106 protein-coding genes and 1 tRNA gene (2 of these 107 only partly in view) are annotated in these 113,748 nt (G+C 69.7%); 62 read left to right on the forward strand and 45 right to left on the reverse strand.

Going from position 1 to position 113,748, the window contains the following annotated elements:
- From GVV77_RS01040 to GVV77_RS01060, 5 genes are all read right to left on the reverse strand, one after another.
- Window positions 1-481, reverse strand: partial view of a substrate-binding domain-containing protein gene (locus GVV77_RS01040; protein WP_159615567.1) — the start only. Its footprint begins 629 nt before the window's first position; 481 of the gene's 1,110 nt are visible here — the first part of the coding sequence; its start codon is at window positions 479-481; its stop codon lies beyond the left edge, outside the window.
- 74 nt (window positions 482-555) lie between these two features.
- Entirely contained in the window at window positions 556-1,848 is a 1,293-nt protein-coding gene (gene mmsB / locus GVV77_RS01045; protein ID WP_159615569.1) for a multiple monosaccharide ABC transporter permease, read from the reverse strand.
- Between the two features lie 23 nt (window positions 1,849-1,871).
- Complete coding sequence (gene mmsA, locus GVV77_RS01050; protein WP_159615571.1) at window positions 1,872-3,410, reverse strand: multiple monosaccharide ABC transporter ATP-binding protein; 1,539 nt, start codon at window positions 3,408-3,410, stop codon at window positions 1,872-1,874.
- Window positions 3,411-3,538: 128 nt separating this feature from the next.
- On the reverse strand, window positions 3,539-4,762 hold the full coding sequence (locus tag GVV77_RS01055) for an ROK family transcriptional regulator (RefSeq protein ID WP_159615573.1): 1,224 nt from the start codon (window positions 4,760-4,762) through the stop codon (window positions 3,539-3,541).
- Between the two features lie 32 nt (window positions 4,763-4,794).
- Window positions 4,795-5,316, reverse strand: a complete 522-nt coding sequence (locus tag GVV77_RS01060; protein WP_159615575.1) for a gamma carbonic anhydrase family protein — start codon at window positions 5,314-5,316, stop codon at window positions 4,795-4,797.
- A gap of 161 nt (window positions 5,317-5,477) precedes the next feature.
- Between GVV77_RS01060 and GVV77_RS01065 the strand changes: the two genes are divergently transcribed.
- Complete coding sequence (locus GVV77_RS01065; RefSeq protein WP_159615577.1) at window positions 5,478-6,092, forward strand: NAD(P)H-dependent oxidoreductase; 615 nt, start codon at window positions 5,478-5,480, stop codon at window positions 6,090-6,092.
- Window positions 6,093-6,117: 25 nt separating this feature from the next.
- Here the strand turns inward: GVV77_RS01065 and GVV77_RS01070 are convergent, their stop codons facing one another.
- Genes GVV77_RS01070 through GVV77_RS01080 form a run of 3 tightly spaced genes read right to left on the reverse strand, consistent with a single transcriptional unit; the run spans window position 6,118 to window position 8,774 of the window.
- On the reverse strand, window positions 6,118-6,759 hold the full coding sequence (locus GVV77_RS01070) for a TetR/AcrR family transcriptional regulator (RefSeq protein WP_201293148.1): 642 nt from the start codon (window positions 6,757-6,759) through the stop codon (window positions 6,118-6,120).
- Window positions 6,760-6,799: 40 nt separating this feature from the next.
- Window positions 6,800-7,657: a formyltetrahydrofolate deformylase gene (purU, locus tag GVV77_RS01075; RefSeq protein ID WP_159615579.1), complete on the reverse strand. Its 858-nt coding sequence runs from the start codon at window positions 7,655-7,657 to the stop codon at window positions 6,800-6,802.
- A gap of 25 nt (window positions 7,658-7,682) precedes the next feature.
- Entirely contained in the window at window positions 7,683-8,774 is a 1,092-nt protein-coding gene (locus GVV77_RS01080; RefSeq protein ID WP_246199556.1) for an NAD(P)-binding domain-containing protein, read from the reverse strand.
- A gap of 544 nt (window positions 8,775-9,318) precedes the next feature.
- Between GVV77_RS01080 and glyA the strand changes: the two genes are divergently transcribed.
- The 8 genes from glyA to GVV77_RS01120 all read left to right on the forward strand — a co-directional run bounded on the left by glyA (window position 9,319) and on the right by GVV77_RS01120 (window position 17,029).
- Window positions 9,319-10,608, forward strand: coding sequence for a serine hydroxymethyltransferase (gene glyA, locus GVV77_RS01085; protein WP_159615583.1), 1,290 nt, complete (start codon window positions 9,319-9,321; stop codon window positions 10,606-10,608).
- A gap of 154 nt (window positions 10,609-10,762) precedes the next feature.
- Window positions 10,763-11,650 (forward strand): bifunctional methylenetetrahydrofolate dehydrogenase/methenyltetrahydrofolate cyclohydrolase, encoded by an 888-nt coding sequence (locus GVV77_RS01090; RefSeq protein ID WP_159615585.1) that lies wholly within the window; start codon window positions 10,763-10,765, stop codon window positions 11,648-11,650.
- A gap of 157 nt (window positions 11,651-11,807) precedes the next feature.
- Window positions 11,808-12,749, forward strand: coding sequence for an ABC transporter ATP-binding protein (locus GVV77_RS01095; protein ID WP_159615587.1), 942 nt, complete (start codon window positions 11,808-11,810; stop codon window positions 12,747-12,749).
- Complete coding sequence (locus GVV77_RS01100; RefSeq protein WP_246199557.1) at window positions 12,742-13,620, forward strand: ABC transporter permease; 879 nt, start codon at window positions 12,742-12,744, stop codon at window positions 13,618-13,620. The genes GVV77_RS01095 and GVV77_RS01100 overlap by 8 nt, the downstream gene beginning before the upstream one ends.
- The gene (locus GVV77_RS01105) at window positions 13,617-14,450 is read left to right on the forward strand and encodes an ABC transporter permease (RefSeq protein WP_159615589.1); all 834 of its coding nucleotides are present in this window, start codon (window positions 13,617-13,619) and stop codon (window positions 14,448-14,450) included. The genes GVV77_RS01100 and GVV77_RS01105 overlap by 4 nt, the downstream gene beginning before the upstream one ends.
- Before the next feature lie 66 nt (window positions 14,451-14,516).
- On the forward strand, window positions 14,517-14,972 hold the full coding sequence (locus GVV77_RS01110) for an LpqB family beta-propeller domain-containing protein (protein ID WP_159615591.1): 456 nt from the start codon (window positions 14,517-14,519) through the stop codon (window positions 14,970-14,972).
- Window positions 14,969-16,609: a DUF5671 domain-containing protein gene (locus GVV77_RS01115; RefSeq protein WP_246199558.1), complete on the forward strand. Its 1,641-nt coding sequence runs from the start codon at window positions 14,969-14,971 to the stop codon at window positions 16,607-16,609. Before GVV77_RS01110 ends, GVV77_RS01115 begins: the two co-directional genes overlap by 4 nt.
- 63 nt (window positions 16,610-16,672) lie before the next feature.
- Window positions 16,673-17,029 carry a VOC family protein gene (locus GVV77_RS01120; protein WP_159615593.1) on the forward strand — a complete coding sequence of 119 codons (357 nt, stop codon included), beginning with the start codon at window positions 16,673-16,675 and terminating at the stop codon, window positions 17,027-17,029.
- 65 nt (window positions 17,030-17,094) lie between these two features.
- Here GVV77_RS01120 and GVV77_RS18465 read toward each other — a convergent pair whose 3' ends face one another.
- Together GVV77_RS18465 and GVV77_RS01130 are read right to left on the reverse strand one after the other, a co-directional pair.
- Window positions 17,095-17,799, reverse strand: a complete 705-nt coding sequence (locus tag GVV77_RS18465) for a class F sortase (RefSeq protein WP_159616129.1) — start codon at window positions 17,797-17,799, stop codon at window positions 17,095-17,097.
- Window positions 17,800-17,817: 18 nt separating this feature from the next.
- Window positions 17,818-18,597: a CHRD domain-containing protein gene (locus tag GVV77_RS01130; protein ID WP_159615595.1), complete on the reverse strand. Its 780-nt coding sequence runs from the start codon at window positions 18,595-18,597 to the stop codon at window positions 17,818-17,820.
- Window positions 18,598-18,791: 194 nt separating this feature from the next.
- On the opposite strand from GVV77_RS01130, the gene GVV77_RS01135 reads away from it, so the two are divergent.
- From GVV77_RS01135 to GVV77_RS01155, 5 genes are all read left to right on the forward strand, one after another.
- Entirely contained in the window at window positions 18,792-19,283 is a 492-nt protein-coding gene (locus GVV77_RS01135; protein ID WP_159615597.1) for a hypothetical protein, read from the forward strand.
- A 92-nt stretch (window positions 19,284-19,375) separates the two neighbouring features.
- Window positions 19,376-20,176 (forward strand): exodeoxyribonuclease III, encoded by an 801-nt coding sequence (locus tag GVV77_RS01140; RefSeq protein WP_159616130.1) that lies wholly within the window; start codon window positions 19,376-19,378, stop codon window positions 20,174-20,176.
- Window positions 20,177-20,193: 17 nt separating this feature from the next.
- Entirely contained in the window at window positions 20,194-21,234 is a 1,041-nt protein-coding gene (gene trpS, locus GVV77_RS01145) for a tryptophan--tRNA ligase (protein WP_159615599.1), read from the forward strand.
- Between the two features lie 15 nt (window positions 21,235-21,249).
- Window positions 21,250-21,831 (forward strand): 2'-5' RNA ligase family protein, encoded by a 582-nt coding sequence (locus tag GVV77_RS01150; RefSeq protein ID WP_246199559.1) that lies wholly within the window; start codon window positions 21,250-21,252, stop codon window positions 21,829-21,831.
- Window positions 21,797-22,873: a YihY/virulence factor BrkB family protein gene (locus GVV77_RS01155; protein WP_159615603.1), complete on the forward strand. Its 1,077-nt coding sequence runs from the start codon at window positions 21,797-21,799 to the stop codon at window positions 22,871-22,873. Before GVV77_RS01150 ends, GVV77_RS01155 begins: the two co-directional genes overlap by 35 nt.
- A 161-nt stretch (window positions 22,874-23,034) precedes the next feature.
- On the opposite strand, the gene GVV77_RS01160 is transcribed toward GVV77_RS01155, so the two are convergent.
- Genes GVV77_RS01160 through sdhC form a run of 4 tightly spaced genes read right to left on the reverse strand, consistent with a single transcriptional unit; the run spans window position 23,035 to window position 26,505 of the window.
- The gene (locus tag GVV77_RS01160) at window positions 23,035-23,820 is read right to left on the reverse strand and encodes a succinate dehydrogenase iron-sulfur subunit (protein WP_120167038.1); all 786 of its coding nucleotides are present in this window, start codon (window positions 23,818-23,820) and stop codon (window positions 23,035-23,037) included.
- Window positions 23,820-25,598 (reverse strand): succinate dehydrogenase flavoprotein subunit, encoded by a 1,779-nt coding sequence (sdhA, locus tag GVV77_RS01165; RefSeq protein ID WP_159615605.1) that lies wholly within the window; start codon window positions 25,596-25,598, stop codon window positions 23,820-23,822. Before sdhA ends, GVV77_RS01160 begins: the two co-directional genes overlap by 1 nt.
- Before the next feature lie 55 nt (window positions 25,599-25,653).
- Window positions 25,654-26,121 carry a succinate dehydrogenase hydrophobic membrane anchor subunit gene (locus GVV77_RS01170; protein ID WP_159615607.1) on the reverse strand — a complete coding sequence of 156 codons (468 nt, stop codon included), beginning with the start codon at window positions 26,119-26,121 and terminating at the stop codon, window positions 25,654-25,656.
- Between the two features lie 3 nt (window positions 26,122-26,124).
- Window positions 26,125-26,505, reverse strand: a complete 381-nt coding sequence (gene sdhC / locus GVV77_RS01175) for a succinate dehydrogenase, cytochrome b556 subunit (protein ID WP_159615609.1) — start codon at window positions 26,503-26,505, stop codon at window positions 26,125-26,127.
- Between the two features lie 228 nt (window positions 26,506-26,733).
- On the opposite strand from sdhC, the gene GVV77_RS01180 reads away from it, so the two are divergent.
- The 19 genes from GVV77_RS01180 to GVV77_RS01270 all read left to right on the forward strand — a co-directional run bounded on the left by GVV77_RS01180 (window position 26,734) and on the right by GVV77_RS01270 (window position 48,452).
- The gene (locus GVV77_RS01180; RefSeq protein ID WP_159615611.1) at window positions 26,734-27,870 is read left to right on the forward strand and encodes a mannose-1-phosphate guanylyltransferase; all 1,137 of its coding nucleotides are present in this window, start codon (window positions 26,734-26,736) and stop codon (window positions 27,868-27,870) included.
- Window positions 27,871-27,991: 121 nt separating this feature from the next.
- Entirely contained in the window at window positions 27,992-29,194 is a 1,203-nt protein-coding gene (locus GVV77_RS01185; protein WP_120167029.1) for an amidohydrolase, read from the forward strand.
- Window positions 29,195-29,460: 266 nt separating this feature from the next.
- Complete coding sequence (locus GVV77_RS01190; RefSeq protein WP_159615613.1) at window positions 29,461-30,561, forward strand: BMP family lipoprotein; 1,101 nt, start codon at window positions 29,461-29,463, stop codon at window positions 30,559-30,561.
- 140 nt (window positions 30,562-30,701) lie between these two features.
- Window positions 30,702-32,246, forward strand: coding sequence for an ABC transporter ATP-binding protein (locus GVV77_RS01195; RefSeq protein WP_159615615.1), 1,545 nt, complete (start codon window positions 30,702-30,704; stop codon window positions 32,244-32,246).
- 20 nt (window positions 32,247-32,266) lie between these two features.
- Window positions 32,267-33,634, forward strand: coding sequence for an ABC transporter permease (locus GVV77_RS01200; RefSeq protein ID WP_159616131.1), 1,368 nt, complete (start codon window positions 32,267-32,269; stop codon window positions 33,632-33,634).
- Window positions 33,631-34,920 (forward strand): ABC transporter permease, encoded by a 1,290-nt coding sequence (locus GVV77_RS01205; RefSeq protein WP_159615617.1) that lies wholly within the window; start codon window positions 33,631-33,633, stop codon window positions 34,918-34,920. Before GVV77_RS01200 ends, GVV77_RS01205 begins: the two co-directional genes overlap by 4 nt.
- 103 nt (window positions 34,921-35,023) lie before the next feature.
- Window positions 35,024-35,440 (forward strand): cytidine deaminase, encoded by a 417-nt coding sequence (locus tag GVV77_RS01210; protein ID WP_159616132.1) that lies wholly within the window; start codon window positions 35,024-35,026, stop codon window positions 35,438-35,440.
- 44 nt (window positions 35,441-35,484) lie between these two features.
- Window positions 35,485-36,771: a thymidine phosphorylase gene (locus GVV77_RS01215; protein ID WP_159615619.1), complete on the forward strand. Its 1,287-nt coding sequence runs from the start codon at window positions 35,485-35,487 to the stop codon at window positions 36,769-36,771.
- A gap of 243 nt (window positions 36,772-37,014) precedes the next feature.
- On the forward strand, window positions 37,015-37,692 hold the full coding sequence (locus GVV77_RS01220; RefSeq protein WP_159615621.1) for a DedA family protein: 678 nt from the start codon (window positions 37,015-37,017) through the stop codon (window positions 37,690-37,692).
- 39 nt (window positions 37,693-37,731) lie between these two features.
- Window positions 37,732-38,874, forward strand: a complete 1,143-nt coding sequence (locus GVV77_RS01225; protein ID WP_159615623.1) for an adenosine deaminase — start codon at window positions 37,732-37,734, stop codon at window positions 38,872-38,874.
- A 6-nt stretch (window positions 38,875-38,880) separates the two neighbouring features.
- The gene (locus GVV77_RS01230) at window positions 38,881-39,648 is read left to right on the forward strand and encodes a MazG nucleotide pyrophosphohydrolase domain-containing protein (RefSeq protein WP_246199560.1); all 768 of its coding nucleotides are present in this window, start codon (window positions 38,881-38,883) and stop codon (window positions 39,646-39,648) included.
- A gap of 110 nt (window positions 39,649-39,758) precedes the next feature.
- Window positions 39,759-41,039: a phosphopyruvate hydratase gene (gene eno, locus GVV77_RS01235; RefSeq protein WP_159615625.1), complete on the forward strand. Its 1,281-nt coding sequence runs from the start codon at window positions 39,759-39,761 to the stop codon at window positions 41,037-41,039.
- A gap of 75 nt (window positions 41,040-41,114) precedes the next feature.
- Window positions 41,115-41,813: an FtsB family cell division protein gene (locus tag GVV77_RS18075; RefSeq protein WP_201291418.1), complete on the forward strand. Its 699-nt coding sequence runs from the start codon at window positions 41,115-41,117 to the stop codon at window positions 41,811-41,813.
- A 46-nt stretch (window positions 41,814-41,859) separates the two neighbouring features.
- Window positions 41,860-42,513, forward strand: a complete 654-nt coding sequence (locus tag GVV77_RS01245) for a DUF501 domain-containing protein (protein ID WP_159615627.1) — start codon at window positions 41,860-41,862, stop codon at window positions 42,511-42,513.
- Complete coding sequence (locus GVV77_RS01250) at window positions 42,510-43,454, forward strand: Ppx/GppA phosphatase family protein (protein WP_159615629.1); 945 nt, start codon at window positions 42,510-42,512, stop codon at window positions 43,452-43,454. The genes GVV77_RS01245 and GVV77_RS01250 overlap by 4 nt, the downstream gene beginning before the upstream one ends.
- Before the next feature lie 94 nt (window positions 43,455-43,548).
- Window positions 43,549-44,898 (forward strand): S8 family serine peptidase, encoded by a 1,350-nt coding sequence (locus tag GVV77_RS01255; RefSeq protein WP_159616135.1) that lies wholly within the window; start codon window positions 43,549-43,551, stop codon window positions 44,896-44,898.
- 59 nt (window positions 44,899-44,957) lie between these two features.
- Window positions 44,958-46,400 carry an NAD(P)/FAD-dependent oxidoreductase gene (locus tag GVV77_RS01260; protein WP_159615631.1) on the forward strand — a complete coding sequence of 481 codons (1,443 nt, stop codon included), beginning with the start codon at window positions 44,958-44,960 and terminating at the stop codon, window positions 46,398-46,400.
- Between the two features lie 173 nt (window positions 46,401-46,573).
- Window positions 46,574-46,649 (forward strand) — tRNA-Leu (locus tag GVV77_RS01265).
- Between the two features lie 399 nt (window positions 46,650-47,048).
- Window positions 47,049-48,452 (forward strand): ABC transporter substrate-binding protein, encoded by a 1,404-nt coding sequence (locus GVV77_RS01270; protein WP_159615633.1) that lies wholly within the window; start codon window positions 47,049-47,051, stop codon window positions 48,450-48,452.
- A 168-nt stretch (window positions 48,453-48,620) separates the two neighbouring features.
- Here the strand turns inward: GVV77_RS01270 and GVV77_RS01275 are convergent, their stop codons facing one another.
- From GVV77_RS01275 to GVV77_RS01305, 7 genes are all read right to left on the reverse strand, one after another.
- Window positions 48,621-49,292, reverse strand: coding sequence for a hypothetical protein (locus GVV77_RS01275; RefSeq protein WP_159615635.1), 672 nt, complete (start codon window positions 49,290-49,292; stop codon window positions 48,621-48,623).
- Window positions 49,293-49,499: 207 nt separating this feature from the next.
- A complete protein-coding gene (locus GVV77_RS01280) occupies window positions 49,500-50,123 on the reverse strand; it encodes a DUF305 domain-containing protein (protein ID WP_159615637.1) in 624 nt (207 codons plus the stop codon).
- 61 nt (window positions 50,124-50,184) lie between these two features.
- The gene (locus GVV77_RS01285) at window positions 50,185-52,395 is read right to left on the reverse strand and encodes a copper-translocating P-type ATPase (RefSeq protein ID WP_159615639.1); all 2,211 of its coding nucleotides are present in this window, start codon (window positions 52,393-52,395) and stop codon (window positions 50,185-50,187) included.
- 178 nt (window positions 52,396-52,573) lie between these two features.
- On the reverse strand, window positions 52,574-53,314 hold the full coding sequence (locus tag GVV77_RS01290) for an ABC transporter ATP-binding protein (protein WP_159615641.1): 741 nt from the start codon (window positions 53,312-53,314) through the stop codon (window positions 52,574-52,576).
- The gene (locus GVV77_RS01295; RefSeq protein ID WP_159616137.1) at window positions 53,311-54,300 is read right to left on the reverse strand and encodes an ABC transporter ATP-binding protein; all 990 of its coding nucleotides are present in this window, start codon (window positions 54,298-54,300) and stop codon (window positions 53,311-53,313) included. Before GVV77_RS01295 ends, GVV77_RS01290 begins: the two co-directional genes overlap by 4 nt.
- Before the next feature lie 110 nt (window positions 54,301-54,410).
- Window positions 54,411-55,391: a branched-chain amino acid ABC transporter permease gene (locus GVV77_RS01300; RefSeq protein WP_159615643.1), complete on the reverse strand. Its 981-nt coding sequence runs from the start codon at window positions 55,389-55,391 to the stop codon at window positions 54,411-54,413.
- 8 nt (window positions 55,392-55,399) lie between these two features.
- The gene (locus tag GVV77_RS01305) at window positions 55,400-56,704 is read right to left on the reverse strand and encodes a branched-chain amino acid ABC transporter permease (protein WP_159615645.1); all 1,305 of its coding nucleotides are present in this window, start codon (window positions 56,702-56,704) and stop codon (window positions 55,400-55,402) included.
- 297 nt (window positions 56,705-57,001) lie between these two features.
- Here GVV77_RS01305 and GVV77_RS01310 point away from each other — a divergent pair, with 297 nt between their 5' ends.
- Window positions 57,002-57,856 (forward strand): Bax inhibitor-1/YccA family protein, encoded by an 855-nt coding sequence (locus GVV77_RS01310; RefSeq protein WP_159615647.1) that lies wholly within the window; start codon window positions 57,002-57,004, stop codon window positions 57,854-57,856.
- A 117-nt stretch (window positions 57,857-57,973) separates the two neighbouring features.
- On the opposite strand, the gene galK is transcribed toward GVV77_RS01310, so the two are convergent.
- The 3 genes from galK to GVV77_RS01325 are packed head-to-tail and all read right to left on the reverse strand — an operon-like array spanning window position 57,974 to window position 61,049.
- The gene (galK, locus tag GVV77_RS01315) at window positions 57,974-59,128 is read right to left on the reverse strand and encodes a galactokinase (protein ID WP_159615649.1); all 1,155 of its coding nucleotides are present in this window, start codon (window positions 59,126-59,128) and stop codon (window positions 57,974-57,976) included.
- Complete coding sequence (galT, locus tag GVV77_RS01320) at window positions 59,125-60,258, reverse strand: galactose-1-phosphate uridylyltransferase (RefSeq protein WP_159615651.1); 1,134 nt, start codon at window positions 60,256-60,258, stop codon at window positions 59,125-59,127. The genes galK and galT overlap by 4 nt, the downstream gene beginning before the upstream one ends.
- Complete coding sequence (locus tag GVV77_RS01325; protein ID WP_159615653.1) at window positions 60,255-61,049, reverse strand: DeoR/GlpR family DNA-binding transcription regulator; 795 nt, start codon at window positions 61,047-61,049, stop codon at window positions 60,255-60,257. The genes galT and GVV77_RS01325 overlap by 4 nt, the downstream gene beginning before the upstream one ends.
- Before the next feature lie 183 nt (window positions 61,050-61,232).
- Here GVV77_RS01325 and GVV77_RS01330 point away from each other — a divergent pair, with 183 nt between their 5' ends.
- From GVV77_RS01330 to GVV77_RS01345, 4 genes are read left to right on the forward strand one after another with little or no spacing between them, the layout of a single operon-like run.
- A complete protein-coding gene (locus tag GVV77_RS01330) occupies window positions 61,233-62,144 on the forward strand; it encodes an aldose 1-epimerase family protein (protein WP_159615655.1) in 912 nt (303 codons plus the stop codon).
- A gap of 34 nt (window positions 62,145-62,178) precedes the next feature.
- The gene (locus GVV77_RS01335; RefSeq protein WP_201291417.1) at window positions 62,179-63,501 is read left to right on the forward strand and encodes an AI-2E family transporter; all 1,323 of its coding nucleotides are present in this window, start codon (window positions 62,179-62,181) and stop codon (window positions 63,499-63,501) included.
- A gap of 47 nt (window positions 63,502-63,548) precedes the next feature.
- Window positions 63,549-64,793 carry a threonine ammonia-lyase gene (ilvA, locus tag GVV77_RS01340; protein ID WP_159616141.1) on the forward strand — a complete coding sequence of 415 codons (1,245 nt, stop codon included), beginning with the start codon at window positions 63,549-63,551 and terminating at the stop codon, window positions 64,791-64,793.
- Window position 64,794: 1 nt separating this feature from the next.
- Window positions 64,795-65,382 (forward strand): rhomboid family intramembrane serine protease, encoded by a 588-nt coding sequence (locus GVV77_RS01345; RefSeq protein ID WP_159615657.1) that lies wholly within the window; start codon window positions 64,795-64,797, stop codon window positions 65,380-65,382.
- A gap of 24 nt (window positions 65,383-65,406) precedes the next feature.
- On the opposite strand, the gene greA is transcribed toward GVV77_RS01345, so the two are convergent.
- A complete protein-coding gene (gene greA, locus GVV77_RS01350) occupies window positions 65,407-65,898 on the reverse strand; it encodes a transcription elongation factor GreA (protein ID WP_159615659.1) in 492 nt (163 codons plus the stop codon).
- A 400-nt stretch (window positions 65,899-66,298) separates the two neighbouring features.
- On the reverse strand, window positions 66,299-66,736 hold the full coding sequence (locus GVV77_RS01355; protein ID WP_246199561.1) for a DUF4307 domain-containing protein: 438 nt from the start codon (window positions 66,734-66,736) through the stop codon (window positions 66,299-66,301).
- 87 nt (window positions 66,737-66,823) lie between these two features.
- Here GVV77_RS01355 and mca point away from each other — a divergent pair, with 87 nt between their 5' ends.
- The 3 genes from mca (at window position 66,824) to GVV77_RS01370 (ending at window position 70,292) form a co-directional block, all read left to right on the forward strand.
- Window positions 66,824-67,747, forward strand: a complete 924-nt coding sequence (gene mca / locus GVV77_RS01360) for a mycothiol conjugate amidase Mca (protein ID WP_159615661.1) — start codon at window positions 66,824-66,826, stop codon at window positions 67,745-67,747.
- Between the two features lie 64 nt (window positions 67,748-67,811).
- Window positions 67,812-68,171: a hypothetical protein gene (locus GVV77_RS01365; RefSeq protein ID WP_159615663.1), complete on the forward strand. Its 360-nt coding sequence runs from the start codon at window positions 67,812-67,814 to the stop codon at window positions 68,169-68,171.
- A 3-nt stretch (window positions 68,172-68,174) separates the two neighbouring features.
- Window positions 68,175-70,292: a thioredoxin domain-containing protein gene (locus GVV77_RS01370; protein ID WP_159615665.1), complete on the forward strand. Its 2,118-nt coding sequence runs from the start codon at window positions 68,175-68,177 to the stop codon at window positions 70,290-70,292.
- A gap of 14 nt (window positions 70,293-70,306) precedes the next feature.
- Here the strand turns inward: GVV77_RS01370 and trhA are convergent, their stop codons facing one another.
- Window positions 70,307-70,960, reverse strand: a complete 654-nt coding sequence (gene trhA, locus GVV77_RS01375; protein ID WP_159616145.1) for a PAQR family membrane homeostasis protein TrhA — start codon at window positions 70,958-70,960, stop codon at window positions 70,307-70,309.
- A gap of 235 nt (window positions 70,961-71,195) precedes the next feature.
- Between trhA and GVV77_RS01380 the strand changes: the two genes are divergently transcribed.
- From GVV77_RS01380 to GVV77_RS01390, 3 genes are all read left to right on the forward strand, one after another.
- Window positions 71,196-71,957, forward strand: a complete 762-nt coding sequence (locus GVV77_RS01380; RefSeq protein WP_159616147.1) for an isoprenyl transferase — start codon at window positions 71,196-71,198, stop codon at window positions 71,955-71,957.
- A 114-nt stretch (window positions 71,958-72,071) separates the two neighbouring features.
- Entirely contained in the window at window positions 72,072-73,517 is a 1,446-nt protein-coding gene (gene phoH2, locus GVV77_RS01385; protein ID WP_159615667.1) for an RNA 5'-3' helicase PhoH2, read from the forward strand.
- A gap of 89 nt (window positions 73,518-73,606) precedes the next feature.
- Window positions 73,607-74,077, forward strand: coding sequence for an NUDIX hydrolase (locus GVV77_RS01390; RefSeq protein WP_159615669.1), 471 nt, complete (start codon window positions 73,607-73,609; stop codon window positions 74,075-74,077).
- A gap of 110 nt (window positions 74,078-74,187) precedes the next feature.
- On the opposite strand, the gene GVV77_RS01395 is transcribed toward GVV77_RS01390, so the two are convergent.
- Genes GVV77_RS01395 through GVV77_RS01405 form a run of 3 tightly spaced genes read right to left on the reverse strand, consistent with a single transcriptional unit; the run spans window position 74,188 to window position 76,930 of the window.
- The gene (locus GVV77_RS01395) at window positions 74,188-75,627 is read right to left on the reverse strand and encodes a class II fumarate hydratase (RefSeq protein ID WP_159615671.1); all 1,440 of its coding nucleotides are present in this window, start codon (window positions 75,625-75,627) and stop codon (window positions 74,188-74,190) included.
- 22 nt (window positions 75,628-75,649) lie between these two features.
- The gene (locus GVV77_RS01400) at window positions 75,650-76,264 is read right to left on the reverse strand and encodes a carbonic anhydrase (protein WP_159615673.1); all 615 of its coding nucleotides are present in this window, start codon (window positions 76,262-76,264) and stop codon (window positions 75,650-75,652) included.
- Between the two features lie 21 nt (window positions 76,265-76,285).
- Window positions 76,286-76,930: a DUF4245 domain-containing protein gene (locus GVV77_RS01405; protein WP_246199562.1), complete on the reverse strand. Its 645-nt coding sequence runs from the start codon at window positions 76,928-76,930 to the stop codon at window positions 76,286-76,288.
- Window positions 76,931-77,079: 149 nt separating this feature from the next.
- Between GVV77_RS01405 and glpX the strand changes: the two genes are divergently transcribed.
- On the forward strand, window positions 77,080-78,144 hold the full coding sequence (glpX, locus tag GVV77_RS01410) for a class II fructose-bisphosphatase (protein WP_159615675.1): 1,065 nt from the start codon (window positions 77,080-77,082) through the stop codon (window positions 78,142-78,144).
- Between the two features lie 62 nt (window positions 78,145-78,206).
- A complete protein-coding gene (locus GVV77_RS01415) occupies window positions 78,207-79,361 on the forward strand; it encodes a Gfo/Idh/MocA family protein (RefSeq protein ID WP_159615677.1) in 1,155 nt (384 codons plus the stop codon).
- A 5-nt stretch (window positions 79,362-79,366) separates the two neighbouring features.
- Here GVV77_RS01415 and GVV77_RS01420 read toward each other — a convergent pair whose 3' ends face one another.
- Window positions 79,367-81,073 (reverse strand): BCCT family transporter, encoded by a 1,707-nt coding sequence (locus GVV77_RS01420; protein WP_159615679.1) that lies wholly within the window; start codon window positions 81,071-81,073, stop codon window positions 79,367-79,369.
- A gap of 248 nt (window positions 81,074-81,321) precedes the next feature.
- Here GVV77_RS01420 and GVV77_RS01425 point away from each other — a divergent pair, with 248 nt between their 5' ends.
- Window positions 81,322-82,347 carry a lipid II:glycine glycyltransferase FemX gene (locus GVV77_RS01425; protein ID WP_159615681.1) on the forward strand — a complete coding sequence of 342 codons (1,026 nt, stop codon included), beginning with the start codon at window positions 81,322-81,324 and terminating at the stop codon, window positions 82,345-82,347.
- A 24-nt stretch (window positions 82,348-82,371) separates the two neighbouring features.
- Here the strand turns inward: GVV77_RS01425 and manA are convergent, their stop codons facing one another.
- Genes manA through GVV77_RS01445 form a run of 4 tightly spaced genes read right to left on the reverse strand, consistent with a single transcriptional unit; the run spans window position 82,372 to window position 86,967 of the window.
- A complete protein-coding gene (gene manA / locus GVV77_RS01430; protein ID WP_159615683.1) occupies window positions 82,372-83,670 on the reverse strand; it encodes a mannose-6-phosphate isomerase, class I in 1,299 nt (432 codons plus the stop codon).
- A gap of 20 nt (window positions 83,671-83,690) precedes the next feature.
- Window positions 83,691-85,271 (reverse strand): LCP family protein, encoded by a 1,581-nt coding sequence (locus GVV77_RS01435; protein ID WP_159615685.1) that lies wholly within the window; start codon window positions 85,269-85,271, stop codon window positions 83,691-83,693.
- Window positions 85,268-85,771 carry a 5-(carboxyamino)imidazole ribonucleotide mutase gene (gene purE, locus GVV77_RS01440; protein ID WP_159616151.1) on the reverse strand — a complete coding sequence of 168 codons (504 nt, stop codon included), beginning with the start codon at window positions 85,769-85,771 and terminating at the stop codon, window positions 85,268-85,270. Before purE ends, GVV77_RS01435 begins: the two co-directional genes overlap by 4 nt.
- A gap of 26 nt (window positions 85,772-85,797) precedes the next feature.
- Window positions 85,798-86,967, reverse strand: a complete 1,170-nt coding sequence (locus tag GVV77_RS01445) for a 5-(carboxyamino)imidazole ribonucleotide synthase (RefSeq protein ID WP_159615687.1) — start codon at window positions 86,965-86,967, stop codon at window positions 85,798-85,800.
- A 219-nt stretch (window positions 86,968-87,186) separates the two neighbouring features.
- On the opposite strand from GVV77_RS01445, the gene GVV77_RS01450 reads away from it, so the two are divergent.
- Window positions 87,187-87,744 carry a GtrA family protein gene (locus tag GVV77_RS01450; protein WP_159615689.1) on the forward strand — a complete coding sequence of 186 codons (558 nt, stop codon included), beginning with the start codon at window positions 87,187-87,189 and terminating at the stop codon, window positions 87,742-87,744.
- Between the two features lie 26 nt (window positions 87,745-87,770).
- Here GVV77_RS01450 and GVV77_RS01455 read toward each other — a convergent pair whose 3' ends face one another.
- On the reverse strand, window positions 87,771-88,535 hold the full coding sequence (locus tag GVV77_RS01455; protein WP_159615691.1) for a TIGR03089 family protein: 765 nt from the start codon (window positions 88,533-88,535) through the stop codon (window positions 87,771-87,773).
- Window positions 88,536-88,855: 320 nt separating this feature from the next.
- Here GVV77_RS01455 and GVV77_RS18245 point away from each other — a divergent pair, with 320 nt between their 5' ends.
- Genes GVV77_RS18245 through GVV77_RS01470 form a run of 3 tightly spaced genes read left to right on the forward strand, consistent with a single transcriptional unit; the run spans window position 88,856 to window position 94,796 of the window.
- Window positions 88,856-89,425 carry a WhiB family transcriptional regulator gene (locus GVV77_RS18245; protein ID WP_159615693.1) on the forward strand — a complete coding sequence of 190 codons (570 nt, stop codon included), beginning with the start codon at window positions 88,856-88,858 and terminating at the stop codon, window positions 89,423-89,425.
- 2 nt (window positions 89,426-89,427) lie between these two features.
- The gene (locus GVV77_RS01465) at window positions 89,428-92,955 is read left to right on the forward strand and encodes a glycosyltransferase family 2 protein (RefSeq protein WP_159616153.1); all 3,528 of its coding nucleotides are present in this window, start codon (window positions 89,428-89,430) and stop codon (window positions 92,953-92,955) included.
- A complete protein-coding gene (locus tag GVV77_RS01470; protein ID WP_159615695.1) occupies window positions 92,952-94,796 on the forward strand; it encodes a DUF5719 family protein in 1,845 nt (614 codons plus the stop codon). The genes GVV77_RS01465 and GVV77_RS01470 overlap by 4 nt, the downstream gene beginning before the upstream one ends.
- Window positions 94,797-94,844: 48 nt before the next feature.
- Here GVV77_RS01470 and GVV77_RS01475 read toward each other — a convergent pair whose 3' ends face one another.
- Entirely contained in the window at window positions 94,845-95,339 is a 495-nt protein-coding gene (locus GVV77_RS01475; protein ID WP_159615697.1) for a metallopeptidase family protein, read from the reverse strand.
- A gap of 102 nt (window positions 95,340-95,441) precedes the next feature.
- On the opposite strand from GVV77_RS01475, the gene GVV77_RS01480 reads away from it, so the two are divergent.
- From GVV77_RS01480 to GVV77_RS01495, 4 genes are all read left to right on the forward strand, one after another.
- On the forward strand, window positions 95,442-95,825 hold the full coding sequence (locus GVV77_RS01480) for a DUF3499 domain-containing protein (RefSeq protein WP_159615699.1): 384 nt from the start codon (window positions 95,442-95,444) through the stop codon (window positions 95,823-95,825).
- Between the two features lie 84 nt (window positions 95,826-95,909).
- Window positions 95,910-96,119 (forward strand): Trm112 family protein, encoded by a 210-nt coding sequence (locus GVV77_RS01485; protein WP_159615701.1) that lies wholly within the window; start codon window positions 95,910-95,912, stop codon window positions 96,117-96,119.
- 8 nt (window positions 96,120-96,127) lie between these two features.
- Window positions 96,128-97,627, forward strand: a complete 1,500-nt coding sequence (gene ahcY / locus GVV77_RS01490; protein ID WP_159615703.1) for an adenosylhomocysteinase — start codon at window positions 96,128-96,130, stop codon at window positions 97,625-97,627.
- A gap of 112 nt (window positions 97,628-97,739) precedes the next feature.
- On the forward strand, window positions 97,740-99,020 hold the full coding sequence (locus GVV77_RS01495; RefSeq protein ID WP_159615705.1) for a L,D-transpeptidase: 1,281 nt from the start codon (window positions 97,740-97,742) through the stop codon (window positions 99,018-99,020).
- A gap of 36 nt (window positions 99,021-99,056) precedes the next feature.
- Here GVV77_RS01495 and GVV77_RS01500 read toward each other — a convergent pair whose 3' ends face one another.
- Window positions 99,057-99,860, reverse strand: a complete 804-nt coding sequence (locus GVV77_RS01500; RefSeq protein ID WP_159615707.1) for an RDD family protein — start codon at window positions 99,858-99,860, stop codon at window positions 99,057-99,059.
- Between the two features lie 74 nt (window positions 99,861-99,934).
- Here GVV77_RS01500 and GVV77_RS01505 point away from each other — a divergent pair, with 74 nt between their 5' ends.
- The 4 genes from GVV77_RS01505 to GVV77_RS01520 all read left to right on the forward strand — a co-directional run bounded on the left by GVV77_RS01505 (window position 99,935) and on the right by GVV77_RS01520 (window position 103,552).
- Complete coding sequence (locus GVV77_RS01505) at window positions 99,935-100,927, forward strand: stage II sporulation protein M (protein WP_159615709.1); 993 nt, start codon at window positions 99,935-99,937, stop codon at window positions 100,925-100,927.
- Window positions 100,928-101,458: 531 nt separating this feature from the next.
- Window positions 101,459-102,598 carry a TIGR01906 family membrane protein gene (locus GVV77_RS01510; RefSeq protein WP_246199564.1) on the forward strand — a complete coding sequence of 380 codons (1,140 nt, stop codon included), beginning with the start codon at window positions 101,459-101,461 and terminating at the stop codon, window positions 102,596-102,598.
- A 172-nt stretch (window positions 102,599-102,770) separates the two neighbouring features.
- A complete protein-coding gene (locus tag GVV77_RS01515) occupies window positions 102,771-103,187 on the forward strand; it encodes a VOC family protein (RefSeq protein WP_159615711.1) in 417 nt (138 codons plus the stop codon).
- A gap of 2 nt (window positions 103,188-103,189) precedes the next feature.
- A complete protein-coding gene (locus GVV77_RS01520; protein ID WP_159615713.1) occupies window positions 103,190-103,552 on the forward strand; it encodes a VOC family protein in 363 nt (120 codons plus the stop codon).
- Window positions 103,553-103,698: 146 nt separating this feature from the next.
- Here GVV77_RS01520 and GVV77_RS01525 read toward each other — a convergent pair whose 3' ends face one another.
- From GVV77_RS01525 to GVV77_RS01550, 6 genes are all read right to left on the reverse strand, one after another.
- Window positions 103,699-104,013, reverse strand: a complete 315-nt coding sequence (locus tag GVV77_RS01525) for a DUF6510 family protein (RefSeq protein WP_201291394.1) — start codon at window positions 104,011-104,013, stop codon at window positions 103,699-103,701.
- A complete protein-coding gene (locus GVV77_RS01530) occupies window positions 104,010-104,741 on the reverse strand; it encodes an FAD-binding oxidoreductase (protein WP_201291393.1) in 732 nt (243 codons plus the stop codon). Before GVV77_RS01530 ends, GVV77_RS01525 begins: the two co-directional genes overlap by 4 nt.
- On the reverse strand, window positions 104,738-105,331 hold the full coding sequence (locus GVV77_RS01535) for a sulfite oxidase-like oxidoreductase (RefSeq protein ID WP_159615715.1): 594 nt from the start codon (window positions 105,329-105,331) through the stop codon (window positions 104,738-104,740). The genes GVV77_RS01530 and GVV77_RS01535 overlap by 4 nt, the downstream gene beginning before the upstream one ends.
- Before the next feature lie 298 nt (window positions 105,332-105,629).
- Window positions 105,630-106,271, reverse strand: coding sequence for a phosphoribosyltransferase (locus tag GVV77_RS01540; protein WP_159615717.1), 642 nt, complete (start codon window positions 106,269-106,271; stop codon window positions 105,630-105,632).
- Window positions 106,272-106,393: 122 nt separating this feature from the next.
- A complete protein-coding gene (locus GVV77_RS01545) occupies window positions 106,394-108,022 on the reverse strand; it encodes a dolichyl-phosphate-mannose--protein mannosyltransferase (RefSeq protein WP_159615719.1) in 1,629 nt (542 codons plus the stop codon).
- Window positions 108,023-108,065: 43 nt separating this feature from the next.
- Window positions 108,066-108,977, reverse strand: a complete 912-nt coding sequence (locus GVV77_RS01550; protein ID WP_159615722.1) for a cation diffusion facilitator family transporter — start codon at window positions 108,975-108,977, stop codon at window positions 108,066-108,068.
- Between the two features lie 171 nt (window positions 108,978-109,148).
- Here GVV77_RS01550 and GVV77_RS01555 point away from each other — a divergent pair, with 171 nt between their 5' ends.
- The 3 genes from GVV77_RS01555 (at window position 109,149) to GVV77_RS01565 (ending at window position 112,591) form a co-directional block, all read left to right on the forward strand.
- Window positions 109,149-109,919, forward strand: a complete 771-nt coding sequence (locus GVV77_RS01555; RefSeq protein WP_425483324.1) for a pullulanase X25 domain-containing protein — start codon at window positions 109,149-109,151, stop codon at window positions 109,917-109,919.
- A gap of 185 nt (window positions 109,920-110,104) precedes the next feature.
- On the forward strand, window positions 110,105-110,926 hold the full coding sequence (gene rsmI, locus GVV77_RS01560; RefSeq protein WP_281350564.1) for a 16S rRNA (cytidine(1402)-2'-O)-methyltransferase: 822 nt from the start codon (window positions 110,105-110,107) through the stop codon (window positions 110,924-110,926).
- A 183-nt stretch (window positions 110,927-111,109) separates the two neighbouring features.
- Window positions 111,110-112,591 (forward strand): NAD-dependent succinate-semialdehyde dehydrogenase, encoded by a 1,482-nt coding sequence (locus tag GVV77_RS01565; protein WP_159615724.1) that lies wholly within the window; start codon window positions 111,110-111,112, stop codon window positions 112,589-112,591.
- 41 nt (window positions 112,592-112,632) lie between these two features.
- Here the strand turns inward: GVV77_RS01565 and GVV77_RS01570 are convergent, their stop codons facing one another.
- Window positions 112,633-113,748, reverse strand: partial view of a transglutaminase TgpA family protein gene (locus tag GVV77_RS01570; RefSeq protein WP_159615726.1) — the end only. 1,272 nt of this gene lie beyond the right edge of the window; only the last 1,116 of its 2,388 coding nucleotides appear in the window; its start codon lies beyond the right edge, outside the window — the gene reads right to left on this strand; the stop codon is at window positions 112,633-112,635.

Below are 113,748 nucleotides of genomic sequence, written 5' to 3' on the forward strand. Positions count from 1 at the left end.
CCTGGAGCTCACCGACCTGGAAGTTGTCGTAGGCCACGTAGTAGTCGACGTTCTCCGTGTTGGTCAGGAGGCGGTCGTATGCGATGACGGTGATGCCGGCATCGGCGGCCTGCTGCAGCTGGCTGCCCAGCTGGGCGCCGTCGATGGCCCCCACGATCAGGACCTCGACCCCGTTGGTGATCATGGAGTTGATCTGGTTCTGCTGCTCGGACACGCCGCCGTTGGCGAACTGAACGTCCGGCTCGTAACCGGCCTCGGTCAGGCCGTCGTTGAACAGCTGCTCGGCCAGGACCCAGTTCTCCGAGGTCTTCTGCGGCAGGGCGACGCCGATCGCGGCACCCTCCTCGAAGCCTCCGGAGGCTGCCTCGTTACCGGTGTCGCCGCCCTCGTTGCCGGTGCCCGCATCTTCACGGCCGCAGGAGGTCAGCGCGAGCGCCGAGATTGCAGCGACTGCCGCAAAGGACTTTGCGAAATTACGCATTCCATTCTCTTTCTTTAGCTTGCTTTTTTCGGACGGTTGAAACTTCCCGGGCGCACCCTGTCAGGTGCCTGCCGTCAGGACTTGGAGATGACTTCCTTTGTGGAAATCGGCTGCTCGCTGTCGGGGCTGCGTACCTCACTCGGCTGGTCCGGCTTGGACTTGTTGCCGAAGTTCCGGGTCAGGAGGCCGGTGATCGAGGGCTTGCCCTGGGTCTTGTTGTAGACATCGAAGGCGACGGCGATCAGGAGTACGAGGCCTTTGATGATCTGCGTCATGTCGGCGCCGATGCCCAGCAGCTGCAGGCCGTTGTTCAGCACGGCCATGACGAGGCCGCCGATGATCGAGCCGATGACGGTGCCCACGCCGCCGGTCACCGCCGCGCCGCCGATGAAGACGGCCGCGATGGCGTCAAGCTCCCAGCCGACGCCGTCGAACGGGCCGGAGGCGGTAGAGCGCCCGACGAAGATCATGCCGGCCAGGGCCGCCAGGATGGACATGTTCATCATGACCATGAAGTTGACCTTCTTGCTCTGGACTCCGGAGAGCTCAGCAGCGTGCCGGTTGCCGCCGACGGCGTAGACGTGGCGGCCGGCGATGGTCTTGTTGGAGATAAAGCCGAAGATGACCACCAGGGCGCCGAGGATCAGCCCCGGGATGGGGAAGGAGGTGCCGGGGCGGCCGGTGGCGAACAGGTAGGTCGCGTACAGGATGGCCGCGGAGATCAGGCCCACCTTGACCAGGGAGACCCACATCTCGGGGACCTCGGCGCCGACCCGGGCCAGACGCTTGCGGGTGCGCAGTTCGTTGTAGATGACGAAGGCGACCAGGAGCAGGCCCAGCAGGACGGTGAGGTTGTTGTACCCGGTGACCGGGCCGACCTCGGGCAGGTAGCCGGAGCCGATGTACTGGAAACCCTCGGGAACCGGGACTGTGTTGGACTTGCCGACGAACTGGTTGGCTCCGCGGAAGAGCAGCATGCCCGCGAGGGTCACGATGAACGCCGGTATGCCGACGTAGGCGACCCAGAAGCCCTGCCAGGCACCGATCGCCGCGCCGAGGAGCAGGCCGACGAGGATCCCGCCGTACCACGGCAGTCCCCAGTCGCGCATGGCGATCGCCACGACGATGCCGGCGAAGGCCGCCACGGACCCGACGGAGAGGTCGATGTGCCCGGCGATGATGACCAGCACCATCCCGATCGCGAGGATCAGGATGTAGGAGTTGCCGTTGAAGAGGTTCATCATGTTGCCGGAGGTGAGCGTTTTGCCTCCGGTCTGCCACTGGAAGAAGATGACCAGCGCGATCAACGCGAAGATCATCCCGAACTGGCGGGTGTCTCCGCCGAAGATTTTCTTGAGGGAATTCATGGTTGGCGTCCTAGGGGCTTCGGTCAGGCAGCTTTTTTGCTGGCGGTCATCAGTTTCATGAGGGATTCCTGGCTTGCGTCCTCCCGGGCGATCTCACCTGTGATGGCACCCTCAAAGATTGTGTAAACACGGTCGGACAGCCCGAGCAGTTCAGGAAGCTCGGAGGAGATGACGATGACTCCCTTGCCCTGCGATGCGAGGCGCTGGATAATCCCGTAAATCTCAAACTTGGCACCGACGTCGATCCCGCGGGTGGGCTCATCGAGGATCAGCAGCTCGGGGTCGGTGAACATCCACTTGGACAGGACCACCTTCTGCTGGTTCCCGCCGGAAAGCTTCGCGACGCCCTCGTTGACGCTCGGCGTCTTGGTGCGCAGCGACTGACGGTATTCCTCCGCAATCCTGTACTCCTCGTCCTTGTCGACGACGAGGTTGCGGGTGATCTTCTTGAGGTTCGCCGAGACCGTCGTTGATTTGATGTCGTCCAGGAGGTTCAGGCCGAGGGACTTCCGGTCCTCGGTAACGTACGCCAGGCCGGCTTCGATGGCCTGGGGAACGGACTTCAGCGTCACCTCCTTGCCGTTGATGAAGATCTGGCCCGACTTGAAGTTTCCGTAGGAGCGGCCGAAGACGGAGCGCGCCAGTTCGGTGCGTCCGGCGCCCATGAGGCCGGCGAAGCCGACGATCTCACCGCGGCGCACGTAGAAGTTTGACCCCTTGGCGACGAGCCGGTCCGGGACCGAGGGGTGGCCGACGGTCCAGTCGCACACCTCGAAGAACACCTCGCCCAGTTTCGGGGTGTGCTCCGGGAAGCGGGATTCGAGTGAGCGGCCCACCATCCCGCGGATGATGCGGTCCTCATCGACGCCGTCCTCCTTCACGTGGAGGGTCTCGATTGACTTGCCGTCACGGATGATCGTGATCGAATCGGCGATCTGCTCGATCTCGTTGAGCTTGTGGGAGATCATGATGCACGAGATGCCCTTGGAGCGCAGCCCTGACATGAGGTCAAGGAGGTGCTGGGAGTCGGTCTCGTTAAGGGCGGCGGTGGGCTCGTCGAGGATGAGCAGCTTGACCGACTTACTGAGCGCCTTGGCGATCTCGACGAGCTGCTGCTTGCCGACGCCGATGTCCTTGATCTTGGTGGTGGGGTCCTCGGAGAGTCCCACCCGCGCCATCAGCTCGAGGGTTTCGCGGTTGACCTTGTCCCAGTCGATGACTCCGAAGCGGGTCGGCTCGTTGCCCAGGAAGATGTTCTCGGCGATGGAGAGCTCGGGGATGAGGGCCAGTTCCTGGTGGATGATGACAATGCCGGCGGCCTCGCTGGAGCGGATGTCCTTGAACTGGACCTCCTTGCCCTGGAAGATGATCGATCCGGAGTAGTCGCCGTAAGGGTAGAGGCCGGAGAGGACCTTCATCAGGGTGGACTTGCCGGCGCCGTTCTCGCCGCAGATCGCATGGATCTCGCCGGCTCGCACGGTGATTGAAACATCGGCGAGGGCCTTGACGCCAGGGAATTCCTTGGTGATCGATCGCATCTCAAGGATTGTGTGGTTCTCCATTGAAGCCTCCCGGCAATGACGGCGTTGTCTCGGTGCAGGCCCCCGAAGCGACCCAAAAGAATTGAACCCTGCCCCCACGCTTGCCGTCAAGTCTTGAACGCAAGACGCAGGCTTTTAACTCCTAACAGTTACGAAGGGACCAGAGGGATGGCGGCGCGGGCAGGCTGTGACAGGACGACGGCGGCGCCCCCGAGTGCCTCGGCCCGGTCACCGAGCGCAGACATGTGAACGCTCGTCGTCTCGCCCACGATGGGGACGGAATGGCGCAGCAGGCCGCGGCGGATGGGGTTCAGCAGGATGTCCCCGAGCCCCGTCAGGGGCCCGCCCATCACGACCACCTCGGGATTGATCAGGTTCGCCACGTGGGCCACGGCCCGCCCGATAGCCAGCCCGGCGTCGTCGATCACGCGCAGGGCCGCAGTGTCTCCGCCCAGGGCCAGTTCGACGATGCCCTGGGTGTCCACCGGCTGGCCGGATCCCCGGTTAAGCAGTTCGATCATGGTCGAGGTTGAGGCGACCGTTTCGAGGCAGCCGCGGTTGCCGCAGCGGCACACGAGTCCGTGCTCGCTGATCGTTGTGTGCCCGAGCTCCCCGGTGATTCCCACATTGCCGTAGAAGAGCGCGCCGTTGAGGATCAGGCCCGCCCCGATACCGGAGCCGACCTTCATGAACATGAGGTTCTCCACCCGGCTGTGCTGGCCCCAGGTGATCTGGGCCAGCGCGCCGAGGTTGGCGTCGTTCTCAATGTAGACAGGCATGCCGAGCCGGGCCCCGAAGGTCTCCCGGATGTTGATTCCGACCCACTCGGGCAGGATCGCGCCCTGCACCACCGTTCCGGTGCGCCGGTCGATCGGGCCGGGGATGCCGATGCCGGCACCGAGCACCGCCGACCGGGAGATGCCGGCCTGGCTCAGGACCGTGTCGAGCAGGTCCGCGGCGACCCGGAGGCCCTCCGCGGCGCTGTGCCCGAGGGGCAGGGCAGCGGCCTGCTCGCGCAGGATGCGGTAGTCGAGCCCCGCGAGCACCACCCGCACGTGGCGGCGGCCGATGTCGATACCGGCGGCGACCGATCCGTTGTCATTGAGGATGACAGACAGCGCCCGCCGCCCCGAACTCGTGGTGGGGACGGTGGTGACGATCCCGCTCCCGGCCATCACCTTGACGATGTTCGAGACCGTGGCGGTGGAGAGTCCGGTCTGGCGGGCGAGTTCTGCCTGCGTCTGGGGGCCTCCGTTGACCAGGGCCCGGATGATGCGCTGCTGGTTCTGTTCCCGGAGTGCTGACTGGGATCCCGGCCGTGGTAGCAGTGCGCCGGGATGGATCCTCGTCGTCGAGGCGGGTTCTGCGCGCATGTATCCAAGGGTGCCTCAGCGCCCGTTTGTAGTCAAGAAGTTAACGCAGCCTGGTGCTGCCGTGCCAGCCCGCGGTAGCTCCGCGCGTTCTCACGGATCCCGGCCACCTCGTCGTCGGAAAGCGGCCGGCGGACCTTCCCGGGGACACCGGCCACGAGCGAGCGGGGCGGGACCACCGTTCCCTCGAGGACGACGGCGCCGGCGGCCACCAGCGACTCCGACCCGATGACCGCGCCGTTGAGCACCGTGGCGTTCATGCCGATCAGGCAGTCGTTTTCGACCGTGCAGCCGTGCACGACGGCGCCGTGGCCGACGCTGACCCCGCTGCCGATGGTCGTGGGGAAGCCCGGATCGGCGTGGACCACCACATTGTCCTGGAGGTTGCTTCCCTCGCCCACCCGGATAGGCGCGGTATCGGCGCGCACGCTGACCCCGTAGAAGGCGCTGGCCGACTCACCGAGCACCACGTCGCCGATAATCGAGGCCGTGGGTGCCGTGAACGCCGTACCGGGAATGCTCGGACTCGTTCCGTTGATGCTGATGAGGTGGGCCATACGGCCAGCATAGGGCTTCAGTTCGGGTCCAATAGGAGGTCATGCCCTTCGCTCCGCCGTTCCGCCGTCTGCGCTGCGGCCTTGCCCCGCCGGCCCGCTCTATCCTACTGTTAGTAACCTACCGATAGTAGTTTGCTAACAGTACGTCGAAGGAGAAGGTTATGACCGGAGCCCTGATCGTCGTTGTCCACCCTGATCTGCGTTCGCTCAGTCATCAGGTCGCCGCAGAGGTTGGTGACGCGCTCACGGACGCCGGCGTATCGAGCGAGGTGGCCGATCTCGCTGCTGAAAGGTTCGATCCGCGGTTCAACGCCGGCGATCGCTCGGCTTACCGCCGGGGCGCCGCAGTGCTTGGCGACGTAGCTGCCGAGCAGAAACGCCTTGATCGGGTGGAGCATCTCATCCTGGTTTTCCCGGTGTACTGGTGGTCGATGCCGGCGCTGCTCAAGGGCTGGATCGACCGGGTTTTTGTCAATGGCTGGGCCTTTGAGCAACCGGAGGGCGGATCGCTGACGCCGAAGCTGCAACGACTGACCATCCACCTGGTTCCGATCGCCGGAGGTGACGCCGACGGGTATCAGCGACATGGGTACGGGACGTCCCTCAGTACGCAGATCGAACACGGGATTGTGGATTTCTGCGGAGCTCGGCGAGGGTCGACCCGGTACCTCTATGACTCCGAGACGAAGACGGCCACAGTTCTTGCCGAAGAGGCAAAACAGCTTGCACATGACATCGCTCAGGAGATAACCGCGGCTGATGGCGTGCCGTTGTAGGTTCGATTCGCCCGGCGGATCGGGTTCATCGCAGCGACGACGTCGACACGCGGTCACCGAAGGCTGCCAGCCCGGCGGGAATCAGCGTCATGAGAGTATGTGCGGCTTCGACCTCACTGCAGCCGCCCCGCACCATCGCGGCAGCCAGCGCTTCGCCGGCACCCACCAGTCCGATGCAGCGCAGCTCGAGCTCCTCTGGCCCCAGCGGGGTGTGGGGCGCCAAAGCGGTGGCAAACAGCTGCACGTAACCATCGATCATTTCCTGGAAGACCGCATCCTTCTCATCGCTGCCCGCCAAAGCCGCGCCGACGGCCTGCCAATCACCGTTGGAATCAGCAGCGCAATGGATGTACGTGGTCGCCAGGACAGCTGCAGTCTCCTGGAGCGTGCCCGCCCCATCCGCCAGTGCTGTCCGGAGCTTCCGCACCTGCTCGCCGTCGAGAGACCTGTACAGCTCGATGAGGAGACCGGAGCGGCTGCCGAAATGCTCGTACGCGATGGGTTTGGATACTCCCGCCCGGGTCGCCAGATGTCCCAGCGTCAGCCGATCCGCGCCTTCCTCACGCACGATCAGCAACGCCGTTTCAAGCAGCTGTTGTCGTCGGTCCGCCCTGGAAAGCCTGCGCGGACCGGTTCCCCCCATGACGTCACCTGCCTCGGTTTTCACATCAACGAATCCTTACCGCAACCTACTATAGGTAACCATCCTAGTTGAAGACGATGGTCCGGTGCCCGTCGAGCAGGACCCGGTGCTCGGCGTGCCACTGCACGGCCTGCACCAAGGCGCGGCCCTCGAGTTCCCTGCCGATCGCCACGAACTGCTCGACGCTGCGCGCGTGGTCGACCCGGATCACTTCCTGCTCGATGATCGGGCCCTCGTCAAGAGCCCCCGTGACGTAGTGCGCTGTGGCGCCGATCAGCTTCACGCCGCGGGCGTGCGCCTGGTGGTAGGGGCGCGCTCCCTTGAAGGAGGGAAGGAAGGAGTGGTGGATGTTGATGGCGCGACCCCGCAGGTCGGCGCAGAGGCCGTCGCTGAGGATCTGCATGTACCGGGCGAGCACCACGAGGTCGATCCGGTGTTCAATGATGAGCGCGCGCAGCTGCTCCTCGCCGTCCTCCTTCGTCTCCGGGGTCACGGGGATGGTGTGGAACTCGACCCCGTAGAAGGCGGCGAGGTCAGCAAGGTCGGGATGGTTCGAGACGATCACCGGAACTTCGATGGGCAGCGTGCCGGAGCGGTGCTGGAACAGCAGGTCGTTGAGGCAGTGGGCGGCCTTGGAAACCAGGATCAGCGTCCGGGTGGGCGTGCCGTCGAGGTTGAGTTCCCAGTCCATGCCGAAGGAGCGGGCGACCGGCTCCAGCTGCCGGCGGAGTTCGGTCTCACCGGCGTCCGTGGCCAGTGCCACGCGCATGAAGAAGGTTCCCGTGTCCGGGCTCCCGTACTGCTGGGACTCGGTGATGTTCGCGCCGGCGGCGACGAGGGCCCCGGAGACCCCATGGACGATGCCCGGGCGGTCAGGGCAGGAGAGCGTGAGGGAATAGGAGCTCGATGCTGGTGCGGTCACCGTCCAAGGCTACCGGGGTCCCGTGCTATCGGGCAGGCACCGGTTCCCGCGAGCCCAGAACCTTGAGCGCGGCCAGGGCGGCGGCGCGGCCCGCACGGGTGGCCCCCACAGTGGAGGCGGAGGCGCCGTAGCCGACCATCAGGAGGCGCTCCTCGCGCATCACCCGGACGCCGTCCATGCGGATGCCCCCGCCGGGTTCGCGCAGGTGCAGCGGGGCCAGGTGGTCGATCGAGGCCCGGAAGCCGGTGGCCCACAGCACGACGTCGACGGGTTCGTAGGTGCCGTCCTGGAGTTCGACGCCGTGTTCGGTGAGCCGCCGCATCGGCCCGCGGGAGACGAGGACTCCCGCCTCGATGCCGGCCGCGTACTGCGCCGTGAGGGAAATGCCCGTGGTGCCCACGACACTCTTCGGGGGAAGCCCGGCGCGGGTGCGGGCGTTGACCGATGCCTCGATCGCCCGTCCCCACTCCGGGGTGAAGTCCCGGTCGAGCCATTCCAGGGGTCGGCGGGTACTCCAGATCGTGCTGGCCCCGGCGTCATTGAGCTGGAGCAGGAACTGGGCCGCCGAGGTTCCCCCGCCGACCACGAGGACCCGCTTGCCGGTGAAGTCGGAGGCGGCACGGAACCCGTGGGTGTGAAGCTGCTGTCCGCGGAAGATCTCCCGCCCCGGATAGTAGGGCAGGTAAGGGCTGTCCCAGGTGCCCGTGGCGTTGATGACGGCGCGCGCCCGCCAGGAGATGCCCTCGCGGCCGGTGACCTCAAGGCGCTCTCCGCCGTCGACGCGGTCAACGCGGCTCACGTGCGCCGGGCGCAGCACCGGGAGTCCGAACTCGGCCTCATAGGCAGCGTAGTAGCGGGTCACGACGGCCGAGGACGGCTCCTTCGGGTCGGGGGTTTCGAAGGGCAGGCCCGGCAGCGGATGAAGTCCGTGGGCGGCATCAAAGGTCAGTGACGGCCAGCGGTGGCGCCAGGCGCCTCCCGGGCCCTCGTTCGCATCGAGCATCACGAAGCCGCTGCCCGGCTCGATCCCGTGCCTGCGCAGGTAATAACCACTGCTCAGGCCGGCCTGGCCGGCCCCAATGACGACGATATCCGTCTCGCGCGCTTCGTTGTCCACTATCCCGCCCTGTTCCACCGGCGTCCGCGCCGGCATCAATCGGCCCGGCGGAGACCGGGCATGTGACCCGTGCAACCGGCCCGTATCCAGCGGTATTCCGGTGCCGGTCCCAAAAGTGGCACTCCATGAGGAGCATCACATCGCCGGGCCGGCCTCCCGGCGCCGGGCCGGTGGCGGTGCCAGTGACGGTGCCAGAGGCGGTGCCAGGCAGGGCGCCGGAGCCGCCGCCGGGGCCGACGGCGGGACCGCCACCGGGACCGTCAAGGAGCGCCGGGACCCACCGGCCGGGGTGGCACCGGCCGGAGTGCTGCGGCTAGGATAGGGGGCGCCGCGACTGGCGTAGGGTGGGCAACCATCGGGAAGCGGCACGCACTGCAGGGAGCCGGGCGAGGGCCCGAACGACCCCGCGGGGCACTGTGCCAACCACGGATCGCACGCCTGGGCCGGGGGTTACTTCCGCCGCTGTGTGCCGTCCCGGGTGGGCTGCACCACAGTGCTGCGGGTAGCCTGAGCTGTAAAGCACCCCACCACCGAAGGACCTTCCGTGACCACTTCGCCCCTGACCGATTCCGTCACCAACGCCCCGCTGTCCGAGATCGACCCCGAGATCGCCGCGGTCCTGCGCGACGAACTGGGCCGCCAGCGGGACACCCTCGAAATGATCGCCTCCGAGAACTTCGCCCCCCGCGCCGTGCTCGAGGCCCAGGGCTCGGTCCTGACCAACAAGTACGCCGAGGGCTACCCGGGACGCCGCTACTACGGCGGCTGCGAGCACGTCGACGTCGCCGAAAACCTAGCCATCTCCCGTGTCAAGGAGCTGTTCGGCGCCGAGTACGCCAACGTGCAGCCCCACTCGGGCGCCCAGGCCAACGCTGCCGCCCTCGCCGCCATGATTCGGCCCGGCGACAAGATCATGGGCCTCTCGCTGGCCCACGGCGGACACCTCACCCACGGCATGAAGCTGAACTTCTCCGGCAAGCTCTACGAGGTCGCCGCCTACGGTGTCGAAGAGGACACCCACCGGCTCGACATGGACCGGGTCCGCGCCCAGGCGCTCGCCGAGAAGCCCGACGTCCTCATCGCCGGCTGGTCCGCGTACCCGCGCCACCTCGACTTCGAGGCGTTCCGCTCCATCGCCGACGAGACCGGTGCGCTGCTGTGGACCGACATGGCCCACTTCGCCGGACTCGTGGCCGCGGGCCTGCACCCCAGCCCGGTCCAGCACTCCGACGTCGTCACCTCCACCGTCCACAAGACCCTCGCAGGCCCGCGCTCCGGGGTCATCCTGGCCAAGCAGGACTGGGCCAAGAAGCTCAACTCGAGCGTCTTCCCCGGACAGCAGGGCGGGCCGCTCATGCACGTCATCGCCGCCAAGGCCACCGCCTTCCGGATCGCCGGATCCGCCGAATTCAAGGAACGCCAGGAGCGGGTCCTCGAGGGCGCCCGGATCATCGCCGAGCGCCTGACCGGTTCCGACGTCACCGAGCACGGCGTCTCCGTCCTGACCGGCGGCACGGACGTGCACCTGGTGCTTGTGGACCTGCGCAACTCGAGCCTCGACGGGCAGCAGGCGGAGGACCTCCTCCACTCGGTCGGCATCACCGTCAACCGGAACGCCGTTCCCTTCGACCCCCGGCCTCCCATGGTCACCTCCGGGCTGCGCATCGGCACCCCGGCGCTGGCCACGCGCGGGTTCGGTGCCGCCGAGTTCACCGAGGTCGCCGAAATCATTGCCGCGGCCCTCAAGCCGTCCCCCGACGTCGCCGCCCTGCGGGCGCGGGTGTCGGCGCTCGCCGCCAACTTCCCGCTGTACCCGGGCCACGAGGAGTGGTAGGAGAACTCCCCGCGGGCGCCGCCTCCTCCCGGGCGGCGGCGTCCGGGGAGTTCGACATTCCCAGCGCGGAATGCTGCTTCACCGGGTGCTGCGACCGCGGGAAGGCGTTCCTTCTCGAACTGATAGACACCCCTGAAACGACCGGAGAACGTTCATGAGCACCACCACCGCCCGCGTCCTCGACGGCAAGGCCACGGCCGCCGCAATCAAGGACGAGCTCGCCGTGCGCGTCCGCGAGCTTGCCGCCCGCGGCGTGCAGCCCGGGCTCGGCACCGTCCTCGTGGGGGACGACCCGGCCAGCAAATCCTATGTCGCAGGCAAGCACCGCGACTGCGCCCAGGTCGGCATCCGTTCCATCCGCCGGGACCTGCCTGAGTCCATCACTCAGGAGGAGCTCGAGGCGGTCATCGACGGGCTCAACGCCGACGACGAAACCACCGGGTACATCGTCCAGCTTCCCCTGCCGAAGCACATCGATACGAACCGCATCCTCGAGCGGATCGACCCCGACAAGGACGCCGACGGCCTGCACCCCACCAACCTGGGCCGGTTGGTGCTCAACGTGGGCGCGACGATGGCCTCGCCGCTGCCGTGCACGCCCAACGGCATCATCGAGCTGCTGCGGCGCCACGGCATCGATCTTGCAGGGCGCAACGTGCTGGTGGTCGGCCGCGGCGTCACCGTCGGCCGGCCCCTGGGGCTCCTCCTGACCCGCAAGGCGGTCAACGCCACAGTCACCCTCGCCCACACCGGCACCACCGACCTCGAGGATCACCTCGGGCGGGCCGACGTCGTCGTGGCCGCCGCGGGCTTCCCCGGCATGATCAAGGCCGCGCAGCTGAAGCCCGGAGCGATCGTGCTCGATGTCGGGGTCACCCGGATCGAGGATCCGGAGACGGGGAAGGCTGTCCTTTCCGGCGACGTCGAACCGGCCGCGGCCGAGGTCGCCGGCTGGCTGTCGCCCAACCCCGGCGGCGTCGGGCCCATGACCCGGGCGATGCTGCTGGCCAACGTCGTCGACGCCGCGGAGCGCCGGCTCTAGGCGCCAACGCACCCGAAAACGACAATCGCACCGGATATATCCGGTGCGGTTGTCGTTTCGGGGTGTGCTCGTCGTTCCTGGCTGCGCCGGCTGTCCACCCACCGCCCATTGCCCGGATTGGCTAGTCCCAATGACTTTTCTGGCCTAGGCTGGGCTGGTGCCTCCCAACCTCACCGCTGAGCCTGTTATTGCCGCGCGCGCCCTGAGCAAGCACTACGGCGAGTTCGCCGCGGTCGACGGGATCTCCTTCGAGGTGCCGGCCGGTGAGGCCTTCGGATTGCTGGGCCCCAACGGAGCCGGCAAGTCGACGACGATGAAGATGATCGGCGGGGTCTCCCAGCGCACCTCGGGCGAGCTTTCCATTATGGGCCTCGACCCCGAACGGCACGGCCCCGAGGTCCGCGCCCACCTTGGCGTCGTCCCGCAGCAGGACAACCTCGACGAGGAACTGCGGGTCCGCGACAACCTCCTGGTGTACGGGCGCTACTTCGGCCTGCCGATGAGCTACCTGAAACCCAAGGCCGACGAGCTGCTCGAGTTCGCGCAGCTGACCGAGAAGGCGACGGCGAAGGTCGACTCGCTCTCCGGCGGCATGAAGCGCCGGCTGACCATCGCCCGGTCGCTCATCAACGAGCCGAAGATCCTGCTGCTCGACGAGCCCACTACGGGCCTGGACCCGCGGGCCCGCCACATCCTCTGGGACCGGCTCTTCCGCCTCAAGGAGTCCGGGGTCACCCTGATCCTGACGACCCACTACATGGATGAGGCCGAGCAGCTGTGCGACCGGCTGGTGGTCGTGGACAAGGGCAGGATCATGGCGGAGGGCTCGCCGGCTACCCTTATCCGGCAACACTCGACCCGCGAGGTGCTCGAACTGCGGTTCGGCTCCGAACGCAACACCACCGTGGCGGCTGACCTCGAGGGTATCGGGGAGCGGCTCGAAACCCTGCCCGACCGGGTCCTGATCTATGCCTCCGACGGCGAGGCGGCCCTCGAGCAGGTCACCGCCCGCGGCCTCCACCCCATCACCTCCCTGGTACGCCGGTCCTCCCTCGAGGACGTGTTCCTGCGCCTGACCGGAAGGAGCCTCGTTGACTGAGCACCGCACCGGAGCCCCACCCACGGCCTCCGCGGGCACGCCGGGGCCGGGGCAGGGCGCCCATCCTCCCGCGGTCTCTGCCGCCCGGGCCCGTGCCTTCGGCTCCTGGTACTACGCCGAACATGTCCTGCGGGTCATGAACAGCTACCGGTGGACCATCCTCGCCTCCAGCGTGGGCACCCCTGTGATGTACCTCTTCGCCATGGGGGTCGGCCTGGCCAGCCTTGTGGACAGCTCCGGGGCCGGGACGTTCGGCGGCGTGAGCTACCTCGTCTTCCTCGCCCCCGCCCTGCTGGCCTCGGCCGCCCTGATGGCGGCGACGAACGAATTCACCTACCCGGTGATGGACGGCTTCAAGTGGCGCCGGGTCTACTACGGCCCGCACGCCTCGCCGCTCGGCACCCACCAGATCGTCAACGGCCACATTCTCGCCGTGACCCTGAGGCTGGCGGTCATGTCGATCATCTACTTCGCCATCGTCGCCCTCTTCGGTGCATCGCCGTCGCCCTGGGGCTGGGCCGCCGTCCCTGTCGCGGTGCTCAGCGGCCTGGCCTTCGGCGTGCCCCTGATGGCCTACGCGGCAAGCCTCACCGAGGACAAGGGCCAGTTCGCCCTGGTGATGCGGTTCATCGCCACCCCGCTGTTCCTGTTCTCCGGAACCTTCTTCCCGCTCGACACCCTCCCGCTCCTGCTGCGCTGGATCGGCTGGATCTCACCGCTGTGGCACGGCACGGAACTGGGACGGGCCCTGACCTACGGGCACGCCATCCCGCCGGGCCTCGCCGCGGTCCACCTGATCTACCTGGTTGCCCTGACGGTGCTCGGCTGGCGCCTGGCCCAGCGGACTTTCGCCCGGAGGCTGGGCGCGTGACGAACTCGCTCTCCGTCGAGGACTACCGGCTCACCGGCCGCACGCGCACCCTGGGCGCCCTGTATTCGCGCAACGCCCGCGCGGTCATCGCCCGCGGCCTGCGCGCCACGAAGAGCAGCAACTGGATGGTGATGGTCTCCGGTTTCTTCGAACCGGTGCTGTACCTGCTGTCGATGGGCGTGGGCCTCGGCGCGCTCGTGGGCACGGTGACCGGCCCCGGGGGTTCCGAGATCAGCTATGCCGCCTACATCGCTCCGGCTCTGCTGGCGGTCTCGGCGATGAACGGCGCCGTCTATGACAGCACCTGGAACGTCTTCTTCAAGATGAACTTCGCCAAGCTCTACCAGGGGATGCTCTCCACCTCGCTCGGGCCGCTCGACGTCGCCATTGGCGAGATCTTCCTGGCCCTGCTGCGCGGGGCCCTCTACGCGACCGGGTTCACAGCGGTGATGGGCCTGATGGGCCTGATCACCACCCCGTGGGCGCTGCTGATGATTCCGGCCTCGGTGCTGATCGCCTTCGGGTTCGCGGCGTTCGGCATGGCCATCACCAGCTTCATGAAGACCTTCCAGCAGATGGAGTGGGTCAACTTCGTGATGCTGCCGATGTTCCTGTTCTCGGCGACCTTCTACCCGCTGAGCGTCTACCCGCAGCCCATCCAGTGGTTCATCCAGGCCCTCCCGCTCTGGCACGGCGTCGAACTCCTCCGGCAGATCAGCGCCGGGGTGTTCACCGCGGCCACCGGCGTGCACGTGCTGTACTACGCCGTGATGATCGGAATCGGCGTGGTACTCACCACCGGGCGGCTGCGCGCGCTGTTCCTCAAATAGCCGGCGCCGACCCCCGGTGCACCCCGATGCAGCGGCTGACCCCGCACGGTGGAGCATACTGTGCACATGAATTCCGCTCGGCGCGACCGCAGCCTTCCCGTCCTGCTCGCGGTGCTTGGCCTCCTCGTGGTGGTTGCCCTGGCTGTCGTGTTCTCCCGCGGGGACGTGAAGCTGCTTGATGCCTCCACCCCCGGCGGTGTTGTCCAGCGCTACTCCGCGGCGGTGATCGACGGCGATGAGGAGGCCGCGGCCGCCTACCTCGCGGAGCCGTCCGAGCCCTGCGACGAGTTCTACACCCCCGTCGAGGACAACCTTCGAATTAGCCTCGTGGCGACCCGGGAGCGGGAGAACACGGCGGACGTCGAGGTGTCGATCGTGACGTTCGATGCGGGCGGTCCGTTCGGCTCCTCGGAATACGAATCCCGGGATGAGTTCGGCCTCGTCCGCGACAACGGCGGCTGGCTCATCGAGCGGGCCCCGTGGCAGCTGCGCGTATGCGGTTCCGGCGCGGGGGCCCGGTGAGCACCGGCACGCGGGCCGCCCCCGGGCGGAGCTCCGCCCAGCCGGTCCTGCGCCGGCTGATCGTCTTCACGCTGCTCTTCGCCCTGGTGCTCATCGGCGCCGGCGGCCTCACCGGACTGCTCGGGCGGGCCCTGAATGCCGGCGACGTGCTGGTCGCAGACGATGTCACCGGCCTGGCCCGCTCGCTGGCCTTCACCCTCGTCGGCGGGCCGCTGGCCGCTCTCCTGTGGTGGGCCACGTGGCGGCGGGTGGAAAGCGAACGGTCCTCGACCGCCTGGGGCCTCTACGTGGCCGGGATCTACGCGGTCTCCCTGATCACCGCGGCCACCGCGCTGCTCGGCACCACGGCCTCGCTCATCGGCGGCGACCCGGAGCGGTGGTCCTCGGGCCTGGCGCGCGGCCTCGTCTGGACCGGGGTCCTCCTGTGGCACCACTGGATGTGGCGGCACCGGACCAGGGGACCGCTGGCGCTGAGGGATCTTCCGCGCGTTGGAGGCTACGTCTTTGGACTCGTCCTGGCGGTCGGCGGGGCCTACTCGGCGCTGGCGGGCCTCTTCGGCGCGGCCGTCGAGGGCTCGGCCTCGGCGGGAGCCATCGGGGTGCCCTGGTGGCGCGCGTCCCTTTCGGCCCTCGTGTGGGCGGCCGGGGGAACCGGTCTGTGGTTCGCGTACTGGGTGCGCGGCGGCGGACGGCACCTGCGCACGGCGCTCTCCAACGTCGCCCTGGTGCTGCTCGGGGTGTTCGGTGCGGGACTGCTGACCCTCGGCGGGCTGGGCACGGTGCTCTTCGTGTTGCTGCGGCTCGCCTTCGACCGGACGGATCCGCTGCCGGCGCTGCTGGATCCCCTGGCGCCGGCGCTCGCCGCGGCGGGAATCGGCGCCCCGGTGTGGGTCTACCACCTGCGCGCCGCCGCCACGCGGGCCGAGGGCACCGCCCTGGCCGGCCGCCTTGTCACCTCGGGCGTTTCCCTGGCGGCCGCTGCGGCCGGCGTCGGGGTGATCGTCAACGCCCTCCTCGCATCTCTCGCCTCGCCCGTGGTGGGCGCCGATCCCCGGACCCTGCTGCTCGGGGGAATCAGTTCCCTGGCGGTGGGCGGCCCGGTCTGGTGGTCCGCGTGGCGCCCGACGGCGGCACCCGGTACCGGGGAACGGTCCCGGCGCAGGGTCTACCTTGTAGCGGTCTTCGGCATCAGCGCCCTCGTTGCGCTCATCACGCTGCTGGTGCTCGGGTACCTGATCTTCGAGTTCCTGCTCGCGGACGTCGGCGGGGCGGCCCTGATCGAGCGCGTGCGGGCGCCCCTCGGGCTGCTCCTGGCGACGGGCGGCACGGCCGCCTACCATTTCAGCGTCTGGCGCCAGGACCGGGCGGCGGGAGGAAACGCGCCCGCGGACCGCCGGGCGATCGGCTCGGTGATCCTTGTGGCCGGGGCCGGAGCCGCCGCTGAACCGCTCGCGGAGCTGATCGGCGGGATCACCGGCGCCGGGGTCACACTCTGGCGGCGGGCCGATCCCGCCCCGGACGCTGCGGTGCCATCCGCGGAGGACCTCGCCCGGGCCCTCGACGGCGTGGTGGGGGAGCGGGTGCTCGTGATCGTCGGCGCGGGCCGGGGGATCCAGGTCATCCCGCTGGCCGGGTAGGGCACCGCCGGAGGCTGCCTCCAGCATCTACTGGACGGGGACCCGCCCACGCATACTGGGACCATGATTGGATCCTGGCAAGCAACCGTCCTTGACTGCCCCGACCCCGGGCAGCTCGCCACCTTCTACCAGAACCTGTTCGGCATGGTCCGGGTCGACGAGTCAGATGACTGGATCACCATTGGTGACGCCGCCGACCGGCCCGCGCTGGCCTTCCAGCTGGTGGAGAACTACACCGCGCCGAAGTGGCCCGGACAGGAGGTCCCGCAGCAGATGCACCTCGATGTGCTCGTAGCCGACCTCGACGAGGCCGAGGCGAAGGTCCTCGCCGGCGGCGCCGTGAGCCTCAACTCGGGCACCGGCTCATTCCGCGTCTACCTCGATCCGGCCGGCCACCCGTTCTGTCTGGTCGCTGGCTGAGGCCGGGTCCGGAGGACGGGTCCAGCCCGGCGGGTTCAGCCCCGGCGGGTTCAGCCCCGATCGATTCAGCCCGCGAGGGCCGCGTACACCACGTAGTTGTCGTCGAACTCCCCGGTGGCGGGGTCGTAGCCGTCACACGTGATGAGCCTCAGCTCCGCGCCGGGGGTGTTCCCATAGACCTTGGCGGTCGGGAAGGCGTCCTTGGCGTACGCTTCGCCGCGCAGGACCTGAAACTCAGCGGTGGTTCCGTCCTCGCGCGCGACGCTGACGAGGTCGCCGGGTTTCAGCGCCCGGAGGCCGGCGAAGACGCCCTTGCCGCCGTCGGTGGCGTTTACGTGGCCCAGCAGGACGGCCGGCCCCCGTTCTCCCGGGGTAGGGGACTCGGTGTACCAGCTGGCGGGGGCGCCGGGGCCGTCGGGCGGCACCTCAAGGGTATTATCCGCGCGCAGTCCCAGCCGGAGCAGCTCCGAGGTGGCGCCGATCGCGGGAATGGAGAGGGACAGCGGCGGTGAGGCCGCCAGGACCGCCGGCGCCTGAGGTGCAGGCGCCGGGGCCTTGGTGGGCGCCGTGGTCTCGGCCGGCGCCGGGGAGTCCGCGGTCGGCGCCGGCGTGCCGGGCGCCGCGGACGGGCTGGGGGAGGACGTGCTCGTCGGGGGTGGGGAAGTCTCGGGGCCGGAGGCGGCCGGGGTTCCGCCGCATCCTGCCAGGAGGAGGATGACAGCCGCCGCCGGGGCTGCGAAGCCCCAGCGGCGGCCGGTTGTTCTGTTCATCACGGGATGAGGATGGAGTTACGCGTTGTCCGCTGAACGGCGGCGGACGGCGTAGGTGCCGCCGGCTGCTGCCGCGAGGAGCAGGCCACCACCGAGGGCGATCATGGCGGTGTTATCGCCTGCAACCCCCTGCTCGACGCCGGTGTCCGCGCCGCCGTTGGGCATGGCCCCCATCTGCGAGGCGACGAGCGTGCCACACAGCGCGGGCGAGGTGGCACCCAGCGGGAGGTCGGGGTTCAGGTCGCTGGGCGAGTTGAACGCTTCTTCCGAGCCGGTCGAGGTGGCGGGGTCGAGGCCGTGGACCACCACGACGGCGGTTCCGGCTTCGAGTGCGGCCTTGGTTTCCGCGTTGAGCTCGATGGAACGCTGGATGGAGTAGGTTCCGCCCTGTCCGCCCAGTGCCAGGTTCAGGCCCTCGTCGGGGGTCGTGGCACCGCTGGTGCTCAGGGTGGTGAGGATGCCGCCGTAGCCCGGGGCGCCTTCACTGACGCTGATGATCCCGTCGCCGTTGGCATCGGCCTCAGGGGTCGGGCAGACGCCCTGGGCGCCGCCGTGGATGTGCTGGACGTGGGGGTAGGGCCCGTCCATGAAGGTCTCTGCAAGGCCGGAAACCTGAAGGTTGACCATGGCGGTGTCGCCGGTGACATCGACGGTGATGCTGCCGGTTCCCGTGGTGCCGTTCAGTTGGCCGAGGGTCGATGAGTAGGAGCCGTCCGCGGCCAGGGCGGGGGATCCCGCCAGGGCGACCGCGCCGAGGGCGAGGGCTGGGGCTGCAAGGAGACGCATTTTCTTGGTCATGAGAATTTCCTCCATAAGTGCGGATGATGCAGGCCGGTAGGGGCGCGCACACAGGAGGTTCGGGGTGAGATGCATCACGGATGGGTGGATCGGGGAAAACTTTTCCGGGCCCGGTGCGGCGGGTGCGTGCGCGCGGGCGTTCGCCGGTGGTGGAAGCCGTCGGGAGGGGGTTCGTTGTTTGGAAGAATGGGCCTATGCAGTCTTTGGGAAGCACAGGAAAGCCCGCCCGCCGGGGTATCAGCGTCCGCATGGGGACGGTGGGCATGGCCATCATGATCGTCGTTTTCCTCGTCGCCGTGGTGTTCGCGGCCAACGAGAACGACGTCGTCGGCTGGCTCGTCGTGCTCATCTCCCTCGGCTGGCTGCTCATCTTCTCCTACGTGGTCTTCACCCTCCGGGGGGCCGCACGGAAGGCCGCTGACCGCTTCAGCGAGGCGCAGCAGGGCTTCGCCCCGGCCCAGCGCCAGGCCGGGCCCTCCGACGAGGCGACCCGCGCCCGCGACCTAAAGCTCGATCACAGCTTCAAGATCGTCCAGGTCCAGGTGGGCGTCGTCCGCGAATACCTCGGCCGTGACGAAGGCATGGTTGAGCGCGCCCTGGAGACCATCGAGATCACCTCGCACAACGCCCGGTCGATGATGAAGAACGCCGGTGAGGGGCCCGTCGAGGGCACCATCGTCGACTAGGCCCCCAGCCGTCCTGATCGGGTTCCGCCAACATGATTCGCCCGGTGCTCCGGGGTAAGGTGGGTCGAGTGAGTGCCGCTTCCGATATCCCGATGAAACCCCTCCGGATTGCAACAGTAAACGTCAACGGAATCCGTGCCGCCTACAAGCGCGGCATGGAGCAGTGGCTGGCCGGGCGCGACGTCGACATTCTCTGCCTGCAGGAGGTGCGCGCCCCCGACGCCGTGGTGCGCGAACTGCTCGGGGATTCCTGGCACCTGCTCCACGCCGAGGCGGAGGCCAAGGGCCGCGCCGGGGTGGCCATCGCCTCCCGCGTCGAACCTTCCGCCACCCGGTCCTCGATCGGGGAGCCCTACTTCGACACCTCGGGGCGCTGGGTCGAGGCCGACTTCAAGGTCAACGGCTCCTCCCTCACGGTGGTGAGCGCCTATGTCCACTCCGGCGACGTCGGCACCCCCAAACAGGACGACAAGTACCGCTTCCTCGATGTCATGGAGGCCCGCCTGCCGGCGCTCGCCGCCGAGTCGGACCACGTGCTCGTTGTCGGCGACCTCAACGTCGGCCACACCGAGCGGGACATCCGCAACTGGAAGGGCAACCTGAAGAAGGCCGGCTTCCTGCCCGAGGAGCGCGCCTACTTCGACCGGTTCTTCGGCGACGGCGTCGGCTATGTCGACGTCCACCGGGCCCTCTCCGGCGACGTCGACGGCCCCTACACCTGGTGGTCCTGGCGCGGGAAGGCCTTTGACAATGACACCGGCTGGCGGATCGACTACCACCTCGCGACCCCCGGGCTCGCCGCAGCGGCGGTCGAGGCCACCGTCGACCGCGCACCGTCGTGGGACACCCGTTTTTCCGACCACGCCCCCGTGGTCGTTGACTACTCTCTCTAGACGACAGGACGCGCGCCATGACACTCACCGCACCCACCGGCCGCCAGCGCATCCTCTCGGGGATGCAGCCCTCCGCGGGATCGCTCCACCTCGGCAACTACCTCGGTGCGCTGGTGCATTGGGTCCGGATGCAGGAGGACTACGACGCGGTGTTCTTCATCCCGGATCTGCATGCGATCACCGTGCCGCAGGACCCCGCAGAGCTCGCGGAACGGACCCGGATCACCGCCGCCCAGTACATCGCCGGCGGGGTGGACGTGGACAAGGCCACCCTGTTCGTCCAGTCCCATGTGCCCGAGCACGCCCAGCTGGCCTGGGTGCTCAACTGCATCACCGGGTTCGGTGAGGCCTCGCGGATGACCCAGTTCAAGGACAAGGCTTCGAAGCAGGGCTCCGAGCAGGCCAGCGTCGGCCTGTTCACCTACCCCATCCTCCAGGCGGCGGACATCCTGCTGTACCAGCCCGAGGGCGTCCCGGTGGGGGAGGACCAGCGCCAGCACGTCGAACTCAGCCGCGACCTCGCGCAGCGGTTCAACGCCCGCTTCGGGGAAACCTTCGTGGTGCCCAAGCCCTTTATCCAGAAGGAATCGGCCAAGATCTACGACCTGCAGAACCCGACGGCCAAGATGTCGAAGTCGGCCTCGTCCCCGATGGGGCTGGTCAACCTGCTTGACGATCCGAAGGTCACGGCGAAGCGCATCCGGTCGGCGGTGACCGATGCGGGCACGTCGATCACGTTCGACCGCGATGAGAAGCCCGGGATCTCAAACCTGCTGACGATCTACTCCGCGCTGACCGGCCGCTCCATCCCGTCCCTCGAGGCGGAGTACGAGGGACGGATGTACGGGCACCTGAAGGTGGACCTGGCCGAGGTGGTTGCCGAGTCCCTCGGGCCCATCCAGGCGCGCGCCGCCGACCTCCTGGACGATCCGGCCGAACTCGATCGCCTGCTCGCCAAGGGGGCGGCCAAGGCGCGGGAGACCGCCTCGGCGACGCTGGCCGATGTGTATGCGAAGGTGGGGTTTCTTCCCACTCCGGTCCCGGCCGGGGCACGTTAGGCCATGCGGCAGCGGATGAGTGAGCTGCGCCGCGACCCGGCCGACGCCGGGCCGGGACTGCCCGAAACCACCTGCGTGGGCGTCACGCTGCCGGTACCCGAACCGCTGGCGGCGGAGCTCGAACGCTGGCGGGCCTCCTTTGGGGATCCCATGGCCTTCCTCGTGCCCCCGCACATCACCCTCATCACCACGACGCCGGCCACCGACTGGGAGTGGACGCTCGAGCACGTACGCGCCGTGGCCGCGAAGCAGGGTCCCTTCACTGTGACGCTCAGCGGCACCGGCTCCTTCCGGCCGCTGTCACCCGTGGTGTTCCTCAACGTGCGGGCCGGATTCCGGGAGTGCGTCGAGCTTCACTCCCGGCTGCAGATTGGACCCCTCGAACGCACCCTCGAGTTCCCCTACCACCCGCACGTCACCGTCGCCCACGACGTGAGCGAGGCCAGTATGGACCAGGCCGCGCACCAGCTGAGGTCCTTCGACGCCTCCTTCGAGGTCCGTACCATGGGACTGTATGAGCATGAGCATTCTGGGCTGTGGAAACTGCGGGAAGAGCTGAGCTTTGGCGAAGACACCGAGGACCGCGAGGAGCGCTGATCCCGCCTCGCCGGCCGACCATGCCCGGCTGGTCGTGAAGATCCTCGAAGCACGCCAGAACCTCACCCGTGCCGAGCGGGACCACGCGGGCTCTGTGGCCGTCGTCGCCGCGCGTCTCCGGGTCGCGCTCGCCCGGCTGAGCGCCCTGCGGCCGCTGCGGGCATTCCAGCTGTACGCCCTGCGCCGCGGGGCGCTGCTGGCCGCAGGCATCGCTTACCGAATGTTCTTCGCGATCGCCGCGATGCTCGTGGCGGGGTTCTCCATCCTCGGCCTGGTCATCGCCGGGGACACCCGCCTGCAGGACCTCATCGTCGAAACGGTCGGGGCCACCACGCCCGGCCTCATCGACACCGGCGACGGCGGACTCGCCACCCGGGAGGAACTGTTCTCGGGGGCGGGGTTCGGTGCCGCGCTCGTCATCTCCACGGCCGTCATGCTCATCTCCTCGCTCGTCTGGATGGCCGGCATCCGGGCGGGCATGCGGAGCATCTTCGCCCTGGGCCCGGTCACCGAGAGCGCAGTAAGGACCATCTTCAGGGATCTCGCGGTGCTGCTGGTCCTGGCCGTCGCGCTGCTGGTGACGACCGGCGTCGGATTCATCGCCAATACGATGCTCGACTTCGCCCTTGACCTGGTGGGGATGACCGAGGCGTCGCGTCCGTTGACGCGGTTCGCAGGCTTCGCCATCATGCTCGTCCTCGATACGGCGGTCGCGTCCCTCCTGCTCCACACCACCTCCGCGATCGACATGCCCCGGAAGGTCCTGCTGCAGGCCGCGGCCTTCGCGGGGGTGGGCAGTACCGTGCTGCGCACCCTGAGCGCGACGCTCCTTGCAGGTGTTGCCAGCTCGCCGTTGCTCGCCCCGTTCGCCGTGATCCTCGGTCTCTTCGTCTGGTTCTACCTGCTGAGCCAGGTGTACCTCCTGGCGGCGGCGTGGGGCGCCGTGGGAACGGCCGACGCCGAGGCGCTGGCCGCCCACGAGCACCGGGAAAAGGCGGGGACGCTGCGGCAGCAGAGCCGAAAGGCCCGCCGCAGGCCCTGACCCGGCGCCCTCCGCAGCGGGGATGCAGCCGGGGGCGGGAGACGCCCGGCCGGGATCGGAAAGGGCGCGATGCCAAAAGGGCGGGACGCGAAAAGGGCGGCCCCGCCGGGGCCGCCCTTTTCGGACGCAGCGGTGGCCGGGGCCACCGGTACCGCGTCGGGTCAGATCTTGCGGGTCAGGATGGCCTGCTTGACCTCGGAGATGGCCTTGGTGACCTGGATGCCGCGCGGGCAGGCTTCCGAGCAGTTGAAGGTCGTGCGGCAGCGCCACACGCCTTCCTTGTCGTTGAGGATCTCAAGGCGCATGTCGCCGGCGTCGTCGCGGGAGTCGAAGATGAACCGGTGCGCATTGACGATCGCGGCGGGGCCGAAGTACTGGCCGTCGGTCCAGAACACGGGGCAGGACGAGGTGCACGCGGCGCACAGGATGCACTTGGTGGTGTCGTCGTAGCGCTCCCGGTCCTCGGCGGACTGCAGGCGCTCCCGGGTGGGCTCGTGGCCCTTGGTGATCAGGAACGGCATGATCTCGCGGTAGGACTGGAAGAACGGCTCCATGTCCACGATCAGGTCCTTCTCCACCGGCAGGCCCTTGATCGGCTCGACCAGGATCGGCTTGGAAGTGTCAAGGTCCTTCAGCAGGGTCTTGCAGGCGAGCCGGTTGCGGCCGTTGATGCGCATTGCGTCGGAACCGCAGACACCGTGGGCGCAGGAGCGGCGGAAGGAGACCGAACCGTCGTGCTCCCATTTGACCTTGTGCAGGGCGTCGAGCACGCGGTCGGTGCCGTACATGGTCAGCTGCCACTCGTCCCAGTGCGCCTCGTCGGAGACCTCGGGGTTGTAGCGGCGGACCTTGAGCGTGATGTCGAAGGAGGGGATTTCCCCGCCCCCGACGCCGGCGGGAAGCTCGACCTTCGAGGCCGGCTCTTTTTCGATGGTTGGGGTGCTCATCAGTACTTACGCTCCATCGGCTGGTAACGGGTGAAAATGACCGGCTTGGTCTCAAGGCGGACGCCGCTGGTCTCGACGGCGCTGGGGTCCTTGTAGGCCATCGAGTGGGTCATGAAGTTCTCGTCGTCGCGGGTCGGGTAGTCCTCGCGGAAGTGGCCCCCGCGGGACTCCTTGCGGTGCAGGGCCGCGGCCGTCATGACCTTGGCCATGTCCAGCAGGAACCCGAGCTCGACGGCCTCGAGGAGGTCGAGGTTGAACCGCTTGCCCTTGTCCTGGACGGAGATGCGCTTATAACGCTCCTCGAGCCCGTCAATGACGCGCAGCGCCTCGAGCAGGGTCTCCTCGGTGCGGAACACCTGGACGTTGGCGTCCATGATGTCCTGGAGTTCCTTGCGGATCTGGGCGACGCGCTCCCCACCCTCGGAACTGGCGGCTGTGTCGAGCAGGGCGACGGTATCGGCCAGCGGGTCCTCGGGGATGTCGACGAAGTCGGCGGTAAGGGCGTACTCCGCGGCGTAGATGCCGGCGCGCTTGCCGAAGACGTTGATGTCGAGCAGCGAGTTGGTCCCCAGCCGGTTCGAGCCGTGCACCGAGACGCAGGCCACCTCGCCGGCGGCGTAAAGCCCGGGCACGATGGTGTCGTTGTCCTGCAGGACCTCGGCCTTGATGTTCGTGGGGATCCCGCCCATGGCGTAGTGGGCCGTCGGGAACACCGGCACCGGCTCGGTATAGGGCTCAACGCCGAGGTAGGTGCGTGCGAATTCGGTGATGTCCGGGAGCTTCGCGTCGATGTGCGCCGGCTCAAGGTGCGTCAGGTCGAGAAGCACATAGTCCTTGTTCGGCCCGGAGCCCCGGCCCTCGCGGACCTCGTTGGCCATCGAGCGGGCGACGATGTCGCGCGGGGCGAGGTCCTTGATGGTCGGTGCGTAGCGCTCCATGAAGCGTTCGCCCTCGGAGTTGCGCAGGATCGCGCCCTCGCCGCGGGCAGCCTCCGAGAGCAGGATGCCCAGCCCGGCGAGGCCGGTCGGATGGAACTGGAAGAACTCCATGTCCTCGAGGGGGATGCCGCGGCGGAAAGCGATGCCCATGCCGTCGCCGGTGAGGGTGTGGGCGTTGGAGGTGGTCTTGTAGACCTTGCCGACACCGCCGGAGGCGAAGACGACCGACTTCGCCTGGAAGATGTGGAGCTCCCCGGAGGCGAGGTCGTAGGAGACGACGCCGGCGACGCGCTTCTGCAGGCGGGTCACCCCGTCGACTGTCACTTCCTGGTCGACCATCAGCAGGTCGAGGACGTAGTACTCGTTGTAGAACTCGACGTTGTGCTTGACGCAGTTTTGATAAAGCGTCTGAAGGATCATGTGCCCGGTGCGGTCCGCGGCGTAGCAGGACCGCCGGACCGGCGCCTTGCCGTGGTCGCGGGTGTGGCCGCCGAAGCGCCGCTGGTCGATGCGTCCCTCGGGGGTCCGGTTGAACGGCAGCCCCATTTTCTCGAGGTCGAGCACGGCGTCGATGGCTTCCTTGGCCATCACCTCCGCGGCGTCCTGGTCGACGAGGTAGTCACCGCCCTTGACGGTGTCGAACGTGTGCCACTCCCAGTTGTCTTCCTCGACATTGGCGAGAGCGGCGCACATGCCGCCCTGGGCGGCGCCGGTGTGTGAGCGCGTGGGGTAGAGCTTTGTCAGTACAGCCGTGCGCGCCCGCTGGCCGGACTCGATGGCCGCGCGCATCCCTGCGCCGCCTGCTCCGACGATGACGACGTCGTACTTGTGGACCTGCATGCTTGTCGCTCTTTCTGTTGAAACAATGAAGCGGCCGCCCGGGCGGCCTGCGCCGCTACGCGGTGGGGCAGTAGGAGGCGACGTGGGCCACGCCGTCGATGACCGGGCAGGGGTCGAAGGTGAAGATGACAAGGGTGCCCAGGAGGATGATGACGACGGTGGCCGTGTAGAGCACGCCCTTGAGCCACATGCGCGTCGAGTTCTTCTCCGCGTAGTCGTTGATGATGGTGCGCACGCCGTTGGTGCCGTGCAGCATGGCCAGCCAGAGCATCACCAGGTCCCAGACCTGCCAGACCGGGCTGGCCCACTTGCCGGCCACGAAGCCGAAGTCGACCTGGCTGATGCCGTCGCCGGCCACCAGGGACGTCCACAGGTGGACGAAGATCATCACGACGAGGACCACCCCGGACAGGCGCATGAACAGCCAGGCGCCCATCTCGAAGTTGCCGCGGGAGGAGCGGGTGCGGGAGTAGCCGGGGGAGACGCGCCCCGAGCGGGGGCTTTCTACAGTGGGAACAGCCATGGCTTAGTGACCTCCGAAGACAACCGAAAGATGGCGGATGGAGAAGGCGAACATTGTCAGCGCCCAGAGGCCGACGACGCCCCACAGCATCTGGCGGTGGTAGCGCGGGCCCTTCTTCCAGAAGTCCACGGCGATGACGCGGAGTCCATTGAAGGCGTGGAACACGATGGCGCCGACGAGGCCGAGCTCGCCCAGGCCCATGATGGGGTTCTTATAGGCGGCGATGACCGCGTCATAGGCTTCCGGTGAGACCCGGACCAGCGACGTGTCCAGGACATGGACGAGGAGGAAGAAGAAAATCACTACCCCGGTGATGCGGTGTGCTACCCACGACCACTGGCCCTCCCGGCCACGGTAGAGGGTGCCAGCTGGTGTCTTCGGCATTGAATTTACCTCCCTGCATCGCACGGGCGTTAGCGTGTCTTCCACGCAGGAATGTCGCCGGTGCGAGAGCACTCTAAGTCAAGGATAATCTAGGCCGTGGACGGGCCGCCTTCAATTTAGGCTCCCCTATACTGTGAGGCTATTCACATTGACGGACCGGACCGCGGTACTGGTGTTTCCGAAAATCGTTCCCGCGCGCTCCCGAGGTGTCAGCTAACGTGGGAGGCGATGACTACAGAGAGGGCAGCCGCCCAACCCCAGAACGTGTTCGACCGCTTCCACGCCGTGATCCCCGCGGGCGGGGTCGGCACCCGGCTGTGGCCGCTGTCCCGCGCCGCCGCGCCGAAGTTCCTGCACGATCTCACCGGCTCCGGCAGCACCCTGATCCGGGCGACCTACGACCGGCTCGGGCCGCTGTGTCCGGGGCGCACCATGGTCGTCACCGGTGTGGTGCACCGCCGGGCGGTCCTCGCCCAGCTGCCCGAGCTTGAGGACACCAACCTTGTCCTTGAGAGCGAGCCCAAGGATTCGGCGGCGGCCATTGGACTGGCCGCGGCCATCCTGTACCGCCGGGACCCGGACATCATCATGGGCTCCTTCGCCGCAGACCAGGTCATCACCCCCGTCGACGTCTTCCAGGACGCGGTGCGCGAGGCGATCCACACGGCGGCCCAGGGCTATATCGTCACCATCGGCATCGAGCCGTCGCACCCGTCCACCGGGTTCGGGTACATCCGGGCGGGCGAGCCTCTCGACATCGCGGGGGCGCCCAGCGCGCACGCCGTCATCGAGTTCGTCGAGAAGCCCTCGGAGCCGGTGGCGCGCGGCTACCTCGAGTCGGGCAAATACAGCTGGAACGCCGGCATGTTCGTGGCACCGGTGGCGCTGATGCTCAAGCACCTCGAGGCGAACGAGCCCGAGCTCTACGCCGGCCTGAGCGAAATCGCCGACGACTGGGACACCCCGCGCCGGGTGAAGACCGCGCGGCGGGTCTGGCCGTCCCTGCCGAAGATCGCCATCGATTACGCCGTGGCCGAGCCCGCAGCTGCAGCCGGCGACGTCGCCATGATCCCGGGCAGGTTCACCTGGGACGACGTCGGAGACTTCGCGGCGATCGGCAGGCTGCACCCGGCCACCGAAACCAGCAAGATCACTGTGATGGGGGAGGGGGCGCGGGTCTTCGCCGAAAACGCCTCAGGCATCGTCGTTTCCGATACCAAACGGGTGATCGCGCTGATCGGCATCAACGACGTCGTCATCGTCGACACCCCCGACGCGCTGCTGGTGACGACCAAGGAACACGCTCAGGAGGTCAAGAAGGCCGTGGAGCACCTGCGGGCCAGCGGCGACACCGACGTCCTCTGACCCGGCCGCGGACGGGACCAGGTCAGGGCGGAGGCCGGCCGGGGCAGGTCCTGAGACCTTCGGTGACGCCGGCCGGCGCCCGCTTTACGGTTCCGGGGGCGCGGGTCGGTAGGCTTGGAGCGTGGAACTCAAACGCCCCGACGCAGCAGTACCGCACATCGGCGTGTGGCTCGCCCCCCTGCTCGAAGAACTGACCCACTTCCGGCGCGACCTCCACTCCCATCCCGAGCTTTCATACAAGGAATACCGGACCACAGACCGCATCGTCGAACGCCTCGAGCAGGCCGGCCTGCAGCCCAAGCGGCTGGAAAACACGGGCGTGTGCGTCGACATCGGGCAGGGGCCCATCAAGGTGGGCCTGCGCGCGGACATCGACGCGCTGCCGATCGTCGAGGAGACCGGCCTTGCGTATGCCTCGGTCAACCCGGGCGTGGCCCACGCGTGCGGCCACGACATCCACACCACCGTCATGGTGGGCGTGGCGCTGGTGCTCGCCTCGATCGACGCCCAGACACCCCTCGACGGCACGGTGCGCATCATCTTCCAGCCCGCCGAGGAGACGATGCCCGGTGGTGCGATCGAGGTGATCGCCCAGGGGATCCTCGCCGATGTCCCGCGCATCCTCGCCCTGCACTGCGACCCGCGCATCGACGTCGGCCAGGTGGGCACCCGCATCGGGGCGATCACCTCGGCCTCCGACACCCTTCGGGTCGAACTCACCGGACGCGGCGGCCACACCTCGCGCCCGCACCTGACGGAGGACCTGACCTTCGCGCTGGCCTCCATCGCCGTCAACGTGCCCGCCGTGCTCTCCCGGCGCATCGACGTCCGCAGTTCGGTGTCAGTGGTGTGGGGCCAGATCCACGCCGGCTCGGCGCCCAACGCGATCCCTGCCCACGGGTTCCTCTCGGGCACCCTGCGCTGCCTCGACGGGGAGGCCTGGCAGTCCGCCGGCGACCTGTTCGACCATGCGGTGCGCCAGGCCGCCGCACCGTTTGGGGTGGAGGTGCAGCTCGAACATATCCGGGGCGTGCCCCCGGTGATCAACTCCGAGGCGGAGACCGGGCTGCTCGAAGCCGCCGCCCGCGCCGAACTGGGCCCCGACGCCGTCGTCCTCACCCCGCAGTCGATGGGCGGGGAGGACTTCGCGTGGATGACCCAGGAGGTGCCCGGCGCCATGATGCGCCTTGGCACGCGCACTCCGCGCGGCGAGACCTTCGACCTGCACCGCGGCGACTACATTCCGGACGAGCACGCCATCGGCTGCGGCGTGCGCGTCATGGCCGCCGCCGCGCTGCGCGCGGTGCTCGGCCTGCGCCACTGACCGGCACTGACTGGAGCTGACCGGCGCGGCCGGCACACACCGTGGGATATCCTGAGGTGTAACAAATCCCGAACAATGTTGACGTGGCCGACGGCGGTGGTAGTGTCGCGCGTCACCCGCCCACTAGAGTGATCCCATACTGTGCTGCACTCAAGGTGCCGCCAGCGCCGTGGCCCGACCAGTGAAAACAGAGCTTCGAGCACGACTCGGAGCGGACACTCACCGGCGTTCAGCCGCGGGGCTCATCTTTCTTTTCTGGAGGAATATTGAAGAACTCACTGCGCACAACCAGGCGCGGCGCCGCCCTTTCGGCTGCCGTCCTCGGTGCGTCGGCCCTCATTCTCAGCGCCTGCGGCGCACCGCCCGCCGAGGAGGCCGGTGGATCCGGTGAGAGCTCGGACTACCTCGGCTGCATCGTGTCCGACTCGGGCGGATTCGACGACCGCTCCTTCAACCAGTCGAGCTACGAAGGACTGAAGAAGGCCGAGGAGGAACTCGGCATCGAGATCAACCAGGCCGAGTCCCAGGCCGAGACCGACTTCGGTCCCAACGTCGACCAGATGGTCCAGCAGGGCTGCGACCTCACGGTCACCGTCGGCTTCCTGCTCGCAGACACCACCAAGGAAGCGGCCGAGGCCAACCCCGAGGCGCACTTCGCGATCGTCGACGACAACTCGATCGAGGCCGACAACGTCAAGCCGATCATCTACGACACGGCGCAGGCCGCCTTCCTGGCCGGCTACGCGGCGGCGGCAACGTCCGAGACCGGCAAGGTCGCTACCTACGGCGGCATCAACATCCCCACAGTCACCATCTTCATGGACGGCTTCTCGGACGGTGTCGACTACTACAACGAGCAGAAGGACGCCGACGTCGAGCTGCTCGGCTGGGACAAGGAAGCCCAGAACGGCACCTTCATCGGCAACTTCAACGACCAGGGTGCGGGCAAGACCAACACCCAGAACTTCATCAACGAAGGCGCCGACGTCATCATGCCGGTCGCCGGGCCGGTCGGCCTGGGCACCCTCGACGCCGTGATCGAAGCCAACGAGGGCGGCAAGAAGGCCACCGTCGTGTGGGTCGACTCCGACGGCTACGAGACCGCAGGCAAGGGCGAGGAGTTCATCCTCACCTCCGTCATGAAGCTCATGGGCGACGCCGTCAACGAGGTCATCAGCTCCGACGTCGAGGGCGACTTCGACAACTCGCCGTACGTCGGCACCCTGGAGAACGGGGGCGTGGCCCTGGCCCCGTTCCACGACCAGGAAGCCAACGTTCCCGAAGAGCTGCAGGGCGAGCTCGACGAGATCAAGGAACAGATCATCTCGGGCGACATCGCGGTTGAGTCCGCAGCCAGCCCCAAGTAGCACAAGGCAGTCTTGAACCGCTTCCCTCCTGCGGATCCAATCCCCGGGAGGGAAGCGGTTCGTTTTTGTGGACCGGGGCGGGGGCACCCGGTGCCGGTTCGAACAATGAAAGTCTCCGCACAGAACAGATTGGGTGGGTTGTGAAACTCGAACTCAAAGGAATCACCAAACGGTTTGGTTCCCTGGTCGCCAACGACCACATCGACCTCGTGGTCGAACCCGGACAGGTCCACAGCCTCCTGGGCGAAAACGGTGCCGGCAAGTCGACGCTCATGAACGTCCTCTACGGGCTGTACCAGCCGACCGAGGGCACCATCCTCGTCAACGACAAGCCCGTGACCTTCTCCGGCCCCGGCGAGGCGATGGCCTCGGGCATCGGCATGGTGCACCAGCACTTCATGCTCGTGCCCGTCTTCACCGTCGCCGAGAACGTGGCGCTCGGGAATGAGTCGGTCGGCGCGGGCGGGCTCCTCAACCTCTCAGAGACCCGCACCCGCATCCGGCAGATCTCCGACCAGTACGGGTTCGACGTCGACCCCGACGCCACCGTCGAGGACCTCCCGGTGGGCGTCCAGCAGCGAGTCGAGATCATTAAAGCCCTGGTCCGTGACGCCGAGGTGCTCATCCTCGACGAACCGACGGCCGTCCTGACGCCCAAGGAAACCGACGAGCTGCTCGGCATCATGGGCCAGCTCAAGGCCGACGGCAAGTCGATCGTCTTCATCTCCCACAAGCTGCGCGAGGTCAAGGCCGTCTCCGACGTCATCACCGTCATCCGGCGCGGCAAAGTGGTCGGCACCGCCGAACCCGGCGCGTCAACCACCGAACTCGCCTCCCTGATGGTGGGCCGTTCGGTCAGCCTGACCCTCCAGAAGGCCCCGGCCGCCCCCGGCGAGGTGACCTTCCGGGTGCGTGACCTCACGGTGCGCGCGGCCAACGGCCAGCACGTCGTCGACGGGCTCAGCTTCGACATCGCCCAGGGCGAGATCCTGGCCATCGCCGGCGTCCAGGGCAATGGCCAGACCGAGCTCACGGAGGCCATCATGGGCCTCCAGGAACACGTGAGCGGCTCCATCACCCTCGACGGCGAGGAGCTGCTGGGGCGCAGCGTCCGCGACGTGATCAAGGAGGGCGTCGGGTTCGTCCCCGAGGACCGCAGCGTCGAGGGCCTTGTAGGCACCTTCTCCGTCGCCGAAAACCTCATCCTCAACCGCTACGACGAGGCGCCCTTCGCACGCGGCCTGACCATGCGTCCCGCCGTGATCGAGAAAAACGCGCAGGAGAAGATCGCCGAATACGACGTGCGCACCCAGTCCGCCTCCGCGGCGGCGGGAACGCTCTCGGGCGGCAACCAGCAGAAGGTCGTCATGGCTCGGGAGTTCTCCCGGCCGCTCAAACTGTTCATCGCGTCCCAGCCCACCCGCGGCGTCGACGTCGGGTCCATCGAATTCCTCCACAAACGCATCGTCGCCGAACGCGACGGCGGCACCCCCGTGATGATCGTCTCCACCGAGCTCGACGAGGTCCTCGAACTCGCCGACCGTATCGCCGTGCTGTACCGGGGACGCCTGATGGGGATCGTCCCGGCCGACACCTCGCGCGATGTCCTGGGCCTGATGATGGCCGGCATGCACGCCGACGAGGCCCTGGCACAGGCCACCGAACTTCAAGGAGGGGACCAGTGAGTCCGCAGGAAAATCCGCCGGTGACACCGGATACCGCCGGCAGTCAGCCGCCTACCCGCCGGGCAGCCCAGGAGGCCGCCCGCGAGGAGGAACGGCGTCTCGAGGCCGCCGCCGAGACCGGTGGGGGACAGGTGCCGCCGCCGGCCGTGCCCGCCGCCCCGGCCGCCCTCGCCGCGGCCGGACCGGGGGATGAGCAGCCGCTGATGCAGCGGATCATGACCGGCAACGCCCTGGTGGCCGTGCTGGCCGTGGTCCTCTCGCTCATCCTCGGCGGGCTGCTGATCGCCGTTACCGACGAAGACGTGGCCCGCTCCGCCTCCTACTTCTTCTCCCGGCCCATGGACACTCTCGGCGCCGCCTGGTCGGCCGCCTCCGGTGCGTACGCCGCCCTGTTCCAGGGCTCGGTCTTCAATGCCGGCGGCGACAGCTTCGCCCGGATGATCTACCCGCTGACCCAGACCCTCACCGTCGCCACGCCCCTGATCTGCGCCGGCCTCGGCGTCGCCCTGGCCTTCCGTGCCGGGCTGTTCAACATCGGCGCCCAGGGCCAGATCCTGATCGGCGCCACCCTCGCCGGCTGGGTCGGGTTCACCCTCGACCTGCCCTTCGGTGTGCACCTGCTGCTCGTAATCCTCGCCGGCATGCTCGGCGGCGCGATCTGGGGCGGACTGGTCGGCGTGCTCAAGGCGCGCACCGGCGCCCACGAGGTCATCCTCACCATCATGCTCAACTACATCGCCATCAACCTGGTGCTGTACCTGCTGAGCACCCCCGGCTTCCAGCGCCCGGGCTCGACGAACCCGATCAGCCCGCAGCTCGAGGCGACGGCGCTCTACCCGCCGCTGCTGGGCAGCGGCTTCCGGCTCCACTGGGGCTTCGTCGTCGCCGTCCTGGCCACGGTCTTCGTCTGGTGGCTGCTGAACCGCTCCACCGTCGGCTTCGAACTGCGGGCCGTGGGCGCCAATGCCTCCGCCGCCCGCACCGCTGGAGTGAGCGTCAGCAAGGGCTACATCCTCGCCATGGCCATCGCCGGCGCCCTCGCCGGGCTCGCCGGTGTGGCCCAGGTCGCCGGCACCGAGAAGGTCCTCACCTCCGGGGTGGCCGCGAGCTTCGGCTTCGACGCCATCACCGTCGCGCTGCTCGGCCGCTCCAGCCCGTGGGGAACGTTCGCCGCGGGACTCCTGTTCGGGGCCTTCCGCGCCGGCGGCGTCACCATGCAGGCCTCGACCGGAACGAGCATCGACATCGTCCTGGTCGTACAGTCACTGATCGTCCTGTTCATCGCGGCCCCACCGCTGGTGCGGTCGCTCTTCCGCCTGCCCACCCCGGGAGCCGTCCAGCCGGCCCGCAGGAACCGCAAGACCGCAGCCACCGGAGGCGCAGCATGAGTACAGTCACCACCGCAGCCCCGGACCGCTCCGCAGCACCCGCAGGAGCAGTCCGCAGCTGGAAGACCCCGATCCTGCTGGCCGTTCTGGCCCTCGTCGCCCTGCTGGTCTTCGGTGCGGGAGCGCCCCGCAACAATGTGACCTTCCGGCTCTCGGACCCCAACGACGCCATCGTGCTGCCCGACCTGGTGCTGCCCGCGGCGGCGACCGGCTGGCTCACCGCCGTCGTGCTGGCCGCCCTCGCGGTCCTGGCGGTCCTCGCAGTCCGGCGCGGGTCGGCGGTGCCCGTCTGGCTCGTGGCCGTCTTCGCGGTGCTCTTCCTCATCGGCTTCCTCACCTGGGTCGTCGGCAGCGCCAACAACCCCAACGTCGCCCTGTACGGGCTGCTCGCCGGGTCGGTGACCCTGGCCGTGCCGCTGATCTTCGGCTCCCTCTCCGGAGTGCTCAGCGAACGCTCCGGCGTCGTGAACATCGCCATCGAGGGCCAGCTGCTCTTCGGGGCGTTCGCGGCGGCCGTCGCCGCGTCAGTCTCCGGCAGCGCCATCGTCGGCCTGTTCGCGGCCGCCCTCGCCGGCGTCATCGTCTCCTTCCTCCTGGCGGTGTTCAGCATCCGCTACATCGTCAACCAGGTGATCGTCGGCGTCGTGCTCAACGTGCTCGTCTCGGGCCTGACCGGCTTCCTGTTCTCCTCCGTGCTGAGCAAGGACGCCGAAACGTGGAACTCGCCGCCGCGCCTTCCGGTGCTGAGCATCCCGGTGCTGTCGGAGATCCCCATCCTGGGCCCGATCCTCTTCGAGCAGACCATCGTCGGCTACCTCATGTACATCGCCGTCGCCGTCATCTACGTGGCGCTCTTCCGCTCCCGGTGGGGCCTGCGCACCCGCGCGGTCGGCGAGCACCCCAAGGCCGCGGACACCCTGGGCGTCAACGTCAACCGGATGCGGTTCATGAACGTGCTGCTCGCCGGTGTCGTCGCCGGCGTCGGCGGGTCCTTCTTCACGCTGGTCTCGGTCTCCGGGTTCGGCCGCGACATGACGGCCGGACAGGGCTACATCGCCCTGGCCGCGCTGATCTTCGGCCGGTGGAACCCGATCGGTGCGTTCTTCGCGGCCCTGCTCTTCGGCTTCGCAACGAACCTCTCGAACGTGCTCAGCCTGCTCGGGACCCCGGTCCCGGACCAGTTCCTGCGCATGCTGCCCTACGTGGTGACGGTCTTCGCCGTCGCCGGCCTCGTCGGGCGCTCCCGCGCACCGGGAGCCAGCGGCATCCCCTACGTCAAGGGCTGAGCACCGGATCCCGGGGCCGCCCCGGCCCCGGGATCCAGCCGCAGACTCCGCCCGAGATCCCACGACGAAATCCCACGACCGACCCGAACCCGCCGAAGGAGCGATACCGGTGACCGACCCGGCCCTCGAACCCCGCGACCTCCCCTGGGAGGAACTGAAGCAGGCGGCCACCGCCGCGATGCAGCGCGCATACGTCCCCTACTCGAAGTTCCCCGTCGGGGCCGCGGCCCTGATCGACGACGGCCGCATCATCTCCGGGTGCAATGTCGAAAACGCCTCCTACGGGCTGACCCTGTGCGCCGAATGCGCACTGGTGAGCAGCCTGGCCATGACCGGCGGCGGCCGCATCGTCGCCTTCAGCTGCGTCGATGGCTCGGGGAACACCCTGATGCCGTGCGGGCGCTGCCGCCAGCTGCTCTACGAGTTCCGCGCCCCCGGCATGGTGCTGCAGACAGTCCGCGGCATCCGCACCATGGACGAGGTCCTTCCGGACGCCTTCGGGCCCGAGAACCTCTCCTGAATCCCAGCGCGACCCACCCCCCCACGAACCCCAGAGGTAGAACCATGACCGAAGCCTTCGACGCCGTCGACATCATCCGGACCAAGCGGGACCGGGGCACTCTCACCCCGGAACAGATCGACTGGACGATCGACGCCTACACGCGCGGCGCCGTCGCCGACGAGCAGATGGCGGCACTGAACATGGCCATCCTGCTCAACGGCATGGACCGGGCGGAGATCTCGCGCTGGACCGCGGCGATGATCGCCTCCGGGGAGCGCCTCGACTTCTCCTCCCTGGGCCGGCCCACCAGCGACAAGCACTCCACCGGCGGGGTGGGCGACAAGATCACCTTGCCGCTGGCACCCCTCGTGGCCGTCTTCGGGGTCGCCGTGCCCCAGCTCTCCGGCCGCGGCCTCGGGCACACCGGCGGCACCCTCGACAAGCTTGAGTCGATCCCCGGCTGGCGGGCACACCTGAGCAATGACGAGATGATGCGCCAGCTCGCCGACGTCGGCGCCGTGATCTGCGCGGCCGGAACCGGTCTGGCCCCCGCCGACAAGAAGCTCTACGCGCTGCGGGACGTCACCGGCACCGTTGAGGCCATTCCGCTCATCGCCTCCTCGATCATGAGCAAGAAGATCGCCGAGGGCACCGGCTCGCTGATCCTCGACGTCAAGGTGGGCACCGGCGCCTTCATGAAGACCCGCGAGGACGCCCTCGAGCTGGCGCGCACCATGGTCGACCTTGGCACCGACGCCGGAGTGCGCACCGTGGCCCTGCTGACCAACATGAGCACCCCGCTCGGACTCACCGCCGGCAACGCCATCGAGGTCGAGGAATCCGTCGAGGTCCTGGCGGGCGGAGGACCCGAAGACGTCGTCGAACTCACCGTGCGTCTGGCCGAGGAGATGCTCGCCGCGGCGGGCGTGCCCGACGCCGATCCCGCCGCGGCACTCCGCGACGGCCGCGCGATGGACGTGTGGAACCGCATGATCGAGGCGCAGGGCGGAGATCCCCGCGCCACCCTGCCCGTCGCCAAGGAATCCGAAACCATCTACGCCCCCGCCGACGGCGTGCTCGTCGAACTCGACGCCCTGTCGGTCGGTGTGGCGGCGTGGCGGCTCGGCGCCGGCCGGGCCCGCAAGGAAGACGCCGTGCAGGCGGGCGCAGGGGTGCGGATGCACGCCAAGCCCGGAGCGCTGGTGCGTGCGGGAGAGCCGCTGATGACCCTGCTGACCGACACCCCGGAGCGGTTCGAGCGTGCACGCGCGGCCCTCGCCGATGCCGTCGTGATCGCCCCGGAGGGATCCCGGCCGGCCCAGGAACTCATCCTCGACCGGGTCTCCTAGCACCGGCGCTCCCCGCCGGCCCGCACCCGGGCCGCCGGGGACTCCGTGCGCCGGGTGAAGACCGCGCGGCGGTGGGAGGTGGTGCGTTCTAGGAGTGCGAAGTAGGGGTGCGCGGCAGGGGTGATAGGGGCCCAATTAGGGGGTCTCCCTGATGCGGGCCCTTCCGGGGCCGGAGCAGAATGATCCAATGCTTGATAACGAGGATCCCACCCGTCGGTGCGGGCCTGCGGCCGGCGGTTCCCCATGGACCTGATCGTCGCCCTGCTCGCCGGGATCAATGAATGGGTCATCGACGCCGCGGCACAGCCCTGGGTGTACCTGGTGGTGTTCCTCTGCTGCACCGTCGACGGGTTCTTCCCGCCCTTCCCCAGCGAATCGGTGGTCGTGGGCCTGGCGTCCCTGATCCTCACCCAGGGCCACCCCAACCCCTGGCTGCTGATGCTGGCCGCCTCGCTTGGGGCTTTTCTCGGCGACAATACCGCCTACGCCATCGGCCGGGGGATCGGGCTGACCCGCTTCCGGTGGATGCGCCGGCCGCGCATGCTCCGCTCCTTCGCCTGGGCGAAGTACGAGCTCGACAAGCGGGCCGCCTCCCTGCTCCTGGTGGGCCGCTTCCTGCCGATCGGCAGGGTGGCTGTGAACCTCGCCGCCGGCACCACCGGCTACCCGCGCCGGCGCTTCGTCGCCCTGTCCGCCCTCGCCGGGGGCGTCTGGGGGGCGTACTCCGTGGGCATCGGCGCGCTGGCCGGTGCGTGGTTCGCCGGCAACCAGCTGCTGGGGGTCGCCGTGGCGATCGCGGTGGCCGTGGTGGTCGGCGTGGTCGTCGACCGGGTGCTCAGCGCGGCCTCCGGCAGGGCGGCGCCCCGGGTGCTTCCGGCGGCGGCCGGACCGGATCTTCCCGACATCGACCAGGCCGCCTGAGGGTGCGGCCCGTCCGGGCCCACCTGTAGGGTTGAACGCGTGACGAACTCCTCCCAGACCTCCGCCCCTGGCACCTCCTTCGACATCCGCAGCCTCCCCAAGGTCTCCCTCCACGACCACCTCGACGGGGGCCTGCGCCCCGCGACCATTCTCGAGCTGGCGGCCGAGGTGGGGCATACCCTCCCGGCCTCCGACCCGGAAGCGCTCGGCCGGTGGTTCCTCGACTCCGCCGATTCCGGATCGCTGGTGCGCTACCTCGAGACCTTCGACCACACCATCGCCGTCATGCAGACCCGCGGCGCCCTGGTGCGGGTGGCCCGCGAGTTCGTCGAGGACCTCGCGGCCGACGGCGTCGTCTACGGCGAGGTGCGCTGGGCTCCCGAGCAGCACACCGCCCAGGGCCTGAGCCTGGATGAGGCCGTCGAGGCCGTGCAGGAAGGGCTCTCCGCGGGCGTCGCGTCCGCCCGGGCCGCCGGGCGGGCCATCCAGGTCGGCCAGCTCATCACCGCCATGCGCCACGCCGACCGCGGCCAGGAAATCGCCGAACTTGCCGTCCGGCACCGGGACCGCGGCGCCGTGGGCTTCGACATCGCCGGAGCCGAAAAGGGCTTCCCGCCCTCCCGGCTTGCCGACGCGTTCACCTACCTCGCCGCCCACCAGTTCCCCGCCACCGTCCACGCCGGCGAGGCCGACGGGCTGGAGAGCATCGTCGACGCGCTGGTCTCCGGGCGGGCACTGCGCCTCGGCCATGGGGTGCGGATCGCCGAGGACATCTCCCTCGAGGGCGCCGACGCCACCGGGAACGGGGAGGACGGCGTCGAGACCGCCATCCTGGGCCGGGTTGCCGCCTGGGTGCGCGACCGCGGGATCGCCCTGGAGCTGTGCCCGTCGTCGAATCTGCAGACCGGGGCGGTTGAGTCCTTCGGGAACGACATCGGAAGCCACCCGATCGACATGCTGTACCAGCTCGGCTTCAAGGTCACAGTGAACACCGACAACCGGCTGATGAGCGGGGTGAGCCTGACCGGGGAGTTCGAACTCCTCGCCGACACCTTCGGGTACGACCTCAGCGACCTGCTGGAGCTGACCCTCAACGCCGTCGACGCCGCCTTCCTTCCCCTCGAGGACCGGGAGGCCCTGACGGAGTACGTCGTGTCCGAGTTCGAGACCGCCGCCTCCTAGGCCGCCATGCCCGACGCACCCAAATCCGCCGACCCGGCGGGCGGCGCCGGCGCCGCGGTTGACCGCCTCGTTGAGGTCATCGCCGTCCTGCGGGCCCGGTGCCCGTGGATGGGCGCCCTCACCCACGCCTCGCTCGTGCAGTACCTGATCGAGGAGAGCTACGAGCTCGTCGAGGCCCTCGAAGCGCTCGGCGGGCCCGCCGGCGCGGAGGCCGGGACCGCCGGGGCGCGGACCGAGCTGCTGGGGGAGCTGGGCGACGTGCTGCTGCAGGTGGTGCTTCACGCCCAGCTTCAACACGAGCAGGGCGGCTTCGGCCTGCGGGAGGTAGCGGAGGGGCTGACAGCCAAGATGATCCGCAGGAACCCCCACGTCTTCGCTGCCGACGGTTCGCTGGTGGCCTCCGGCGGCGGTGCGGGCGCCAGCGCCGAGGAGATCGCCCGGACCTGGCAAACGGTGAAGGAGCGCGAACGGCCGGACCGCGCCTCGGCCTTCGACGGTATTCCTCGGCACCTGCCCGCCCTCGCCCGCGCCGCCTCGAGCCTGCACCGGGCCGGGGCACTCGGCGCGCTGCCCGACCCCGACGACGCGGCCGCGCCCGACGGAGCCGCATCCGGCGCGGCCGGCCCGCACACCGAGGAGGAGCTCGGCGATGCCCTCTTCGCGCTGGTGCGCGGTGCCGCCTCCCGGGGGCTCGACCCGGAGCGGGCCCTGCGCGCCGCCGTCCGCCGCTTCCAGGACTCGGTGGCCGGTCCTGCGCCGGGTGGAGCCGGGTGACGGGCGTCCGCCGCCCGCGGCGGTGAACTACGCTTAAGACGGCACTGCCAACGCTTTGACCACCGTCCCGCGGTGGAATCTCGACCACTCCAACCCAAAGGAGCATTTCCATGGCAATCATCGACGCCATCCACGCGAGGGAAATCCTCGACTCCCGCGGCAACCCCACCGTTGAGGTGGAGGTCCTGCTCGACGACGACACCTTCGGCCGCGCCGCCGTTCCCTCCGGCGCCTCCACCGGTGCCTTCGAAGCCAACGAACGCCGCGACGGCGATAAGGCCCGCTACCTGGGCAAGGGCGTCCTGCAGGCCGTCGAGGCGGTCATCGACCAGATCCAGCCCGCCCTCCTCGGCTTCGACGCCGCCGACCAGCGCGCCATCGACCAGGCGATGCTCGACCTCGACGGCACCGAGAACAAGTCAAGCCTCGGCGCCAACGCCATGCTGGGCGTCTCGCTCGCCGTGGCCCGCGCCGCCGCCGAATCCTCGGCCCTGCCGCTCTACCGCTACCTGGGCGGCCCCAACGCGCACGTCCTCCCCGTGCCCCTGATGAACATCCTCAACGGCGGCTCCCACGCGGACTCCGACGTCGACATCCAGGAATTCATGATCGTCCCCCTCGGTGCCGCCTCCTTCTCCGAGGGCCTGCGCTGGGGCGTCGAGGTCTACCACGAGCTCAAGGCCGTCCTCAAGGAAAAGGGCCTCGCCACGGGCCTCGGCGACGAGGGCGGCTTCGCCCCGAACCTTCCCTCGAACCGGGACGCGCTCGACCTGATCACCACCGCGGTGGAGCGGGCCGGCTACAAGCCCGGAACCGACATCGCGTTCGCCCTTGACGTCGCGGCCTCGGAGTTCTACAGCGACGGGGTCTACACGTTCGAGGGCAAGTCCCTCAGCACCGCCGAGATGAGCGCCTACTACGAAGAGCTGGTGCGCGACTACCCGCTGGTGTCCATCGAGGATCCCCTGGACGAGGAGGACTGGGAGGGCTGGAAGGCGCTCACCGCGTCCCTCGGCGACAAGGTCCAGATCGTCGGCGACGACCTGTTCGTCACCAACCCCACCCGCCTCGAGCGCGGAATCACCGCCGACACGGCCAACTCGCTGCTGGTCAAGGTCAACCAGATCGGCACGCTGACCGAGACCCTCGACGCGATCTCGCTGGCCCAGCGCTCGGGCTACACCACGATCACCTCGCACCGCTCCGGCGAGACCGAGGACACCACGATCGCCGACATCTGTGTTGCCACGAACGCCGGCCAGATCAAGACCGGCGCCCCCGCGCGGTCCGAGCGCGTCGCAAAGTACAACCAGCTGCTGCGCATCGAAGAGGAACTCGACGACGCCGCCCGTTATGCCGGGCGCAGCGCCTTCCCGCGTTTCACTGCATAGTTGAACCGGAGGGCAGTTACCCTCGTTAGACGGGGTCCGTAAGGATCCCGTCGCAGCAACCAGCCGAGGAGTGCCATGTCTGCCCGCCGCCCCAATGTGCCGCGTGCCGTCCGTCCGTCGCCCCACGCGGCGGACCGGACGGCTGCCGGGGCGCCCCCGGCGAAACCCGGCGCCCATGCGGGGCAGGTCGGAGGGCCGCCGGCGGACCGCGTCCGGACCAAGCCCGCCGCCGCCACGGCACCCGCGCCCCAGCCCGCCCCGGCCCGGAAACATCCAACGCCGTCCGAGGTCCGGGCCGCCGAACGGGAGCAGCTCGCCGGGGCCATCCGCAGGGCCGGGGCCAGCGCCGTCCGCCCCCGGAACCGCGTGATCGTTCCGGCCGAGGATGCCAAACCCATTCCGGCGCAGTCGTTTTCCGGACGCCTGCTGGCGCTGGCCCTCGTCCTCGTTGCGGTGATCGTGCTGCTCGTCCCCTCGGTGACCAACTACCTCCGCCAGCAGGGCGAGGTGGCGGCCCTTCGGGACCAGATCGCCGAGCAGCAGCAGGCCCAGGAGCAGCACCGGGCGGATCTGGCCCGCTGGGACGACCCCGCCTACATCAAGCAGCAGGCTCGTGAACGCATCTTCCTCGTGATGCCGGGGGAGAAGCGCTACCTCGTCAAGGGTGGCTCGGGCATCGAGGAGTCAACCGGCACCGGCTCCGCCGGACAGCCCGAGGACCTCCCGTGGGTCGACTCGCTGTGGGAATCGGTCTCCCGCGCCGCGACGGACTGACAACACTCGAACACCTGCCCGCACGGGCAGCAAGGAAGGACCCCAAGTGGCTCAGCAGGACGAGCGGACCCCCACGGACCGGGACCACGAGGTCCTGAGCCGCCAGCTCGGGCGGCCGGTCCGCGACGTCGTCGAGATCGGGGCGCGGTGCGTGTGCGGCAACCCGCTGGTGGCCGTGACCGCACCCCGCCTCGGCAACGGCATTCCCTTTCCCACCACCTACTACCTGACCCACCCGGTGATCACCTCCGCCGTGTCCCGGCTCGAGGCCGACGGCTTGATGACGGAAATGACCGGGCGGCTCGGCCGGGACGCCGACCTCGCCGCACGGTACCGGGCCGCGCACGAGGCCTACCTTGCCGCACGCGAGGAGGTCGGGAGGCGGGCCGGGACGGGCCCGGTTCCCGAGATCGCCGGGGTATCCGCCGGCGGCATGCCCACCCGGGTGAAGTGCCTCCACGTGCTGGTCGGGCACTCCCTGGCCGCAGGGCCCGGCGTCAACCCGCTGGGCGACGAGGCGCTTGAGGGCATCGCCGAGTGGTGGACCGCCGACGTTTGCTACTGCACCGGCGCCTGGGACACCTCCGGCGAGCCGCCGTCGGCCGACCTCAGCCGGCACACCAAGACCCAGGGACTCAGCCCCGAAGAGCTCGAGCGCAAGCGTGCCGGGCGACGAGCCGAAGCACAGGAGAAACAATGAGGACCGCCGCGGTTGACTGTGGAACGAACTCCATCCGGCTGCTGATCGCCGACATCGAGGACGGCGTGCTGACCGACGTCGAACGGCGCATGAGGGTGGTGAGGCTCGGGGAGGGGGTCGACGCCACCGGCCGGCTCTCCGAGGCCGCCCTGACGCGGACCTTCGAAGCCACCGAGGAATATGCCGAACTGATCCGCCGGCACGGCGCCGAAGGGCTCCGCTTCGTCGCCACCTCCGCCTCCCGCGACGCCGAGAACCGGGACGTCTTCGTCGAGGGCATCCGCCAGCGCCTCGGCGTCGAGCCCGAGGTGGTCAGCGGTGACGAGGAGGCTTCGCTGTCCTTTCGCGGCGCCGTGAGCGTGCTCGACGTGCCCGACACGGATACGGTGATGGTCGTAGACCTCGGCGGCGGCAGCACCGAGTTCGTCGCGGGGCGCGGCGGCGCCGTGACCGCTGCCCGGAGCATGGACATGGGCTGCGTCCGGTTCACCGAACGCTTCCTCCGCTCCGATCCGCCCACCGGGGCCGAAATCGAGGCGATGGAACGCGAGGTCCGCGCGCTGATCAGCGAGGCCGGACGCGAGGTGCCCTTCGGGGAGGTGAGCACTTTGATCGGTGTCGCCGGAAGTATCACCACGGTGACAGCGCACGCGCTTCAGCTTCCCTCCTACCTTCCGGAGCGCATCCACGGCGCACGCCTGAGCACCACCGCCATCGCCGGAGCCGCCGACGACCTGCTGCGCCGCGACCGGGCCGCCCGCGCGGCCCTGCCCTACATGCACCCCGGCCGGGTCGACGTCATCGGCGCCGGGGCCCTGATCTGGAAGTGCGTCGTCGAGCACATCGCCGAGGCCACCGGCGGCCGGGTCGACTCCGCCGTGGCCAGCGAACACGACATCCTCGACGGCATCGCCCTCAGCGTTCCCGCCCTCCGGAAGTGATTTTTTGACCTTTTCGCCCTCCAGCGCCCTTTCACCCACCCGGGCGGCCCGCCGCCGAGCCTCCCGAGCCGCCGCGGCGGTCCTCGCCGCGGCAATGCTGCTGTGCACTGCCGCCCCGGCCCGGGCCGACCACGTCCGGGACAAGCAGTACTGGCTGGAGGACTACGGGGTAACCGAGGCCTGGAAGTCAACCCAGGGCGAAGGGGTCAAGGTCGCGGTGATCGACAGCGGCGTCGACAGCTCCCACCCCGACCTGCGCGGCGCCGTCACCGCCGGGATCGACGCCTCGGGCGCCGGGCGCGGGGACGGCCAGCAGGGCATCGGGGAGGTCCCCGAGCACGGGACCCTCGTGTCGACCCTCCTCGCCGGCAGGGGGCATGGGCCGCGTCCCACCGAAGGGGCCGCGCAGTCCCCGCTCGAAGCTTACGGCCAGGGCCCCAACGGCATCATCGGGGTGGCCCCGAAGGCTGACCTGCTCGCCGTGTCGGTGTGGATCGAGGGGCCCAACAGCGGCCCCAACCCGGCGGGGGTCGGCACGGACGAGCAGATCCCCAATGCCGTGCGCTGGGCGGTGGACAACGGGGCCAAGGTCATCAACATGTCGCTCGGGAGCACCTCGACGACCTGGCCCGAGAGCTGGGACGAGGCGTTCCTCTACGCCGAGAAGCGCGACGTCGTCATCGTGGCCGCCGCGGGCAACCGGGCGGGCGGGCTCACCCAGGTCGGCGCACCCGCCACCATTCCCGGCGTCCTGTCGGTCGCGGGGCTGGACCGCAGCGGGGTCGCGAGCAGGGAATCCTCGTCCGAGGGCATCAGCATCGCCGTCGCGGCGCCGTCGGAGAACCTTGTCGGCGGGCTGCCCGGGGCTTTCTACGCCGAATGGTCGGGAACCTCGGGCGCCGCGCCGCTCGTCTCCGGGGTGGCGGCGCTGATCCGCTCCAAGTACCCGGAGCTGAGCGCCGCGCAGGTCATCAACCGCATTGTCGGAACGGCCCGCGACGCCGGCGCGCCGGGCTTCGACACCATCTACGGGCACGGCATCCTGGACGTCGCCGCCGCCGTCGGCCCCGGGGTCGAGGTCCCCGAGGCCAACCAGCTCGGCAGCATCGAGCAGTGGATCCAGGTGTACCGGCGGGGGAAGCCGCCCGCCGAGGCGGCACCTCCGGCTCCGGCCGAGAACACGGCCGCTCCCGACATCCCGGCCGCCCCGGTCCCGCAGGCCCACGAAGGGGCCGGATCCTCGACGGTGCTGCCCCCGGTGGTGGTCCTGGGCTTCTCCGGCCTGTTCGTCCTGCTCCTGGTGGCCGGAACCGTCCACGTCCTGCGTGTCCGCCGCGCCGAGCGCCTGGCGCCCCCGCGGGAGGAGCCGGACACCGGTGCCTTCGACGTCCCGCAGCGGACCGACCGCCCAGCGGAAACCGGTCACGGGAGCGCGCGCGGCTGAGCAGGTAGAGGTTCCTCACAGTTAGTGAAGACTTTCACAAAGTCCGGTACTATCGAGCCATGGCATCGAACTCACTGTTCTCTGATCGTCCGCGCATCCTCGTCGTCGGAGGCGGCTACGTCGGCCTCTACGTGGCCCGCAATCTGCAGAAGAAGGTGAAGTCCCACGGTGGCATTGTCACCCTGGTCGACCCCCTTCCCTACATGACGTACCAGCCGTTCCTCCCCGAGGTGGCCGCCGGAAGCATCGAGGCGCGCCACGCCATCGTCTCGCACCGCGTCCACCTGCCCCAGACCGAGCTCATCAGCGGCCGGGTCACGTCGGTCGACCACGCCGCGCGCACCGCCACGATCGAGCCCGCAGGCGAGGGTGAGCCGTTTACGCTCGGCTACACCGACATCGTCATGGCCGCCGGCGCGATCACCCGCACCTTCCCCATCGAGGGGCTGAAGGACCAGGGCATCGGCCTGAAGACGATCGAAGAGGCCGTCGCGCTGCGCAACCAGATCCTCGAGCGGATCGAGACCGGCTCGCTGATGCCCGCCGGCCCGGCCCGGGACCGCATGCTGACCTTCGTCGTCGTCGGCGGCGGGTTCGCCGGCATCGAAGCCATCACCGAGATGGAGGACATGGCCCGCGATGCGGTGAAGAAGAACGCCCGCCTCAAACGCTCCGACGTCCGCTTCGTACTGATCGAGGCCATGCCGCGCGTCATGCCCGAGGTCACCGAGCAGCAGGCCGTCTGGGTCGTCGAGCACCTGCGCTCACGCGGCATCCAGGTCCTGCTCAACACCTCGCTTGCCAGCGCCGTGGACGGCAACCTGAAGCTGATCAACATGCCGGACAAGACCCCGGCCGACGAGTTCGCCTCCGACACCCTCATCTGGACCGCGGGCGTGCAGGCCAACCCGGTCGTCCGCTCCACCGATTTCCCGGTCGATGACCGCGGCCGCCTGCGCGCGAACGCCGAGCTGCGCATCACCGGTGACGACGGACCCCTCCAGCACGCCTGGACCGCCGGCGACGTCGCGGCCGTGCCCGACCTCAGCGGCGGCGGCGTGGGAGGGTTCTGCGTCCCCAACGCCCAGCACGCCGTGCGCCAGGCGAAGCGCCTCGCCAAGAACATCTACGCGCAGAACTACGGCGTAGGCCGCGTCCAGGAGTACAAGCACACCAACCTGGGTGCCGTCGCGGGCTTCGGTACCTTCAAGGGTGTCGCCAACATCATGGGCTTTGGGATGCGCGGCTTCCCGGCCTGGCTGGCCCACCGCGGGTACCACGGCATGGCCATGCCGATGTTCGAGCGCAAGGCCCGGGTCATCTCCAACTGGTCGATGAGCTTCATCTTCGGCAGGGACCTTGCCCCGATCGCGGACCTGCAGACCCCGCGCCGCCAGTTCCGCAACGCCGCCACTCCGCCGCCGAAGAAGGACACCGCCCTTCAGTCGGCACCTCCGGTCCCGGCCGGAAAGGCAAGCGGCAAGGCTGCCTCGAACGCCTGATCCAACCGGTCCGCCGGAGACGACGGTGGGTTCCCGCAGACGCGGGGGCCCGCCGTCGCTGCTTAACCGGTGATGCACTCCAGCCCGGGGTTCACCCGGTGCCCGCAACGCCCGCCCGCCCCTGGAGCGGGCGCGGGTGTCCCGGCGCGATATTCTTGACCTGCGGAGCATCCGCCCCAGTAGCCCAATGGCAGAGGCACCAGACTTAAAATCTGTTCAGTGTCGGTTCGAGTCCGACCTGGGGTACCACCGGGCCCGCCGGCCCGGCACCCAAGCAGTTCCTTCCGTCCGCCGGCCCCAGTGCCGAGGCTCACTTGCCGAGGCCCCAGGTAAGGCCGCACTGACGGCGGGCGTTGACATCGCGCGCATGCCGGGCCGTCCGACCGCCGCCGCTGCCCACGGTCGGCTTTCACCGTCCGCAGCAATCGCGCCCACACCTCGACGGGCGGAGGGACGCATCTCCGCCCGATCATCGCCCGACCGCCCCCTGTGTCAACCCCGCCGAGCCCTCGGTGTGACGAGCGTTACAAGGATGTAACCGGATTCCCTTATGTTCGGCCCATTTTTGCATTAGCTTTTCTACATACCAGGAACACCTGGTGAGTGCATCAAAGGCTGACGACGCCTTTCGGTCGAGGAGAAAAATTGATGACTGTAACACGCAACCCGATGCGGTCCGGCATCGGGGAGAATGCTCCGCGCGCAGCGAAGATCGCAGCCCTCAGCCTGGGTATTGCACTCTTTGCCTCGGGCTGTGGCGGCGGAGGCGGCGGATCCACTGCCCCCGAAGACGGCGCTGATCCCAGCGCCTCGGCGTCCGCCCAGACCGCGGGCGCACTGTCCTGCCCGCCCAGCGAAGGCGGCGAGGCGGCGGAAGCCGGCGAGAAGGGCGACCCCTCGGCGGTCCCCGAGGCGGAGACCGTCACCGATACGCCCCTGAAGCTCGGGTCGATCCTGCCGACCACCGGAACCCTCGCGTTCCTCGGCCCGCCGGAAATCGCGGGCGTGAACCTCGCGGTCAAGGAAGTCAACGAAGCAGGCGGAGTCCTCGGCAAGGAAATCTCGGTGGTCCACCGCGACTCGGGCGACACCACCACCGACATCGCCACCCAGTCGGTCACCGACCTCCTGTCCCAGGATGTCAGCGGCATCATCGGCGCGGCCTCGTCCGGTGTCTCCAAGACCGTCATCAACCAGATCACCGGAGCGGGCGTCGTGCAGTTCTCGCCGGCGAACACCTCCCCGGAATTCACGGACTGGGATGACAAGGGTCTGTACTGGCGCACCGCGCCTTCGGACGTCCTGCAGGGACGCACCCTCGGCAACTACATCATGTCCTGCGGCGCCCAGACTGTGGGCATGATCGTCCTCAACGACGCCTACGGCACCGGCCTGCAGGCCAACATCACCGAGACCGTCGAAGGAGCCGGCGGCCAGGTCGTCGCCGCCGAACTGTTCAACGAAGGTGACTCCCAGTTCAGCAGCCAGGTCGATGCGGTGGTCGCGGCCAAGCCCGACGCCATCGTCATCATCACCTTCGACCAGGCCAAGAGCATCGTCCCGCTGCTCACCGGCAAGGGCATCGACCCCTCGAGCATGTTCATGGTCGACGGCAACACCACCGACTACAGCGAGGACCTGGAGCCGGGCACCCTCGAGGGCGCCCAGGGCACCATCCCCGGTCCGTTCACCGGAGATGAATTCCAGACGGCTCTGCTTGAGATCGATCCCAAGCTGACCAGCTGGAGCTACGCCGGTGAAAGCTACGACGCCGTCAACCTGATGTCGCTGGCAGCAGAGGCTGCGGGCAGCACCGAGGGTACCGCCATCGCGGGAGAGCTCGAGGCTGTCTCCAAGGACGGCGAGAAGTGCTTTGACTTCGCCGGCTGCGTGACGCTGCTGCGCGAGGGTGAGGACATCGACTACGACGGTATCTCCGGCCCGGTCTCCTTCGACGAGAACGGCGATCCCACCGAAGCCGCCATCGGCATCTACCAGTACGACGAAAACAACGTGCCGCAGCCGAGCCGTTCCGAGGTTGGCAAGCTCTAACCTCCGGATCTCGGGTCAGCACATCCGCTGCACCGGAAGGCCCCGTCCACCAGGACGGGGCCTTCCGCCTGTCCGGGCCTTCCGCCTGTGCGGGCCTTCTGAGTACCACTTAACGACAAACGCACCCGATATATCGGGTGCGTTTGACGTTAAGTGACGCGCGTGTCGTTATCGGGTGCGTTTGTCGGTTTCGTTGTGCCGGGGGGAACGGGCGACGGCGTAGGAGCCCCGGCGCAGCGCGGCGGCCCACTCATAGGCCGACGCCGTGGGCAGGGGATTGCGGACCGGGTCGAACCGCAGGTCCTCCTGGCCCTGATCGGGGTTTACGGTGAGCGTGAGGGTTCCAAACGGGATCCAGGGCCCCAGTGGACGGGCATAGGACAACTCCATCGACCAGGGGCGTCCCGCGAGCCTGCGCCGGAAGGCCGTCAGCGACGCCGGTATCCGCCCGGAGGGTCCCGTGCTCCGCGCGGCCAGGAGGACCGGCCCGCGTGCTCCCCGGTACGGCATCATGGTGGTCAACGGGGAGCGGGCGATGTTCAGCCGGGGGACCAGCACGAACCGGCCCACCGGGGAACTCCCCGTCGAGGCCAGCAGCACATCGGCCTGCGCGTCGCCGGAGGGGATCCTCACCGCGAGTCCGATGATGTCCGGCAGGGGACCGGGCAGGCCCACCGACCGTGAGAGCCGCGCCTCGACCGGGGTGCTGCCCGCGGTGTCGAGCCATGGGATGCCGCTTGAGGCACCGCCGTCGACGGCGAGGTATCCCGTCAGGCGTACCCCGCGAGGGTGGATGGGGCGGGAAGGCCGGAGCACCTTCAGCACCCGGAACACTCCCATGAACCCCCTGCCGGCCACCCGGGCCGGTGCCGGGCCCCTCGGCTCTGCAACCCTCGGTGCTGTGCCCTTCGGTTTTGCAACCCTCGGTGCCTTGCCCCCCGGTTGCGTGCGCCCTGGTGCCGCGCTCCCGTGACCTGCGTTCATTGCGTCCTTCCCTGTCTGCCGTGGAACCGTCCGAGCCCTGCGGCAGGGACGGTCCCCGGCAGTCTAAAGGCGCGCCAGCAGGGCTTCCATCTCCTTAATTTCGGCCTCCTGCGCTTGCACTATCGACGCGGCGAGGTCTCTGGCACCGGGATCGGCGCCGGCATCCAGCTCCTGTTCCGCCATGTCGATGGCGCCCTTGTGGTGTTCGATCATCCCGGCAAGGAACAGCCGCGACGCCTCGTCGCCCTCGGCGCCCGCGAGCTCCTCAAGCTGTTCACCGCTCATCATCCCGTCTCCGGTGCCCCCGCCGGCAGTGTCCTCCCCGCCGTGTCCGGAACCGTGGCCGGCTCCGCTGCCGCCGTCCGCGCCGGGCTTCCCCCACGCGTCGAGCCAGGTCTTCATCGTTCGGATCTCCGGCGCCTGGGCGGCCTTGATGCGGGTGGCCAGCGCCTTAACCTCCGGGTCGATCCCGGTCTTGGCGAGCATTCGATCGCTCATTTCCACGGCCTGTTCGTGGTGCGGGATCATTCCGGCGGCGAACTCCATGTCGGCGGCGTTGGACAGTCCGGCCGACACTGCAGGGGAGCTGGACGTTGACGGCGGCGCCTGTCCGGCCTCCGGGCCGGCTCCGCAGCCGGCGAGGATCAGGACCAGGGCGAGGCCGCTCAGGGCCGGGTAGCGTTTCATGTTTCTTCTCCTTCGGGTTCTTGAGTGGACCAACACTTCGGGCTCGAGGTGTCAGCGGCGTTCAGCGGGGCGTTGCCGCGAGGCGCCGCGGGTCGAGGTTGAGCCGGCGCAGCAGCTGGGCGTTGAGTGCCACAACGATCGTCGAGACGCTCATCAGCACGGCTCCGGCCGCAGGGGACAACAGCACCCCGGCGAAAGCCAGCACGCCGGCCGCCAGCGGCACCGCGGCCACGTTGTACCCGGCGGCCCAGACGAGGTTCTGGATCATCTTCCGGTAGCTGGCCCGCGACAGGTCGATCATCGACAGCACCGCGCGCGGGTCATTGCCGGCGAGCACCACCCCTGCGGTCTCGATGGCGACGTCGGTCCCTCCGCCGATCGCGATCCCGACCTCCGCACGTGCCAGCGCGGGGGAGTCGTTGACGCCGTCACCGACCATCGCCACGGTCAATCCCCGCGACTGGAGTTCGGCGACCTTCGCGTCCTTGTCCTGCGGGAGGACCTCGGCGAAGACCTCGTCCACGCCCAGGTCGCGGGCCACCGCGTCGGCGACCTGCCGGGCGTCACCGGTGATCATCGCGACCTTGACCCCGCGGTCCTGCAGCGCCTTCACCGCAGCACGGGACTCGTCCCGCACCCGGTCCTCAAGCGCCAGCGCCCCGATGACGCTGCCGTCGCGGACCACGGAGAGCACCGACGCCCCGCGGGCCGTCCATTGAGCCACCGGCCCGGCAACGCCAGCCGGGATGTCGAGGGAGAGCTCCCGCAGGAGGTTCGGCCCGCCGACGAGGACCTCGGAGCCGGCCACGGTGGCCCGCACGCCGCGTCCGGTCATTGAGGAGAACCCGGTTCCCGCATAGGCGAGCTCCATCGCCCCGGCGTCCCCGGCGGCGGCTTGGGCCACGGCCCGCGCCACAGGATGCTCGCTGTCGGCCTCTGCCGCGCCCGCAAGCGCCAGCAGCCGGGAGTGGCTGATGCCGGGCACGGCGGCCACGCCGGTGACCTCCGGGCGGCCCTCGGTGAGGGTCCCGGTCTTGTCGAAGAGCACGACGTCGATGGTGCGCATCCGCTCCAGCGCCAGCCGGTCCTTGATCAGCACCCCGGCCCGGGCAGCCCGCTCGGTCGACAGCGCGATCACCAGGGGGATAGCCAGGCCCAGTGCATGGGGGCAGGCGATGACCAGCACCGTCACCGTGCGGACGACGGCGTCCTCCGGGCTTCCGAGGGCCAGCCAGGCGAGGAAGGTTACGATGCCGGCGCCCAGGGCGAAGTAGAACAGCAGTGCGGCGGCCCGGTCCGCCAGGGCCTGGGCCCGGGAGGAGGAGGCCTGGGCGTCGGCGACGAGCCGCTGGATGCCCGCCAGCGCCGTGTCACCGCCGACCGCTGTCACCGCCACGCGCACGGCGTTGTCGGTGGCCACGGTGCCCGCCGTCACGGGGTCGCCCTTCCGGCGCAGCACGGTGCGCGATTCACCGGTGATCATCGATTCGTCGAACTCGGCCGCGCCCTCGGTGACCGTGCCGTCGGCGGGCACCCGGGCCCCCGACCGCACGAGGACGACGTCGCCGGGGGCCAGAGATGACACCGGGACGGTTTCGATTCCGTCCGCGGTGACCCGATCGGCCTCGTCGGGCAGCAGGGCCGCGAGGGCGTCGAGGGCGCCGGCGGCTGAGCCGAGGGCGCGCATCTCCATCCAGTGACCCAGGAGCATGATGACAATCAGCAGGGCGAGTTCCCACCAGAAGTCCAGGTCGAACCCGCCAAGGCCGAGGGTGGTGCTCCAGGAGGCGGCGAAGGCCACGGTGATGGCCATGGCGATCAGCAGCATCATCCCGGGCCGCCGCGACCTCAGCTCGCCCCACCCGCCGCGGAGGAAGGGGGTACCGCCGTAGATGAAGATGGCCGTGCCCAGCACCGGGGAGATCAGCGCCGCGCCCGGGAAGGTCGGCAGGCTGTACCCAAGGATCATGGCGAACATTGGGCTGAAGGCGACGACCGGGACGGCGAGGGCGAGGCTGATCCAGAACCTGCTGCGGAACATGGCGGTGCTGTGCCCGGCATGCTGGCCCGAGGCATGGACCTCGTGGTCTCCGTGACCGGCATGACCGGCATGGCCGGTGGGCGCTTCGCCGTGGTGTGCCGCCCCGGGGGTCGACTGTGACCGGGGCCGACCGGGCGGAGAGGCCGGGGACCCGCCGGGGCGCGGGGGAGAGGCTGGCGCCACGGGGGAGTGCTGGTGCGCCCCGGGGGAATGCTGGGTTCGATGCTGCATGGGAGGCTCCTTGACCCGACCAGGTGATGCTGACGTACCGAACATATACCCCTGGGGGGTATGCGTCAAGGGGTAGCCGTGATGGAATCAGCGGCGGTCGGGGGGCTGACCAGCCTCGGGCTTAAACAGCTGCGGGCGGCCCGTTTCCGGTGCCGCCCGCAGTTCTGTACTGAGGAGCTCAGGCCGTGTCGGCCAGGGTGCCCAGGTACAGCTGAATCACCTTGGGGTCCTTCATCAGCTCGCGGCCGGTGCCGGTGTAGGCGTCCTTGCCCTGGTCGAGCACGTAGGCTCGGTCGCAGATCTGCAGGCACCGCCGCGCGTTCTGCTCGACCATGATCACGGAGACGCCGGCCCGGTTGATCTCGTGGACGCGCAGGAACGTCTCGTCCTGCTTGACGGGGGACAGGCCTGCTGACGGCTCATCGAGCAGCAGCACCGCCGGTTCCATCATCAGCGCCCGGCCCATGGCCACCATCTGGCGCTCGCCGCCGGAGAGGGAGCCGGCCCGCTGGGCGCGCCGCTTGCCCAGTTCCGGGAACAGGCCGGTGACGAAGTCGAACCGCTTCTTGAAGTCCTTGGGCCGCTGGTACATGCCCATCTGCAGGTTTTCCTCGATGGTCAGCGTCGAGAAGACGTTATTGTTCTGGGGCACGAAGCCCACGCCCTGGCTGACCAGGCGGTTCGCCTTGAGGCCGGTGAGGTCCTTGCCACGGACCATCACCTGCCCGGAGTGAATTTTCACCAGACCGAACATCGCCTTGAGCAGGGTCGATTTGCCGGCACCGTTGGGCCCGATGATGCCGATCAGTTCGCCCCTGCGGGCCTCGATGCTGCACCCGTTGAGGATGTTGACCCCTGGCAGGTAGCCGGCCACCAGGTCGGTCACCTTCACCACGGAATCGCCGTCGTACTCGCTCATCGCTTTGTCTCCTCAGTGCCTGTCGATCCGGTGCGGGTGGATCCGGGTTCGCTGACCTCGGTGATTGAGTGGCCGAGGATTCCCTCGTCCTCGGTTCCGACGACCGACTCGGAGTCATGGGCGAGCTCCTCCTCGAGGCGCTCGACGCCGGTCGAGTCGCCAAGGTCGACGTCGTGGTGGGCGCCCAGGTACGCGTCGATGACGGCCTGGTCCTTCATCACGATGTCCGGCGGGCCCTCGGCGACGACCTTCCCCTCGGCCATCACCACCACCCAGTCGGCGATGTGGCGGACCATGTGCATGTCGTGCTCGACGAACAGCACCGTCATGCCTTCGGCCTTGAGGTTCTTGATGTGGTCGAGCAGTGACTGGGTCAGGGCCGGGTTCACGCCGGCCATAGGCTCATCGAGCATCACCAGGCGCGGCCTGACCATGAGGGCCCGTGCCATCTCCAGGAGTTTGCGCTGCCCGCCCGAGAGGGAGGCGGCGTAGTCGTCCCGCTTGGTGTCGAGTTTGAACTTCGCGAGCAGCACCTCGGCCTGGGCGGTGATCTCCTTTTCGCGGGCACCCCACAGGTTCTTGAACAGCGCCTTGGCCAGGCTCTCGCCGGGCTGCTTGGTGGCACCGAGCCGCATGTTCTCGATGACCGTGAGCTTGCCCATCACCTTGGTGAGCTGGAAGGTGCGCACCATGCCCATCCGGGCCACCTTGTACGGCGGGACCTTCGCGAGCGGCTTGCCGTCGAACTCCCAGTCCCCGCTGTTCGGGGTGTCGAACCCGGTCAGCAGGTTGAACAGGGTCGTCTTTCCGGCGCCGTTGGGGCCGATCAGGGCCGTGATCTTGTTGCGCGGAATCTCGAGGTATTCGACGTCGACGGCGTTGATGCCGCCGAAGCTGCGGGTGACGTTCTTCGCGACGACAATGGGGTCCCGCTTGCGGCAGCCCGGCCCGGCCTCGCCGGTGGCGATGGGCCGGGAGTCGTTCATGTAGTCCTCGCCCGCGGGGGCCTCGGCGACGGCGGACCCGGCCGCCTGCTCCGACGGCGTGGCACGGTGTGCGCCGCCGCCGGACGGAACGTGGTTGGTGGAATTTTCGCTCATGCGAATGCCAGCTCCTTCTTATTGCCCAGCACGCCCTGCGGTCTAAAGACCATCAGCAGCATCAGGGCGATACCGACGAGGATGTAGCGCAGCTGCCCGGCCTGGACGTTGGTGAGGAAGGTGATGGCACCCGACTCGATCGCACCGTACAGGAGGCCCTGGGTCAGCGACAGGACCACCCAGAACATCATGGCCCCGATCACCGGCCCGAGCACCGTGGCCATGCCTCCGAGCAGCAGGCAGGTGTACAGGAAGAAGGTCAGTTCCGTGGCGTAGTTGGCTGGTTGGACCGCGCCGCGGGGGAGGGTGAACACCATCCCCGCGAGCGAGCCGAGGATGCCTCCGATCACCAGCGCCTGCATCTTGTAGGCGTACACGTTCTTGCCGAGGGCGCGGACGGCGTTCTCGTCCTCCCGGATGCCCTTGAGTACGCGCCCCCAGGGGCTGCGCATGAGCAGCCACACGGTGAGGCACGCGAGGATGACAACCGACCAGCCCACGACGCGGATCCAGAAGTTGCGTTCGTTCATCGCCAGGGGGCCGATGTTGTAGGTGCCCGCCGGGAAGGGGTTGAGCGCGTAGAACCCGCCCTCGAAGGCAGCCAGTCCGTTGGCCGAGCCGGTGACCTCCGTGAGGTCGTTGGTGGTCACCACGTACCGGACGATCTCCGCGGCGGCGATCGTGACGATCGCCAGGTAGTCGGTGCGCAGGCGCAGTGTGGGGATGCCCAGCACGATGGCGAACACCACCGACGCGAGCATGGCCACGAGCACCGCAACCGGCAGGGGGGCGTTGAAGGTCAGCGTGGAGATGGCGAAGCCGTAGGCTCCGACGGCCATGAAGCCCGCCTGGCCGAAGTTCAGCAGACCCGAGTAGCCGAAGTGGACGGCGAGGCCGAGGGCGGCCAGCGCGTAGGCCGCCGTCGTCGGGCTGATGAGTTCGCCGAAGGCGTTGACAAGGATGTTTCCGAAATCCATTGGAACCCCTAACCTATGCGCTCGCGGCGGCCGAGGATACCCTGCGGCCGGAAGAGGAGCACGAGAATCATGATGAGCAGAGCGCCGACGTACTTCAGGTCGGCTTCAAGCCAGAGCGTTGAGATTTCGACGAACAGCCCCACGATGATCGACCCGATGAGCGCCCCGAAGACCGTGCCGAGGCCGCCGAGCACGACGCCGGCGAAGATCAGCAGCAGGATCTGCTGGCCCATGTTGTAGGAGACCCCTGGGCGGTAGTAGGCCCACAGGATGCCGCCGAGCGCGGCGAGCATTCCGCCGATCACCCAGACGATCCGGATCACCCGGTCGACGTCGATGCCCGACGCCGCCGCCAGCGCGGGATTGTCGGCCACCGCGCGGGTGCCCTTGCCGATGCGGGTTTTCAGCAGCAGGAACGCCACCAGCAGGATGACGACCAGGCTCACGATGAGCGAGTTCAGGTTGTTCCGCGAGATGGAGACCGCACCGAGGTTGATGATCTCGCCCTGGGAACCGGGAAGCTGGGTGGTTGCCCCGCCGAAGTTGAACTGGATGATGTAGCGCAGAGCCAGCGCCAGGCCGATGCTGACGATCATCATGGGCACGAGCCCGGTGCCGCGGTTCCGCAGCGGCTTCCACAGCCCGGCGTCCTGCACATAGCCGAGCACTCCGCCGCCGATCACCGCGAGGACGATGGCGACCGGCGCGGGGAGGCCGAGCGCGGCGAAGCCGAAGGTCAGGACGGCCCCGAGGGTCACCATCTCGCCGTGGGCGAAGTTGGTCAGGCCCGTTGTGCCGAAGATCAGCGAGAGTCCGACGGCGCTCAGCGCGAGGAGCAGCCCGAAGCTGAAGCCCGCGAGGGCACGTTCGGCGAGGGTGTCCCAGAAGGTTCCGCCCTGGGCGACGATTCCCTCACCGAACAGGAAGAGGGTTGTGGCGTTGGAGGTTCCGGCGAAGGTGACCGTACGCGGGTTTTCCTGGCCCTCGGCGAGGGTGATTCCCTCGGGCAGGGTGTCTTCGTCGACCTCGACCTCATAGGAGCCCTGTTCCGGCACTCCGATGGACCAGAAGCCGTTCTCGCCGGAGGTGGTCTCGCCTTCGAAGCCGTTGCCCGTGGCCGTGATGGTGACGTCGGCGATGGGGCCGTCGACGCCTCGAAGGACGCCGCTGATGCGGTCCTGGAACTCTTCCGCCTGGACAGTTGCAGGTACTGCTGCAGAATTCATCGCCCTTCCGGGCGGCTGGTTGGACGCCTGCGCTGACGGTGCGCTGAGGAGCACGGCGAGAAGGACGCTGAAAAGGGCAGCGAACATCCTCCCGAGCCGAGCAGGCGTCGGTTGGGTTATCAAGATAGGAACCTCCACGGTGGGGGCCGCCTGCCGGACGGGCAGGAGATCATGCGTGTGACTGCTGTCACTCAATGTGGAGCTTATGTTACTCGGGCGCTGTTTCCGTTCCGCACCAATCGGCCCCGGACAGGTAGCGATTGGATAACAACTGCGCGCAACGGAGCGGGGCACGCGGCCCGGGACGGGAACAAAAGCCCACTTATAGCGTTGATATGGGTAGGGTTGGAACACTTACAGCCCCCAATTGGAGGACTACACAAAATGGCAATCGGCGGAAATCCGGTTTTCAACGGAAAGACCTTCCGTTCTGCCGCCCGCGGCACCAGCCCGGCGGCCTACGGCACGACGACCTTCGCGGGTCAGTCGGCTCTGAACCAGCAGCAGCTGGAGCACATGTACAACCGCCCTGCGGCGGGACCGGCCGAGACCGGCCGGATGACCTACGACGACGTCATCGTCAAGACGATCCTCTCGATCGCAGTCGTTCTTGTGGGCGCGGCCATCCCGGTGTTCATCGTACCGGGGCTCGCACCGGTCCTGATGATCGTCGGCCTGATCGGCGGACTCGTCCTGGGTCTGGTCAACTCCTTCAAGCGCGAACCCGTTCCCGGGCTGATCCTCGCCTACTCGGCGCTCCAGGGCCTGTTCCTCGGTGGGATCACCATGTTCCTCGAGGCGTCCTTCCCCGGCATCGCGTTCCAGGCCCTCCTCGGCACCCTGACGGTGTTCGGTGTGACCCTGGCGCTGTTCAAGAGCGGCAAGGTGCGTGCGACGCCCAAGGCGATGAAGTTCTTTATGATCGCCATGCTGAGCTACCTGGCGTTCTCGCTGATCAACCTGGGCCTCATGGTCTTCGGCCTCAATGACGACCCGTGGGGCCTGCGCAGCGCCGACTTCCTGGGCACCGGCATTCCGTTCGGCGTCATCATCGGTATCTTCGCCATCGGCCTCGCCGCGTTCTCGCTGATCATCGACTTCACCCAGATCGAGGAAGCGGTCCGGAACGGCGCCCCGCAGCGCTACTCCTGGACGGCCGCATTCGGGCTGACGGTCACGCTGATCTGGCTCTACATTGAGTTCCTGCGCCTGATCGCGATCCTGCGCGGCGACGAGTAACACGGCCGCAGCACCGCTCGCCAACTAAAGAACAAAAAAGGAAGGGCCCGCAGCTGGTGCTGCGGGCCCTTCCTTTCGTTTCCGGCCCTGCAGTCCGGTGCGCGTCCGGGCCCGGGCTCAGGCCACCCGGCGGGCCCCGGCGTCGGGCATAACGCCGAAGATCACCGGCTCCTTGAACCCGGCGTCGGCGAAGGCGGCGGTGACCGCCTCGGAGACGGTTCCTGCGTCCTCGGTGTGCACAAGGGCGATCGCAGCGCCGCCGAAGCCGCCGCCGGTCATGCGCGCACCCACCGCGCCGGCCGAGACCGCGGTGTCGACGGCGAGGTCGAGTTCGGGGGAACTGATCTCAAAGTCATCGCGCATCGAAGCGTGGCTCTGGTTCAGCAGCGGCCCCAGGGCGCCCGGGCCCTTGGTGGTCAGCATCGCCACGGCGTCCTCCACCCGGGCGTTTTCGGTCACCACGTGGCGCACCCGCCGGAAAGTTTCCTCGTCGAGGATCCCCGCAGCGTTGCCCAGGTCGGCCACCGAGAGATCGCGCAGGGCGGGCACGCCCATCTGCCGGGCGCCCTCCTCGCAGGATGCGCGGCGGGAGGCATAGCCGCCGGTCGAGTGGGAGTGGCTCACCCGGGTGTCCATCACCAGCAGGGTCAGCCCCGCGCCGTTGAGGTCGAGCGGCACAAGCATGGTCTCGAGGCTGCGGCAGTCGAGGAAGACGGCGTGGCCAACCTCGCCCAGCAGCGAGGCCGTCTGGTCCATGATGCCGGTGGGCGCGCCGACCATCTCGTTCTCGGCCAGCCGCCCGATCGAGGCCAGTTGGGAGCGCGAGAGCCCCGCCGAGGCCAGATCATTGGCCGCCGCGGCGACGGCACACTCGAGCGCGGCCGAGGAGGAGAGCCCGGCACCGACGGGCACCGAGGAGTCGACGAGCAGGTCCATGCCGGGGACCGCGTGGCCCGACCGGCCGAGCGCCCAGAGCACGCCCACGGGGTAGGCCGCCCAGCCTTCGACGTCGCCCGCGGCCAACCCGCTCAGGTCGGCGGTGACGACGTCGCCCTCGCTGAAGGTGGAGGCGACGCGGACGGTGCTGTCGGTGCGGGGCCGGGCGGCGACCATGGTCGAGCGGTCGATGGCAAAGGGAAGAACGAAGCCGTCGTTGTAGTCGGTGTGCTCACCGATCAGGTTCACCCGGCCCGGAGCGGACCAGACGCCGGCCGGCTCGGTGCCGAAGCGGGCGGTGAACGCCGCGGCGAGTTCTGCTGCGGAGAGAGTCATGAGGTTGCCTTTCCTGGGGTTCCCGGCACGGCGTTGCGCAGTCGGTCGGCAACCTGCTCGGGGGTGGTGTCGTTGATGAACGCTCCCATTGCGGCTTCGGAGCCGGCGAGGAACTTCAGCTTGTCCTCCGCACGGCGCGGCGAGGTCAGCTGCAGGTGGAGGTAGCTGGCGGGGCGGATGCGCGCATCCAGTGGCGCCTGCTGCCAGGCGGCGATGTACGGGGTGGGGGTCGAGTAGAGGGCGTCCACCTTACCGAGCAGGTTCAGGTAGACCTCGGTGAGGTCATCGCGCTCTGCCGGGTTCAGCGCCGCGAGGTCGGGGACCTGGCGGTGCGGCACGAGGTGCACCTCGAGCGGCCAGCGCGCGGCGAACGGGACGAAGGCGCTGAAGTGCTTGCCCTCGAGGATCATCCGCTCCCCGGAGTCCCGCTCCTTCTTCAGGGCGGCACCCATCAGCGTCTCGCGTCCGCCGGAGGCCTCGTAGAAGGCGGTTGCCTGCGCGCCGAGCTGTGCCGCCCGCGGCGGGATGAAGGGGTAGGCGTAGATCTGCCCGTGCGGGTGGAGCAGGGTGACGCCGATTTCGGCGCCGCGGTTCTCGAAGGGGAAGACCTGACGGATGCCTTCCATCGCCGAGAGGGCCTCGGTGCGCTGGGCCCACGCGTCAATGACGGTGCGGGCACGCTCGTGGGAAAGGGAGGCGAAGGAGCCGTCGTGTGCCGGGTCGAAGGCGATGACCTCGCAGCGGCCGAAGGCCGTCGTCGTCGTGCCCCACCCCGGGGTATCCGGCAGCGAGCCGAGCTGCGGGCCGAAGGAGGCGAACCGGTTCTCGAACACCACCACCTCGTAGTCCGGGGCCGGGATCTCCGAGGCGTAGCGCTCGTTCGAGGCGCACAGCGGGCACTGATCGGCCGGGGGGAGGTGCGTGCGGGTCTGGCGGTGCGCGGCCACGGCGACCCACTCGCCGCTGAGCGCATCGTAGCGGGCATCGCCGGTGGCGGTGCCGCGGGGGTCGAGGCCGCGGCGGTCGGCGGTCGCAGCGGGGTCGGCGTGCAGCCGGGCCGAATCCTCCGACGCGTCGAAGTAGATGAGCTCGCGGCCGTCCGAGAGCGTGGTGGGGGTGATATGCGTCATGTGAGGGCTTTCCTTGCGTCCTTGATGGTCTCGGGGGTGGTGACGAGGGTGTGCCGTGCGAAGCCGGGCTCCGCAGGGAGGGTCTCGGTGATCAGGCATGAGGTTTCCTCGAGGCCCGCGATGCGGGCCAGACTCACGACGCCGAACTTGGTCGAGTCGGCAAGCACCACGAGGTGCCCGCAGCCGTCGGCGAAGGCCCGGTTCGTTTCGGCCTCGGCGAGGTTTGGGGTGGTGATGCCGGCGTCAACGTCGACGCCGTGGACGCCCATGAAGCACAGGTCGACGTTGAGGGTGCGGATGGAGGCCGTGGCCAGCGGGCCCACGAGGGCCTCGGAGGGCGAACGTTCCCCGCCGGTGAGCAGCACGGAAGGCCCGCGGCCGCCGGCGGTGAGCCGGTGGAGCCGGTCGGCGGCAGGCAGGGAGTTGGTGACGACGGTGAGCCCCTCGATCTGCGCCAGGTGGTCGACGAGCTGGACGGTCGTGGTCCCGCCGGTCACCGAGATGGTCATGCCCGGGAGCACCAGCTGGGCCGCCGCCCGGGCGATCGCCCGTTTCTGGGCCGCCTGGCGGCGCGCATTGGCGGGAAAGCCCGGCTCGGCCGCCGCCAGCACTCCGGCCCGCGCCGCGCCGCCGTGGATGCGGTGGACCGAGCCGGCAGCCTGGAGGGCGTCGATATCGCGCCGCACGGTCATCTCGGAGACCCCGAGTTTGCCGGCGAGTTCGGTGACGCGCACCACCGGGCGCCCGTCGAGGGCGGCAAGGATGGCGGCGTGCCGTTCGGCAGCGAGCATCGCACCTCCCGGGCAGCGGTGGGGGAAAACAGGTGCCGGAACCGCTCCGGCTCCGGATCGAGAGCACGTGTAACAAAATCGAACAGAATCAAACATATCCGAAAGCGGCTGCCGGGGAAAGCGCACCCTCCGGCGCGGCCGTTCGGCCGGGCGCGCTTACCCCGGCGGCGGTAGCATCGGAGCATGGATACTCCGCGGCCGGCCTCCGGCACGAACTACCTCCTGACCTCTGGCAGCTCCACGGCGGTGATCGCATCCCTCGCGGCGGCCCTCCGCTCGTACACCGTGGACGGGGTGCAGCTGACCGAGACCTGGGGCGATAACTCAATTCCCGCGGGCGGCGCGGGGATCCTCCTCGCGCCCTGGGCCAACCGTGTCGACCGCGGCGTGTGGGAGCTCGACGGCGCCGAGCAGCGCCTCGACATCACCGAGCCGTCCAAGGGCAATGCCAGCCACGGACTGCTGCGCAACACCGGCTACTACGCCCAGTCGGTGGCCGAGGACGCCGTCGTCCTGGCCGCCGAGATCTTCCCCCAGCACGGCTACCCGTTCCACCTGACGCACACCGCGTCCTACGAGCTCAACGGCGGGGGCCTGCAGGTCACCCAATCGCTGACCAACCACTCCGACGCCCGGGCACCATTCGGCCTCGGCTCCCACCCCTACCTCAGGATCTCCGGGGTGCCCACCGAGGACCTGACGCTCACAGTGAACGCCGACACCGTGTTCGACACCGACGAACGCTCCATTCCGGTGGCCCGCGTGTCGGTCTCCGGCGACCGGGACCTGCGCGGCGGGAAGCGGGTCGGTGACATCGAGTTCGATTCGGCCTTCACCGGGCTCACCACCGTCGACGGACGCTTCGAGCACACCCTCACCGCGCCGGACGGCCGGTCGGTGACCCTCTGGGCCGACCCGGAGTTCGAGTTCGTGCACGTGTTCATCAGCAGGACCTACCCTGGCGTTGACCGCGCGGTCGCCGTCGAACCGATGACGGCACCGGCCAACGCCTTCAACTCGGGCCACGGCCTGAGGTGGCTCGAGCCCGGGGCCACCTTCGCCGCCCAGTGGGGAATCCGCCCGCGTCTCGGATAACTCCCGGCGCAGGCTTGTGTGGAAAGATTGGCTTATGCAGCGACTCTCCGGAGGTTTCCCCAAGCGGGCCCCCCAGCGCGCCGTTCCCGCCGCCGCCACCCCGGGCGCCGCTGACGGCGCGGCTGCATCACCCACCACCGCCCCCAACGGGGCGGGCGACCCCGCCGGAAGGTCCTCCCGCGCACCCAGCGGAACTGACGGCGGAGCTCCTGCATGGCGCGGACGCACCTCGCCCCAGGACGATGTTCCCTACGCCCTGAGGGTCGGCGCCGCCTGGTCCTGGCGCGTTGGCATTGTCCTGGTCGTCTCCGGCGTCCTGATCTGGCTGCTCAGCCACATCTCGCTGATCGTCATTCCGCTGATGATTGCGGGCCTGCTCGCCTCGCTGCTGCTGCCGCTCACCACCTTCCTGATTCGCCACAAGGTGCCCACCGGGCTGGCGGTCACCCTGACGGTCCTCGGGCTGGTCGTCCTCGTCGTCGGAGCACTCTCACTCGTCGGCCGGCAGCTGGCGCTGGGGTTCTCCAGCCTGTGGGGGGAGACCCGTGCGGGCATCGAGCAGATCCTCGCCGGACTGTCCGACGGGCCGCTGAACATCACCACGGATCAGGTGGTCGGTTTCCTGCAGGAGGCAGGGGACGCCATCCAGAACAACGGTGGAACCATCGTCAGCGGGGCGCTGTCCTTCGGGTCGAGCGCCGGGCACTTCGCTGCGGGTTCGCTGCTGACCCTGTTCGCCCTGTTTTTCTTCCTGCTCGACGGTGGACGGATCTGGCGCTTCATCGTCGGTCTGGCGCCGCTGCGCGCGCGGGCGGCGATTGACGGCGCGGGCCGGCGTGGCTGGACCTCGATGGGCAGCTACGTCCGGGTCCAGCTACTCGTGGCCTTCGTTGACGCAGCCTGTATCGGTGCCGGTGCGGCCATCATCAACGTACCGCTGGCCCTCCCGCTGGCGGTGCTGGTGTTCATCGGCTCCTTCATTCCCATCGTCGGAGCCCTCGCCACCGGTATCGTCGCCGTGCTGCTGGCCCTGGTGGCCAACGGCTGGGTCAACGCCCTGATCATGCTCGCGATCGTGCTCATCGTCCAGCAGCTGGAGGGAAACTTCCTGCAGCCGATGATTATGGGACCGGCGGTCGCCCTGCACCCCCTCGCAGTGGTGCTCGCGGTGACCGGCGGGACCCTTGTTGCGGGAATTCCGGGCGCCCTGTTCTCCGTGCCGCTGCTCGCCGTGCTGAACACCTCCGTGAAATACATTGCGCGGCGGGCCTGGGAGACCGACCCTGCCCTGCGCGGGCCGCACCCGGCCCCGGAGCCGCTGCCGCTTCCCGAATCCCGAAAAGGAATACCCCTGTGACAGAGCAGACCGCCCTCGGCGCCGCGTCCACCCACACCCTCGAAGAAATGTCCCGGCTTCCGGTCACCCTCGGGGACATCGAGGCCGCCCAGGAGCTGCTGGCCGGCGTCATTGCGCGGACCCCCATCGAGGAGTCCCGGGCGCTGGGCCGGCTCATCGGTGCCAACGTCTGGCTCAAGTGCGAAAACCTCCAGCGGGCCGGCTCCTTCAAGGTGCGCGGGGCCTACACCCGGATGGCCAAGCTCACCCCGGCCGAACGGGCCCGCGGCGTGGTTGCGGCCTCCGCCGGCAACCACGCCCAGGGCGTGGCCGTGGCGGCCAGCCGGCTGGGCATTCAGGCCCGGATCTTCATGCCGCTGGGCGTGGCGCTGCCCAAGCTCGCCGCCACCCGCGGACACGGCGCGGAGGTGGTCCTCCACGGACACAACGTGGACGAGGCCCTCACCGAAGCCAAGCGCTACGCCGACGAGACCGGCGCGGTCTTCGTCCACCCCTTCGACAATGTCGACGTCGTCGCCGGGCAGGGCACGATCGGCCTTGAAATCCTCGAGCAGTGCCCCCAGGTCGACACCATCCTGATGGGCGTCGGCGGCGGGGGGCTCCTGGCCGGGGTCGCGGTGGCGGTCAAGGCCCGGGCGCGCGAACTCGGCCGGAACATCCGCATCATCGGCGTGCAGGCCGAAAACGCCGCAGCCTACCCGCCTTCGCTCGCCGCCGACGCGCTGGTGCCCTTGACGAAGGTCTCGACCATCGCCGACGGCATCGCCGTGGGCAGGCCGGGGCAGCTGCCGTTCTCCATCATCCGCGAACTCGTCGACGACGTCGTCACCGTCAGCGAGGACTCCCTCGCGCGGGCCCTGATCTTTTTGCTCGAACGCACCAAGATGGTGGTCGAACCGGCCGGCGCCGTCGGGGTCGCCGCACTGCTCGACGGCAAGCTCACGGAGAACGGCGCCCTGCCGGGCAACACCGCCGTCGTGCTCTCCGGGGGCAACATCGACCCCATGCTCATGCTCAAGGTGATCCAGCGCGGCCTCGCCGCCGCCGGCCGCTACCTGGTGGTCCGCATGCTGCTCGATGACCGGCCCGGCTCGCTGGCGACCATCTCGCGGATCATCGCCGAATCCGATGCGAACGTCACCGGCGTCGACCACACCCGGGTGGGCGGCTCGATCAGCATGGGCGACGTCGCCATCACCATCAATATGGAGACCAAGGGCGATGAGCACTGTGAACAGGTCCTGAGCAACCTGCGGGCCGAAGGTTTCCAGCCCGTCGTCATCCAGGGCTGAGATGCTGGCCCGGCGCGCGAAGCTCGGTCTCACCACCGTCCTGGCCTTTGCCGCGGTGCTGTGGGCGCTGTACCTCATCGACACGTTCTCCGGGCGGGGGCTGACCTCGGTCCTCGCCATTGAACCGCGCCGGGTCCGCGGGCTCGATGGAATCCTGTTCGCGCCGCTGCTCCACGGCGGCGTCGGGCACCTGCTGAGCAACACGCTGCCGCTGGTGGTGCTCGGGTTCCTCGCGTTCCTTGAGGGGATCCGGCGGTTCGCCGTGGCCCTGGGTACGAGCTGGCTGGCCAGCGGGCTCGGCGTCTGGCTCACCGGCGGAGGGCTGACCATCGGCGCCTCGGGGGTGGTGTTCGGTCTGTTCACCTACCTTGTGGCCCGCGGCTTCTACAACCGCAACTGGAGGCAGATCCTCCTGGCGGTGCTGCTGTTCCTGATGTACGGGTCGATCCTGTGGGGGGTCCTGCCGGTGGTCGGCTCAAACGTGTCCTGGCAGGCGCACCTGTTCGGTGCCCTCGGCGGGATCCTCGCGGCGTTCCTGCTGCGGAAGCGGCCCGTCCCTCCCGGATCGGGCCGCATCCTGCTTCGGTGAATCGGTGCCGGCCTGAGGGTCGGCTCAGCCCGCGTAGGGCTTGGCGGAGAGAATCTCCACCGTGATGTTCCGGCCGTTCGGGGCGGTGTAGGAGACGGAGTCGCCGGCCTTCTTGCCCTGGATGGCTGCGCCCAGGGGTGAGCGCTCGCTGTAGACGTCGATGTCGGTGTCGCCGGCGACCTCACGGCTGCCCAGCAGGAAGGACTCGACGTCGCCGGCGATCTTCGCCTCGACCATCATGCCCGGCTCGACAACACCATCGTCTGCTGGTGCCTGGCCGACCTGGGCATTCTCGAGAAGCTGCGTGAGCTGGCGGATGCGCGCCTCGGCCTTGCCCTGCTCCTCCTTGGCGGCGTGGTAGCCGCCGTTCTCCTTGAGGTCGCCCTCGGAGCGGGCCTGTTCAATTCGTGCAACGATCTCTGTGCGCCCGGGCCCGGAGAGGTGTTCCAGTTCGGCCTTGAGGCGCGTGTAGGACTCCTGCGTGAGCCAGGCAACGGGTGCGCTGTTAGTGGACACGGGGCATCTCCTTAGGTACGTCCGGACCCGCGGATGCGGGCCGGCTCTTGATGTTCTGCCGCGGGCCGGCACGGAAAGGCCGACCACAAGCAAGAACCCCGCCGTCTGGGTGACCGCGGGGGTCTCCGTCGGGGCGGGGTGGGTATGTCTCCAGTCTAGTCAGCACTCGCAGATAACCCAAGTAAAAACCCAGCGTCCTTCTTTTAGCAGCAGCCCTTGCGCTGCTGCGGCATCTTTCGGGAGCGGTTTCCCCGTCGAATGTGCGGCTCACCACGCTCCGGGACCGGCAAAGGGTGGTGATCTGCGGTTTCGGTGGGGGTCCTCCCGGCGAGTGCGCAGCTGACCACGCTCTGAGGGTGGCAAAGCGGGGGAACGTGCAGTTTCGGCGGGCGGAAACCCGTCAGTCGCGCGTTCCAGCGATCCAGCAGCTGTCCACGCCGCCGGAAACGCCCGGGGAGTCGGTGCGCAGTTCGACCTGCTGCGCCGTCGTGCGCCCGGCGGCACCCTCGGAGGCGGCGCCCGGCCCGATGGTCACAACCTTCCACCCGACGACGGCGTAGTTTTCGCTCAGCACCTGCACCGCGCAGTGGGCGGTGGCGTCGGTGGGCTTGGTCACCTCGAAGTCCACCCGTGCCTGCTGGCCGGAGGAGAAGGAGAACCCGACGTCCTTGAAGGAAACCCGCGGGGCTCCAGTGGAAAAGGCGAAAATTCCGATGGCGATGACGGCCGCGGCGAGGGCGCCGATGACCCACCAGCGGCGCCGTCCGGCCGCACGGACCGGCTTGGGGGCACCGTAACGATTGGCTACTCTTGGGGTAGGCGCATTTCCGGAGCTCACCTCCGTATTTTACCGTCGATTCGCGGGGCGGTTCGCCGACGCCGCCGACCGCGCCCCTGCCGCACCCGACCCTCACCAGGAGCCCGCTTGTTCAGCACGGATAACCCCGCCGCGTCCCGTCATGGATTCCGCCTCCTGGCGGTCCATGCCCACCCCGACGACGAGTCGAGCAAGGGCGCGGCGACCATGGCGAAGTACGCGGCCGCCGGCGTCGACGTGCTCGTTGCCACCTGCACGGGAGGCGAACGCGGATCCATCCTGAACGCGGCGATGGAGGGCGACCCTCATGCCCGCCGCGATCTGGCCGGCTTGCGGCGCCTGGAGATGGCCCGCGCCGCGGAGATCCTCTCGGTGAAGCAGCGCTGGCTGGGCTTCGCCGACTCGGGGCTGCCCGAAGGGGATCCGCTGCCGGACCTGCCGGCGGGCTGCTTCGCCCTGCAGCCGCTGGAACGCGCCGCCGCGCCGCTGGTCCGGCTCGTGCGTGAGTTCCGCCCGCACGTGATCCTCAGCTATGACGAGAACGGCGGGTATCCGCACCCGGACCACATCATGGCCCACCGGGTCGCCGTTGAAGCCTTCGAGGCGGCGGCGGACCCCTCCCGCTACCCCGGCACAGGAGATCCCTGGCGCGTCGACAAGCTCTACTACGACCGCGCCTTCAACCCCGAGCGTTTTCGGGCCCTGCACTTTGCCCTCGAGGAAGCCGGGATCCAGTCGCCCTACTCCGAGCGCATCGCCCAGTGGCTCGAGGCGGACGCCGAGGGGCACCAGCCGCCGGCACCCACGCACGCGACCACCACGCAGATCGATGCCGGTGACTACTTCGGGCTGCGGGATCAGGCGCTGATGTCGCACCGCACGCAGGTCGACCCCGAGGGGTTCTTCTTCGCCGTCTCCGCCGACATGCAACGGAAGGTGTGGCCCTGGGAGGACTATTCGCTCATCCACTCCCACGTGGGGTCCACCCTTCCGGAGGATGACCTGTTCGCCGGAATGCCGGAGCCGCGCTGACCCCGGGCCACGTAGAATTGGAAGGTGGCGGGCCCTCTGCCGCCGGATTTGAAAGTGGTGCAAAGTGAACCTCCCGCTCAACCTGGCCGCCGCCGTGGCTTCCTCAACCGGGGATGACCTTCGGCCGGGTCTCGACCCGGAGTCCGTGACGCCGGGAACCCTGGGCTTCATCTTCACGGTGGTGATCGTCGTCGCCGTCATCTTCCTCATCCGGGATATGAGCAAGCGGATCCGCCGTGTCCGGTACAACTCCATGCTTGACGAGAACGGGGCCGGACCCGATGCTGCCCGGCCGACAGCGACAGACCGTCCGGAAGCCCAGGACCGTCCGGGGTCCGCGGACCGTCCTGAGGCCACGAACGGTTCGGAGTCCGGGCCGGGCGCAGGCACCGGCGCGGCTCCCGGAACGGCCGGACGGGACTGACCCGTGGGCGGGCGGCTGAAGGCCCAGGCATCGGCCTACCTCCGCCAGCACGCGGACAACCCGGTCGACTGGTGGCCGTTCGGGGACGAGGCGTTCGCCGAGGCCCGCGCCCGGGACGCTCCGGTGTTCCTCTCCGTCGGCTACGCCGCCTGCCACTGGTGCCACGTCATGGCCCATGAGTCCTTCGAAGACGACGTTGTGGCGCAGTACCTCAACCAGCGGTTCGTCAGCATCAAGGTGGACCGCGAGGAGCGCCCCGACGTCGACGCCGTCTACATGGGGGCAACCCAGGCCATGACCGGCCAGGGCGGGTGGCCGATGAGCGTCTTCGCCCTCCCCGACGGCCGTGCCTTCTTCGCCGGCACCTACTTCCCGCCCTCGCCCATCGCCGGGCGCCCGTCCTTCCGCCAGGTCCTCGAAGCGGTCTCCGAGGCGTGGGACCAGCGCCGGGAGGAGGTGCAGCGCAGCGCCGCGGCGCTCGCCGAGGGCCTGGGCGCGGCGCAGCGGCAGAAAAGCGCCCTCGTCGGAGCCCTCGGCCTGGACTGGGAACCGGATGCGGTGCGGGTCTCCGCCGGGTCCGGCGCGCCCGTGGAGGATGCGCTGCTTGAGGCGGCGGTGCGCGCCCTGGCCGAAGGGGAGGACCGGGTGTATGCCGGCTTCGGCGGCGCACCCAAGTTCCCGCCCTCCACCGCGCTCCGCTTCCTGCTCGCCCACGCCCGGGGCACCTCGGCCATGGCGGAAGAGGCCGCCGGGCTCGCGGGCAGGACCCTTGAGGCCATGGCCGTCTCCGGCATCTACGACCGTCTCGGCGGCGGCTTTGCCCGCTACGCCGTCGACCGGGCCTGGGCGGTGCCGCACTTCGAGAAGATGCTCTACGACAATGCCCAGCTGCTGCGCCTCTACGCCGACTCCACGCTGACCGCGCGCACCGATGCCCACCGGGCGCTCGCCGCCGACGTCGTGCGCGGCACGGCGCAGTGGCTGCTCGGGGAGATGGTGGTCGCCGGCGGCGCGTTCGCCTCATCGCTCGACGCCGACACCCTCGTCGACGGGCACTCCGTCGAGGGCGGGACCTACGTATGGACCCGCGGGGAGCTGGAGGCGGTGCTCGGTGCCGAGGCGCAGGCTGTCGCGGACCTGTTCGACACCGCCGCCGGCGCGGTCGAGGACGGCGCCTTCACCCTCCACGCCGGCAGGGCCTTTACCGCCGCTGAACGCCGGCTCTGGGGCCGGGCGGCACCCCGGCTCCGTGCGGCCCGGGCCGCGCGCCCGCAGCCGGGCCGGGACAGCAAGGTCGTGGCGGGGTGGAACGGCCTGGCTATCGCGGCGCTGGCCGACTCCGGGGCGGCCCTTGGCGAGCGGCCGCTGATCGACGCTGCCGCCGCCGCGGCGTCCTACCTGCTCGAGGTTCACTGGGACGGCGCGGTGCTGCGCCGGGTCTCCCACGAGGGGCGCGCTATCGGCATCGAGGGACTGCTCGAGGACTACGCCGGGTGCGCTGAGGGTTTCTTCGCCCTGTTCGCCGCGACCGGGGACACCACCTGGTACACCGCCGCGGAGCGGCTCCTCCTCACCGCCGAACGGCGGTTCCTGCGCGGCGGACGCCTGACCGACTCCGCCGCCCCGGACGGGCCGCTGCTCGCCGCCCAGGGGTCCGAGGAAGGCTCCGAACCCCTCGACGGCCCCACCCCGAGCGGCACGGCGCTGTTCGCCTCCGCCCTGCTCACCTACTCCGCCTACAGCGGGTCCGCCCGGCACCGGGCGCTGTCCGCCGAAATCCTGCGCTACGCGGCCCACCTGGCCGACCGTGCCCCGTCCGCCGTCGGCTGGGCACTCGCGGCGGCCCAGGCCTTCGCCGCCGGTCCGCAGGAGCTCGCCGTCGTCGGGGGCTCACCGGAGGCCGCGGCGGCGCTCGCCGACGCGGGGCGGCGGTTCGGGCGGGCCGGTCTCGTCCTCGCCCCGGCGGGTCCGGACGGCGCGGCGGACGGTGCCGTGCCGCTGCTCGCGGGCAGGACGCCGGGGGAGGCCGGGGCGCCCCGGGCCTATCTGTGCCGGGAAATGGTCTGCCAGCGCCCGGTTGAGACCCCGGCGGAACTCGTGGAGCTCCTTCGAGCGCCCTGAGCGCGGCCGCCAGGTCAGGCGGTGGCCGGGTCGAGCACGGCGAGCAGGATCGCCGTGAAATGGGCGGCGAACGCGGCCACGGTGAAGGCGTGGAAAAGCTCGTGGAAGCCGAAGCGTTCGACGCTGAAGTTCGGGCGGCGCAGCGCGTAGAACACCGCCCCCGCGATGTAGAGCGCGCCGCCGGCCAGGATGAGCACCGTGACCAGGGGGTCGGCCGCCCAGAAGGCGGGGAGATAGAACAGAGCGCCCATGCCTAGGGCCACATAGACCGGCACGTAGAGCCAGCGCGGCGCGTTGAGCCACAGGATCCGGAACAGGACCCCGACGAGCGCGCCCGCCCAGATGATCCACAGCAGGGTCACCGCGGTGCCGCGCTCGAGCATCGCCCAGGCCAGCGGCGTATAGGACCCGGCGATGACCAGCATGATGTTGGTGTGGTCGAGCCGCTTGAGCACCAGGCGCGTCCGCGCACTCCAGTTCCCGCGGTGGTAGACGGCGCTGACCCCAAAGAGCAGGACGCCGGTGGCGGCATACACCGCTGAGGCCGCCCGGAGCCCGCCGGTGGGGGCGGCGAGGACGAGCACGATGCCCGCCGCGAGGGCCAGGGGAGTGGCGACCGCATGGATCCAGCCCCGCCAGGACGGCTTCGCCGCCAGGGCTTCGGCCACGTCGTCGAGGGCAGCCTCCACCGGTCCCGGCCGGTCCGCGGGGGCTGGCTTCTTCCGGCGCTGAGAAGGCGAAGTCATGCAAAGAGAGTAACCTACGGTGACGTAAGTTACCGACGGGTAGCGATGTGGGAGGGCCAGGTTCCGGGTGATTCCCTGCCGGGCCGGTACCGTAGGGGTAGCGCTCCGCAAGGCGCGCGGACATTGGACCGAAAGGAAGGGCGACCCGGGCGTGTTCCTGAAGATCCCAGAATTCGCCTACAGCTTTTATGAACGGCGGCTCCAGCGGGGGCTGAGCCCGGAGCGCATTCCGCACCACATCGGCGTCATGGTCGACGGCAACCGGCGGTGGGCAAAACTCGCCGGTGCCCCGACAAGCCAGGGGCACCAGGCCGGGGCCGACAAGATCCACGAGTTCCTCGGCTGGTGTGAGGAAATCGGCGTGGACGTCGTCACCCTCTACATGCTCTCCACCGACAATATGGGCCGTCCGCAGGAGGAGATCGAGCAGCTCCTCGACATCATCGCCAACACCCTCGACCGGCTCGGCGAGAGCCACCGGGTCCGCGTCCAGCCCGTGGGCGCACTCGAACTGCTCCCCGAGGACCTCGCCGGGAAGCTGGCGGACCTCGCGGCCCAGACCGCGGACATCGACGGAGTCCACGTCAACGTCGCCGTCGGCTACGGCGGACGGCGGGAGATCGTCGACGCCGTCAAGGAACTTCTCCTCGACTCCGCGGACAAGGGTAAATCCCTTGAGCAGCTCGCGGCGGAGCTCACCGATGAGCACATCTCGTCGTTCCTCTACACGCGCGGACAGCAGGATCCCGACCTGGTGATCCGCACCTCGGGGGAGCAGCGCCTCTCCGGGTTCCTGATGTGGCAGAGCGCCTACAGCGAGTTCTACTTCTGCGAGGCGCTCTGGCCGGACTTCCGCCGCGTCGACTTCCTCCGCGCGCTGCGCGACTTCGGGCGACGGCAGCGCCGCTTCGGTTCATAACGGTTCATCGGCAATTCATTTTCGACACGGTAATTCTGCTGCTCGTCCCGGCCGCTGTCGGCGTAGTCTTTCTCCATCCACCGGCGCCTCCGCCGGCGGACGGAGAGGCCGCCCATGACGCCGGAACGCACACCCGTTCCGCTCAGCCCGGGGAGGCCGGACCCGGCCTCCGCCCGGGCCGCCTCGCCCCACCTCGAACTCGGGGTGCCCGCACCCCGGAGCGGAGTCCACGTGGCGCCATCCAACACCACCTCATCTCCGGCCGCTGACGGCCGGCGCAGCTACGTCATCGACACCTCGGTCCTGCTGTCGGACCCGCGGGCGGTGCTGCGGTTCGCCGAGCACGAGGTGATCCTTCCCGTCGTCGTCATCTCCGAGCTCGAAGGCAAGCGCCACGACCCGGAGCTTGGCTACTTCGCGCGGAAGGCGCTGCGGCTGCTCGATGACCTGCGGGTCAAGCACGGCGGGCTGGACACGGCGGTCCCTCTCGGGGAAGAGGGCGGAACGCTGAAGGTCGAGCTCAACCACGTCTCGCCGGAGGTCCTTCCGGTTGGGTTCCGCAGCGCCGGCAACGACGCGCGGATCCTCGCCGTGGCCAAGCACCTGTCCCTCGAGGGCCGGGACGTCACCGTGGTCTCGAAGGACCTGCCCATGCGGGTGAAGGCCTCCGCCATGGGGCTGCTCGCCGACGAGTACCGCAACGAACTCGTCAAGGACTCCGGCTGGACCGGGGTGGCCGAGCTCGATGTGTCGGTGGAGGACCTCAACGCCCTCTACGACCACCGGCCGGTGCACTCGGATGCCGGCGCGGAGCTGCCCGTCAACACCGGTGCGATCCTCCATTCGCCCCGCGGTTCGGGGCTGGCGCGGGTCGGTGCCGACAAACAGCTCCGCGTGGTGCGGGCCGACCGGGACGTTTTCGGGCTCTCCGGCCGCTCCGCCGAGCAGCGCCTGGCCATCGACCTGCTGCTGGACAAGGAGGTTGGCATCGTGTCCCTGGGCGGACGGGCCGGCACCGGCAAGTCGGCGCTGGCCTTGTGCGCCGGGCTGGAGGCCGTCCTGGAGCGGCGGGAGCACCGCAAGGTCGTGGTGTTCCGGCCCCTGTACGCGGTGGGCGGGCAGGAGCTCGGGTACCTTCCCGGCAGCGAGAACGACAAGATGAACCCGTGGGCGCAGGCCGTCTTCGACACCCTTGGCGCGCTGGTCTCGCAGGAGGTCGTCGAGGAGGTGCTCGACCGCGGCATGCTCGAGGTGCTCCCGCTGACCCACATCCGCGGGCGCAGCCTCCACGACTCCTTCGTCATCGTCGACGAGGCGCAGTCCCTCGAGAAGAACGTGCTCCTGACGGTGATGAGCCGGATCGGGCAGAACTCGCGGATCGTGCTCACCCACGACATTGCCCAGCGCGACAACCTCCGGGTGGGCCGGCACGACGGCATCGCCGCCGTCGTCGAGACCCTTAAGGGCCACCCCCTGTTCGGGCACATCACCCTGACCCGCTCGGAGCGCTCGCCCATCGCGGCACTGGTCACCGACCTGCTCGAAGGCGCTGAGATCTAGGGGCGCACTTCGGGCGGCACCCCGGCCGTGGGTGCGGACGGCCTGGGCGCGGACGGCCTGGGGTGCGGCGGTGACGTAGGGTGTTTTGCATGCCTACACCCGACTTCGTCCTTGAACTGAGGGAAAAGATCGGCCACGCCCCGCTCTGGCTGCCCGGGGTTGGTGCGGTGGTCTACAACGCGGCGGGGGAGGTGCTGCTGGGCCGGCGCGCGGACAACGGCCGGTGGACGATCATCACCGGCATGGTGGACCCCGGGGAGGAACCGGCCCAGGCGATGCGCCGGGAGGTGTACGAGGAGACCGGCGTGGACGTGGAGGTCGAGGTGCTCCTCAACGTCGGCGTCGTCGGCCCGATCACCTTCCCCAACGGCGATGTCTGCACGTTCCTGAACCTCGACTTCCGCTGCCGCTACCTCGGCGGGGAGGCCCGCGTGAACGACGACGAGTCCCTCGAGGTGGGCTGGTTCGCCCTGGATGCCCTGCCGGAGCTCAATGCGCGCCACCGCGAGCTGGTCCTCACGGCCGCCGCCGCCGACGGCGTGCCCGCCTTCCAGCGCTGACCCGGCGGCCCATAGCGACGCACGCACCCGAAAACGACAAACGCACCGGATAAAACCGGTGCGTTTGTCGTTTTCGGGTGCGCTGGCCGCGGGCGGACGCGCGGGAGGCGTCAGGCCTGCGGCGGCCGGGTCATCGAAAGGACGTCGAGTGCCGTATCGAGCTGCTCCTCCGTCAGGTCGCCGCGTTCCACGAAGCCCAGGGCGAGAACGGCCTCACGCACGGTGAGGCCCTCGGCGACGGCCTTCTTTGCGATCTTCGCGGCGTTCTCGTAGCCGATGAACTTGTTCAGCGGGGTGACGATCGACGGCGAGGCCTCGGCGAGGAAGCGCGCCCGGTCCACGTTCGCGGTGATCCCGTCGACCATGCGGTCGGCCGAGACGCGGCAGGAGTTGCTGAGCAGGCGGATCGACTCGAGCACGTTGCGGGCGATCACCGGGATGCCGACATTGAGCTCGAACGCGCCGTTGGTGCCGGCCCAGGCCACGGTGGCGTCATTGCCGATAACCTGCGCGCAGACCATGAGCACGGCCTCCGGGATGACCGGGTTGACCTTGCCCGGCATGATCGAGGAGCCGGGCTGCAGGTCGGGCAGGGCGATCTCGCCGAGGCCCGTGTTGGGGCCGGAGCCGAGCCAGCGCAGGTCGTTGTGGATCTTCGTCAGGGACACGGCGATGGTGCGCAGCATCCCGGAGACCTCAACGAGGCCGTCGCGGTTCGCCTGGGCCTCGAAGTGGTCGCGGGCCTCGGTCAGCGGAAGGGCGGTGTCGGCGGCGAGCAGCTCGATCACGCGCGCCGAGAAGCCGGCCGGAGTGTTGATGCCGGTGCCGACGGCGGTGCCGCCCAGGGGAACCTCGGCGACGCGGGGCAGGGATGCCTGAATCCGCTCGATGCCGTAGCGGACCTGCGCGGCGTAGCCGCCGAACTCCTGCCCGAGGGTGACCGGGGTGGCGTCCATCAGGTGGGTGCGCCCGGACTTCACCACGGTGCTGAACTCCGCGGCCTTGCGCTCCAGCGCCGCGGCGAGGTGCTCAAGGGCCGGGATGAGGTCGTTGGTCAGCGCCGAGGTCGCCGCGACGTGCACGGAGGTCGGGAAGACGTCGTTGGAGGACTGGGAGGCGTTGACGTGGTCGTTCGGGTGGACCGTCACCGCGCTGCCGGCGGCCTCAAGGGCGCGGGTGGCCAGGGTGGCGATGACCTCGTTCGCGTTCATGTTCGAGGAGGTCCCCGAGCCGGTCTGGTAGATGTCGACGGGGAAGTCGCCGTCGTACTTTCCCGCCGCCACCTCCTCGGCCGCGGCTTCGATGGCCCGGGCGCGCTCGCCGTCGAGCACCCCCAGTTCGGCGTTGGCCGTCGCGGCTGCCTTCTTGATGCGGGCCAGCGCTTCGATGTGCGCCCGCTCAAGGGTGGTGCCGGAGATCGGGAAGTTTTCAACGGCGCGCTGGGTCTGCGCGCGGTACAGGGCGTTCGCCGGAACGCGGACCTCGCCCATGGTGTCGTGCTCGATCCGGAATCCGGCGTCCTGGGAAGTGGTATTCGGGGTTGGCGTCATGGGCCAATTCTCGCCTCAGCGCTTACAGTGCGCCAAATCCGGAGACCCGCACAACCTTGCCCTCCGCCAGCCGGTACGATACCCCGACGACGGCGGTCGAGCCGGACTCCACGGCGTCGGCGATCACCCTGGAGCTGTCCACCAGGCGCTTGGAGGTCTGCCGCACGTGCTCGACGGCGGTGCCGTTGACCTCCGTCGTTCCGTCGCGCCGGGCGGTCAACACGGAGGGGGTGATGCGCTCCACGAGGTCCCGCAGGAACCCGGTGGGCATGTTTCCGGTGTCGATGGCGTCCATCGTCGCAGTGACCGCCCCGCAGTTGTCGTGCCCGAGGATGACGATCAGCGGCACGCCCAGCACTCTCACGCTGTATTCGAGGGAACCGAGGACGGCGTCGTCGATCACCTGGCCCGCGGTACGGACGACGAACACGTCGCCGAGGCCGAGGTCGAAGATGATCTCGGCGGCCAGCCGGGAGTCGGAGCACCCGAAGATCACGGCGAAGGGGTTCTGGTTGTGCACCAGGGAGGTTCTGCGCGAGGCGTCCTGGTTGGGGTGGGAGGAATCCGCTGCGACGAAGCGCGCGTTGCCTTCCTGAAGTCGGAGCCAGGCCTGGGCGGGGGTCAGTTGCTCGGTCACGCTGCCCACTCTACCGGTGGGTCAGGGGGACTCGGCAGTCGGCGGCGCGGGCTCGACGTCGGCCAGGACAGCCTCGGCCAGCACGTCGAATTCGGTGAGGTCGGCCTCGCCGCTGAGGATGAGCGTCGATCCGTCCACCTCGGAGGTGAGCACCGTATCGCCGTTCGAGGCATCGAGCAGCTCCCACTCGACGCCGCCGATGGTGCGTCCGCCGGAGACCTGCGCCTCACCGGCCTGCTGGGCCGTCCAGGACGGGTTGCCCTCGACGGTCTGGGTGAACTGGATGAAGCCCTTGTCCGGGGTGAGGTAGCCGACCTCCCAGTAGTCGACCCCGTCGCTGGTGCCCGAGGTCCAGCGCGCGAAGTTCGAGTTCCAGTCCTCGGGCAGCTCCGGGGCGGCCGGCTCGTAGCCGGCGTCGCCCGCGGCCTGGCCGGCGACCCGATCGACGTCGATGTCGCGCTGGTAGGTCTCGGCGGTGTGCGTGGGATTGATCAGGACGACCGGGACGACGATCGCGACGGTCGCGGCCACCGCCATCACCATGCCCACCACCGTCGAGTTGGCGCGCTTGGCCTGCGCGGGGGTCAGGACCGGCTTGGGCGCCGGATTGTCGGCACCGGGCCGGGCGCCGTCGGGCCCTGCGGTCTCCTGCTGTGCATCGCTCACCTTCCCATTTTCCCCCACCGAAGGCCCCCGGCCTAAACGGATGACCGCAAGCCCGGGCTCCACTGGCGGACCTGCCCCACTATGATGGCTTCAGGGACTGTGCCGGCCCCGCCGGCGGAACCGGACCTGCGCCAACACTGCCTTCAACGATGAGGACCCACGTGAGCGAGAACGCCGCAAACCCCACCGCCCAGAACGCCCAGTACTCCACCCTGTCGCCGGCCCTTGCCGTCGGTGACCAGGAACCGGACCGCAACCTCGCGCTGGAACTGGTGCGCGTCACCGAGGCCGCCGCCATCGCAGGCGGGCACTGGGTGGGCTTCGGTGACAAGAACCTCGCGGACGGCGCCGCGGTCGACGCCATGCGCTCGCTGCTCTCCACGGTCCACTTCAACGGCATCGTCGTCATCGGCGAGGGCGAGAAGGACGAAGCCCCGATGCTCTACAACGGCGAGCGGGTCGGCGACGGCAGCGGGCCGCTGTGCGACGTCGCGGTCGACCCCATCGACGGCACCCGGCTGACCGCCCTGGGCATCAACAACGCGCTCGCCGTGCTCGCCGTCGCCGAACGCGGCACCATGTTCGACCCGTCGGCGGTGTTCTACATGGAAAAGCTGGTCACCGGCCCGGAGGCCGCGGACATGGTCGACCTGCGCCTGCCGGTCAAGCAGAACCTCCACCTGATCGCGAAGTCCAAGGGCAAGAAGGTCAGCCAGCTCAACGTCATGGTGCTCGACCGGGACCGGCACAAGCCGCTGATCGAGGAGATCCGTGCCGCCGGGGCCCGCACGAAGTTCATCATGGACGGCGACGTCGCCGGCGCGATCGCCGCTGCCCGAGAAGGCACCGACGTCGACGCCCTGATGGGCATCGGCGGAACACCCGAGGGGATCGTGGCCGCCTGCGCCATCAAGACCCTCGGCGGTGTCATCCAGGGCCGGCTGTGGCCCACCAGCGACGAGGAGAAGCAGAAGGCCATCGACGCCGGGCACGACCTCGACCGGGTCCTCTCCACGGACGACCTGGTCACCAGCGACAACTGCTACTTCGCCGCGACGGGCATCACCGACGGCGACCTGCTGCGCGGGGTGCGGTACAACAAGGACAAGGTCCTCACCCAGTCGATCGTCATGCGCTCGAAGTCCGGGACGATCCGGGTGGTCGACGGCGAGCACCAGGCCCACAAATGGGAAAGCTACGCCCGCATCAAGTAGGCAGATCAAGCAGGCAAATCAAGCAGGCACGGCGCCGGCCTCCGCCGGGGAAAGGACCGGTGATGTCGATGTCTCCGCAGCGAGATTCGACCCGCCCGCTGGGCGTGGCCGTGATCGGCTACGCCTTCATGGGCAAGGCGCACTCCCATGCCTGGCGCAATGTCGCCGGGTACTTCGAGGTGCCAGCCTTCGAACAGAAGGTCCTCGTCGGGCGGGACGCCGACTCGGTGGCCGACGCGGCCCGGCGGTACGGGTGGCAGGAATCCGAGACCGACTGGCGGAAGGTCCTGGACCGGCCCGACATCGACATCGTCGACATCTGCACTCCGGGGTGGCTGCACGCCGAGATCGCCGTCGCCGCCCTTGAGGCCGGAAAGCATGTCCTGGTGGAGAAACCGCTGGCCAATACCGTCGCGGAGGCCGAAACCATGGTCGCTGCCGCCCGCGCGGCCCGGGCGCGCGGCATCCAGTCGATGGTCGGGTTCAACTTCCGGCGGGTCCCCGCGCTCGCCCTGGCCCGCACGCTCATCGCCGAGGGCCGGCTAGGGGAGATCCGCCAGGTCCGCACGGCGTACCTCCAGGACTGGCTGGCCGACGCCGAGGCGCCCATGGTGTGGCGGCTTCAGAAGGAGAAGGCCGGCTCCGGGGCGCTGGGGGACATCGCCTCCCACGCCATCGACCAGGTGCAGTTCCTGCTGGGGGACACCGTCGCCGATGTGACCGGCCGGATGCGCACCTTCGTCGGGTCCCGCCGCGGACCCGACGGCCCGCAGGAGGTCACGGTCGACGACGCGGTCTGGGCGAGCCTGTCGCTGACCTCGGGGGCGGTGGCGAGCGTCGAGGTGTCACGGATGGCGCTGGGCCGGAAGAACGCCCTGCGGATCGAGGTCTTCGGCACCCGCGGGTCCCTTTCCTTCGACTCCGAGTCGCTCAACGAGCTCTCCGTGTTCGACGGCACGGTCGCCGCCGCCGGGCAGGGGTTCACCCGCGTCCTGGTCACCGAACCCGAACACCCCTACCTCGAGGCGTGGTGGCCGCAGGGCCACCTGCTCGGCTGGGAGCACTCCTTCACGCACGAGATCCGCGACTTCCTGGTGGCCGTGGCGGCCGGCGTGGAGCCGAGCCCGTCCTTCGAGGACGGGCTGCAGCTCCAGCGGGTTCTCGCCGCGGTCGCCGAGAGCGCGGCGTCGGGCAGTGCGATCGTGAAGGTGCCCTGACGCGCTTACTGCAGCTTCCGCAGGCGGCCGCGGAGGAGCCGGGCGCGCCGCTGCCGGGCCTCGCGAAGCGACGCCGGGCGGGGGCCGGTGACGGCCGGGTCCCGGACCAGGTCCATCATCAGCGCCGTGCACAGGCCGATCATGATGAGCAGGAACGGCGCGGCGGCGATGATGGTCAGCGTCTGCAGGGCGGAAAGGCTTCCCACCCAGAGCAGGGTTGCCGCCACCGCTCCCGTGAGCAGCCCCCACAGCACGGTGATCCACTTCGGCGGCACGGCCGCGCCGAAGGAGGACAGCGAGCCGAGGACGATGGATGAGGCATCGGCGCCGGAGATGAAGAACACGGCCACGAGGAGCACCACGATGACCGAGGTGATGGCGGCCAGCGGGTAGTCGGCCAGCAGGGCGAACATCGCCGACTCCTGGCTTTCGGCATTCGCGGCGGCGATGTCGGTGCCGGAGTCCTGCGCGGTGATCGCGGTTCCGCCCCAGACGCTGAACCAGAGCACGCTGATCGCGCTGGGCACGGCGACGACGCCGATCACGAACTCCCGGATGGTGCGCCCGCGGGAGATCTTGGCCAGGAACGAGCCGACGAAGGGCGTCCAGGAAATCCACCAGGCCCAGTAGAAGATGGTCCAGGTGGAGAGCCACTCGTGGCCGCCGAACGCGCCGGTGCGCGAGGCCATCTGCGGCAGGCTGACGAGGTAGCTGCCGGCGGAGGCCGGGATCAGCTCGAGGATGAACACCGTGGGTCCGACGACGAAGAGGAAGAACAGCAGGGCCAGGGCGAGGATCATGTTGCCGTTGGAGAGCCACTTGATGCCGCGGCTGATGCCGCTGACGGCGGAGATGACGAAGCAGATCGTCAGCAGGGCGATGATGCCGATCTGCAGGCCGAGGCTGCTTCCGGTGCCGAAGACCTCGGTGAGGCCGCCGTTGATCTGGAGGACGCCGAGGCCCAGGGAGGTCGCCGATCCGAAGAGGGTTGCGAAGATGGCGAAGACGTCGATGGCGCGCAGCGCACCGGGGGCCGGCCTGCCGCGGAACAGGGGGAGGAACGCGCCGCTGAAGCCGGCTCCGCGGCCCTTGCGGTAGGCGGAGTAGGCGAGGGCCAGGCCGACGACCGCGTAGATGGCCCACGGGTGGATGGCCCAGTGGAACAGCGTGTAGTTCATGGCCTGGCGCGCGGCGGCCGGGCTGCCCGGTTCGATGCCCTCCACGGGCGGCGTCAGGTAGTGGGAGATGGGCTCGGTGACGCCGTAGAACATCAGGCCGATGCCCATGCCGGCGCTGAACATCATGGCGATCCAGGACGGCGTCGAGTACCGGGGTTTTTCGTCGTCGCGGCCGAGCCGGATCCTGCCGTACCTGCTGAAGACGAGGAAGAGGGCGAAGGCGACAAAGCCGGTGGCGGTCGCAACGAAGGCCCAGCCGAAGTTGGTGACGAGGCCGGCGAGGACGGCGGCGGTGACGTCGGTGAATTCCGACGGGAAGATGGCCGCGGCCAGCACCAGTGCGGTGACGACGCCGAGGGCGGTGAAGAACACCGGCCGGTCAAGCCTGGCGGAGCCGGGGGCGGGGGTGGGGTCGGGGTCGGGTTCAGGCAGGGCGGGAGCCGGGCCGGAATCAAGGCTGGATTCGGGGAGGTCGGGAGCCGGTGTGTCGTGCTGTCCGGGTGGTCCGTCAGATCGTGCGGCGGTTCTAGGCATACTTTCCACCCTACGCGCGGGTACGCCACGGGCCTGCCCGGAGACGCCTCAGGGTGTCTCTTGTCACACGGATCGAGCGCCCGGAACTCCTGCGGCCGGCGGGTGCCGCTTCCACCCGGACTGCAGCAGGAACGGTGCCGCGGGCGGTTGAACGGTCGGTGCTGCGCTCCCGAGAGGGGTGGCCCCGGGCGGGTGCCGGGCGGGCAGGGGTGCCGCCCCCGGAGGGAACCCCCGGATAGAGTTGGCTCATGAGCCTCTCCGTAACGCCCTGCCTTGACCGCGCCCTCTGGGATGCCGGTGTGAACGCCCTGTCCGGTCATCCCCAGCAGCTGTGGGGGTGGGGCCAGACGAAGGCGGACCACGGGTGGTCGGTGGAGCGCGTCGAGGTGCGCGACGGCGCCGCAACGGTCGGCTCGGCGCAGGTGCTGCTGCGGAAGCTCCCGTTCCCCCTGCGCAGCCTCGCCTACATCCCGCGGGGACCGCAGGCCGTGAAAGGCCGCGAGGTGGAGGTCCTCGACGCCGTGGCGGCGCACGTCTCCTCGGCCCATGGCTCCGTCGCGCTCTCGATCGAACCGGACTGGGAGGCCGGCAGCGCGGTCGAGGCGCGTCTGGCCTCCGCCGGCTGGAAGCGCAGCACCAATACAATCCTCATCGGGCGCACCCTGATCCTGGACCTCACGCAGTCCACCGAAGACCTGCTGGCGGGGATGAGCAAGAAGCACCGCCAGTACATCCGCAAGTCGGGCCGGGAGGCCGTCGATTACCGGCGGGTCGTCCGCGGGGAGCTGCCGGCCTGCCTGGCCGTCTACCGCCAGACCGCGGAGCGGGCCGGCTTTGGAATCCACGAGGACTCGTACTACTTCGACATTTTCGACAACCTGGGCGAGGCCTCCCCGGTGTACGCGGCCTACAGCGGCACCGAGGTGGTGGCCTTCCTGTGGCTCTCCGCCAGCGACGCCACGTCCTTCGAGCTGTACGGCGGGATGACCGAGGAGGGCGAGCGGCTCCGCGCGAACTACGCCCTGAAGTGGTTCGCCATCGAGGAGATGAAGCGGCGGGGGATCACCCGCTACGACTTCAACGGGCTCCTCAACGACGGCGTCTCAAAGTTCAAGATGGGCTGGGCCGGCCACGAGGACCAGCTGATGGGCACCTGGGACAAGGCGCTCTCCCCCCTGTACCCGGTGTTCGCGTCGGCCCTGCCGCTGGCCAAGACGGCGGTGCGGGGCGGCCGGGTGCTGGTCGGAGCGGCCGCGGCCAAACTCCGCCGCTGACCCGGCCGCCGCCGGGCGCCGGACTCAGGCGCCGTCGACCCCGTCCGCGTCCCCACCGACGGTGACGGCGAAGGCGAGGACGCCCTCGTCGGTGCTTTCACCGGCCGGCCGCACCAGGACCGGTGCTTCCCCGGCGGGGATGAAGGCGCACTGGCCCCGGGTCAGCAGCAGGTCCGAGACGGGTGAGTCGAGCAGGATTGAGCCGGAGACGGCGAGGACCACCGTGGGCCCGTGCTGCGCCAGCGGCAGGTGCGAGGGAGCCATGCTTCCCTCCTGCCCGGGCCCGGAGACCGGGCCGAGGGCGATGCGCTGGAGCTGGAACTCCTCGAACGGCGGACGGTACAGTTCCTGCCCGAGCATTGTGCGCTCGGGCTGCAGCGCCGGGGGTGCGAGCGGCTCGAACACGACGGTCTTCAGGAGCTCGCGCGTGTCGACGTGCTTGGGGGTCAGCCCGCCGCGGAGCACATTGTCCGAGGAGGCCATCACCTCGATGCCGAGCCCGCTGAGGTAGGCGTGGATGTTCCCGGCGGGGAGGTAGAGCACCTCCCCGGGCTGCAGCGAGACGCGGTTGAGCAGCAGGGCGATCAGGACGCCGGGGTCGCCGGGGTACTGCGAACCGAGTTCGGCCACGGTGGCCAGGTCCCGGGTGAAGCGGGGGTCGCCGGCGTCCCCGGATCCTTCCGGCGGGGCAGACACGGCCGCTTCGACCGCCGCGACGATCTCCGGACGGGCGGCAAGGAGCATCTCGAAGCCCGACCGCAGTCCGGCGGCGCCGGATCCGAGCTCCGCAGCCACCGCCCCGAGTACCTCGGCCTCCTCCGAGCCCGGCTCCACCAGGGTCTCGAGGTGGCTGAGGACGGCGGCGGCGTCGGCCAGCGGCCGGAACCCGCACAGCGCCTCGAAGGGGGAGAGGGCGAACACCATTTCGGGCTTGGCGCTGCGGTCCTTATAGTTGCGCTCGGGCGCGTCCGGTGCGACGCCGGCGCGTTCCTCGGCGTCGAAGCCCGCCTCCGCCTGCCCGGTGCTGGGGTGCACCTGCAGCGAGAGCGCCGACCCGGCGGCGAGCACCTTCATCAGGTAGGGGAGCCGGCGCCCGAACCGCGCCGCCACCTCCCCGCCCAGGGTTCCGTCGGGGTCGGCGTCGATGACGTCGTCGAGCGGGGAGCGTCCATCCGGCAGCTGGGCCATGGACGGCGCCCCGGGGTGGGCGCCGATCCACAGTTCGGCCTCCGGCCCGCCGGAGGGGGCCCTGCCCAGGAGCTCGGCGATCGCGGTCCGGGAGCCCCACGCGTAGGGCCGGATGGTGTTCTCGAGCAGGTACATGGCGCTCCTCTTCGTCGGGATCAGGCCGGGGAGCATTCCCCGTTGTCGGCCAGCAGGGTGCTCAGGGTGGCGTCGTCACCGATGGCGGCGAGCTGGTCGAGGTACTCCTGGGTGATGCCCGGATCCGTGGTCTGTGCAGGCAGCACGGTGGTGAGGCCCGCGCGCTCGAGACCGGGCAGCTCCCCGGCGGCCCCGGCATCGGTTTCGGCGGCCGCGGCGAACTCCTGCTGGACGCGGGAGTGGATGTCGTCGAAGTTGGGGTAGGTGACGAAGTTGTCGGCCGGGGTGCCGAAGTCCGGCGGGCCGATGGTCAGGCGGCGCGTCTCGTGCTCCTTGGCCTTCAGCGCCAGGTCCACGAAGCTTCCGAGCTGGTCGGAGGGGATGTCGGTCTCGACGACCTGGGTTCCGGCGGCGGCGATCGCCTGGAAATGGGTGAGCAGCGTCGCCGGGTCGAGCTGGGCGATCATGGCCTGCTGTACGCATTGCTGCCGGGAGATGCGGTCGTAGTCGGTGACGAACTCGCGCGAGCGGGCATACCAGAGGGCGTGGAAGCCGTCGAGGGTCTGGACTCCCGGCGGGATCCAGCCCTCGGGCGGGTAGTGGCGCACCGGGTCGGTTCCGGGGATGTCGGGGCCCGAAATGGGAACCCAGCCGCCGGCGTTGATGCGGATGCCTCCCATTGCGTCAATGAGCTCCTCGAAGCCGTTGAGGTCGACGAGGAGGTAGCCCTGCACCTCGAGGCCGAGCACTCCGGACGCGGCGTCCATCATGGCCTCGGCCCCCGGGTCCTTGCTCCCCGGGTAGAGGTCGGCGTAGTTCTGGGACACCGTCGTGTAGAGGCTGTTGATGATGCACTCGTCGCCGCAGTTGTAGCCGTCGGGGTACACCTCGCGCATGGGCGAATCCTCCGGGAACGGAGCGTTCTGGAAGTTGCGCGGGATGCTGAAGGTGATCGTCGCCCCGGTCTTGGCGTCGACGCTGATGACGGAGATGCTGTCGGGGCGGCGCCCGGTGCGGTCCTCCCCGGCGTCGCCTCCCATCAGCAGGAAGTTGTAGCGGCCGTCAACGGGGTCGAAGGCCGGCCCGGCCTGAAAGATCGAGCCGACGGTGGAGCGGCCGAGGCCCAGGAGGTAGGCGCCGTAGGCGAGCGAGCCGCTGGTGGCGAACATGACGACGGCGAGGGCGGCGGCCACCAGGGGCCGCACCCCGCGCTCGAGCAGCGGCAGGCAGATAATCCGTAAGGTGTTGATGAACAGGAACGCCCACCCGGCGGCCAGCGCCAGCAGTACGGCGATCAGCAGCAGCGACCACAGCTGGTGGGTCACCATGGTCACGAGGATCTGCCGGTTCGAGGCAGCCAGGACGGCACCGGCGATGGCCAGGACCCAGACGGTGAGGGTGACCCGCAGCGCCCGGCGGCCGAGGCTCCGGTCGCCGGCGACGATCTGGGCCGAACCGGGCAGGAACAGCGTCAGGACGAGCAGGAAGAAGGCACGCTTGGTCCGCACCTCGGGCGGGGCCGACTGGGGATAGCGCACCGGATCGGTGAGCTGCCCGCGGACGCCCCGCGCGGGGGTGGAGGCGCTTGGGTTGTCGATCATGGGGCCTCCGTCGCCCGGCGTCCGGCGCGCCCGCGCAGGGCGGCGCCCTTCGCTGTGGCCGTCTCCTTCAGGTCCGCTGCGAAGGAGACGAGCCGGGCCCTCAGCCTTTCGGCGGTTTCGCCCTCACCGGCGGCGAGGATGCGGGCAGCGAGCAGTCCCGCGTTGCGGGCTCCGCCGATCGAGACGGTGGCCACGGGCACACCCGCTGGCATCTGGACGATGGAGAGCAGCGAGTCGATGCCGTCGAGGTACTTCAGCGGGACGGGCACACCGATCACCGGCAGCGGGGTCACGGCGGCGAGCATCCCGGGCAGGTGTGCGGCTCCGCCGGCACCGGCAATCAGGACGCGCAGCCCGCGTTCGTGCGCCTGCTGGCCATACTGGATCATTTCCACGGGCATCCGGTGCGCCGAGACGACGTCGGCCTCGTACGCGATCCCGAACTCGTCTAGGGCCGCGGCCGCCTGCTCCATGACGGGCCAGTCCGAATCCGAACCCATCACCAGTCCCACCAATGGGTTGATCACTATTTTTCCTTCCAGGAATCGGTGCCGTCGCGCAGGGTCGCAGCGGTCCTGCCGGCCCGGGCCCGGACCGTCTGGAGGTCCTCACCCGCCGCGGCAACGACGTTCACGTGGCCGATCTTGCGGCCGGGGCGCACCTCTTTGCCGTAGAAGTGCACTTTAGCCGACGGCTCCGCGGCGAGGGCCTCGGCGTAGGCACCGAAGATGTCGGTGTTGGCCCCGCCCAGGTAGTTCTTCATGACCACGACCGGTCCGGTCGGGGAGGTGTCCCCGAGCGGAAGGTCGAGGACGGCGCGCAGGTGCTGTTCGAACTGCCCGGTGACCGAGCCGTCCATTGTCCAGTGCCCGGAGTTATGGGGGCGCATCGCCAGTTCATTGATCAGGAAGCCAGAAGGGGAAGCGGGCGTTTCGAAGAGTTCAACGGCCATCACGCCGGTCACCTCCAGCGCCTCGGCGAGCCGCAGCGCCGCCTCGGTGGCGGCGGCCGCCACCGACGGGTCGAGCCCCTGCGCCGGTGCGATGACCTCGTCGCAGACGCTGGCGACCTGGATCGAGTGCACGACGGGCCAGGCCCGGGTCCGGCCCGACGGCGTGCGGGCCACGAGGACCGACAGTTCGCGCTCGAACGGCACGAACTGCTCCGCGAGGAGGTCGCCCGCCCCGAACCAGTCGGCGGCCCGGTGGAGGTCCGCGGGCGTGTCCAGGACGAGGACGCCCTTGCCGTCGTAACCGCCGCGGGGGGTTTTCAGGACCACGGGCCAGCCGGCTGTGCGGCCGAAGGCCTCAAGGGCGCCGAGGTCGGCGACGGGGGCCCAGCGCGGGTTGGGCAGGCCAAGGTCCTCGACTGCGCGGCGCATCCGCAGCTTGTCCTGGGCATGGGCGAGGGCCGAGGGGCGCGGCTGCACATTGATGCCTTCGGCGGTGAGCTGCTCCAGCAGCTCCCCGGGCACATGCTCGTGGTCGAAGGTCAGCACGTCGACCCCTGCGGCGAACGCGCGCAGCGCCTGGAGATCGGTGTAGTCGCCAACGGTTGACGAGGCGACGGCGGCCACGGCCGACACGCCCGGCCCCTCCGCCAGGACCCTCAATTCGAGGCCGAGCTCAATTGCCGGCCCTGCCATCATGCGGGCCAGCTGGCCGCCGCCCACTACGCCAATTACGGGAAAAGTCACTATCTCAGGGTACCTACCAGCGCAGCCATCGCGGGGATGCGGGGGGCCGGACGGAGCCGAAGAGGTAGGAAACGCACAGGTTCGGCCCGTAAGATGATGGCTCGTACGCCACGCGCCGGCGCGGAGCGGGACACCGCCCGGTGTTCCGCCGGGCCGCCCGCAGTGGCGGGCCCGACGCTCTGCGGTGGACGGTAATTACCCTTGGACCGCGGAGGTCACATGTCAGCAGTTACGGAACGCATCCGGGGCCTCGTCTCCCTCTTCTGGCGGGAACTCGCCAAATTCGGGGCCGTCGGTGGCGTGGCGTTTGTCATAGACAACGGGCTGTTCTGGTGGCTGATCCACGGCCCGATGGCCGGCAGCGAGGTCAAGGCCCGCCTGGTGTCCGCCTCCGTTGCGACTCTCTTCGCCTGGGTCGCCAACCGCTACTGGACGTTCCGCCACCGCAGGCAGCCCAACGCGCTCCGCGAATTCTCGATGTTCGTCCTGATCAACGTGATCGGAATGGGCATCGCCGCCGGCTGCGTGTGGCTCGCCAAGTACCCCTTCGGAATTCTCGATCCCAACGTGCTGTTCCTTGCCGGCGTTGCGGGCACGGTGCTCGCGACCGCGGTGCGTTTCGTGGCCTACCGGTTCTGGGTCTTCAACGCCGAACTCGATGCGGACCCGAACTTCAGCCAGGACCACGAACTCCTACACGTCCACACCGGGACCCTGCCCGAGGCCGGGGCCGCCGGAAACGTTCGCGTCGGCACCGGAGATCCGGACCCGAAGTAGCCCGTTCCCGGTGCTCCCCTCCGGTCTCAGCCGGCGTCCGCGGCGAAGGCCGCCCGGGCGCCCACGCGTTCGCCGTCGAGCAGGCTCTGCGTGAGCGGAACCTCCGGATGGACGACGACGAGGGTCCCGTCGACGCTCCAGACCGCGAGGGCCGCAGCCAGGGCCCGGGGCAGGGAAGTGTCCGCTCCCAGGAGCACGACGCCGGAAGGCTCAGGCACCGCCGCATAGAGCCGGCTCAGGCCGGCGACGGTCAGGGGACCCGCCGGCCCGGCGCTGTCCGCTCCGGCACCGTCGAACAGGACGGTGGAGGGGTCCTGCGCCACGGCGTCCGCGAAATAATCGCCGTAGGAACGCACCTCGGCGGCGTAGTCGACCGCCCCCGCGGGCAGCGGGGCGGGCCAGCCCAGGGCCAGCGCGCCAAGGGCGACGGCAACCTGTACCGCCGGCGGGGCCACCTCCCGCTCGGCCGAGGTCACCACAAGGTCCGCGCCCGACCCCGGGCCGGGGTCGGTTCCCGGCGGAGCGGATGCGGGGACCAGGACGGCCCCCACCTGCCAGCAGGCCAGCGCCCACACCAGGGACTTCCAGTGAACCGGCAGGTCGAGCTCAACGCGCATGCCGGCCTCGGCGTCGAGTTCCTCAACGAGGAGGTTCGCCGTTTTTGCGACCCAGTTGTCGAACACCCTGCCCGACAGTTCGATGCGGCCGTCGGGGCCGTACCAGACGAGGCGCGGAGAGGTCGCTTCCCGCAGGCGGGAGAGGACGGCCGTGGGAAGGGGGTGCTGGTCCATGGGTATTTCTCCGAGGGTGGGGACGGGGGACGCCGCGATTAGAGGCATGTGCGCTTCCCAGCATAGAATTGATAGGACGTGCGCACCCCGGGGAGGGCAGTTCCGGCATCCCGGTCCCTTCCAAGTAGTGCGGCGGGTAATTCGAGTAGGTTTTCCCGCGTGGCGTTCGCCCGCGAATGGAATTTTGCTCTGTAAAATTGCCGCCCCCGCTTGACTCCTGTGTATTACACCCTTGTAATTAGGTATCGGATTTTTTCCAGCACCCCGGCGCGAGCGTCGACCGGGATGAGGCTGGGATGGGGACACCGGGAGGGCTGACTATGGGGAATCCAGAACGCGTCGAGGACCAACGCCACATCGCAGCGCATGCTTCGGCGCGCTACGGTTCGCGGGGGGTGCCCGACGACTGGTTCCTTGACCCCGCCGACCCCGGTGCGGCCGAGCGGTACCGCGAGGATACGCGCAGTTCCCTCGAGGACCAGGCCACCGCCTTCCTGGCGGCTCATGAAGCACTGACCGGCCTGCCGGAAGTGGAGCAGGGCCCGAGCAGCCTCCTCGTCCTGCCCGGCCGCTCCGACGAGGCCTGGAGCGCGCAGGCACCGGCCCAGGGCGAGCGGAAGGCCCAGCCCGAGTGGCCCGGCCTGCCGCCGGCCGGCGGTTACGACGACGGCGAACTCGGCTGGCAGTCGGATGCGCTGTGCGCCCAGACCGACCCCGAGGCCTTTTTCCCCGAGAAGGGCGGCTCCACCCGGGATGCCAAGAAGGTCTGCGGTGCCTGCATGGTCCGCTCGGAATGCCTCGAGTACGCGCTTGAGAACGACGAACGCTTCGGCATCTGGGGCGGACTCTCGGAGCGCGAGCGGCGCCGGTTGCGGAAGCGAGCAGTCTGATTCTGCTTGACCTCCGCGTTACGGCCGTCGTCGTAGCCCACAACGGCGCCCGCTATCTTTCCACCACCCTTGAGGCCCTCGCCGGGCAAACCCGCCCGGTCGACTTCTGTGTCGGCGTTGACACCGGTTCCACCGACGACTCGGCGTCGACCCTCCAGCTCGGTCTTCCCGTCGGCGCGCCGGTGGTGGGTTCCCCGGCGCGGGCCGGATTCGGTGCCGCCGTCCGGACGGCCGTTGCGCAGATTTCCCCGCGGAAGGCCGCCGCCGAGGGCTCGGAGAACCAGGACTGGCTCTGGTTGCTGCATGACGACTCGGCACCCGGGCCCACGGCGCTCGAGGAGCTGCTCCTGGCCGTCGAGCGCGCACCCTCGGTGACGGTCGCCGGGACCAAGCAGGTTCACTGGGACAATCCGCGGGAACTCCTCGACGTCGGGCTCTCCATCAGCCGGTGGGCAGAGCGGCTCACCCTCATCGACGTCGACGAGCACGACCAGGGTCAGTACGACGCCCGCAGCGACATCTTCGCGGTGAACTCCGCCGGGATGCTGATCCGCAGGGACGTCTGGGATGCCCTGGGCGGGTTCGATCCGGCACTGCCAGGCGTGGGCGACGACATCGACTTCTGCTGGCGCAACCGCCTCGCCGGACACCGCGTGGTCGTGGTGCCGGCCGCCGTGCTGCACCATGCCTCCTCCCGCGGGACCGGGCCGGTCGGCAGCCGGGCCGCCCGCCGGGCTGAGGTTTTCCTTCGGCTCAAGCACGCCCCGCTGTGGCAGGTGCCCTTCCTCGCCGTCGGCGCGGTGCTCGGTGGCTTCAGCCGGCTGCTGCTTGGACTGCTCGCCAAGGATCCCGCCCACGGGACGGGGCAGCTCCTGGCAAGCCTCGCTGCGGCGCTTCGTCCGGTGGTCCTGGCCCGGTCCCGGCGCAGCGCACGACGGACCCGGCGGCTGCCACGGGGCGTCGTGCGGCCGCTGCTCACTCCGCGCCGCGAGGTCTGGGCGCACCGCCGGTCCGTCCTTGAGGCGTTCACCGCCCGTGGGGCGGTTGCCGGCGGAGGCGGCATGGGAGCCGTTCCCGAGCAGGACGTCCCGGCCGGTGACAGCAACGACGATTTCGCGGCGCTGGCGGCGCCGGGCCGGGCCTGGGTCGGGGCGGGGGCACTTGCCGCCGCGGCCGTGCTGCTCGGTGTTTCACTGGTGGCCCTGCGCGGCTGGATCGGTGCCCCGTCCTTGGCTGGGGGAGCGCTGCTGCCCCTTGCGACCACGCCGGGGGAGATCTGGGAGAAAGCCTCGGCCTGGTGGGTGCCACTGGGCTCCGGGGCGCCCGGGCACGGCAGCCCCTTCTCCTACCTGCTCTGGGCGCTCTCGGCGCTCGGGCTGGGAAACCCCAATGCGGCGCTCGTCACTCTCCACCTGCTCGCGCTGCCGCTGGCCGGGCTCGCCGCCTGGTTTGCCGCGGGCGCGCTCACCCGCTCGCCGGGGCTGCGCCTGTGGGCGGCGTTCTTCTGGGCTGCGGTGCCGGCCCTGCAGGTCGCGCTCGACAGCGGCAGGCTCGGCGCCCTGCTTGCCCACCTCCTGCTGCCGCTCGTGCTCCTGGGCCTGGTCCGTGCCGTCGGCGCCGCCGCCTCCGTCCCGTCCGCAACGGGTGAGGTCCGGTTGCGGCCCGGCACGAACGGGGTGCCCAGCTGGACCGCCGCAGCAGCGGCCGGCCTCGCCCTGGCCGCAGCCACCTCAGCGGCGCCATCACTGCTGCCCGCCGCCGTCCTCGGCCTCGCCGCAGCATGCCTGATCCTGCGCCGGAGGGCCCGGACCCTCTGGTGGTCGCTGCTTCCTCCCCTCGTCCTGGCCCTCCCGGTCGCCATCTCCACGGGGCTCGAGCCCCGGGGCATCCTCGGCGACCCGGGAGTGCCGCTTCAGTTCTCCGCTGCCGCGCCCTGGCAGCAGGTGCTCGGCTACCCGGTGTCCTTTGACGCCCTCGCCGCCCCGGCCGGCATCCCGGCCGCCGGACCGTGGGCACTGGCCGCCGCCCTCGTCGTAGGAGCGCCGGTCGTGCTGCTCGCCGCCGGTGCGCTGGTCTCCGGGCGCATCCGGCCGGTGGCGCTGTCCGCGTGGGCCGTCGCCCTCCTGGTGCTGGCCTGCAGCGCGGCCTCGGCCTACCTGCCGGTCGCGGCGGGCCCGACCTCCCTCATCCCGCCGTTCCCCGGCCCCCTGGTCTCGGCCTTCAGCCTGGCCGTGCTCGCCGCCGCGCTTCTGGGCGCCGACCGCTTCGCCGCCCGGACGTCGTCCGCCGGAGCGGTCCGGCGCGGGGTCCGGCCGCTGCTTGCGGGGGGTGCGGTCATGCTGGCCCTCGGTCCGGCAGTCAGCCTTGGACTGTGGACCCTTCCCCAGGTGCTTGCGGCGCCGGCCTCCGGCATGGCGGCACCCGCTTCCGGGGGGCAGTCCCCTGCAGGGAACGGGACTGAGGGGAATAGGACTGCGGACACCGTTCCAGACGGCACGGCAGCCCCCGGCACCCGGTTCGGAGCCGACCTCCAGGTCTCACCCAGCCCGGCCCGGACCCTGCCGGCGACCGCCGCCGACCGCGGCAACGGACCGGACCGCACCCGCACCCTGGTGCTCCAACGAACGGAGGAGGGCGCCATCGACGCCGCCCTGGTCCGCGGGGGCGGCACCACCCTCGATGCGCTGTCCCCGCTGTACGCTGCCCGCGCCGTCCAGGGGCCTCCGGGCCGGGCGGCCGTGCGCGGCGACGACGATGCGACGGCAGCACTTCGGACCACCGTCGCGGTGATCACGGGAGGAACCGGCATCGACCCGCGGGAGGACCTTCGCGCCCTCGGCGTCGGCTATGTCGTGCTCCAGCAGAGCGGAACGGCGGCGGAACTGCTGGCCGGGCAGCTGAACTCCGTCCCGGGGCTGGCCGCAGTCGGCAATACACCCTCCGGCTGGCTCTGGCGGGTGGTGCCGCCGGCAACATCGGCCGGCGTCGAGGACGCCGGAGCGCAGACCGCGCGGGTGCGCATCCTCGATGCCTCCGGCAGCGCCGAGGCACTCGTTCCCTCCGGCCCGCTCAGCGTCGACGCCGATATCCCGTCCGGGTCCGAGGGCCGCACCCTGGTGCTCGCGGAACGGGCGGATCCGGGCTGGAAGGCTACCCTCAACGGGCGGGCCCTGGACAGCCAGTCGACCGGATGGGCCCAGGCCTTCGCGCTGCCCGCTGCCGGCGGTGAGCTCGAGGTGAGGTTCCTCAGCCCCTGGCAGCCGTGGGTCGAGGCCGGCCAGGCCGCGGTCCTGCTCATCACGCTGCTGCTCGCGCTTCCACTTCCGACCGGTCTGAAGCTGGCGCGCGTGCCCGCGGCGGTGCGTCCGGAGCGGGGGCGGCCCGCAGCTCCGACGGCACCCCGAAGCGGGCACACACCGGAGGAGCCCATGCGGCACGGGTCGGGGTCCCTGAAGGCGGACGCCGGAAGGGGCCAGCACGGGACCGGTCCCGGTCTCGTGGGATCCAACTCTGGAAAGACGGAAGCATGAGCGGCGGCACCGACAGGGGAACCGGGAACGGACGCACCGAGGGCGGGAGCCCCGGACAGCCCGCCCTCCAGGAGGGACTTCCGCAGGAGGAAACCCCCCAGGCGGGAGGAAAGCGGGAGGACGTGCCCCAGGAGGGCACCGCCCAGCGCGCATCGGAACCGGCCGGCACCGACGCTGCTGCAGTGCAGGATCCCGCCCCCGATCCGGCGTCCTCTGCAGCGGCGGCCACGCCGGTAGCCGTGAGCCCCCGCCGCCATGGCCTGCACGGGCCGCGGGGTGCCGCGGCCGCGGTGCTGGTGCTCGGAGCCACGGCGGCGCTGGCCACCGGAACCCTGATTCCACGGCCGGCGGCGGACGCCCTCGGCTATGACCTGGCAGAGACGGCCGTGCCCGCCGGAGACTACACGGCGGTCTGCGCAGGACCGCCCCGGCTGCTCGGCGCCGATGCCGGAGGCATCGACCCGGAATTCAGCCCCGTCTCAAAGTCGGCCAAGACCTCCGTCAGTGCCATGGTCCTGGGAGACCTCTCGGGAGCTCTTCCGGGCAGCGCCCTTTCCCCCCTCCGCGGCGGGGACCCGCTGGCGGTGCTCTCGAAGGGACCCTCGGAGGGTGCGGAGGCCGCCCCTCCGGCGAGCAGCGACTCCACCGGGCTGACCAGCCGTACCGCCGGAGTGGCCGGCGGTACGGCCGTCCAGGATACCTCGGTGTTCCGGGCCGAACCGCTCGGCGCGCAGACTCCGGTGGCCGGCGCCATGTTCAGCTACACCGCCAGGGACGGCGACCTGCGCGGGCTTGCCGCCGCCCCCTGCCAGGCGCCCTCGAATGACCTGTGGATCCTCGGGGCCGACACCACCGTCGGCTCAACCTCGGTGCTCCTCCTGTCCAACCCCACCTCGACCCCGGCGACCGTCGACCTCGAACTGACCGGCGCCGAGGGGCCGTTGAAGACCGCCGGCGGCACCGGGCTGCTCGTGCCGCCCGGCCAGACCCGCCAGCTGGTCCTGGGCGGGCTCGCGGCCGACCAGGAGCAGCTCGCGGTGCGGGTGCGCAGTACCGGCGGCCGGATCACCGCCTATATCCAGCAGAGCGAGCTGCGGGGGCTCACCCCCGGCGGGGTGGAACTGCTGACACCGACCGCCGGTCCCGCGGACACCCAGGTCCTTCCCGGTGTGTCCATCCAGGACGCCGCCACCGCCCGGCGCATCCGGGAGCAGGAGGGGTACGAAGGGGCCGCCCCGGCCCTGCAGGTACTGGTGCCGGGAACCAGCGACGCCGTCCTCGATGTGGTGGTCCTCGGCCCCGACGGAGAGCGGGCCCTCGACGACGGCGGCGTCGTCACGGCCCGGGCGGGAGCGTTGACGACGCTGCCGCTCGATGAGCTGCCCGAGGGGAACTACACCGTCGCCGTCAGCGCCGATGTTCCGGTCTCGGCGGCCGTGCGGGTCAGCAGGGGGACAGGCCCGGGCAAACCCGTCGATCAGGGCCTTGCCGTTGCCGCGGCGCGGATCGGCGGAGATTCGAGTGTCGTCTTCGCCGACGGCACTGACGCCTCGCTGGTCTTCGGTTCGCCGTCCGGCCGCTCGGAGGTGAGCGTGACCGGTATCCGGGCCGACGGGACCCTGGGCACCCCGAAAATCTTCAACCTCGCCGGCGGCACCTCGGTGGCCGTGCCTGCCTCGGAACTGATGGTGGGCGCCGCCGCGGCGGTCATCAGCGCCACGGGGGATCCCGTGTACGGCGCGCAGGTCAACACCCTCGCCGGTGCCGCCGGCATCGCGGTGAGTGCCGTGCCACCCGGAGCCACGGGACGCGAGAGCATCCCGGTCATCCTCGGCTACTGAGCCCCGACGCAGCGGCAGCCGGCAGCCGGCGCGGGAAAGTGCGGCCGGTCAGGCCTGGGAGCGCCCGTAGGCCGGGTCAACGGCCTCCGGCGCCATGCCGAGCAGCTCAGCGGCCTGCTCGACGACGACATCGTGCACCAGTTCGTTGACCGGCATCACGCCCTTGGCCGCCATCTCCACCGGGTGGCGGTACACGGTGATTGCCGCCGGACGACCGGGGGCGGCCGGGGTCGCGGAGCCGAGCAGGTCCCGTATCTTCTCCCGGGTCAGGTCCTCGAGCCCGTCGGGGATCTCCTGGACGATGATCTGAAGGTCCTGGATCCGCTCGCCCCAGAGCCGCTCAAGGCGCTGGGCCGATTCCATCACCCAGTCGTCGAACCGCTCCGCCCGCGTCCGGAAGCCCGGGAGATGCGACCCGATCAGGTCACCCCGAAGGCCCCTGCCCCGCCGGTTCCTGCGGCGCTCGAAATAGGAACGGCCCCCACGGGGCCCCGCCGCCTCGGCGCCGGAGAGGTTAACCGAAAATGTTGAAGCATCCCGCATGGTAGAACTGTATGCCCATCGCACTCTCGATGCATCCATCGGGCTGCCCGCCGCGGCGGTGCTCCCGGAGTTTGTACCGGGCAGCGGGTAGGCTTGCCGATCGTGGGATCCCTCCGTTCATGCTCTCGTTCCGCGTGCCAGCGCCCTGCCTTCGCCACGCTCACCTACGTCTATGCCGACTCGACGGCCGTGCTCGGGCCGCTGGCGACCTACGCGGAGCCGCACTGCTACGACCTGTGCGCCCAGCACGCCGAAACCCTGACGGTGCCCCGCGGCTGGGAAGTGGTCCACCTGATGCTTCCCTCGACGCCCCCCGGGCCGAACCCCGACGACCTGCTCGCCCTGGCCGATGCTGTCCGCGAGGCCGGCGTCGACCGCGCCCCTGAGCCCGGGCAGGTCTCCCAGCGCTCGAGCAGGACCCCCATCGAGCCGCCCGCCGAAGGCGCCGGACCGCGCCGCGGGCACCTGCGCATCCTCAAGGAATAGGCGCACCCCCGGGTTTCCCGCCTCCACCGGCCCGGCGGTAGGCTGGAGGAAGGCCTCCACCCCCTCTCCAGAAAGCTCCATCCCATGGCACATCTGTCCAAGCAGCTGCTCGAGGTGCTGCGCTGCCCGGTCACCGGAGCCGCCCTGGTGGAGCAGGACGGCGTCCTGGTCTCCGCTGGGTCCGGCCCCGACGGGCTCCGGCGCACCTACCGCCTTGAGGAGGGCATCCCGGTGCTCCTTGCCTCCGAAGCACATTCAGCGGCATCCGATGCCGCCCATCCCGGCACACGATGAGGAATCCCATGACCTTCGATTACAAGATCGCCGACATCTCCCTCGCCGAGGCCGGCCGGCACCAGATCCGCCTGGCCGAACACGAGATGCCCGGGCTGATGGCGCTGCGCCGCGAGTACGCCGATTCGCAGCCGCTGAAGGGCGCCCGCATCGCCGGATCCCTGCACATGACCGTGCAGACCGCCGTCCTCATCGAGACCCTCACGGCGCTCGGCGCCGAGGTGCGCTGGGCCTCCTGCAACATCTTCTCCACCCAGGACGAGGCGGCGGCCGCCGTCGTCGTGGGGTCCGGAAGCGTGAACGAGCCGGCCGGCGTGCCCGTGTTCGCCTGGAAGAACGAGACGCTCGAGGAATACTGGTGGACCGCGGCCCAGATCCTCACCTGGCCCGGCTCGGCCGAGGGCCTCGGGCCCAACATGATCCTCGATGACGGCGGCGACGCCACCATGCTCGTGCACAAGGGCGCCGAGTTCGAGGCTGCCGGGGCCGTCCCGGCGAACCCGGCCGAAAACGACGTCGACTACTCCCACGAGTACACCGTGTTCCTCGACGTGCTGCGCAGCACCATCGACACCGAGCCCGGTAAGTGGACGGCGATCGCCGCCGGCATTCAGGGCGTCACCGAAGAGACGACGACCGGAGTGCACCGCCTGTACCAGCTGGCGGCGCAGGGCAAGCTGCTGTTCCCGGCGATCAACGTCAACGACTCGGTGACGAAGTCGAAGTTCGACAACAAGTACGGCATCCGGCACTCGCTGCCCGACGGCCTCAACCGCGCCACCGACGTGCTCATCGGCGGCAAGGTCGCCGTCGTGTGCGGATACGGCGACGTCGGCAAGGGCGCGGCCGAGGCCCTGCGCGGCCAGGGTGCGCGCGTGATCGTCACCGAGATCGACCCGATCTGCGCGCTGCAGGCCGCCATGGACGGCTACCAGGTGGCCCGGCTCGAATCGGTGCTGGCCTCCGGTGACATCTTCATCACCACCACCGGCAATAAGGATGTCATCATGGCCTCCCACATGGCGGGCATGAAGCACCAGGCCATCGTCGGGAACATCGGCCACTTCGACAACGAGATCGACATCGCCGGACTCGCGAAGGTTCCCGGGATCACCCGGATCGAGATCAAGCCCCAGGTCCACGAGTGGGTCTTCCCGGAGGACGCCGCCGCGGGCACCGGGGCGCACTCGATCATTATGCTCTCCGAGGGGCGCCTGCTGAACCTCGGCAACGCCACCGGCCATCCGTCGTTCGTCATGAGCAACTCCTTCGCCAACCAGACCATCGCGCAGATCGAACTGTTCACCAAGGTGGGGCGCGAGGACGCCGCGGGCGTGCCAGCCTACGACAAGCAGGTCTACGTGCTGCCGAAGATCCTCGACGAGAAGGTCGCCCGGCTGCACCTTGGCGCGCTCGGCGTCGAACTGACCGAGCTGACGAAGGCCCAGGCCGAATACCTCGACCTCGACGCAGCGGGCCCGTACAAGACCGACCAGTACCGGTACTGAGGCTGCCGGCACGCCGATCGTTGGCGGTTCGTAACCGTTCCTGCGCGGCGCGGTGGGTCCCGGCACGTAAAATCGCACTTCGGCAGCATTCTTTAAGGAACGGGTTGGGCGTATGACGCAGTCAGCTGGGCAGGGCGGATCGGGCCGGCGCGCAGGGAAGGCCGTGGCGATCGCCGTCGCCGGCCTCCTCGTCGCCGGCGGGGGGATCGGACTGGCGGTCGCCTCGCCCTGGGACGGTTCCCCCAGCGAGGCCGGTCCTGGCCCGTCCGCGCCGGCCGGACCGAGCTCCACCCCGGCCGCGCCCGCACCGACCACCGCGCCCCCGGCGCGGGACGTCACGGTGAACGCGGTTCCGGCCGACGGCGCCGCTGCCGTCAATCCGGTGACCGTGGCTGAGGTCCGCGCACAAAACGGCAGAATCTCCGACGTCACCCTGGAACCGGTCACCGGCGGTGCCCCGGTCAGCGGGACCCTCTCGGCGGACGGCACGAAGTGGACCGCGGGGGAGCGGCTGGCGTTCAACACCCAGTACGCGTTCACCTACACGGTGAGCGACGCCTCCGGAGGCACGACGACGCGCGAGCAGCGGTTCTCCACCGTCGAACCGGCCAACGAGGCCGACGCCGCCCTGTACCCACTCGACGGGACTACCGTGGGCACCGGCCAGCCCCTGGAGATCAACTTCAGCGAGCCGGTGGTCAACAAGGACGCCGTCGAGAAGGCCATCAAGGTCACGAGCACCAGCGGGCAGCCCGGCGCGTTCTACTGGCTTACCGACACCACGGTGCGCTACCGGCCCCAGGAGTTCTGGGCACCCAACAGCACCATCACGGTGGACATGAAACTGTTCGGTGTCGACTTCGGCAACGCCATGATCGGAAACTTCGACCGGACGTTCACCGTGAAGACCCACGACACCCGCCTCGCGGTCGTCGATGACAAGACCAAGACCATGAACATCTATATCGGCGGCAAGCTGCAGCGCACCTTCCCGGTCACCCTCGGCACCCCGGAATGGCCCTCCACCGTGGGCTACCACGTGGTGATGGAGAAGTACGAGTCGACGAAGTTCACGGCGGAGTCCATCGGGCTCAAGCCCGGCGACGAAGCCTACTACCCGCCGACGGTGGTCAAGCACGCCAGCCGGCTGAGCAACGGCGGGGCCTTCGTCCACGAGGCGCTGCCCGCCGCTCAGGTGGCCCTCGGCTCGCTCAACGTCTCCCATGGCTGCGTTGGAATGTCCCCGGAAGGGGCGAAGTACTTCTACGACAACTTCGGCCCCGGCGACGTGGTGCAGATCCTCAACACCAACTACGGCCCGATGTACGTCCACGACGGTTTCGGTGACTGGAACCTGTCCTGGGAGGACTACGTGAACGGGACCCGGCAGTAGCGCCTGTCCGCCCCTCCGGCCCGCCGCGCCGGTCGGCTACCGGCTGAAGGGAAGCCGGTGCAGCCGTTCAGCCGTCGAACCGACGGCCTCCTTCTGCCGGAGCATGCGGGAATAGTCCCGCCCGCGGCGGGTGGCGGCCACCGCGGCCAGGAAGTCCTCCGGATGGGTGCCCCGCGGCGGGGCCGGCGCGACGGCGGCGCCGACCTCACGGGCCAGCTCGACGGCGAGGGCCGCCCTTGACTGCGGGGTGAGGCGGGGTGCCTGCGCCAAGAACTGGGAGACCCGGCGGGCCAGCGGATCGGGAAGCCGCCCGATATCCGCGGTCGACGCCCAGACCTGGAGGTGGTGCGGCACCTCCGGGACAGCGCGGGGCTTCACGACCACCCGCTCACGCAGAGCGTACGTCCCGGCCAGCAGGTCCCCGAGCCGCTTCGAGCGTTCGTTGAACAGCGCCACGACGAAGGCGAGCGAGCCGACCAGCAGGTAGATCTCAAGCACCGCGAGCATGCCGCGGATGAACGCGTGCCGGAACCGGATGGCGCCGCCGTCGTCGCGAACGATCCGCAGCCCGAGCATCACCCGGCCCAGGGACTTGCCGCGGGTGAGGGTCTCGATAGTGACCGGCAGGATCAGGAACACCAGGATGACCAGCACCAGCGTCAGGGCCCGGGTCAGTGCCGGATCCAGGATCCCGTCGAGGGTGCTCCCCACCAGGAAGATAATTCCGAGGAACACCACGATCTGGGCGACGAAGTCGATGATCGAGCTGAGGGCGCGGGCCGCGAACCCGGCCGAGCGCAGTTCGAGGACCACGGCCTCGCCGGTCACCACTGAATCCACTGACGTTCCCCCTTCGCGTTCCCGGCTGTCCGGGCTCCACCCTATCCTCCACCCCGCGCTATATGGTGGGCTGCATGGACGTCGACGCCTTCAGTGCAGTGCACCGCCCCGACTGGGAGCGGCTCGATGAACTGGTGCGGCGCCGCCGCCTCACCGGCGCGGAGGCGGACGAGCTGCTGGTGCTGTATCAGCGCGTGTCGACCCACCTGTCGATGATCCGTTCCATCGCCCCCGAAGGTGAACTGTCGGGCGCCCTGTCGATGCGCCTGTCGCGGGCGCGGACCCGCTTCAGCGGCGCCCGCTCCCACTTCCTCGAAGATGTCGCGCTGTTCTTCGTCGTCTCGCTCCCCGCCGCGTTCTACCGGGTGCGCTGGCTCACCGTCGTCGTGGGGGTGCTGTTCACCGCCGTCGCCTGGGCGTACGGGGCGTGGGTGGTGAACACGCCGGGGGTGATCGCGGCCCTCGGTACGGACGAGGACCTGCGCCGGTTCGTCGAGGAGGACTTCATCGACTACTACTCGGAGAACCCGGCGGCGTCCTTCGCCGGCCTGGTGTGGACCAACAACGCCTGGATCGCCCTCCAGGCGGTCGCCTTCGGGGTCACCGGGATCTGGCCACCGATCATCCTGTACCAGAACGCTCAGTCCGTCGGTCTGGTCGGCGGGATGATGGCCGCCTTCGACAAGCTCGACGTGTTCTTCCTCTACATCCTTCCCCACGGGCTCATGGAGGTGACGGCCATCTTCATCGCCACGGCTGCGGGCCTGAGGATCTTCTGGGCGTGGGTGTCGCCGGGACGGCGGACCCGGGTGGCCGCGCTGTCCGAGGAGGGGCGGTCCCTGATCACGGTCGCCCTCGGACTCGTCCTCGTCCTGTTCGTCTCGGGCCTCGTCGAAGGCTTCGTCACTCCCAGCGGGCTGCCGCACTGGGCGCGGCTGGGGATCGGTCTCCTCGTCCTCGCCGCGTACTGGGCGTACACCCTGATCCTCGGCCGGCGCGCCGTCCGGGCCGGGGCCACCGGAGATCTTGCAGCCCTTGACCGGGGAGGGGCGGCGCGCACGGCGTAAGGAACGCCGTGCGGGGCTTCCCTTCCGGGTGCACGGGGGTGCGGCCCGGTAGTCTCGAAGGGGAAAGCCGCGACGCGGCGGAGTAAGGCAAAACAAGGAGACATCCCAGTGGCTGAGACCGACGGAACCGGCACCGAGCAGGACCACCAGGGGCGCGCCCCGGAGTCCGCCCCGGCTCCCATCGCCCAGCGCAACTCGCTGCCCATGCGCAGGGCAAGCACCATGCCCGATGTGTCCAGGTATGTCCCCGCCGGGGCATCCGACGGCGAGTGGCACGGCTCCCCGGCGGCGTCGACCGGGGGAGCCGGAACGCCCGGGCACGCATCGGAGCCTACGGGGTCGACGTCGGTGCGTGAACCGGCGCCGCCGGCACCGGAGTCCGGCCTCGAAGGGTCTGAACCGGGCAGGGACTCTGACCCGGTAAGGGATTCCGGGCCAGCGACGGGCTCTGAACCAGCCGTGGACTCTGCACCAGTCAGGGACACTGAACCAGCCGTGGACTCTGCACCAGTCAGGGACACTGAACCAGCCGTGGACTCTGAACCAGTCAGGGACACTGAACCAGCGACGGACCCTGAACCAGCCACCGCCGCGCTGCCGGTCAGCGATGCCCCGCCGCAGGAAACGGCGTCGGGCGCGACCGGCGCGGACACGTCCGCCGGCACCCCCACCACCGGGACCTCAGCCGAGGCCTCCGCTGCCACCGCCTCCGCCGTTGGGGCCACCGCCGCCGGTTCCTCCGCCGCCGGGGCCTCCGCCGTCGGTGCCTCCGCCGCCGGTGCCTCCGCGGGGGAGGCCGGAGGGGCACGGACCCCGCGTGGGGGGAATGATGCGCGCCGGGAGCCGGAGAACGAACCGGATTCCGACACCGGGGCACTGCTGCTGCGCCCGTCCGAGCAGGAAGTCCGGCGGCGCGCCCTCGAACGGGAACACGCCGTGGCCGCCAAGCCAGCCCTCGCACGGTTCCTGCAGGTGGTTGTCGCCGTGATCTTCCCGATCGTGGTGCTGGCCGGCGCGGTCCGGGCCGTCACCTCCTCCTTCTTCCTCTGGGTCGAATACCACCGCCCGGGCTTTCCCGCCGACGAGTTCGGGTTCTCCACCCAGGACCGCCTGACCTATGGGTCCTACGCGCTCGACTACGTCCTCAACTTCGCTCCTGCCCGCTACCTGGGCGGGCTGGTCAACCCCGGCGGCCAGCAGTTGTTCCTCGACAGCGAGGTCAGCCACATGGCGGACGTGAAAGCCGTACTCCAGCTGTCCTTCGCCGCCGCGTTCGTGCTGCTGCTGATCGCAATCGCGGCCTGTGCCTACCTTGCCCGCCGGTACAAGGGTGGAATCCGCAGGGCGCTGTTCTCGGGCGCCGTGCTGACCCTGGTCCTCATCGTGGTCCTTGCCGTGTCGGCGGTACTGGCCTGGGAGGTCTTCTTCACCTCGGTCCACGCGGTGTTCTTCGCCGACGGTACCTGGACCTTCCGGGTGGACGACACCCTGATCCGGCTCTTCCCCGAGCAGTTCTGGACCGACGCGGCCGCCACCGTGGGCTTCCTCGTGCTCGCGGCGACGCTGCTGACCCTGGTGCTCACCTGGCCCACCCGGAGGCGCCGGGAGCGGTCGCAGGCCGCCCAGGACGAGCTGCAGGCCCGGCACCGCGCCGCACTGTCCGGCTCCTAGGCACCCGCGTCCGCCGGGTCCCGCCGCCAGGCAGGGGCCCGCGGAAATCTCCTTCCGACCTACCGCACCGCCGTCCCGGGGCCCATAATCGGTGCTGTACCACGGAGCAGCACACCGCTTCGAACCGCCAAGCAGCACCGCCGAGCAGCACCGACCTTGAGGAGGAAGCGCGATGACCACACGCCTTAACCCATATCTGGGGTTCCGCGATACGGCCAGGGAGGCGATGGAGTTCTACCATTCGGTCTTCGGCGGTGAGCTCACCCTGAGCACCTTCGGCGACTTCCAGGCCAGCGAGGACCCGGCGGAGCAGGACAAGATCATGCACGGAATGCTTGAGACCGAGGGCGGCTTGGTGCTGATGGGGGCCGACACTCCGAACAGCATGGATTACACCGTGGGCACCAATTACTCGGTCTCGCTGAGCGGCGCCGACGAGGCCGAACTGCGCGGGTACTGGGACAAGCTCATCGACGGCGGCACGGTGACGCTGCCGCTCGAACGGGCACCCTGGGGCGACAGCTTCGGCATGTGTAGCGACAGGTTCGGGGTGAGCTGGCTGGTCAATATCGGCGCGCCGGAATCCTGAGGATGGCAAGCCGCATCGCCGTCGTCGCTATTGACGCCGCCGATCCGCGGGCCGTCGCCGCCTTCTGGACGGCGGCTCTCGGCTGGCAGGTGACCGGGGAGGACGAGGGCATCATCAGCATCGCCTCCGCGGACGGCCGGGAGCCGGGCATCGACGTCGTTGCGGTGCCCGAGCCGAAGACCGGAAAGAACCGCCTCCACTTGGACCTGCGGGCCGATGGCTCCCCGGCTGCGGAGGTGGAGCGGCTCCTCGGGCTGGGCGCGCGCCGGATCGACATCGGCCAGCCGGCAGACGCGTCCTGGACGGTCCTTGCCGATCCGGAGGGGAACGAGTTCTGCGTGCTGTCCGGACCCGGCGGAGAGTAGACCCGGTACGGACCCGCCGCCCTCGGGCACGGGCGGCGGGCCCGCGGGACCATTCGTCATGCCGGGCCGCGCGCCGGCCGTCTTCGAAACTCCCGGCGCCCCGGCCCGGTCCCCGCAGCGGGTCCCGCCGGTCAGGTCTCCGCCGGTCAGTCCCGCTGGATGCTCAGGTAGCTCAACCCCCGCAGATCAAGGACTGTCCGGCCCCCCGCCTCGGTCAGCCGCAGCAGAACCGATCCGCACCCCCTGCACCGGGCGGTCATCCCCGGAGCGTGCGCATAGACGCGGGTCGTGGCCAGCACGCCCGTCATCCCGCAGTTCTCGCACCGGCCCTCGGCCAGGGTGAGATCCCCTGCGGAGAATTCGGAGAGCGGTCCCGCCAGGGCGTTTCCATCGAGGCAGTCCTGCCCGTCGGCTTCCGCTCCGGTGCCGCCGGCCAACCCATCATCGAGTCCAAGGCTCATGATCCGTCTCCTGTTCCGCCGTAGCGTTCCGTCTTGATGCGGCCTTCCGGGTACCCGGCCTCCACGAGCCAGGCCGCCACCGTTTCCACGAAGCCCGTGGCGCCGCAGATGAACACGGCCGGGTCTGCCGCGGGCGGCAGGATCCGTGACATCAGCGTGGCGGAGGAGAGCCGCCCCACGGGCTCCCCGGCGGGCGCCTCCCGGGTATAGATGTACTCAACCGGCAGGGGCGGTGAGGAGGCCTCGAGCTTTTCGAGTTCCCCGCGGTAGATAATGCTCGAGGGCCCACGGACCGAATAGAGGAGCTGCATCGGCACAGTACTGGCTGCAGCGCGGTGGGAGCGCACCATGGCCATCAGGGGCACCACCCCGGAACCTCCGCCGATGAGCTGCACCGGGGAGGTGTCCGAGGGCTGCCACACGAACCAGCCGCCGACTGGCCCCCGCATCTCCACCTGGTCGCCCACCGTCAGGTCACGCACGAGGTATGGGGAGACCTCGCCGTCCTCCAACTCCTCAACGGTGATTTCAAGGCCGGTCGGCGGCAGCGTCCCGGCCACCGAGTACGACCGCACGGCGGTGTACCCGTCGGGGGCCGTGAGCCGGATATCGACGTGCTGGCCCCCGATGCTGCTGACCGGTTCGGGGAACTGGAGGGCGATGGTCCGCGCGGTGGCCGTCTCGAACCGGGCCTCGGCGACGTCGGCGGTCCTCCAGGTGCGGCTCACCAGTACCGTTCCTCGAGCCAGGGATCGCCGTGGAGGTTGTAGCCGTTGGTCTCCCAGAAGCCCGGGTCGTTGCGCTCCATCATCCTCAGTCCCCGGACCCACTTCGCGCTCTTCCAGAAGTAGAGGTGGGGGACGAGCAGCCGTGCGGGGCCGCCGTGGGCGGGCGCGAGATCCTCGCCGTCGAACTGGTGGACGATCCACGCCTTGCCGTTGAGGATGTCCTCCATCGGCAGGTTCGTGGTGTAGCCGCCGTAGCTGGAGAACATCGTGTAGGGGTGGGAGGTGTCAACATCCTGGAAGAAGGTGTCGAGGGACACTCCCTTCCAGCGCGTGCCGAACTTCGACCAGCTGGTCACGCAGTGGATGTCGACGGTGAATTCCTCCTGCGGCAGGTTCTGGAACTCGTCCCAGGACCAGGAGTGCGCCTGCCCGGTCTCGGTTGTGAGCTGGAACTCCCACTCCGCGGTGTCGATCCTCGGCGTCGGGCCGGCGGAGAGGACAGGGAAGCTTTCGGTCAGGTACTGCCCGGGCGGCAGGCCGGGCTGGTCCTTGTTCCTGCGCCCCCGAAACCCTGATGAGATGATGCCCATGTGTTCCTCCAATCGGATGCGGAGCCCTGCCGTCGGAACGGACAGGCCTGCCCCTCGGGGAGCCCTGAACGCGTCGCCGAGCGGTAGGGGTTGCGCCTCGTGGCCCGTTCTATCACTTCGCTGGGGCAATGGAAAGAACAAGTCCCTTCCGTGTCAGCGTCAACCGGCGCGGCCGGCGCACCCGACGACGGGCGGACCGGGACGACGCGTGCATCCGAAAGCGACTAGCACACCCGAATGCGACCGGCGCGGCAGAAAAAGCGGGCCGGTTTGTCGCAATGGGACGTCTTCGGGGGGCTCAGTCCGGCCGGCCGGCGGCCGCGGCGTTGAGCAGGGAGATGACCTCGGCCTCCTCCACGGGGGAGAAATCGCCGTAGTGCTCGCCCACGGACCGGAAGCGGTGGGGGACGGCGAGGAACACGTGGGCGTCGGCCTCGGGGATGCGGGCGGCCGCATCGAACGGCGCGACCGGCGCCGCGAGGATGACCCGGGCGGCGTTGAGGCCCCGCACCACCCTGCACGCCACCCGGGCGGTGGCGCCCGTGGCGACGCCGTCGTCGACCACTACGGCCGTGCGGCCGGTGAGGTCGATGCGCGCGCGTCCCCGCCGCAGCAGGGCCGTGCGTGCCTGGAGGACGGATCGTTCCCTTTCCTCGACGGCCCGCAGCTGCTCGTCGCTCACGCGGGCGCGCTGGATCACGCGTTCCTCAAGGACGCGGGTGCCGTCTTCGCCGATCGCGCCCATCGCCAGTTCGGGCTGGGAGGGCACTCCCAGCTTGCGCACCACCACCACATCCAGCGGCACCCGCAGGGCCGCTGCGACCTCCGCCGCCACGGGCACCCCACCCCGGGGCAGGCCGAGGACCACCACCGGGCCCGAAAGATCGGCCAGCCGCCCGGCGAGCTGCCGTCCCGCATCGATCCGGTCCCGAAAGAGCATTCGTCCCACCCCCGCCCGTCGTCCCCCTGCCCGGCCCGGTTCTTGTGCCGGTGTGCCGGTGTGCCGCACCGCTGCCGGCCCTTACAGTATCCGCCGGCGCGCGCCGCCCGGGGAGTGCGGGCTCAGATCCAGCGCGGAAACCACATGCGCTGCCGCCACTGCTCGTAGGGAACAACGTCGGCGGTCCAGATCGGCAGGAAGTAGGCGGAGACCAGGACCGCGGCAGCAAGGAACGCGCCGACGAGCAGGACGCCGACGCGCCGGCGCCGCAGGGTGTCCGACGGGCCGCCCAGCACCAGGCCCAGGCAATAGACCAGGGCGAGGATGAGGAAGGGTTCGAAGGCGACGGCGTAGAAGTAGAACATGGTGCGCTCGGGGTAGAGGAACCACGGCAGGTAGCCCGCGGCGGCGCCCACAAGAACCGCTGCGGCCCGCCAGTCCCTGCTGCGGATCCACACCGCCAGCAGGATGAGCAGGGCGAGCGACGAACTCCACCAGATCAGCGGATTGCCCAGCACCGTGACCGCCTGCGAGCACGCCTCCGCGCCGCAGCCGGCCGGCTTTTCATAGAAGAAGGAGGTGGGGCGGCCGAGGATCAGCCACAGTCCCGCATGGGCCTCATACGGGTGGTCCGAGGCCAGGCCCTGGTGGAAGGTGTAGGCGCTGCGGTGGTATTCGGCCAGCGATCTCAGGGCAGGGGGCACCCAGTCCCACTGCGCGGACGGGTTGGCTGCGGCCCACTGGCGGTCGTAGGCGTCCCGGGAGGCGAACCACCCGGACCAGGTGACGAGGTAGGTCAGCGCGGCCAGCGGCACGATCGAGGCAAACGCCTGCAGGCCGTCCTTCAGCACGGCCCCGCTGGCCCACCGCCGGATCCCGGCGACGCGCCGGGCACCGAGGTCCCACGCCACGGTGAGGAGGCCGAACGCGGCGATGTAGGGAAGGGCCGACCACTTCGTCCCGAGGGCCAGCCCCAGGCAGATCCCGGCCGCGATGCGCCAGGGGCGGAGGCCGAGCCACGGGCCAAACCGCAGGTGGGCGGCGGACGGCGGGCCGCCGGTGCCGCCGGCCACGGCCGCCAGCCGTCGAGCCAGGCGCCTCCGGCCCTGCTCCCGGTCCAGCAGCAGCGCGGCGAAGGCCAGCAGCAGCCAGAACATCAGGAAGATGTCAAGGAGTGATGTGCGCGAGTGCACCAGGTGGTGGCCGTCGACGGCGAGGAGCAGCCCGGCCGCCGCCCCCAGGACAGGAGAGCCCAGGAGACGCCCGGCGACGAAGGCCAGCAGGAGGATCGAGAGGGTTCCGACCAGCGCCGCCGAGAAACGCCACCCGAAGGGATTGCCGGGGCCGAAGAGCAGCAGGCCTCCGGCGATCATCCACTTTCCCAGCGGCGGGTGCACCACATAGTCGGCGGTCGGAAGGATTACCGACGGATCGCCGGCATTGAAGGAATCGTTGGCCTCCTCGGGCCACTCCCGTTCATAGCCGGAAAGCAGCAGCGAGTAGGCGTCCTTGACGTAGTAGGTCTCGTCGAAGACCAGGCTGCCCGGCTCGCCGAGGCGGACGAAGCGCAGCACTCCGCCCAGGACGGCGATGACCACCGGCAGCAGCCAGGCCAGCACACCGCCAGGCGCCTGCGCACCGAGGAGCCGGGCCAGCAGCGCCTGCTCGGTGAAGGCCGCCCGGGCGGAGGCCACCCACCTGCGCGATCCCGGCAGGGACTTCCCGGGTTCCAGGACGGCGGCGTGGCTCACCCTGTCATGCTACCGGGGCGCATCGTTTCCGCCGGGCGCTCTCCTAGTGGGCGAGACCCTCTTCGTGGAGGCGGTGGCTCGCGGGTTCGATCTGGAAGGTGCTGTGCTCGATGCTGAGATCGAAGTGCTGCCCGACGCACACCTGCAGCTGGTCGAGCACCTTGTGCGCGTTGCCGCTGGTATAGCACTCGTCCTCCACCACCACGTGGGCGGTCAGGACGGGCAGGCCCGTGGCGATCTGCGTGATGTGGAGGTCGTGGACGTCGGTGACGAAGGCAAGGTTCGAAATATGGGAGCGCACGGCGTCCGGGTCGATGCCCGCAGGCGTCGATTCGAGCAACACGCTGACCGTCTGGCGCAGCAGACGAATGGTGCGGGGAACGATCAGGGCCCCGATCAGCAGGGCCACCAGCGCATCGGCGCGCACCCAGCCGGTCAGGGTGATGATGACGGCGGCAATGATCACGGCCACCGACCCCAGCGCGTCGTTGAGCACCTCGAGGAAGGCGGCACGGAGGTTGAAGTTCGCAGAGCGGTGGCGTGCCAGCACGGCCAGCGCCGCGATATTGCCCGCCAGACCGATGACGCCGAAGACGATCAGTTCGGGCCCGGCGACGGGGGTCGGCTCGATGAGCCGGCGTACGCCCTCGATGAGCACGTAGAGCCCGACGGCGAGGAGCAGGCCGGCCTGGGCCATGGCCGCGACAACCTCCGCCCGGCGGAAGCCCCAGGTGCGCCGTGCGGTGGCCGGCCGCAGGGCCAGGGTGGCCGCCGCCAGTGCGAGGGAGAGCCCGGCGGCGTCGGTGAAGACGTGGGCCGAGTCGAAGAGCAGGGCGAGGCTGCCCGTCAGGGCGGCGCCGATGACCTGGAGAATAAAGACTGCCACCGTGATTGCCAGCGCGGCGGCGAGCGGCCCGCGGTGCGTGGAGTCGTGTCCGTGGTGGTGGTTCCCCATGCGCCAAGGGTACCGTGCCCAGCACGCGGCAGAGGAACCCGCGACGGGGAAAGTCGGCCGCCTGCTTACCTATTGGACCGATGCCGCGGACGTCACTTAGCGTTGACACTGACGGAATGCGGCACCGGCTCCGCGTTGCCGGGTGTAAAGACGAACCCATGGAGGGCGATTGTGAAGACGAAGGCGCAGGACGGCACGACCCAGAGGCTGAAGGCCGTACTCGATGTCCTTGCCGACCGGGCGCAGGGTGCCGCCGGGGGCCCCGGCTCCGCCGTGCTGGCCGAGGCCATCGCCCGCGTGCCCCTGAACGAGCGTGAAAGCGAACTGCTCAGCGGCGGCGTCCCGCGGGGATTCAAGACCCTGACGACGGCCTCGGCGAAGCTCGTCAAGGCGGGCTGGATGGTCAAGGGCCGCAGCGGCTGGACCATCACTGAGGAGGGGCTCCGGGCGACGGTTGCCTTCCCCGACGAGGAATCCTTCGCCTCGGCACTGGCCGCCGGCACGCCCGTGCCCGCGGACACCCCGCTTCCCGCGGCCTCCGCACCTGCAGACGGCGCGGACGGCGCAGCGGAGGATGCCGGCGAGGGCGCCCCGGCGGAGGCTGAAAGCGGAGGGCACACCTCCGCGGCGGAGCAGCATGCCGGGCAGCCGGCGGCCGTCGCCATCGCCGGTAACTTCGGCTCCCACCTCGGTGCCGCCGAGGACTGGGCCCCGCACTTCGATGAGGTGCAGATGGTGTTCGATCAGGAAGAGTCGGTCTGGAAGATCACCACCGACCTTCCGGCGGGTGCGTACTCCTACAAGGTGGCCATCGACCGCTCCTGGGTGGAGAACTACGGGGCCTTCGGCGTCCGGGACGGTTCCGACCACGAACTGCACCACCCCGGTGGTCAGGTCACCTTCCGCTACGACCATGCCACGAAGGACGTCAGCACCACCTGAGCTCCGGTCACCTCGGCGGCGGGGCCGGGCCGCAGCGCAGGGGCTACCCTTGAGTAGTGAATAATCCCGCAGGAAATGCCCCGGCACCCGGCCCCGACGACGCCGCAGGGCCGGGGGCGGACACCGCCCGCCCGGCCTTCGCCGCCTACCGGGGAACCACGGGCGACGGCGGAACCCACGGCCGCGTGGTGCTGGCGGGAACCCCGATCGGCAATATGGGTGATGCGACCGAACGGCTCGTCGGGCTGCTGGCCAGCGCCGATGTGGTTGCCGCCGAAGACACTCGCCGGCTCCACCGGCTGGTGCAGGCGCTCGAGGTCACGGTGGGCGGGAAGATCGTGAGCTACCACGAGCACAACGAGGCCACCCGCACCGCCGAACTGCTCGAGGACGTGCGCTCCGGGGCGACCCTCCTGATGGTCACCGACGCCGGCATGCCGTCGGTGTCCGACCCCGGCTACCGCCTAGTGGAGGCCGCCGTGGCCGAAGGGATCGCGGTCACCGCAGCTCCGGGACCCTCGGCCGTGCTCACGGCACTGGCGCTCTCCGGGCTTCCCACCGACCGGTTCTGCTTCGAGGGTTTCCTTCCGCGCAAGGCCGGCGAACGGTCGACCCGGCTCGCCGAGCTGGCCGCCGAGCGCCGCACCATGGTCTTCTTCGAGGCGCCGCACCGCCTCGAGGCGATGCTGCGGTCCCTGCGCTCGGCCTTCGGTGGTGACCGGCCGGCCGCGGTGGCCCGCGAACTGACAAAGGTGCACGAGCAGGTCCTCCGCGGGTCCCTGCTGGAGCTCCTCGAATGGGCGCAGGACGGCGAGGTCCGCGGGGAGATCGCCGTCGTCGTCGGCGGGGCCCCCGCCGCACCGCCCTCCCGCCCGGAGGATCACGTGGCGGCAGTGCACGAACTGGTGGGGAACGGACTGCGCCTCAAGGAGGCAGTGGCGGCCGTCGCCGAGGACGCCCGCGTCAGCAAGCGCGAGCTCTACGCCGCTGTCATCGCCTCCCGGTAGCTTCGGGGGCCCGCGCCGCCCGGATCGGCGGGTTGTGCATCTGAACAACACCTCCGGTATGCGGTGGTGCAGCGGAGTATGGACAGGCCCGGGCGCGCGGCGCTACCGTGAGCGGGAATCCGGGCCGCGTCCGCCGCAGCTCCAGTGCCGCTTCCACCGCCCCTTACCGTCGAGGAGTTCATCATGACTGTCACCGTCGAGCGCGAACAGGACCTGCTGGCGCAGGTTCCCACCGGATTGCTGATCGGCGGGCAGTGGCGCGATTCCTCCACCGGCGCCTCCTTCGACATCGAGGACCCCGCGACGGGCAAGACCCTGATCACGATCGCTGACGCCACCCCGGCCGACGGCGCGGCCGCGCTGGACGCCGCCGTCGCCGCGCAGGAGGACTGGGCCCGGACGGCCCCGCGCGAGCGCGGCGAGATCCTCCGCCGGGCGTTCGAACTCGTGACGGCGCGCGCCGATGACTTCGCGCTGCTGATGACCCTCGAGATGGGCAAGCCCCTGGCCGAGGCCCGCGGGGAGGTCACCTACGGCGCCGAGTTCCTCCGCTGGTTCTCCGAGGAGGCGGTGCGGGCCTCCGGGCGGTACTCCATGGCCCCGGACGGCAAGTCCCGGCTGCTCGTCACCAAGAAGCCCGTGGGTCCGTGCCTGCTGATCACGCCGTGGAACTTCCCGCTGGCCATGGCCACCCGCAAGATCGCCCCCGCGGTCGCCGCCGGCTGCACCATGGTGCTCAAGCCGGCAAACCTCACGCCGCTGACCTCCTCCCTGTTTGCCCAGGTGATGGAGGAGGCCGGGCTGCCGGCCGGCGTGCTGAACGTCATCCACACCACCGACGCACAGGGCGTCACCGGTCCGCTGGTCGAGGATCCGCGCCTGCGCAAGCTCTCCTTCACCGGCTCCACCCCGGTGGGGCGCAGCCTGCTGGCCGCCGCCTCCAAAAACGTCCTGCGCACCTCGATGGAACTCGGCGGCAACGCGCCGTTCCTCGTGTTCGAGGACGCCGACCTCGACGCCGCCGTCACCGGCGCGCTGGCGGCGAAGCTGCGCAATATGGGCGAGGCGTGCACCGCTGCGAACCGCTTCCTCGTTCACGAATCGGTCGCCGACGAGTTCGCCGCCCGGCTGGCCGAGCGGATGGCCGGCATGCGGACCGCCCGCGGCACCGAGGACGAATCGAAGCTCGGCCCGCTGATCGACCGCAAGAGCCGGGACAAGGTCCACAGCCTGGTCACCGACGCGCTCGCCGACGGGGCCGAGGCCGTGACCGGCGGCGCGCCGGTCGAGGGCCCCGGCTACTTCTACCAGCCCACGGTCCTCAAGGGCGTGGACCGGTCCTCCCGCATCCTGAGGGAGGAGATCTTCGGCCCGGTCGCCCCGATCGTCACCTTCTCCACCGAGGACCAGGCCGTACAGCTCGCCAACGACACCGAGTACGGGCTGGTGGCCTACGTCTTCACCCGCGACCTGAACCGGGGCCTTCGCATGGGCGAACGCCTCGACACGGGGATGCTTGGCCTCAACGCCGGGGTCATCTCCAATGCGGCGGCTCCGTTCGGCGGGATCAAGCAGTCAGGGCTCGGCCGGGAGGGCGGCTCCGAGGGGATCGAGGAGTACCTCTACACCCAGTACATCGGCATCGCCGACCCCACCGCCTCATAACCCGCGGCCTCCTAGCCCACCGCCTCGTAGCCCACCGCCTCCTAGTCCACCGCTTCCTGACCGGGCCGCTGCCGGGTCGGGCGCAGCAGGGACCGGGGAAGGAATCGAGCCCGCAGCCGGGCCGGCAGGCGGCTCTGCTCCCGCAGCGCAGCGGTCACCGCTGTGACGTCGTCCCAGCTGGCGGCCGGAGCAGCCAGGAGGGCAACACCTGCCCCGGCGGCCGGGGCCGCCGCAGGGCCGGCGTATTCCTCGCGTTCGAAGGCCCGCTGGAGCCGCTGCAGCGAGTCCGCTGCGGGCCCGCGCAGGCCGGCCTCGGCCTGCAGCCGCTGCGAGAACCCGCGTGGGGTGTCGGTTGGCAGGGCCGGGTGTCCGTAGTCCCCGGCGACCTCGGTCGTCTGGGCCCAGGCGGCGGCCGCAGTACCGGGTCCCTCTCCTGAGAGCACCCGGCGCCGCCGTGCCGCCGTGCGTGCCGAGCGGATCAGCAGGGGCAGGAGCGCGAGCAGCATCCCAGCGGCCGCTGCGGTTCCGGCGGCGGCGGCGCGGGACTGTGCAGCGGCAGGATCGGCGGCGCCGGCGGGGGTCTCCTCCGGGTCGGCGGCCGTTCCCGGCGGCACGTCCGCCGCGCCGGGGTTGAGGTTGTCATAGTCGTCGACGCGGACATTAAACGGCGAGGTGATGGTCTGCGCGTAGTCCGGAACGACGCCGCGTGAGGGAGTGGGTTCGAACCGCACCCAGCCGACCCCGTTGAAGTACAGCTCGGGCCAGGCGTGAGCGTTGCGGGAATCCACGGCGAACTCGCGCAGCTCCATGCCGTCGGGCCCGGCCGCCAGATCGCCCGTCGTCGTGCCCGGGGTATAGCCGACGGCGACCCGGCTGGGGATGCCCGCGGCCCGCGCCATCACCGCCATCGTGCCGGCGTAATGGACGCAGTAGCCGGCGCGCGTCTCCAGGAACCGGGCCATCACGCCCATGCTGCTTCCGTCGTAGCCGCCCTCGACCGGCGCATCCACCGAGTAGGTGAAGTCCCGGCTCCTCAGGAAGTTCTGGATGGCTATCGCCTGGTCGTAGGGGTTGCGCAGCCGCCCGGTGACCGCTTCGGTGGTCTCGAGCACAATGTCGGGGGTATCCTCGGGCAGCTCCGTGAAGACCGGGGCCAC

Source organism: Arthrobacter zhaoguopingii (assembly GCF_009828605.1).
Lineage (GTDB): Bacteria > Actinomycetota > Actinomycetes > Actinomycetales > Micrococcaceae > Arthrobacter_D > Arthrobacter_D zhaoguopingii.

Excerpts from the sequence above, each read along its gene's own strand:
- sdhA (WP_159615605.1), bottom strand. The coding sequence starts at position 25,598 with ATGCAGGTCCACAAGTACGACGTCGTCATCGTCGGAGCAGGCGGCGCA.
- manA (WP_159615683.1), bottom strand. The coding sequence starts at position 83,670 with ATGTACCTGCTCGAGAACACCATCCGGCCCTACGCGTGGGGCTCCCGG.
- GVV77_RS01330 (WP_159615655.1), top strand. The coding sequence starts at position 61,233 with ATGGATACTCCGCGGCCGGCCTCCGGCACGAACTACCTCCTGACCTCT.
- trpS (WP_159615599.1), top strand. The coding sequence starts at position 20,194 with ATGACACTCACCGCACCCACCGGCCGCCAGCGCATCCTCTCGGGGATG.
- GVV77_RS01475 (WP_159615697.1), bottom strand. The coding sequence starts at position 95,339 with ATGCGGGATGCTTCAACATTTTCGGTTAACCTCTCCGGCGCCGAGGCG.
- GVV77_RS01310 (WP_159615647.1), top strand. The coding sequence starts at position 57,002 with ATGGCAATCGGCGGAAATCCGGTTTTCAACGGAAAGACCTTCCGTTCT.
- phoH2 (WP_159615667.1), top strand. The coding sequence starts at position 72,072 with ATGACGCCGGAACGCACACCCGTTCCGCTCAGCCCGGGGAGGCCGGAC.
- glpX (WP_159615675.1), top strand. The coding sequence starts at position 77,080 with ATGAGGACCCACGTGAGCGAGAACGCCGCAAACCCCACCGCCCAGAAC.
- GVV77_RS01135 (WP_159615597.1), top strand. The coding sequence starts at position 18,792 with ATGCAGTCTTTGGGAAGCACAGGAAAGCCCGCCCGCCGGGGTATCAGC.
- GVV77_RS18465 (WP_159616129.1), bottom strand. The coding sequence starts at position 17,799 with ATGAACAGAACAACCGGCCGCCGCTGGGGCTTCGCAGCCCCGGCGGCG.
- GVV77_RS01255 (WP_159616135.1), top strand. The coding sequence starts at position 43,549 with ATGCTGCTGTGCACTGCCGCCCCGGCCCGGGCCGACCACGTCCGGGAC.
- GVV77_RS01065 (WP_159615577.1), top strand. The coding sequence starts at position 5,478 with ATGACCGGAGCCCTGATCGTCGTTGTCCACCCTGATCTGCGTTCGCTC.
- GVV77_RS18245 (WP_159615693.1), top strand. The coding sequence starts at position 88,856 with ATGGGGAATCCAGAACGCGTCGAGGACCAACGCCACATCGCAGCGCAT.
- eno (WP_159615625.1), top strand. The coding sequence starts at position 39,759 with ATGGCAATCATCGACGCCATCCACGCGAGGGAAATCCTCGACTCCCGC.
- GVV77_RS01160 (WP_120167038.1), bottom strand. The coding sequence starts at position 23,820 with ATGAGCACCCCAACCATCGAAAAAGAGCCGGCCTCGAAGGTCGAGCTT.
- GVV77_RS01455 (WP_159615691.1), bottom strand. The coding sequence starts at position 88,535 with ATGGACCAGCACCCCCTTCCCACGGCCGTCCTCTCCCGCCTGCGGGAA.
- GVV77_RS01565 (WP_159615724.1), top strand. The coding sequence starts at position 111,110 with ATGACTGTCACCGTCGAGCGCGAACAGGACCTGCTGGCGCAGGTTCCC.
- purE (WP_159616151.1), bottom strand. The coding sequence starts at position 85,771 with ATGGGTTCGGATTCGGACTGGCCCGTCATGGAGCAGGCGGCCGCGGCC.
- GVV77_RS01110 (WP_159615591.1), top strand. The coding sequence starts at position 14,517 with ATGAATTCCGCTCGGCGCGACCGCAGCCTTCCCGTCCTGCTCGCGGTG.
- GVV77_RS01425 (WP_159615681.1), top strand. The coding sequence starts at position 81,322 with ATGAGCCTCTCCGTAACGCCCTGCCTTGACCGCGCCCTCTGGGATGCC.
- GVV77_RS01285 (WP_159615639.1), bottom strand. The coding sequence starts at position 52,395 with ATGCAGCATCGAACCCAGCATTCCCCCGGGGCGCACCAGCACTCCCCC.
- GVV77_RS01390 (WP_159615669.1), top strand. The coding sequence starts at position 73,607 with ATGCCTACACCCGACTTCGTCCTTGAACTGAGGGAAAAGATCGGCCAC.
- GVV77_RS01520 (WP_159615713.1), top strand. The coding sequence starts at position 103,190 with ATGGCAAGCCGCATCGCCGTCGTCGCTATTGACGCCGCCGATCCGCGG.
- GVV77_RS01335 (WP_201291417.1), top strand. The coding sequence starts at position 62,179 with ATGCAGCGACTCTCCGGAGGTTTCCCCAAGCGGGCCCCCCAGCGCGCC.
- GVV77_RS01550 (WP_159615722.1), bottom strand. The coding sequence starts at position 108,977 with ATGGGGAACCACCACCACGGACACGACTCCACGCACCGCGGGCCGCTC.
- GVV77_RS01215 (WP_159615619.1), top strand. The coding sequence starts at position 35,485 with ATGACCGAAGCCTTCGACGCCGTCGACATCATCCGGACCAAGCGGGAC.
- GVV77_RS01325 (WP_159615653.1), bottom strand. The coding sequence starts at position 61,049 with ATGCTCGCTGCCGAACGGCACGCCGCCATCCTTGCCGCCCTCGACGGG.
- GVV77_RS01270 (WP_159615633.1), top strand. The coding sequence starts at position 47,049 with ATGACTGTAACACGCAACCCGATGCGGTCCGGCATCGGGGAGAATGCT.
- galT (WP_159615651.1), bottom strand. The coding sequence starts at position 60,258 with ATGACGCATATCACCCCCACCACGCTCTCGGACGGCCGCGAGCTCATC.
- GVV77_RS01295 (WP_159616137.1), bottom strand. The coding sequence starts at position 54,300 with ATGAACGACTCCCGGCCCATCGCCACCGGCGAGGCCGGGCCGGGCTGC.
- GVV77_RS01505 (WP_159615709.1), top strand. The coding sequence starts at position 99,935 with ATGGACGTCGACGCCTTCAGTGCAGTGCACCGCCCCGACTGGGAGCGG.
- GVV77_RS01280 (WP_159615637.1), bottom strand. The coding sequence starts at position 50,123 with ATGAAACGCTACCCGGCCCTGAGCGGCCTCGCCCTGGTCCTGATCCTC.
- GVV77_RS01220 (WP_159615621.1), top strand. The coding sequence starts at position 37,015 with ATGGACCTGATCGTCGCCCTGCTCGCCGGGATCAATGAATGGGTCATC.
- GVV77_RS01515 (WP_159615711.1), top strand. The coding sequence starts at position 102,771 with ATGACCACACGCCTTAACCCATATCTGGGGTTCCGCGATACGGCCAGG.
- GVV77_RS01345 (WP_159615657.1), top strand. The coding sequence starts at position 64,795 with ATGCTGGCCCGGCGCGCGAAGCTCGGTCTCACCACCGTCCTGGCCTTT.
- GVV77_RS01090 (WP_159615585.1), top strand. The coding sequence starts at position 10,763 with ATGAGCACCACCACCGCCCGCGTCCTCGACGGCAAGGCCACGGCCGCC.
- GVV77_RS18075 (WP_201291418.1), top strand. The coding sequence starts at position 41,115 with ATGTCTGCCCGCCGCCCCAATGTGCCGCGTGCCGTCCGTCCGTCGCCC.
- GVV77_RS01120 (WP_159615593.1), top strand. The coding sequence starts at position 16,673 with ATGATTGGATCCTGGCAAGCAACCGTCCTTGACTGCCCCGACCCCGGG.
- GVV77_RS01415 (WP_159615677.1), top strand. The coding sequence starts at position 78,207 with ATGTCGATGTCTCCGCAGCGAGATTCGACCCGCCCGCTGGGCGTGGCC.
- GVV77_RS01230 (WP_246199560.1), top strand. The coding sequence starts at position 38,881 with ATGCCCGACGCACCCAAATCCGCCGACCCGGCGGGCGGCGCCGGCGCC.
- GVV77_RS01250 (WP_159615629.1), top strand. The coding sequence starts at position 42,510 with ATGAGGACCGCCGCGGTTGACTGTGGAACGAACTCCATCCGGCTGCTG.
- GVV77_RS01170 (WP_159615607.1), bottom strand. The coding sequence starts at position 26,121 with ATGGCTGTTCCCACTGTAGAAAGCCCCCGCTCGGGGCGCGTCTCCCCC.
- GVV77_RS01540 (WP_159615717.1), bottom strand. The coding sequence starts at position 106,271 with ATGCTCTTTCGGGACCGGATCGATGCGGGACGGCAGCTCGCCGGGCGG.
- GVV77_RS01450 (WP_159615689.1), top strand. The coding sequence starts at position 87,187 with ATGTCAGCAGTTACGGAACGCATCCGGGGCCTCGTCTCCCTCTTCTGG.
- GVV77_RS01205 (WP_159615617.1), top strand. The coding sequence starts at position 33,631 with ATGAGTACAGTCACCACCGCAGCCCCGGACCGCTCCGCAGCACCCGCA.
- GVV77_RS01495 (WP_159615705.1), top strand. The coding sequence starts at position 97,740 with ATGACGCAGTCAGCTGGGCAGGGCGGATCGGGCCGGCGCGCAGGGAAG.
- GVV77_RS01435 (WP_159615685.1), bottom strand. The coding sequence starts at position 85,271 with ATGATCGACAACCCAAGCGCCTCCACCCCCGCGCGGGGCGTCCGCGGG.
- GVV77_RS01300 (WP_159615643.1), bottom strand. The coding sequence starts at position 55,391 with ATGGATTTCGGAAACATCCTTGTCAACGCCTTCGGCGAACTCATCAGC.
- sdhC (WP_159615609.1), bottom strand. The coding sequence starts at position 26,505 with ATGCCGAAGACACCAGCTGGCACCCTCTACCGTGGCCGGGAGGGCCAG.
- GVV77_RS01485 (WP_159615701.1), top strand. The coding sequence starts at position 95,910 with ATGGCACATCTGTCCAAGCAGCTGCTCGAGGTGCTGCGCTGCCCGGTC.
- GVV77_RS01470 (WP_159615695.1), top strand. The coding sequence starts at position 92,952 with ATGAGCGGCGGCACCGACAGGGGAACCGGGAACGGACGCACCGAGGGC.
- galK (WP_159615649.1), bottom strand. The coding sequence starts at position 59,128 with ATGACTCTCTCCGCAGCAGAACTCGCCGCGGCGTTCACCGCCCGCTTC.
- GVV77_RS01130 (WP_159615595.1), bottom strand. The coding sequence starts at position 18,597 with ATGACCAAGAAAATGCGTCTCCTTGCAGCCCCAGCCCTCGCCCTCGGC.
- GVV77_RS01060 (WP_159615575.1), bottom strand. The coding sequence starts at position 5,316 with ATGGCCCACCTCATCAGCATCAACGGAACGAGTCCGAGCATTCCCGGT.
- ilvA (WP_159616141.1), top strand. The coding sequence starts at position 63,549 with ATGTCCCGGCTTCCGGTCACCCTCGGGGACATCGAGGCCGCCCAGGAG.
- GVV77_RS01395 (WP_159615671.1), bottom strand. The coding sequence starts at position 75,627 with ATGACGCCAACCCCGAATACCACTTCCCAGGACGCCGGATTCCGGATC.
- GVV77_RS01140 (WP_159616130.1), top strand. The coding sequence starts at position 19,376 with ATGAAACCCCTCCGGATTGCAACAGTAAACGTCAACGGAATCCGTGCC.
- GVV77_RS01055 (WP_159615573.1), bottom strand. The coding sequence starts at position 4,762 with ATGCGCGCAGAACCCGCCTCGACGACGAGGATCCATCCCGGCGCACTG.
- GVV77_RS01525 (WP_201291394.1), bottom strand. The coding sequence starts at position 104,013 with ATGAGCCTTGGACTCGATGATGGGTTGGCCGGCGGCACCGGAGCGGAA.
- GVV77_RS01275 (WP_159615635.1), bottom strand. The coding sequence starts at position 49,292 with ATGGGAGTGTTCCGGGTGCTGAAGGTGCTCCGGCCTTCCCGCCCCATC.
- GVV77_RS01420 (WP_159615679.1), bottom strand. The coding sequence starts at position 81,073 with ATGCCTAGAACCGCCGCACGATCTGACGGACCACCCGGACAGCACGAC.
- GVV77_RS01305 (WP_159615645.1), bottom strand. The coding sequence starts at position 56,704 with ATGTTCGCTGCCCTTTTCAGCGTCCTTCTCGCCGTGCTCCTCAGCGCA.
- GVV77_RS01150 (WP_246199559.1), top strand. The coding sequence starts at position 21,250 with ATGAGTGAGCTGCGCCGCGACCCGGCCGACGCCGGGCCGGGACTGCCC.
- GVV77_RS01290 (WP_159615641.1), bottom strand. The coding sequence starts at position 53,314 with ATGAGCGAGTACGACGGCGATTCCGTGGTGAAGGTGACCGACCTGGTG.
- GVV77_RS01180 (WP_159615611.1), top strand. The coding sequence starts at position 26,734 with ATGACTACAGAGAGGGCAGCCGCCCAACCCCAGAACGTGTTCGACCGC.
- mmsA (WP_159615571.1), bottom strand. The coding sequence starts at position 3,410 with ATGGAGAACCACACAATCCTTGAGATGCGATCGATCACCAAGGAATTC.
- GVV77_RS01535 (WP_159615715.1), bottom strand. The coding sequence starts at position 105,331 with ATGGGCATCATCTCATCAGGGTTTCGGGGGCGCAGGAACAAGGACCAG.
- mmsB (WP_159615569.1), bottom strand. The coding sequence starts at position 1,848 with ATGAATTCCCTCAAGAAAATCTTCGGCGGAGACACCCGCCAGTTCGGG.
- GVV77_RS01260 (WP_159615631.1), top strand. The coding sequence starts at position 44,958 with ATGGCATCGAACTCACTGTTCTCTGATCGTCCGCGCATCCTCGTCGTC.
- ahcY (WP_159615703.1), top strand. The coding sequence starts at position 96,128 with ATGACCTTCGATTACAAGATCGCCGACATCTCCCTCGCCGAGGCCGGC.